We start from the raw sequence: 112,773 nt of genomic DNA, 5'->3' as shown, positions 1-112,773 counted from the left end.
CGGACCAGCGGCACACCCAGGCATGGCGGCGCGAGCCGCTGGGACGCGGCGTCGGTCACAGTGGGCGGCACAGTCGGGCAAGCCAGCGGTGTGGCCGGGGTAGGGCAGCGCGCGGCCAGGCGAGATGGCGCGAGTCACGTAGGGCGGTGTGGCCGGGCGAGGCACCGGTGCCACCAGGCGATACGGCGCGAGTCGGGCAGGGCGGTGTGGCTGGGGAGGTAGCGCGCGGCCAGGCCGGGCGGCGTCGTCCGTGCAATGAATGTGGCTTTCATTGCGTCCGTCCAGCGCCATGAGCGCGAACACTTGAGGGCGGGCACCTGAAGCGGTGCCCGCCCTCAAACGTGTTGGCGGAGGGACTCGATGGTCCCTGGCGGCCGTGGCGCCGGCGGATGTGGCGGGCGCGGGGGCCGCGGGGTGGTGCGAAGAGAAAAATCAGGCGTTGGTGCGCGTGCCGATGTGCGCACGGCGACGCTTGAGCGCGCGTCGCTCGTCCTCGCTCATCCCGCCCCACACGCCGGCGTCCTGCCCGCTGGCCAAAGCCCAGGCCAGGCAATCGGAAGCGACGGTGCAACGGTGGCACACGGCCTTCGCCGCGGCTACCTGGGAGATGGCAGGACCGCTGGTCCCCACGGGGAAGAACAGCTCGGGGTCCTCGTCTCGGCAGGCCGCGTCGTGGCGCCAGTCCATTTTACTGAGCTCCTTCATGATGGCGCGGCAGTCCGCGCCACAGTCGTCATGGCGGTCGTTTTTTGGGGTGCTTGTGAATGCTTTCACGAAGACCCGTTTTCGACAAGGGTTTTCTGCGGATCGGTGAGTCACCTCACCCGGCCGGGCGACTGGCCTGACCTGCGGTTTCAGTCCGAAACTGGCCGCTGGGCGGAAGGGGAGATGCGGTGAACGGAGGTTTCCGATCGATGAACGGCACCAACCACTTTGCCGCGCACGATCACCAGCTCCGTGACACCGGCCGCGGTGATCGTCACACCATCACCGTCAGCACGCCCGGCACGCTGAGAAACTCCACACTGCTTCGCTGACCCATCAGGTCACCGTCCACCTGGAAGTTTACCGGCTCGTCCGCGTCTATGCGCACTATCGCCAGGTCATCGTGACGAAGCAAACGCTTGCCCCGGTGCCTGCTGCGCGTGCGCAGCGCCTGTCGCGCCTGGTTGAGCACGGTCGGCACGGCCATGCTCCGCAGCGCGAACAATCCCAGCCCGCTGTCGAAGGAGCACTCGGTGTTCAGGTGCACCGGGCGGTTGCCGAGGTAGGTCCACGGGTCGGTGTTGGAGACGAAGGCCGTGCGCACCGCGGCCGGTTCCTCGCCGGGCACGCGCACGGTCAGCGGCGGGCGGCCGTTCGGCGGGCGGAAGTAGGAGGTGAGCGCCATTCGCGTGTAGAGGGCGGGGCTCGCGCGCTTGCCGCGGCGCTTTTCCACCCCGGCCACCACGTCGGCGTCCCAGCCGAGCCCGGCGTTGAAGGTGAACCAGCGGCCGTCGGCGAGACCGAGGCCGACTTCGCGGCTGCGACCGTGCTCGATGGCCTGCAGCAACTGGTAGGTCGCCTCGACCGGATCACGCGGCAGGCCGAGCGCGCGGGCGAACACGTTCGCCGAGCCGCCGGGCACCACGCCCAGCGACGGCACCCGGTGCGCCCCGCCGGGCACGCCGTGGTTGTCCGCCAGCAGGCCGTTGACGACCTCGTTGACCGTGCCGTCACCGCCGTGGGCGACCACCAGCTCGATGCCGTCACGCGCGGCCGAGCGCGCCACGGCCAGCGCGTGGCCGCGGTAGTCGGTCTCGACCACGTCGAGCTTCACCTCGCTGGCCAGCGCGTGCGCGAGCACGTCCCGGCCACCGGGCGAAGTCGCGGTGGCCTGCGGATTGACGATCAGCACTGCGCGCACTACCGCAGGGTAGGTCAGAAACGCACGCGTTCCGACCGTCAGCGTGAAGCTGCGAGCCTCGTCACTGTGCCGGCTGGCCTCCTCATCGCTCGGTGTGGACTGGCGACGCTCGTCGTGACAAGTGCACCCCGGGACCGCCCGGCTCATCAGACGACACCCGAATCTTGACCCGTGCGGCGCCCGGGCGAAAACGGCCGACCGGGTGGCATAACATCGAATGTGTTCACGCACGGTCACCCGTCTTCATTGGACACTGTTCGGCAGCGTCCGCACCGGCGCCGTGCCCCGCTCCGGCCGTACGGAAGGTGCAGTCCACGTGCCGTTCGCCGACAAGATCCAGCCGGCGCCGCGTGAGGTTCGCTTCGCCGGCGCGCTCACCGCGATCCCCGGGCTGGCTTCGGTGGTGATCGCGGTGGTCCTGCTGGTGACCGCCTTCGGCGCGGAGGGGGCGCGGGCGGGCAACATCTACGCCGAGGCCGGGTACTACGCCGTGCTCGGCGCCGGGACCATGGCCTGCGGCATCGGCCTGCTGCTGGGCCACACCTGGGCGCGTTCGCCGTCGGTGGTGGTGGCGCTGATGGTGGCCGGGATCGGCTGGTACAGCGCGGGCCCGTCGGGACGCCCCGGCTTCGGGGTGCCGCTGATCATCGGCGGCCTGGTCGTGGTGGTCCTGCTGTTCCGCCGCCCGTCGCGCGCGTGGGTGCTGGGCATGGCCGAAGGCGAGGACGAAGCCGAGGCGTCCGAGCGCGACGCGGAACGGCGCCGCCGCGGGGGCCGAGAGGCCTAGAGGGCCTAGAGGGTTTCGGCGAGCTTGCGCAGCGGCTCGTCGGCGAGCCGGTGCACGGTCCACTCGTCCATCGGCTCCGCGCCCAGCGCGCGGTAGAAGTCCACCGCCGGGTTCCAGTCGAGCACGGACCACTCCAGGCGCCCGTAACCGTTGCGCACGCACTCCTCGGCGAGCGTCGCGAGCAGCGCCTTGCCAAGGCCGGTGCCGCGGTGCTCCGGCCGCACGTAGAGGTCCTCCAGGTAGATGCCGTGCACCCCGCGCCAGGTGGAGAAGTTCAGGAACCACAGGGTGAAGCCGGCGATCTCACCGCCCGCGGCCTCGGCGACGTGCCCGAACACCGCGGGCCGCTCGCCGAACAGCGCCGTCTTCAGCTGGGCGGCGGTCAGGTGGCACTCCTCGGGTGCCTTCTCGAACTCGGCGAGGTCGTGGACCAGCCCGACCACAGCGTCCACATCGGACTCCTGAACGCGGCGGATGGTGAACTGCGGCAACGGTTTTCCTTTCGGGGACATCAACGGGGCGGGATGTTCAGGTGACGCAGCTGGGGCACGCCCCGCTCGTCACCGAGTTCGGTCAGCCCGGCGGGTTCGAGCGCGAACCGCACGCCGTCGGTGGCTTCGAGGTCGAGCCAGCGGGCCACCAGCACGCGGCTGAAGTGCCCGTGGCCCACCAGCACCACCGGGCGTTCGGCGAGCCGCTCGCGGACCCCGGCCAGCACGCGGTCGGCGCGGGCGGTGACCTGCTCGGCGGTTTCGCCGTTCGGCATCGGGTGCGACCAGACCGTCCAGCCGGGCACCGTCCGGCGGATCTCCTCGGTGGTGATGCCCTCGTAGTCGCCGTAGTCCCACTCGGCGAGGTCCTCGGTGACGTCGGACACGGTGAGCCCGGCGAGTTCGGCGGTCTTCAGCGCGCGCTGCCGGGGGCTGGACAGCACGTCGGCAGGCTCGTCCGGCAGCCGCTCTGCCAGCGTCCGGCCCGCGGATCTGGCCTGGTCGCGCCCGGTTTCGGTGAGCGGGAGATCGGACCGGCCGGTGTGCTTGCCCAGCGCCGACCACTCGGTCTGGCCGTGCCGGAGCAGGAAGAGGGGATGTGCCACGGCTTGGAATATAGCCGCCGGTGTGCTTCGCTACTGGTGAGTAACAACGGAGGTGAACCGATCGTGCGGACCTACCCGATGTGGCGGTCGCTGGCCGCGAGGCCGGGCGGGAAGCTGCTGTTCTCGGCCGCGATGTGCCTGCGTGTGCCGTACTTCCGCACGGTGCTCCCGCACATCCGCGACCTCCGCCCCGGCCGGTGCGAGGTGTCCGCGCCGAAGTGGTGGGGAGTCCACAATCACATCGGGACCTTTCACGCGATCGCGGCGTGCAACCTCGCCGAGATCGCGATGGGCATGCTGGCCGAGGCGACCGTGCCGCCGACGCACCGCTGGCTGCCCAAGGGCATGTCGGTGAACTACGTGGCGAAGGCGGAGACCGGGCTGACCGCGGTCGCCGAGCTCGAGGTGATCCCGGAGTTCGGCGACGACGGCACCGAGCTGGGCGTACCGGTGGTGATCCGCGACAAAGCGGGCAAACCGGTGGTCACCGGCACGATCACCATCTGGGTCACGAAGAAACCGGGTCAGCGGGAAGGAACGGCCCCGCGCAGTTCCTCGTAACGCGCCAGGCAGGCTTCGTAGGTCGGCAGCCTGCCCTCGGCGGCGAGCTGCGCCATCGTCGGCGCGTCACGGTCCTTTTCGGACAGAATGGGCTCGATGTCGGCCGGCCACGGCAGCCCGAGCGCCGGGTCCATCGGGTTCGCGCCGTGCTCGGCGGAGGGGTTGAAGCTGGTGGAGCACAGGTAGATCATCACGGTGTCGTCTTCGAGCGCGACGAAGCTGTGGCCGATGCCCTCGGGCAGGTAGACCGCGCGCACCGTCTCCGCGTCCAGGTGCACCGCGTCCCAGTGGCCGAAGGTCGGCGAGCCGACGCGGAGGTCGACCATCACGTCCAGCAGCGAGCCGCGCGGGCACCAGATGTACTTCGCCTGCCCCGGCGGCGTGTCGGCGAAGTGGATGCCGCGAATGGTGCCGCGCCGCGACTCGCTGTAGTTCGTCTGCGCGAGGCCGAGCGGGTGGCCGACCGTTTCCCGGAAGGGCTCTTCCTGGAACGGCGCGGCGAACGCACCGCGGTGATCGGGGAACTTCCGCGGGGTGAACTCGAAGCAATCCCGTACCGCCAACTCGCGCACCTGCATGCCCATGAGCTTAGGGCAGGGCTTCCCAATCCGGACGGACGTCTTGCTAAAACGGTCTCCGGCAAGGGAAAACCCCTGAATATGTGACATCAGCCGCACCAGGGGGCCACAACCGCCGACCGGCCTGCCACACTGTCCGGACCGCCGCGTCCGCGGTTCCCCCGCCGGGGAGCCGGACCAGATGCAGCCTCACCACGGGCATCGACGGACGCCTCGCCCGGTCGTAGGCGCTACCGCGCTGGACAGCCGCGCTCGAGGAGCCCACGCAACACAGGGACGGCGCCTGCCGTTTCCCTGTTCGAAGTCCCGGGAGAAAAGTCCAGTGACCTACGCACCAGTCGAAGGTTCGGTTTCCGAAGAAGACGGAACCATGACGGGAAAACCCATGAACGAAGACAGCACGCCGGTGACCGACGAGGAGATCTTCACCGGTCACGAGGGCGGGAAGCTCTCCGTCGCCGCCCAGCGGCCGATCTCGGTCGCGCGTGATCTGTCCATCGCCTACACGCCGGGGGTGGCCAAGGTGAGCCGCGCCATCGCCGAGGACGCCGCGCTCGCCAGGCAGTACACCTGGGCCGAGCGGCTGGTCGTGGTGGTCAGCGACGGCACCGCCGTGCTGGGCCTCGGCGACATCGGGCCGAGCGCCTCGCTGCCGGTGATGGAGGGCAAGTCGGTCCTGTTCAAGACCTTCGCCGACCTGGACTCGATCCCGCTGGTGCTCAACACCACCGACGTGGACGAGATCGTCGAGACGCTGGTCCGGCTGCGGCCGTCGTTCGGCGCGGTGAACCTGGAGGACATCGCGGCGCCGCGCTGCTTCGAGCTGGAGGACAAGCTCAAGGCCGCGCTGGACTGCCCGGTCATGCACGACGACCAGCACGGCACCGCGATCGTGGCGCTGGCCGCGCTGCGCGGGGCGAACCTGGTGCTCGACAAGAACCTGGCCGACCAGCGGGTGGTGATCTCCGGGGCCGGCGCGGCCGGCGTGGCCTGCGCGCGGATCCTGCAGGCCGCGGGCATCGGCGAGGTCACCGTGCTGGACTCGAAGGGCATCATCCACCAGGGCCGGGACGGGCTGAACCCGGTCAAGCAGGAGTTGGCCGCGTCGACGAACGCCAGCGGGCTCACCGGCGGGCTGCCGGAGGCGATCCGGGGTGCCGACGTGTTCCTCGGGCTGTCGGGCTCCACCATCGAGGAGGAGCTGCTGGCCACCATGGCCACCGGCTCGATCGTGTTCGCACTGTCCAATCCGGACCCGGAGATCCACCCGGACGTGGCGGCCAAGTACGCCTCGATCGTGGCCACCGGGCGCAGCGACTTCCCCAACCAGATCAACAACGTGCTGGCCTTCCCCGGCGTGTTCCGCGGTGCGCTGGACTCCGGCGCGCGGGCGATCACCGAGCGGATGAAGATCGCCGCCGCGGACGCCATCGTCGCGGTCGCCTCCGACGACCTCGGCCCGGACCGGATCGTGCCGAGCCCGCTGGACCCGCGGGTCGCGCTCGAAGTGGCCGCCGCCGTGGCGAAGGCCGCCGGCGAGGACGGCGTGAACTCCTAGGCCGCCTCTCTGGTTGGAGAACACGAATGTGGCTTTCGGGGCGGATTTCGCCCCGAAAGCCACATTCGTGTCCGGGGTCAGAGCGTGGGCAGCAGGGTTTCCAGGGTGTGCCGCGGCAGGTCGATCAGCCGGTACGGGTGCAGTGCCGGGTCCACGCCCGGCACGTTGGCCAGCCGGGCGTGTGCCCTGGTGAGCGGGACGGCGGGCGCCTCGACGAGGTCGGCGACCACCACGGCGTGCTTGTTGTCCGGCAGGCTCCGCAGCAGTTTCAGCTGGTACTTCCGGTCGAGCAGGGCGTGCAGCGCGGCCTGCGCCGAGGCACTGACCAGGTCCGGGTGCGAGTTCGGCACCAGCACGGCCACCCGTGACGCGTTCGTGGCGAGCAGCAGCCGCAGCAGCCACGGGCCGGGGTCGCCACTCAGGTCGAAGGCCAGCACCTCGCCGTTGATCGGCTTCGACCAGTCCGCGCGTGGTGTCTCGACCACCGGCCGGTCGGCGATCTCCCGCACGCGGTCCAGCAGCGCCGCCCCCGAGCCGGTGGCTTCGACCGACTGCGGGCCGTGCGTGTAGATGCCCTGCTTCGCCTTCTGCTTGCGGGCCCGTGCGGTCGGCTGGCAGACGTACAGGTCCGCGGCCGCGCCGATGGCCTGCGCGCCGTGGTACGAGTGGAAGTCCGGCAGGATCGCCTCGAAGGTCAGCCCCAGCCGCAGCAGCTCCTGCTGCACCTGCCCGCCGAGCGCCGGGTGCCGCGGGCTGTAGCCGTACGCCAGCAGCAGCCTGCCCAGCGGCGGGTCGGCCAGCGCTTCGATGCCGCGGGCGGCGAACAGGCCCATGCCCTCCGGGGTGTACGGCGGATCGCTGAACACCAGGTCGGCGCCGCCGAGCACGGCGTGCGGCAGGCCGACGCGCAGATCGGCGTGCAGCGTGCGGACCGCGCCATCGGAGTGCTCGTCCACATAGGCGAGTACCCGCTCGTCGAGGTCGACCACGGTCAGGTCGGCGTCCGGGCGCAACGTGTGCACGGCGAGCGAAGTGAGATCGTGGTCACCGAGGAACAACAGCCGCGCGCGACCGAGGTCGTACCGCGCGTCGAGCCATTCCGCGCGCCGCACCACGGTTTCCGCGGTGGCCTGGACGTGGTCGAGCGCGGGCAGTGGCGGCGGCACCGCCGAGATCAGCCGCGACATCTCCGCCAGCAGGCCGGGCGCGGACTTCTCCTCGCACACGCGGAATTCGGCGTACCGCTCGACGGCGTCCGGGCGCAACCGCACCGAATCCCCGTCCCGATCGAGGTCGGTGCCGAGCGCGGCCAGCAGTTCTTCCACGCTCCGTCGCGGGGCCGCGGCACGGCGGACCAGCTCGTCGAACCGGATCCAGCCGTCCCCCAGCAGGCCGATGGCGGTGCGCAGCGGGCGCTGGTGCACGCCGTGGGAGGCCAGTACCTCGTTCAGTGAACTCACGACGCACAACATATGGAATGCCGTGCCCCGCGCATTGATCTGGGCTAGGGTTTTCCGACCTGTGGTCGTCGATGGGAGTGCCACGTGGCAATCGAGTTCCAGGGCGTGACGAAGAAGTACCCGGACGGGACCGTCGCGGTCGACAACCTCAGTCTCACGGTGGAGGACGGCACCATCACCGTGTTCGTCGGGCCGTCGGGCTGCGGCAAGACCACCTCGCTGCGGATGATCAACCGCATGGTCGAGCCGACTTCGGGCACCGTGCTGCTGGACGGCAAGGATGTCTGCGACTCGCCGCCGGCGCAACTGCGGCGCGGCATCGGCTACGTCATCCAGCACGCCGGTCTCTTTCCACATAGGACAGTTCTGGACAACGTGGCCACCGTGCCGCTGCTGTCCGGCTGGGGCAAGGGAAAGGCGCGGGCCCGCGCCGCCGAGCTGCTGGAAACCGTGGGCCTGCCGGCGGAACTGGGCAAGCGGTACCCCGCGCAGCTCTCCGGCGGGCAGCAGCAGCGCGTCGGCGTGGCGCGCGCGCTCGCCGCCGACTCGCCGGTGCTGCTGATGGACGAGCCGTTCTCCGCGGTGGACCCGGTGGTCCGCGAGGGCCTGCAGGACGAGCTGCTCCGGCTGCAGCAGCAACTCGGCAAGACCATCGTTTTTGTCACGCACGACATCGACGAAGCCGTGCGCCTCGGCGACAAGGTCGCGGTGATGCGGGTCGGCGGCAAGCTGGCCCAGTACGGCACGCCGTCGGACGTGCTGCGCCACCCGGTCGACGACTTCGTCGCCTCCTTCGTCGGCAAGGACCGCGGTTACCGCGGCCTGTCCTTCCTGACCGCCGAGGACGTGCGGATCGATCCGATCGAGACGGTCGAGGTCGGCAGCGTGCCGGGCGACGGCGCGACCTGGCGCATCGCGGTGAACGGCGACGGCGAGCCGCGTGGCTGGCTGCCGCCGAATTCCACTGTGGACGGTGAGCTGGCGGAGACCGACCTGGTCGCGGGCGGTTCGCTGTACCAGAAGGGCACGCCGGTGCGCGGTGCGCTGGACGCGGCCTTGTCCTCACCGGCCAGCCTCGGCGTGGTGGTCGACGACAACGGCCGGGTGATCGGCGCGGTGACCGCCCGCCAGGTGCTGGACGTGATCGAGGCGCACCCGCAGGGAGCGGCGGGATAGGGGGCGGGCACATGGGCGAGTTCTTCGACGAGCTCGGACGATATCTGTCCAGCGCCAACAACCGCGCGCAACTGCTGCAGAACCTGGGCGAGCACGTGTACCTGGCCCTGCTGCCGCTGGTGTTCGGCGTGGTGCTGGCGGTGCTGGTCGGCTGGGCCGGCAAGCGCTGGCGGACCGCGCGCCGCGTGGCGATGGTGGTGTCGAACCTGCTCTACACGATCCCGTCACTGGCGTTGTTCGTGGTCATCCCCGGCCTGATCGGGACGAAGATCCTGGACAGCGTCAACGTGATCGTGGCGCTGACCATCTACACCACCGCGTTGCTGGTGCGCCCGGTGCTGGACGCGCTGGACTCGGTGTCGCCGCCGGTGATCGCGGCCGCCACCGCGATCGGCTACCAGCCGGTGCGCCGCTTCTTCACCGTCGAGCTGCCGCTGGCGGTGCCGGTGTTCGCCGCGGGCGTGCGCGTCGGCGCGGTGAGCAACATCAGCCTGGTCAGCGTCGGCGCGCTGATCGGCACCGGCGGGCTTGGCGTGTTGTTCACCGACGGCTTCCAGCGCGAGTACTTCTCGCCGATCGTGGTCGGCATCGTGCTGACGCTGTTGCTGGCGCTGCTGACCGATCTGCTGCTGGTGTGGCTGCTCCGGGTGAGCACGCCGTGGCAGCGGGCCACCGCCAAACCGGCCGCCGACGTGACCGCGGGGAGTGCGGGATGAACGAGATCTTCGGCTGGTTCGGTGATCCGGCCAACTGGCAGGGCGTGGACGGGGTGCCGAACCGGCTCGCCGAGCACGTCGGCTACGTGCTGCTGGCACTGGTGATCGCACTGGTCATCGCGGTGCCGGTGGGGCTCTTCGTCGGGCACACCGGACGCGGCGCGGTGCTGCTGGTGGCGGCGGGCAACTCGATCCGCGCGCTGCCCACGCTCGGCCTGGTCACCTTTCTCTTCCTGCTGTTCACCGTGGAGGGTCCGGCGACCACGATCGCGTTGGTGGTGCTGGCGATTCCGCCGATCCTCGCCGCGACCTACGCCGGGTTGCAGGCCACCGACCACGGGGTGGTCGACGCGGCGCAGGGCGTCGGCATGACCGGCTGGCAGCGGCTGTGGAAGGTCGAAGTGCCGATTTCGCTGCCGCTCGTGCTCGGCGGGGTGCGCAACGCGGTGCTGCAGCTGGTGGCGACCGCGGCGGTGGCGGCCTACGTCGGGCTCGGCGGGCTCGGCCGGTTCCTGCTCGACGGGCTGGCGGTGTTCGACTACGGCAAGGTGGTCGCGGGCGCGGTGCTGACCGCGTTGCTGGCCATCGTGCTGGACCTGATTTTCGCGGGCCTGCAACGGGCCGTGGTGCCGAAGGGCGTCCGGCTGGCCGCGCGGGCCGCCGGGAAGCAGGCCAAGGCGGCGGGAGGCGCTCAGTGAAGCGACGGCTGGGAATTCTGCTGGCGGTGGTCGCGCTGTTGACCTCGGCCTGCGGCAACCCGTTCGAAGGCGGCGCCGAGGGCGGGCCGACCGGCGAGATCATCATCGGCGCCTCGGACGTGGGTGAAAGCCTGCTGCTGGCGCAGATCTACGCGGGCGCGCTGCGCAACGCCGGGGCGGACAACGTCACCGTGCGGCCGCCGGTGGGCAGCCGGGAGGTGGTGGTCAAGGCGCTGCAGGACCGCTCGCTGTCGGTGGTGCCCGACTACTCCGGCAACTTGCTGCGGTACTTCGACAAGAACACCACGGCGACCACGTCGGAGGACGTCTACCGCGAGCTGGAGCAGAAGCTGCCCGCCGGGTTCGAGGTGCTCGACCAGGCGCCCGCGGAGGACAAGGACCTGCTGGTGGTGCGCAAGGAACTGGCCGACTCCGGGGTGCGGACCTTCTCCGACCTCGGGCCGCGCTGCGGTGAGCTGGTCTTCGGCGGTCCAGGGCAGTGGAGCGACCGCTGGAAGGACAAGATCAAGGCGCTCTACGGCTGCGAGTTCAAGGAGATCCGGACCACCGACACCGGCGGGCCGGTGACCGTGGCCGCGCTGCGCTCCGGTGAGATCCAGGTGGCGGACCTGTTCAGCACCTCGTCGACCATCGCCAGCAACGGCTTCGTGCCGCTGGAGGACGACAAGTCGATGTTCCCGGCGCAGAACATCGTGCCGCTGGTGGCCAAGGGCACGCTCAACGAACGGGAGACCAAGGCGCTCAACGACGTCTCCGCCGTGCTGACCACCGAGAAGCTGACCCGGTTGAACGTGGAGTTCAGCGAGGAGAAGCAGAACCCGCTCGACATCGCCGAGAAGTTCTTGCGTGACAACGGGTTGAGCAGCTAGATCCGGTCGAAGGCCGGCGCGTAGTGGAAGGCGCCGGTGAACTCCTCCGAATAGGCCGAAAGCGGGCGCACCTGGAAGTACGGCTCCCAGTCCGGAGTGGACGGTGTGATGCCGAGGCGGGCGGCGGGCACGAAGCCGAACCGGGCGTAGAAGCCGGGGGAGCCGAGCAGCACGACCACCGGTATTTCCAGGGCGTCCGCGGCGGCGAGCACCGCGTGCATCAACGCCGAGCCGACGCCCGCCGACTGGGTCTCCGGCAGCACGCCCAGCGGGCCGAGGCCGACCGGCCCCGGGCTGCTCTCGATGCGTGCGTGGCTGCAGCACACGTGCCCGGCGATCCGGCCGTCCAGTTCCGCGACCAGCGACAGCGCCGGGATCAGGTCACCGTCGGCACGCAGTTCGCCGACCAGCCTGGCCTCCACGGTTTCCGCACCCGGTGCATCCGGCTTGGCGAACGCGGCGTCGTGCACCACCCGGATGGCGGCAGCGTCGGACGCGGTTTCGCGGCGGATCAGCATGCGCCGAACTCAACCGCAGGCCGCTGAAGAGGGCAACCGCAGGGTAATCCCTACTTTCGTCGGCGGCCGTTCGAGTCGCGCCATACTCCCTGGAACAGCGGATTTCAAGGTCTACCTTCGGGGGAATCTCGGACTTACGCTCTCTTGCGTGCGACAGAGGGTGAAGTCCCTTTCACCCACCGCGCACGCTCCCGTTCCCCGGTAACCCCCGTTTCGGCTGCCCGTCGATCCCGTCGGCGGGCCGGCGAACCCTGCCATGGAGGACCCCAGATGAGCAAGCGCAGACCACTGGCCGCGCTCGGCCTGGCCACCGGCGCCGCCGTGCTGACCGTGCTGGGCGGCACCACCGCCGCCACCGCGGCGGAAGGCGCGATCGTCGACGCGAACAGCGCCGACGCCGTACCCGGCAGCTACATCGTGGTGCTCAAGGACGGTGTGTCGGCGCAGTCGGTGGCCGGTACCGCCCAGAACGTGCTCTCCCGGCACGGCGGCACACTGGACCGGCTGTTCGGCGCGACCGTGCGCGGTTACTCGGCGAACATGAGCGAGACGCAGGCGAAGCGGGCGGCCGCCGACCCGGCGGTGGCCTACGTGGAGCAGAACAAGGTGGTGCGGGCCAGCGCCGACCAGCTGAACCCGCCGTCCTGGGGGCTCGACCGGATCGACCAGCGCGACCTGCCGCTGAACCAGAAGTACAGCTACAGCACCGACGCGGCCAACGTCACCGCGTACATCATCGACACCGGCATCCTGACCACGCACAACGACTTCGGCGGCCGCGCCACGCACGGCTACGACTTCGTCGACAACGACAACAACGCCACCGACTGCCAGGGCCACGGCACGCACGTCGCGGGCACCGTCGGCGGCACCGCGCACGGTGTGGCCAAGGCCGCCAAGCTGGTCGGCGTCCGCGTGCTGAACTGCAGCGGCTCCGGCACCACCGCGGGCGTCATCGCCGGCGTGGACTGGGTGACCAGCAACGCGGTCAAGCCCGCGGTCGCCAACATGAGCCTCGGCGGCGGCGCGTCGACCACTTTGGACAACGCGGTGCGCAACTCGGTCGCCTCCGGCGTGACCTACGGCCTGGCCGCGGGCAACGACAGCGGCGCCAACGCCTGCAACACCTCGCCGGCGCGCACCAAGGAAGCCATCACCGTCGGCTCCACCACGAACACCGACGCGCGGTCGAGCTTCTCGAACATCGGTGACTGCCTGGACATCTTCGCGCCCGGCAGCGGCATCACCTCGGCGTGGATCGGCGGCAACACCGCCACCAACACGATCAGCGGCACCTCGATGGCCACCCCGCACGTGGTCGGCGCGGCCGCGCTGTACCTGGCGGCGAACCCGTCGGCCACCCCCGCGCAGGTGTCGGCCGCGCTGGTGAACAACGGCACCAAGGGCAAGGTGACCAGCCCGGGCACCGGCTCGCCGAACGTGCTGCTCTACACCGGGACCGGCACGCCGGACCCGGAGCCGACGCCGTGCGCCACCACCGCGAACGCCACCGACGTGGCCATTCCCGACGCCCCGGCCGGTGCGGTGACCAGCACGATCACCATCGCCGACTGCGCGCGCAACGCCAGCGCGACCACCAAGGTCGACGTGCAGATCAAGCACACCTACCGGGGTGACCTGGTGATCGACCTGGTCGCGCCGGACGGCACCGCGTACCGCCTGAAGAACTCGAACAGCGACTCGGGCAACGACCTGAACGCCAGCTACACCGTGAACGCCTCCTCGGAGGCCGCCAACGGTGCCTGGAAGCTGCGGGTGCAGGACGTGTACCGGGCGGACACCGGCTACCTCGACAGCTGGACCCTGACCGTCTGATCCTGGCCCCGATGTCACGAATGTGGCTTTCGAGACGTTCTGCGTCTCGAAAGCCACATTCGTGACACTAGCTCTACCGGGTCAGCTGAACGCCTTGGCGATGATCGCCTTCTGCTCCACCTCGTGCACCTTGGACGAACCGGCCGACGGCGCCGCCATCGGGCGCCGCGCCGCGACCTCCAGCCCGCCGAAGAACTCCGGGAACTTGCGCGGCAGGTTCAGCCCGAAGAACGGCCAGGCACCCTGGTTCTCCGGCTCCTCCTGGACCCACATGATCGACGAAGCCGCCGTGTACCGCTCCACCGCGGCCACCAGCTTCTTCTTCGGCAGCGGGTAGTACTGCTCGATGCGGACCAGCGCGACGTCGGTGATGCCCTGCTTCTCGCGCTCGGCGAGCAGCTCCCAGTACATCTTGCCCGAGGTCAGCAGCACCTTCCGGACCTTGGCCGGGTCGACGCCGCTGTCGTCGATCACCGACAGGAACTTCGACTGCTCGGTGAACTCCTCGATCGACGACTTCACCGCCTTGTCGCGCAGCAGGCGCTTCGGGGTGAAGACCACCAGCGGCCGGTTCACGCCGTCGAGCGCGTGGCGCCGCAGCAGGTGGAAGTAGTTCGCCGGGGTCGACGGCACCGAGACGGTCATCGAGCCTTCGGCGCACAGCTGCAGGAAGCGCTCGATGCGGCCGGAGGTGTGGTCCGGGCCCTGGCCCTCGTGGCCGTGCGGCAGCAGCAGCACCACGTCGGAGAGCTGGCCCCACTTGGCCTCACCGGAGGAGATGTACTCGTCGATCACGGTCTGCGCGCCGTTGACGAAGTCGCCGAACTGGGCTTCCCACATCACCAGCGCGTCGGAGTTGGCCACCGAGTAGCCGTACTCGAAGCCGACCGCCGCGTACTCGGACAGCGCCGAGTCGTAGATCATCACGCGGCCCTGGTTCTCGGCCAGGTGCTGCAGTGGCGAGTACTCCTCACCGGTCTTGCGGTCGATGTACACCGAGTGCCGCTGGGTGAAGGTGCCGCGGCGGGAGTCCTGGCCGGACAGCCGCACCAGCTTGCCCTCCAGCGCGAGCGAGCCGAAGGCGAGCAGCTCGCCGAAGGCCCAGTCGATGCCGCCTTCGCGCGACATCTTGTGCCGCCGCTCCATCACCGGCTTGACGCGCGGGTGCGGGGTGAAGCCCTCCGGCACGTTGATGAACGCGTCGCCGATCTGCTCGACGACCTCGCGGGAGATGGCTGTCGGCACCTTCGCGGGCACCTGCTGCTCCTCCTCGACCGAGGGGCTCGCCTTCACCGGGTGCTTCTCCAGCTCGCGGACCTCGTTGAAGACGTGCTCCAGCTGGCTGGAGAAGTCCCGCAGCGCCGCTTCGGCCTCTTCCACCGAGATGTCCCCGCGGCCGATCAGCGATTCGGTGTAGGTCTTCCGCACGCTGCGCTTGGTGTCGATGATGTCGTACATCGCCGGCTGCGTCATCGACGGGTCGTCGCCCTCGTTGTGCCCGCGGCGGCGGTAGCAGATGAGGTCGATCACCACGTCCTTGTTGAACGCCTGGCGGTAGTCCACGGCCAGCTTGGCCACCCAGTGCGCGGCCTCCGGGTCGTCGCCGTTGACGTGGAAGACCGGCGCGCCGATCATCTTCGCCACGTCGGTGGCGTACTGCGACGAACGCGAGTTCTCCGGCGCGGTGGTGAAGCCGACCTGGTTGTTGATGATCAGGTGCACGGTGCCGCCGGTGCGGTACCCGCGCAGCAGCGCCAGGTTCAGCGTCTCGGCGACCACGCCCTGCCCGGCGAAGGCGGCGTCGCCGTGCAGCAGCACCGGCAGCACGGTGAAGCCCTCGCCGCCCTTGTCGAGGATGTCCTGCTTGGCGCGGACGATGCCCTCGAGCACCGGGTCGACGGTCTCCAGGTGCGACGGGTTCGCGGTCAGCGACACCTTGGTCTCGCCGTCGCCGAACATGCGGAAGTACTTGCCCTCGGCGCCGAGGTGGTACTTCACGTCACCGGAGCCGTGTGCCTGGCCCGGGTCCAGATTGCCCTCGAACTCCTGGAAGATCTGCGAGATCGGCTTGCCGACGATGTTGGCCAGCACGTTCAGCCTGCCGCGGTGCGGCATGCCGATGACGACCTCGTCCAGCTCGTACTCGGCGGCCTTGTCCAGCACGGTGTCCAGCAGCGGGATCGCGGTCTCGCCGCCTTCGAGCGAGAACCGCTTCTGCCCGACGTACTTGGTCTGCAGGAAGGTCTCGAAGGCCTCGGCCGCGTTCAGCTTGGACAGCACGTACTTCTGCACCGCGGGGTCCGGCTTCTCGTGCGGGACCTCCACCCGGTCCTGGATCCACCGGCGCTCGTCGGGGTCGATGATGTGCGTGTACTCGATGCCGACCGTGCGGCAGTACGAGTTGCGCAGCACGCCGAGGATGTCGCGGAACTTCATCCGCTCCTGGCCGGCGAAGCCGCCGACCGGGAACTCGCGGTCCAGGTCCCACAGGGTGAGCCCGTGGGTGAGCACGTCGAGGTCCTCGTGGCGGCGCTGGCGGTAGTTCAGCGGGTCGGTGTCGGCCATCAGGTGGCCGCGCATCCGGTAGGCCTCGATCAGCTCGATCACCCTGGCGGTCTTGTCGACCGCGCCCTCGGGGATGTCGGCCACCCAGCGGATCGGCTCGTAGGGCAGGCGCAGGCTGGTGAAGACGTCGTCGTAGAAGCCGTCCGCGCCGAGCAGCAGCTCGTGGATGCGCTTGAGGAACTCGCCGGACTCGGCGCCCTGGATGATCCGGTGGTCGTAGGTCGAGGTCAGCGTCATGATCTTGCTGACCGCGAGGTCGACCAGGGTCTTCTCGCTGGTGCCCTCGAACGAGGCCGGGTACTGCATCGCGCCGACGCCGATGATGCAGCCCTGCCCGGCCTGCAGCCGCGGCACCGAGTGGTTGGTGCCGATGCCGCCCGGGTTGGTCAGCGAGATGGTGGTGCCGGCGAAGTCGTCCGCGGTGAGCTTGTTGTTGCGGGCCTTCTTGACGATCTCCTCGTAGGCCTGCCAGAACTGCAGGAAGGTCATGTTCTCGGTGGCCTTGATCGAGGCCACCACCAGCGTGCGGGCGCCTTCCTTGCCCTTCATGTCGATGGCCAGCCCGAAGTTCACGTGCTCCGGGGTCACCGCGAACGGCTTGCCGTCGATCAGCTGGTAGTGCCGGTTCATGTTCGGGAAGTCGCGCAGCGCGCGCACCATCGCGTAGCCGATGAGGTGGGTGAAGGAGATCTTCCCGCCCCTGGTCCGCTTCAGGTGGTTGTTGATCACGATGCGGTTGTCCGCCATCAGCTTGGCGGGCACCGCGCGCACGCTGGTCGCGGTCGGCACCGACAGCGAGGCGTCCATGTTCTTGGCGATCGCGGCGGCCGCGCCACGCAGCGGCTTGCTCTCGGCCTCGGTCTTGACCGGCTCCTTGGCGGCGGGGGCCTTCTCGGCGGGCTTGGCGGCCTTGGCCGGGGCCGCCTTCGCCGGGGCCGGCTGCTTGGCGGGCGCCTTCTCGGGCTCGCTCGCCTTCGCCGAGGACTGGCGCGCGGCCGAGTCGGCGTTCTGGCGCGACTTGGCCGACGGCTGGTTGCCCTGGCCGTTCGGGCTGGTCGCGGCCTCCGCCTTCGCGCTCGCACGGGCGCTGTCGGCCTTGGCCTGGGCGTCCTGAGTTGGCTTGAAGTCGGCGAAGAAGTCATGCCAAGCGGCATCTACCGATGAGGGGTCGGCCAGGAACTGGTCGTACATCTCTTCGACCAGCCACTCGTTGGGGCCGAACTGTGACGCAGGGCTGCTGCTGGACACGGCTTGGGCTCGCCTCTATCCATACTCGATCTTGGGTCCGGTTACGCGCCTACCAGGCTAACCCCCTCGCTCTGGTGCGTGTGACCGAAGTGGCCCTAGCAAGCCCGCCGGAGGTTGGCATTTGTCACTGAATCGATACGGGAGGGTGGTTGCGCCGGTGTCGCGGGCACACGCGGAATGATGGGTGGAACCGCGCGGCGGGCGCGCCCGTCTGTGCTCAGTAGTGACTAGGTGAGGGGTGTCCGGTGGCTGATCTGGCCGACGTCGAGCGCATGGTGAACGACTGGGAGCGCAACGCGGCGGAGACGTCGCAGAAGTACCAGGCGATGCAGGCGCAGGTGGAGCGCATCTCGATCACCGAGTCGGTGGCCTCGGGCGCGGTCAGCGTGACCGTCGGGCACAACGGGCTGCCCACCGACGTCAAGATGACGCAGGCCGTGCTGAAGATGAGCCCGGACGAGATCGCCGCCAACGTGCTGCGCGCGATGCAGAAGGCGCAGTCGAAGTACCCGGAGCGGTTGGCCGAGATCACCGCCGAGACGGTCGGTGACGACGCGACCACGCGGCACTTGGTGGCCACCGCGGTGGACAACTTCCCGGCGCCGCCCGAGGAGGACGAGCCGCCGGTCGCCGGGCAGCCGCAGCAGCGGCAGCTGTACGAGAGCGAGGAAGAGGAGCCGCCGGCCGCGAAGGCGCCTCCGGCCCCGCCCGCGCCGAAGCCGACGCCGCGCCGGAAGCCCGGCCCGGACGACGAAGACGGCGAGGACTTCAGCGACCAGTCTTTCCTGCGCCGCGACTAGGAGGGGTGAGCGATGCCACAGGGTTACGAGGTACTCAACGACGAACTGACCGTGCACGCCGGCAAGGTCGACGGCTTTTCCGAGCGGATGCAGACCGCGGTCGACGCGGCGAGCCAGGTGACCATGGACGACAGCGCGTACGGGGTGATCTGCCAGCCGTTCGCGATGTTGCTGCAGCCGTTCGAGGAGATGGGCGTCAACGCGCTGAAGACGGCGGTCGAGTCGCTGACCGAGACCGCCACGAAGGTCCGCGACTCGGCGGCCGCGTACACCGAGCGGGAAGGCGCGACCAGCAAGGCCCTGAAGAACGCCGAAGCGGGCTGAGCGGGATCCGCGGGACCTGCGGGATTGAGGACCTGGCCGCCTACCTCCTGGAGCGGGGGCTGGCCACCGAGGAGACCCTGGTGCCGTGCACCGAGGAAGAGGTGGCGAGGGTTCGCGGTGTCGGCTGGTTGCCGCAGCCGTACGAGGACTTCCTGCTGAGGATGGGCAGGCGCGCGGGGGATTTGCTGCGTGGCACGTCGGTGTTCTACCCGGGCATCGTCGAACTCGCCGACGAGATGCGGGATCTGGTGCGGGAGAACAAGGTCGAGCACCTGATCGCGCCCGGTTCGATCTTGCTCGGCATGCACCAGGGCTACCAGCTGTACTGGCTGGAGCCGGGTGGGCGGGTGCACCTGTACGAGGAGATGGAGACCGAGGTCCGGGAGAGCTGGCCCAGCCTGCTCGCCTTCCTCCGCGCGGAGGCGGAGCGGCACCTGGAGTTGAAGGCCCGGCACAACCTCTGACCGCGATCATTGCGGCCGTCGGCCCCGAGGCGGGAGTATGCGGGGCGGAGGTGGTTCGGCCGTGCGGCGCTCCCGGTTCGCGGAGGTGGTCCGGATCCGCCTCGCGCGCGATCGGGAACTGCTGGTAGCCGACGGCCGGCTGGTCGGCTGGCGGCTCGCCGACGTGGACGACCTGCGCCTGATCGAATACCTGCGGACCTTCGAGGACGGCCGTCTCGACGTGCTGCTGGCCGGTGGTCCTCGCGATCGCGAGGCATTGGCCGAATTGTGCGTGCGATTGGCGGAATGCCCGGCGGCCGGTTCGCCGATGGCGGTGCTGCTGATCGGGCACATCACCGAAATGCTGGCCGTTTTTGACCTCGAAGAGGACAAACAGCCCTAGGATGCGTGCGGTGGGCTGCGTTTTCGAAGTCGGCGGGGAAACGGTGTGGAGCCCCGCGTCGCGCGTGGGTGAGACGTACCTGGCGCTGGCGGAAGGCCTGGCCGGACTGGTCGGCGTGCCCACCGGTTTCACCGCGATGGCGGCGGATTTTCACGAGGTGGACATCGTTCGATTCCAGGCGTTCACCGAGCACGTTTTCCGGGAGTATTTCCGCTCCGGTCACGAACTGCGGCGGATGATGGTGGACGGCGTGCTGCGGCCGTCGGTGGTGATGCTGACGCGCGGCGGGGCCCGGATCGAACCGGAGACCGAGGAGCAGCGCGTCTACCTGGCGGAGGCGGAGAAGCTCTCCGGCAGGATGCCGGTGTAGGGCCGCTCGTCGGGCAGCAGCGCACGAGCCCGGTCGAGGTCGCCGGCGGCGACGAGCCCGCCGATTTCACGCATGGTCGCGGTGACGTCGGTGATCGCGGTGATCCACTCGTCGACGAACCGGCCGACGGCCTCCCCGCTAAGTCCGATTTGGATGGACCGGTGGGGCAGCGGCTGGTGGCGCAGTCCGCGTTCGGGGTCCCACTGGATGCGCACGGGGTGGGTTTTGACGCTCTTCGCCCAGGTTTCGCGGTCGGGGTGGAATTCGGGGTCGTAGTGGCTGAGGGCGGAATGCTCGAGCGCCCAGGCGAAGCCCTCCTGGGTGAGGTCGAGCGCGAGGACCCGCTCCTGGCCGGGTTTGCTCGCCCAGCCGCAGCGATACGCCATCCAGAGAAAGGACGGTTTGATCCAGGTCATGCGCTCACGCTTGAACGGCGGGACGAAGGTGCCAGCCGCCAGCGCCGGCTCCGCGATGGCGGGGGAGTAGGCCTGGTAGACGCGGATCGTGCGCCCGGTGTGCACGGCGCGGATCTGGCGGTACGGAATGTCTTGCATGCCCGACATGGTGACAGGGCAGTAGTGGCGGCGGCATGCCCTTTTCGTCAGGGGTCTTTGCTGGTGGGGGCGTTAGCCGCGCGACCGCTTGGCCGCGGTTGCGTGGGGCCCGGTTGCGTGGGGACGGCTGGCTTTGGCGGCGCAAGACTTGGCTGCGCGAGGACGGCTGAGCTGGCGGCTGCGCGACGGCACCTGCGAGGGGTGGCCGGGTCGACGGCTGTGCAACGGCGGCTGAGCTGGGGCGGTCCGGGTTGGAGGGCGGCGCTGGGCGGCGGCGTGAGGTGCAGCCCCATGCCGCGTGGGCGTGGTGGTGCGTAGGGGCCTAGCCACATTGGCGTGGAGCTTGGCTGCGCGAGGGCGCGGCTCGGTGGCGCGAGGAAGCTGCCGTGGGCTCCGTGCGCGGTGCGGTGTGGGGCTGGGTCTCGGCGGTGCGGGGATGCAACCGTGTGTGATCTGAGGCTGGAGTTTGGTGGCGCGGGGAGGGCCCCCGCAACTCGCGCAGAGTTGGGGCTCGGGGCGTGAAGGTGCGCTGCTGCCGCGCCGGGTGAGGCTGGGGTTTGGGGCTAGAGGAGGGGGCGGACCGCGCGAAGGGTGGACTCGGTGGCGTGAGGGGACGCGGGCATGCGGCGCGAGAACGTGCGGCCGTGTGTGGTGCGGCGCGGGCGTGTGGGGGGCGTGAGCGTGAGGGGAGGGGCGCTGGGTTGGGGCGTGCGGAGGAGTTGGGGCGTGTGTGGGGGCTGGGTTGGAGTGTGGAGGAGTTGGGCGTGGGGGTGTTGCGCCGCAGTGGGTGGAGATGGGCGTGGGGGTGTTGCGTCGCAGTGGGTGGAGGGCGTGGGGGTGTTGCGTCGCAGCGGGTGGGGGTGGGAGTGGGGGTGCTGCGCCGCAGTGGGTGGGGGTGCGAGAAAGGGGGGTGTCCCTATGTGGTTGTCAAGCCGCAGCCGGGGCAGGAGTGGTCTCGGGGTGCCGGTAGTAGGTCTTGTTGCGGAGCATGGCGAACAGGACGTCGCAGCGGCGCCGCGCCAGGCAGATCAGCGCGGCGTTGTGCTTCTTCCCTTCATCGCGTTTTCGCTGGTAATAGGCCCTGCTGGTGGGGTCGGACAAGGCTGCGAACGCGGCGAGGAAGAACGCCCGCTTGAGTTTGCGGTTGCCGGTGCGGGCCGGGTGCTCGCCCTTGATGGAGGAGCCCGAGCTGCGGGTGACCGGGGCGATGCCGGCGTAGGCGGCCAGGTGGCCGGAGGACTTGAACGCCGTGGCGTCGCCGATCTCCAGCAGGATGCGGGCTGCGGTCCTGACCCCGACGCCGGGCATGGAGGTCAGGACCCCGGCAAGAGGGTGCGCATCGAGTATCCCTTCGACCTCGGTGGCGACCTGTTTGCGTTGCTGGAGAACGGTTTTCAGGCTGTCGGCCAGACGGGGCAGGACGGTGTCGGCCGCCGTTGTGCCCGGGACGACGACGGTCTGCTCGTCCAGCGCGGCCAGGATCGCGGTGACGAGTTTGTCGCCCATGCGGGGCGCGTGCGCGGTGGCGATCGCGGTGAGCTTGCGGCGGCCGGCGGCGCGGATGCCGGTCGGGCCGCCGCAGCGGGACAGGATCTCCAGCACCGCCGGGTGACTGATCCTCGGGCCGATCGCGCGTTCCAGGGCGGGGTGGACGCCGGTGAGCAGGCCGCGGATGCGGTTGCCGATCCGGGTGGCCTCACCGGCCAGGTCGTCGTCGAACCCGACCAGCACGTCCAGCTCGGCCAGGGCGTCGTCGCCGACGTCGACCGGGCGCAGCGTGTGCGGCAGCGAGCGGGCGGCGTCGGCGATGACGAACGCGTCCCGGGCGTCGGTTTTCGCGCGGCCGGGGTAGAGGTCGGCGATGCGTCGCATGGCCAGGCCGGGCAGGTAGGCCACCCGGTGGCCGGCCGCGCGGGCCACCGCGACCGGCAGCGCGCCGATCGTCGCCGGTTGATCGACCACCACCAGCAACGGCCCGTGCGCGGCGAGCTTGTCGAACAGCGCCCGCAGCTTCGGTTCGCTGTTGGGCAGCGGCGCGTCGTGAAGCCGCTTGCCCGCCGGGTCCAGGCCGACGGCGTGGTGTTCGCCCTTGCCGACGTCCAGGCCGAGGAACACCTGGTAACCGCTGGTCATCCGTCCTGCCGTTCGTTCGTCGCGGGTGGTCGCCGGTCGGGCATCGACGGCCGGCACCCACGTTACGACGAGACCTGCCCGGCGGGCGGCCGTGTCCCTATCAGCGGTCCCTCGATGCCACCAGGTCCGGTGACACCACCCCCCGGATCATGCGCTCGACTGGGGGCGTCAGTCATGCCGGACCTGGCGACCACGACTCCTTGATCAGGAGCTACGAAAAAGGTAACGGGGCGGCGGGGTGGGTTAGGTGCTTAGGCGCCACAGGTGGGAGTAGGGGCCGGAGGTGGTGAGGAGTTGGGCATGCGGGCCTTCTTCGACGATGCGGCCGTGGTCCAGGACGGCGATGCGGTCGGCTCGGGCGGCGGTGGCGAGGCGGTGCGCGACGACGAAGGTGGTGCGTCGGCGGGTGATGTGGTCGGTGGCGGCCAGGACGGCGGCTTCGGTGGACGGGTCCAGCGCGGCCGTGGCCTCGTCCAGGAGGAGGATGTCCGGGTCCACGAGTTCCGCGCGCGCCAGTGCGACCAGTTGCCGCTGGCCCGCCGACAGTGAGCGGCCTCGTTCGCCGACCGGTTGCCGGAAGCCTTGCGGCAGGGCGGCGACGCCCTCCAGCGCGCCCACCGCGCGCACGGCGGCTTCCACTTCGGCATCCGTGGCCGACGGGCGGCCGTACCGCACGTTGTCCGCGACCGTGCCCGAGAACAGGTGCGCCTCCTGCGGCACTACGCCCATCCTCCCCCGCAGTGCGGTCAGGTCGTACTCCCGGACGTCCACGCCGTCGATGCGCACCACGCCGCCCGTCGCGTCGTAGAAGCGGGCGACCAGTTTCACCGCGGTCGACTTCCCGGCACCGGTGGCGCCGACCAGTGCGATGGTTTCGCCGGGGCGCACATCGAGCGACACCGCTGACAGCGCCTTCGAATCCGTTCCCGCGTAAGCGAAATCGACGGAGTCGAAGGTCACCTCGCCACGTAGCCGCTCGGGCACGGGACGCGGGTTTTCCGCCGCGGGCACCGAACTCGGCGTGCGCAGCAGGTCGCCGATGCGCTTGAGGCCCACCTTCGCCTGCTGGTAGCCGTCGAACACCGACGACAGCTGCTGGATCGGCGAGAAGAACTGCCCGAGGTAGAGCAGGAAGGCCAGCAGCACCCCGGCCGACAGCGTGCCCTCGGCCACGCGGTTCGCGCCGGCGACCAGCACCACCGCCTCCGCCACCCCGGAAAGCATGGTCACCAAAGGAAAGTACGTCGCGATGTAGCGCTGCGCGCGCAGCCGCGACCGGCGGTAGGCATCGCTCTTGGAGGCGAACGACTCCGCCGAGCGCTCCTCGCGTGTGTACGCCTGCGCGACCCGGACGCCGGACACGTTTTCCTGCATGTCCGCGTTGACCACGCTGACCCGTTCCCGCGCCTCGGTGTACGCCGCCGACGCCAGCCTGCGGAAGATCACCGTGGCCACCAGCAGCACCGGCAGCACGGCGAGCGCGTACAGCGCCAGCGAAACGTCGATCACCAGCAGCGCCACCGAAATGCCGACCAGGGTCAGCGCGCTGACCACCGCGGTGGCCAGGCCGGTCTGCAGGAACGTGGACAGCGCGTCCACGTCGGTGGTCATCCGGGTCATGATCTTCCCGGACAGTTCGCGCTCGTAGTAGTCGAGCCCGAGCCGTTGCAGGTGCGCGTAACTGCGCACCCGCAGCGCGTACAGCACGGTCTCGCCGCTGCGCGCGGTCAGCCGCGTCTGCGCCGCGATCACCAGCCAGTTCAACGCGATCACCAGTGCGCCGATCCCGGCGACCACCCAGATCGCGGTGACCGAACCGGCGACCACCCCGCGATCGACGCCCTGCTGGTACAGCGCGGGCAGGGCGATGCTCGCGCCCGCGTCCGCCGCCACCAGCGCGATCACCCCGGCCAGCAGCCAGCGCACCGGCCGCAGCATGCCGGACAGCCGGAACCGCGGATCTGGCGCGGTCACGTCCATGCCGTGCAGGGAAGGTTCGTCACGCACTGGCGGCAGCTTCCGCACGCCCTCGATCAGTTCCTCGGTGGGCGGCAGGTCGAGCGAGCCGCTGCCGCGCGGGCCGCTGAGCGCACGCGCGCTCGGCGTGGTGGTGCGTTGCTCGGCGGCGTCGGCCAAGCGCGCGACCTCGTCTTCGTCCTCGTCGTCAGGCCAGAGTTCCGGGGTGATGCCGTCTTCGTTGCGGCGCAGCGGCGAGCAGTGGTGCACCGCTTCGACGTTCTCATCGGGACCCGCGACCAGCTCGCGGAACAGCTGGCAGCGTTCCTCCAGTTCCTCGGCGGTGCCGACGTCGACCACGCGGCCCGCGTCCAGCACGGCGATCCGGTCGGCCAGCGCCAGCGTCGACCGGCGGTGCGCGACCAGCAGCGTGGTGCGCCCGGCGGTGACCGAGCGCAGGGTCTCGTGGATCGCCGCCTCGGTGACGGTGTCCACCGCGGAGGTGGCGTCGTCCAGCAGCAGCACGCGGGGATCGGTGATCAGCGCGCGGGCCAGGCCAAGGCGCTGCCGCTGCCCGCCGGACAGCGTCAGCCCGCGCTCGCCGACGAGCGTGTCGTAGCCGTCCGGCAGTTGCTGGATGAACTCGTGCGCCTCGGCCGCCTTCGCCGCCGCGACGACCTCCTCGTCACTCGCGTCCGGCTTGCCGTAGGCGATGTTGTCGCGCACCGACGAGGAGAACAGGAAGGCCTCCTCGAACACCACGCCGATGGCCTGCCGCAACTCGCTCAGCCGGAGGTCGCGGACGTCCTCCTGTCCGATGTGGACGGACCCGGCGTGCACGTCGTAGAACCGCGGCAGCAGCAGGGAGATGGTCGACTTGCCGGAACCGGCCGTGCCCACCAGCGCCAGCGTCTCGCCCGGTCTGGCGTGCAGGGACAGCCCGTCGAGCACCGGTTCGGCGCGGGTGTAGCCGAAGCTCACGTCGTCGAACCGGATGTCCAGCGGACCGGACGGCAGCGGCCGCGCGTCCGGCTTCTCGGTCACCTCGGGCTGCGCGTCGATCAGCTCGTACACGCGTTCCGCGCCGGCGCGGGTCAGCTGCGCCTGCACGATCAGGCTGGACAGCATTCGCGCGGGCCCGATCAGCGCCGAGACGTAGGTGGCGAAGGCGAGGAAGGTGCCCAGGCTGACCTCGCCGTTGAGCGCCAGCATGCCGCCGACGCCGAGTACCGCGACCTGCCCGGCGGCGGGCAGCGCGGCCGTGGTCGCGGCGGGGAAGGAGGACAGCCGGGCCGCGCGCAGCCGCTCGCCGAACAGCTTGCGGGCGGTGCGTTCGAGCCGGGCGACCTCGCGTGCCTCCTGGCCGAAGCCCTTCACCACGCGCACCCCGGTGACCGTCTCCTCGACGTGCTGCGCGAGGTCCGCCGCGCGCTGCTGCGCGGACCAGGTCGCCGGGAACAGCCGCCGCCTGCTCAGCGCCACCACGATCGCCACCGCGGGCGCGACCACCAGCGCGATCACCGTGAGCAGCGGCGACATCCACAGCATCGCGCCGAGCGCGAGCAGGGCGAAGATCACCGAGCCGGCGGACAGCGGGACCTGCATCAGGATGCTGACCACCAGCTGCAGGTCGGTGATCGCGCGCGAAGCGATCTGCCCGGTGCGCAGCGAGTCCTGCTTGCCGCCGTCCAGCCGGGACACCGCGCCGAACACCGCCTGGCGCAGGTCATGCTGGACGTCGAGGGCGAGCCGCCCGCCGACGTACCGGCGCAGGAAGGCGGTGCCGAAGCTGAGTGCTTGCAGGCCGATCAGCAGCGCGGCCAGCAGGCCGAGGCGGGCCGTCTGCCCGGCGACCGCGTCGTCCACCGCGGCGCGCACCACTAGCGGGCCGACCGCCTGCAGCCCGACGCCGAGCACGGCCGCGCACAACGAGAGCACAACCAGGGCGCGGTGGCGCCAGCAGGCCGCGGCGAGGCGCCGGATCCAGCCGGGCCGCGGCGGCTCGGGGAGTTCCGGGGGTGCCTCGGTGCGGGGCAGGGGTGGGGCGGTGGTCACGACGCCAGGCTAGGCGCGGGCACCGACAATCGCCGCTGGGTGGCTGGTGCCAGTGGACACGAATGTGGCTTTGGGGGCGCGGGAAGGGCTTCGAAAGCCACATTCGTGTTGTTGGGGGCGGGTTTGGTGTTGGGAAGGCCACATTCGAGATGCCGGGCTCGGCCGTCCCTGGGTTCCGGAGGGGCGCTCTGGGTGGGGCAGCGCTAAGAATGTGGCTTTCATAGCGTCTGGCGCAATGAAAGCCACATTCATAGCGTTCGGGCGCGGCGGCCCCGGGGGGGGGCGCGTGGGGGTGACCCGGCGGCGTGAAGAGGGTGGCCCGGGCGGCGTGGGCAGGGTGGCCCGGGTGGCCCGGCGGCGTGAGGGCGGGCCCTGGGCGTGGAGGCGGGCCTTGTGCGCGTGGAGGGGCGACGTGGAGGCGGGCCTTGTGCGCGTGGAGGGGCGACGTGGAGGCGGGCCCTGTGCGCGTGTGGAGGGCGGCGCCTGGGGATGTGGAGGGCGGCGCCTCGGGATGTGGAGGGCGGACCCTGGGGGCGTGGAGGCCCTTGGTGGGCGTGGGGGCGGCCGTCGCGGGAGCGGCCGCCCCCGACCGTCAGGTGATGTCGCGGCGGGCGTTGACCAGCCAGCCGCCGACGAAGAAGATGGCGGTCCAGCCGGTGAAGATCAGGGCTGAAGCCCACCACGAGAAGGCCCCGGGCGCACCCGCCGCGTACTGGAGCGCCCACTGGAGTTCGTCGTCGAGGCCGGGCAGGGTCACGCCGGCGGCGCCGAAGGCCTCCGCGCCGATGGCGCCGACGATGCCGTTGACCGTGCCGTTCGGCAGCACGCCGCCCAGCCAGGTCACGTCCAGCCAGCCGAAGGCCACGATGACCAGCAGGTTCTCCACGATCAGCAGATAGATGACCAGGGTGATGACGCTGCCCACCACGCTGTTCCACATCGCGCCCACACCAATGCCGAACAGCGTCGCCAGCACGGTCGCCAGGATGCCCGCGCCGAGCACGCCGAGGAACTGCGGCGCGCTCGGCATCAGCTGGCTGTCCACGGTCAGCACCGTGCCCAGCGAAGCCGCGCCGACCAGCACGACGCCGTACAGCACACCCCACGCCACGTAGGTGATCATCTTCGCGCTCAGCGCCAGCCCGCGGTTCGGCGCGGTCAGGAACGTCGTCGAGATCGTCTTCTTCGAGTACTCGCCCGCCAGTGCGAACACCCCGAAGATCACCGGGAACAGCGTGCCCACGTTGATGCCGTGCGCCATCGCCAGCAGGCCGACCGGCCACTCGCCGACGTTGATGCCGAGCATGCTGGTCAGCTCGCGGGTGTCGGAACTGCCGAGGAAGTCGGTGAAGTCGTTGGTGGTGAAACCCCAGCCCAGCGAGAAAACGAAGGCGAACAGCACCGCCGGGATCAGCAGGCCCCACCAGCTCTTCGTGGTCAGTGTCTTGCGGAACTCCGCCTTGATCAGCCTGCCCATCAGCGCTGCCCTCCCCAGTACTGCTGCTGCGGCTGGAGTTGCGGTTGCTGCTGCGGTGGCGGACCCCAGCCTGGTTGCTGCGCGGTGAACTGGCCCGCGGTCAGCTGGAAGAACAGCTTCTCCAGGTCCGCGGTCTCCTCGCGCAGCCCGTAGATCGCCACGCCCTGCGCCAGCGCCAGGTCACCGACCTGCCGCGCGGTCGCGCCCGCCACGGTCAGCCAGCCGTCCGGCATCGGCTGCACGTCGGCCACCCCCGCCTCCCGCAACGCCGTGCCCAGCTTGTTGCCGTCCGACGGCAGCACGACCACCCGTGACTGCTGCGAGCCACGCAACTGGTCCACCCGGCCGTGGTACATCGTCTGCCCGCGGCTGATGATGACCACCTGGTCGATGGTTTGCTCCACCTCGGCGAGCAGGTGGCTGGACACCAGCACCGTGCGCCCGCCCTTGGCGAAGGACCGCAGGAACGTGCGCAGCCAGGCGATGCCCTCGGGGTCCAGCCCGTTCGCCGGCTCGTCGAGCACCAGCACCTGCGGATCGCCGAGCAGCGCGGTGGCCAGCGCCAGCCGTTGCCGCATGCCGAGTGAGAAGTCGCCAGCCTTCCGGTGCGCCGCCGAGCCCAGCCCGACCAGGCCGAGCACCTCGTCCGCGCGCTGGTCCGGCACGCCGATCGCGGCGGCGTAGACCAGCAGGTGGTTGCGCGCGGTGCGCTTGGGGTGGAAACCCTCGTTCTCCAGCACCGAGCCGACCACCCTGGCCGGGTTGCCCAGCTGGTCGTGGGTGCGCCCGTTGATGGTCGCGCTGCCCTGCGTCGGCTTGACCAGCCCGAGCAGCATGCGCAGCGTGGTGGTCTTGCCCGCCCCGTTCGGGCCGAGGAAGCCGGTCACCGAACCGGGCTCCACGACGAAGCTCAGGTTCTGCACCGCGGTCACCGGTCCGAACTGCTTGGTGAGGTTCTGCACCACGATCCGGCCACTGCCGTCGTGCATATCGCCCCCGATCGTCGGCTTGCTGTGGGGGGCATCCTGCCGTACGGGCCCCGCCGCGGGGCGATCTCGGTCACGTTCGTCACCGTCGCACTGGACCGTCCGGAGTAGACGAGCCGGGGAAACCGCAGGTCGCGGCGGGGCAACTGGATCTTTCACCAGACCTCGGCGCTTCGGGTGGACAACTAATGAAGAACTCATGCGCACCCCGGGCGGCGAAGCGCGGCGAGAGTGCCTAGACTGTGCCTTGGCGGCCCGCTCCCAGTGACCCCCAGGCTGGTTGAGCGGGCCGCCGCTTCATGTCCGCACTTCGCTCCCCGTGAAACCCGTGGCTTTCGCGCGCCCGCCCTCGTACGCTGTAAGGGACTCGTACACCGTAAGGGGGATTCGGTCGTGACGCAGCCTTCTCCGCCCGGGCAGAGCACCTCGCACCCGCGCCGCTGGGTGATCCTCGCCGTGCTGTGCCTGGCCCTGCTGGTGGTGTTGCTGGACAACACCGTGCTCAACGTGGCCATCCCGGCCATCACCGACTCGCTCGGCGCCACCACCGCCGAGATCCAGTGGATGATCAACGCCTACTCGCTGGTGCTCGCCGGGCTGCTGCTGACCACCGGCTCGTTCGCCGACCGGTTCGGCCGCAAGCGCGCCCTGCTGATCGGGCTGACGTTGTTCACCGGCGGTTCGGCGATCGCGGCCGCCGCCGAGACCCCGCTGCAGCTGATCCTGGCACGCGGTGGCATGGGCATCGGGGCCGCGCTGCTGATGCCGAGCACGCTCGCCGTGCTGATGCAGATCTTCGACGAGCGCGAGCGGCCGAAGGCGATCGCCGCCTGGTCGGCGGTGGCCTCGCTGGGCTTCGCGCTCGGCCCGGTGATCGGCGGCACGCTGCTGACCCACTACTGGTGGGGCTCGGTTTTTGTGCTGAACCTGCCGGTCGGCGCGATCGCCATCGTCGCCATCGCGCTGCTGGTGCCGGAGTCGAAGACGCCGTCGAGCCGGCGCACCGACCTGCCTGGCGTGCTGCTGTCCGTGGTGATGAGCGTCGGCGTGGTCTACGGCATCATCTCGGTGCCCGAACACGGCTGGGGCTCGGCGCGCGTGCTGGTGCCGCTGGCCGTCGGGCTGGTCGCCGCCGCCGGGTTCGTCGCCTGGGAACGCCGCACCCCGGAACCGATGCTCGACCTCACGCTGTTCCGGAACCCGCGGTTCACCGGCGCGGTCGCCAGCAACGCGCTGGTCGCCTTCGCCATGGGCGGCTCGCTGTTCCTGTTCACCCAGTACCTGCAGTTCGTGCTGGGGTATTCGCCGCTGGAAGCCGGGTTCCGGGTGATGCCGCTGGCGCTGAGCGTGCTGCTGGTGACCCCGGCCAGCCCGAAGCTGGCCGCGTGGCTCGGCATTCCGGCGACCATCGCGGCCGGGCTGACCGTGCTCGGCGGCGGGCTGCTGGCGCTCAGCTTCGTCAGCACCGACAGCGGGTACGGGCCGACGCTGCTCGGCCTGGTGCTGGTCGGGGCCGGGGTCGGCATCGCCATGCCCACCTCGGCGAACGCGCTGATGGGCGCGATTCCCCGTGAGCGCGCCGGGATCGCGTCCGGGCTGACCTCGACGCTGCAGGAGTTCGGCACCTCGCTGGGCGTGGCGATCCTCGGCAGCCTGGTGGCCGCGCGGTTCGCCGCGGAGTTGCCGTCGTTCCTGCCGGACGGGGCGGAGCGGTCGGTCGGGCTCGCGCTGCAGGCGGCGGGCGGCTGCCCCGAAGTGGTGCACCACGTGCGGGACGCGTTTGTCGCGGGCATCTCGCTGAGCCTCGTCTGCGGGGCGGTGGCCGCGGTCGCCGCGGGGGCCGTCGCCTGGGCGCTGCTGCGCCGCGCGGATAGGGTGACCGCGTGACCGACGGCGGCCTCGACAGCATCTGGCTGAGCGAACGCCGGGCGGCGCCCGCCCGGCAGCCGGGGCTGACGCGTGCGCAGATCGTCGGCGAGGCGGTGGCGATGCTGGACGCGGAAGGCCTGCCCGCGCTGTCGATGCGCAAGCTGGCCGCCCGGCTCGACGTGGCGCCGATGTCGCTCTACTGGCACGTGCCGACCAAGGACGCGCTGCTGGAACTGGCCCTCGACGCGGTGTCCGGTGAGATCGAGCTGCCGCCGGAGGACGGCGACTGGGTGGACCGCCTGCGCCGGATCGCCCACGGCCTGCGGGACACCGTGCGTGCGCACCCGTGGATCGCGACCCTCTACGGGGTGATGCTGAACGCCGGGCCCGAAGCGATGCGTGTCTACGACGCCTTTGTCGGCGCGCTGGAGGATTCGCCGCTGCCGCGCGAGGAGATCGCGCCGATGGCGGGCGTGCTGAACAACTTCATCTACGGGTTCATCGTGAACGAGATGAAGTGGCGGCAGCGGGTCGCCGCGCACGGGGCGTCCATGGCGGAGTTCAACGCCGACGTGGCCGGGAAGTTCGCCGCGGCCTACGGCGACCGGTACCCGCGGATCAATCGGTACCTCGGGCTCGGCGACGCGGCCGACCCCGATGACCAGTTCGACTACGGCCTCGCCCGGATCCTCCGCGGAACAGCCGCGGAGGACCCGGACTAGGAGGCCGTCACACGACCTGTGACAGCGGGGTGTGGGTGAGCCCGTGCGCGACGGCGACCGGCTCGTTGGTGAGCTGACCGGCGTGCGTGTTCAGGCCCTTGGCGAGGCTGGCGTCGGCGGCGAGCGCGGCCTGCCAGCCGCGGTCGGCCAGCGCCACCGCGTACGGCAGGGTCACGTTGGTCAGCCCGTAGGTCGAGGTGCGCGGCACCGCGCCCGGCATGTTCGCCACGCAGTAGAACACCGAATCGTGCACCCGGTAGGTCGGCTCGTCGTGAGTGGTCGGGCGCGAGTCGGCGAAGCAGCCGCCCTGGTCGATCGCGATGTCGACGAGCACGCTGCCCGGCTTCATCCGCGCCACCAGCTCGTTGGAGACCAGCTTGGGCGCCTTCGCGCCCGGCACCAGCACCGCGCCGATCACCAGGTCGGCTTCGAGCACGGCCTGCTCCACGGAGAAGGCGTTCGAGGTGACGGTGCGGATGCGGCCGCCGAAGTCGTTGTCGATCTGGCGGAGGCGGTCGACGTTGGTGTCCAGGATCTCCACGTCCGAGCCGAGCCCGAGCGCGACCCGCGCGGCGTTGAGCCCGGCCACACCACCGCCGATGACCACCACGCGCGCCGGGTGCACGCCGGGAATGCCGCCGGGCAGCACACCGCGGCCACCGCTCGGCTTCATCATCGCGTAGGCACCGACCTGCGGGGCGAGGCGGCCGGCGACCTCCGACATCGGCGCCAGCAGCGGCAGCGCGCCGTTCGGGGTCTGCACGGTCTCGTAGGCCACGGCGGTGGTGCCCGCCTTCAGCAGCGCTTCGGTCAGCGGCTGGTCGGCGGCCAGGTGGAGGTAGGTGAACAGCACCTGGTCGGCGCGCAGGCGGGCGTACTCCTCGGCGATCGGCTCCTTCACCTTGAGCACGAGCTCGCCCTCGGCCCAGGTGTCGTCGGCGCTGGCGATGACCTTCGCGCCCGCCGACAGGTACTCCTCGTCGGTGATGGCCGAGCCGAGCCCGGCATCGGCCTCGACAAAAACGTCGTGGCCACGGCGGGTCAGCTCGTGCACCCCGGCCGGGGTGAGGGCGACCCGGTACTCGTGGGTCTTGATCTCACGGGGGACGGCGATCCGCACGGCTTGCCTCCTGGGTTCGAAAAGGTGCTCTGCTTCACGGTGAAGCACTCGGACGGCGGTGTCATCGTGCTGACGGGACAGGATTGACCCCGCTTCGTGGTTTTCGCGGCACAGCTCTTGACCTCCACCGAACTGGAGATCGCAGAGTGAGCGGCATGAGAGCCGTATGGATGCGGGAGTTCGGCGAGCCGGGGGTGCTCGTCGCGGGGGAGGCCCCGGAGCCGGTGCCCGGACCGGGAGAAGTGCTGATCGACGTGGCGTTCGCGAACATCACCTACGTCGAGACGCAGTTCCGGCGCACCGGCTTCGGGCCGTTCCGGGTGAAGCCGCCGGTGATCCCCGGCAACGGGGTCGGCGGGATGCTGGACGGCAAGCGCGTGGTGAGCAGCCTGCGGGGGTCCGGCGGGTACGCCGAGCGGGCGGTCGCGCCGGTGGGGAACGTGCTGGAGGTGCCGGACGGGCTGGGCCTCGACGAGGCGGTGGCGCTGCTCGCGGACGGGCGGACCGCGTTGATGCTCAGCCGCGCGGCGGAGCTGACCGGGGGTGAACGCGTGCTGGTCGAGGCGGCCGCCGGTGGGGTGGGCAGCCTCCTCGTCCAGCTCGCCAAGGCGGCCGGTGCCGAGGTGGTGGCGGCCGCCGGGGGACCGGAGAAACTGGCGCTGGCCAAGGAACTCGGCGCCGACGTGACGGTCGACTACCGCGAAGCGGGCTGGGCGCCGCCGGTGGACGTGGTGTTCGACGGCGTGGGCGGCGAGATCGGCCGCGCGGCCTTCGAGGCGCTGCGGCCGGGCGGGCGGATGTTCGCGTTCGGCCAGGCCAGCGGCCAGGCCGCCGAGTTCGACGACGCGGCGGAGCGGCGGGTGCGCGTGGAAAGCGGTCCGCTGGCGAAGCCGGAGGAAATGCCGGTGCTCGCGCACCGCGCGCTGGTCGAGGCCGCGGCCGGGCGGCTGCGGCCGGTGATCGGCCAGCGCTTCCCGCTCGACCGCGCCGCCGACGCGCACGCGGCCATCGAAAGCCGGGCCACGCTCGGCAAAACCCTGCTGGAGGTCCGGTGAAGCTCGGGGTCTACCTCGACGGGTCCACTGTGGACTCATTTGTCACGCACGCGCGGCTGGCCGAGGACGCCGGCCTCGAATCGGTCTGGGTCGGCGACCACCTGATCACCGCGTCACCGCGGATCGACAGCGTGGTCGCGCTGACCGCGGCGGCGGCCGCCACCACGCGGATCAAGGTCGGCTTCGGCGTGCTCGTGGTGGCGCTGCGGCCGGTGGCCTGGGTGGCGAAGCAGATCGCCACGCTCCAGGGGCTGTCCGGCAACCGCGTGCTGCTGGGCGTCGGCACCGGTGGTGACGCCCACGGCGATCTCGGCTGGCGGGCGGCGGGCGTGCCGTTCGCCGAGCGCGGCAAGCGGACCACGGCGGCGCTCAAGGTGCTGCCGGACCTGGTGACGGGCAAACCGGCCACTGTGGACGGTGTGGAGTTCGCGCTGGCGCCCGGTGCGGAGATGCCGCCGTTGATCGTCGCCGCCGGGCCGGGGCGGCTGCGCCGGGTGGCCCGCTTCGGCGACGAGTGGTTCCCGGCCTTCTCCGCCCCGTCGTGGCTGGCGGAACAGGGCAAGCGGCTGGCCGAGCTGGCGGCGGAACACGGGCGCCCGGCGCCGGGGATCACGGTCAACATCAGCCTCGCGGTGGGGTCGGTGCCGTCGCCGGTGCTCGACGCGCAGATCCGGTCGCTGACCGGCTACGGCCTGACCGAGGCGCAGGCGCGGGAAGCGGTGGTGACCGGCAACCCGGCGCAGGTGGCCGAACGGCTCGCCGCCTACGCCGACGCCGGGGTCGGCCGGATCGCCGCGATGCCGTTCACCGGCAACCGCGCGGAGCAGATCGAGCTGCTCGGGGAAGTCGCCGGCCTGCTGCGGTGAGCCCGTTCGACGTCGACGCCTTCCTGGCCCGGCCGCTGACCGCCAGGGTCGCCGCGGCCGGGCCGAGCGTGCGGCCCACCTGGTACCTCTGGGAGGACGGGGCCTTCTGGATCCTCACCGGGCCGTGGTCGCGGCTGCCGGAACTGGTCGCCGCGGATCCGGTGCTGGCGCTGGTGGTGGACGTCTGCGAGCTGGACACCGGGCTGGTGCGCCAGGTGGTCGCCCGCGGTGAGGCGGAGCTGCTGCCGTTCGACGTTGCACGGGGCAGGCGGAAGCTGCGCCGCTACCTCGGCGACGACGAAACCCGCTGGGACCAGCGGTTCCGCGCCTACCTGTACGAGGACGCGCGCTGCCGCTGGCTGCGGGTGCGGCCGTCGTCCCTGCGGGCGGTCGATCTCAGTTATCAGGCCCACCGCAGTGCGACCAGCTGAGTGAGCAGGGCCAGCCGCACGTCCGGGTCGTCGAGATCGATCGGCACCAGCTCGCCCAGTTTCCGCATGCGGTAGCGCAGGGTGTTCGGGTGGATCCGCAGGGCCCGCGCCGCCGCGCGCGGGTCGCCGGGGTTGCGCAGCCATTCGTAGAGGGTGTCGGTGTAGTCCGTGCGGTGGTCGTCGTCGTAGGCGCGGATCGCTTGCAGGGGACCGAGTTCGGTCACCTTCGCGGCGCCGGCGGCGGTGGCCGCGCGGTGCAGGGCGAGCGCGGTCCACGCCTCGTCGAAGGTGACCACGCGCCCCGGCACCAGTCCGGCACGCAGCAGGCCGAACGCCTCCTCGGCCTCCGTCCGCGACCGCGCCAGGTCGGCCACCTCACGCGCGCCGCCCGCGGCGACCCGTGGCGCGCCGCGCTTGGTTTTCGTCTGGGCGAGGACCTCCCGCAGCTCGGCCCAGGCGTCGCCGTCGGGGACCACGGCGTAGAGCAGTCCGGCCAGCTCGGTGGCCACCGGCCGCCACCCGATCCCGCTGGAGATCCGCTCCAGCAAGGCCAGCCTGCTGCCCTCGGCGTTGCGGGAGCCGTCCTCCGGCGTGTCGATCACCACCACCCGATGGGGGACCTCGGCCAGGTCGAGTTCGGCGACCGCCTTGCGCGGGCTGGCCTGGCCCTGCAGCACCGCGCGCAGCAGCTCGGCGCTGGCCCGGCGCTGCGCGTCGGCGTGCGCCCGCCGCCGGAGCAGGTGGAGCGCGACCACCGGCGCCGCGTCGGCGAAGGCCGCGGCCCGCTCGTCGGACACCGGCCCGCGCACCACCGCCCACATCGAGCCGAGCAGCTCACCGCCCATCCGGATTGGCACGATCAGCCGCGGCAGCGTGCCGTCGCGCTGCTCGGGCACGAAGATCGTCTGCCTGCCGCGGGACAGTTCGCGGAACACCCCGCGCGAGCGGAACCGCGCCAGCACGTCGTCCGGGATGCGGCGGCCCATGATGGTGGACACGCGCGCGGGGTCGGTGATGTCCTGGCGCGCCGAGTAGGCCAGCACCCGCGAGTTGGTGTCCTCGATGGTGACCGGCGCGTCGACCACCGCGGCCACCGCGTCGGCCAGGCGGAACAGGTCGCCGCCGCCCGGGTCGCCGCCGTTCTCCGGGGCCTCCGCCTCGTCGGTCAGCGCGTCGAGCACGGTCCGCAGCAGCCACACCAGCTGCGCCCACGAGGTGGCCGCGCTGACCTCGATCAACGCGATGTCCGCCGACTTCGCCGCCCGCTTGACCGAGGGCTTCGCCGCCAGCGGCGGCTTGAACAGCACGGCGGCCGCGCCCTTCTCCGCGCAGCAGCGGACCAGGGTCACCGCGTCCGCCGGATTGGTCACCGCCACCGCGAGCACCAGGTCACCGGCGGCGAGGTGCCCCGGCGTCCCCGGTTCGGCGATCACCACGTCGGCGACGGCGGGCGGTTCGTCGGGCAGCAGCAAGGCGTGCAGCAGCGTGGGCCCCACCCGGTCGACCACCGTGCGCACCGACGCCATGGGTGAACTGTATCGACTGGCGCGCCCGCGGCACGGCGAACGATACTGGGCCGATGTCAGTTCGCGGAGTCAGCAAGATCGTGGTCGGCGTGGACGACCAGCAGCGCGCGAAGCACTTCTGGACCGAGCTGCTCGGGTTTTCGGTGGCCATCGACGAGCCCTACGGGGATTCGGGTGAGCGGTGGCTCGAAGTGACCACTCCGGACGGTGAAACCACCCTGGTGCTCAGCCCGTCACCCGAGGACAAACGACGCTGGGAGGTCGGCGGCGAACGGCCCAACACCAATTTCTTCTTCTACGCCGACGACCTCGTCAGTACTTACGAAGAACTGTCGGCGAAGGGCGTCGAATTCCCGGCGAAACCGTCGCGGCAGCCGTGGGGCTGGTGGTCGATGTTCGCCGACCCCGACGGGAACCGGTTCCCGCTCGTCCAGCGCTGATCTTCCCGCCGGGCTTGAAGAACGACAGCAGCGTGGCGATCAGCAGCAGGGTCAGCCCGGCGCTCATCGCGGTCACCAGCATGACGTCGGTACCGCCGATGGATTCGCCGCGTGCGGCCAGATCGGCGGCGTCGGCGAACTTCGGCACCACCGCGAGATTGCCGCCGATGGTCAGCGCGAGCGTGATGGCGATTTTCACCACCACCCACCAATAACGCACCAGCCCCCATTTCGTGCCGAGGCTCAGCGCGATTCCGGAAACCAGCGTGAGCAGGCTGGCCGGGAGGTAGAAGATCTCGCCGAGCGTGCCCGCGCTGAGCTGGACCCCGCGCACCACCGCGGTGTCGTCGCTGAGCAGCCCGACCGCGCCGAGCACCATGATGGACAGTTCCACGCCGATCCAGCCGACGGAGGCCACGACGTGGGTGAACAGCAGCCACTTGCGGGTGTGGGGACGCAGCCTGGTCATGCGGTCCAGGATCGCCGCGTACCGGCGTCTCGTCGTCGTGTCCAGAGCGGCTTCGCGGCGTACGCCCGATGGGGTACCCGGCTCCCAGGTCGTGAGAGGCGGTTGGGCGAGGCGCGGGCGGTGGCTAGCTTCGGGGCAATTCCCCCAGAGCCCGCGAGGAGCCGAACGATGACCGACGGCTGGTCCTTCGAAACCAAGCAAATCCACGCCGGCGCCGTGCCGGACCCGGCCACCGGCGCGCGAGCCACACCGATCTACCAGACCACCTCCTACGTCTTCCGCGACAGCCAGCACGGCGCCGACCTGTTCAGCCTCGCCGAACCGGGCCACATCTACACCCGGATCAACAACCCCACGCAGGACGTGCTCGAGCAGCGCGTCGCCGCGCTCGAAGGCGGCGTGGCGGCGCTGGCCTTCGCGTCGGGCACCGCGGCCACCAACGCGGCGATCCTGAACCTGGCGAACTCGGGCGACCACTTCGTCTCCAGCCCGTCGCTCTACGGCGGCACCTACAACCTGTTCCACCACACGCTGCCCAAGCTCGGCATCGAGGTCAGCTTCGTCGACGACCAGGACGACATCGAGCAGTGGAAGGCCGCGGTCCGCCCGAACACCAAGCTGTTCTTCGCCGAGACGCTGGCGAACCCGGGCAGCAACGTGCTCGACATCCGGGCCGTCGCGGACGCCGCGCACGAAGCCGGGGTGCCGCTGGTGGTGGACAACACCATTCCCACGCCGTACCTGCTGCGCCCGATCGAGCACGGCGCCGACGTGGTGGTGCACTCGGCGACCAAGTACCTCGGCGGCCACGGCACCACGATCGCCGGGCTGCTGGTCGACGGCGGCACCTTCGACTTCGGCGCGGACCCGGTGAAGTTCCCGGGGTTCACCGAGCCGGACCCGAGCTACCACGGGCTCAGGTACTGGGAGGCGCTCGGCCCCGGCGCGTACGCCGCGAAGGCACGTGTGCAGTTGCTGCGCGACACCGGCGCCGCGATTTCGCCGCTGAACAGTTTCCTCATCCTGCAAGGGATCGAGACGTTGTCGCTGCGGGTCGAGCGGCACGTGTCGAACGCCAAGGCGCTCGCGGAGTGGCTGGAAGGGCGTGACGAGGTGGAGAAGGTCTACTACGCCAGCCTGCCGTCGTCGCCGCATTTCGCGGCGGCCCAGAAGTACCTGCCCGGTGGTGCGGGCGCGGTGCTGTCGTTCGACCTGCGTGGCGGGGTCGAGGCTGGCCGCAAGTTCGTCGACGGCACCGAGTTGCACAGCCAGCTGGTGAACATCGGCGACGTGCGCAGCCTGATCGTGCACCCGGCGAGCACCACGCACAGCCAGCTGTCGCCGGAGGAGCAGCTCGCGTCCGGTGTGACGCCCGGCCTGGTGCGCCTGGCCGTGGGCCTGGAGGGCATCGAGGACCTGAAGGCCGATCTGGAAGCCGGGTTCAGGGCGGCCAAGGCGGCTCTGTGACCGGTGCCTGGCGCGAGGGTGATCCACCGGGCCGTCGCCGGTGGGTCACCCATCCCGGTGCGTTCGGGCTGGAGGGCGGTGGGGTGCTGCCCGGTTTCTCGCTGGCGTACGAAACCTGGGGCACGCTGAACGGCGACCGGTCGAACGCGGTGCTGGTCGAGCACGCGCTGACCGGTGACAGCCACGTCGCCGGCCCGGCCGGTGACGGTCACCCGACCGCGGGCTGGTGGGACGCGCTGGTGGGGCCGGGGCGGCCGCTCGACACCGACGAGTTCTTCGTGGTGGCGCCGAACGTGCTGGGCGGCTGCCAGGGCTCGACCGGACCGTCCTCAGTGGACCCGGATGGCCGGGCCTTCGGCAGCCGGTTCCCGGCACTGACCATTCGCGACCAGGTCGCCGCGGAAACCGTGCTGGCCGACGAACTCGGCATCGCGCGGTGGGCGGCGGTGCTGGGTGGGTCGATGGGCGGGATGCGGGCGCTGGAATGGGCGGCCGGGTACCCGGAACGGGTGGCTTCGCTGCTGGTGCTCGCGGCGCCGGCGGCGACTTCGGCGGACCAGATCGCCTGGGCATCGCCGCAGCTGCACGCGATCACCGCGGATCCGCACTGGCACGGCGGTGACTACCACGGCACCGGCGAGAGTCCGGACCTCGGCCTCGGGGTGGCGCGGCGGATCGCGCACGTCACCTACCGCAGTGAAACGGAACTGGCCCAGCGCTTCGGGCGTACCCCGCAGGGTGACGGCCGGTTCGCCGTGGAGTCCTATTTGGACCACCACGCGGCGAAGCTGGCGGCGCGCTTCGACGCGGGGAGCTACGTGGTGCTGACCCGGTCGATGAATTCGCACGATGTGGGACGAAACCGGGGCGGCGTGGCGGCGGCGCTGTCCAGGGTCACCGCGCGGACGGTCGCCGCGGGCATCTCCAGCGACCGGCTCTACCCGCCGGCGCAACCGGCCGAGCTGGCGGCGGGCATCCGTGGCGCGGAGTCCGCCGTGATCGACTCGCCGTACGGCCACGACGCCTTCCTGATCGAAACCGCGCAGGTCGCCGCCCTGCTGAAGCCGCTACTGACGTAGGTCGGGCGCAGGGCCTAGTCGGCCAGTGCCTCGGAGATCCAGCTGGTGACCGGGAGGTCCCGCTCCAGGCATTCGGTGGAGAGCCGGATGGTCCACCGCAGTGCCTGCAGCACCAGGCTGTCGACCTCCTCCGGCGCCGCGCTCGACAGGGCGATTTCCAGCTGCTCCTGCGCGGCTTCGCTGTTGCCGTGCACCTCGGCCAGCAGCGTCCGCACCGCCGTCCGCACCGGCGGGTCGGCCTGGTCGATGGAGACCTCTTCGCCCGCTTCGTCGAACACCTGCACCTTGACCGGCGCGGTCCCGCCGTCGCCGAGCGTGGCCACCATCGCGCTGCACTCACCGAAGAGCAGCAGCATCAGCTCTCTGGTCTCGGGCAGGCCGACGCTGGCGGGCGCCAGCTGGTCGAGCGCGTCCGCGTCCTCGCCGAACCGCATCGCCACCAGCGCGCGCTGCGCCTTTTCCACGAGCCGCCGGTGCTCGTCCTCGCTCCTGTCGGGCTGCACGTGCCTATCAAACACCAGCACGGCCGCCTTTGGGACCACTCCCCGGTGAGTATCGGGAGCCGTCCGTCACCGTGCCGCGCGGAGTGCGCCGAGCGCCAGCCGTTCGAGCAGCTCGGCCAGTTCCTCGTCAGCCAGATAGCGGTTGTGCGGGGTCGAGTTGATCAGGCCGAACACGGCGTGTGCCGAGGACCGGGCGTGGGTTTCACCGACCTCGGGCACGGTCGCCCTGATCGCGTCCACCCACAACTCCACGTACTGGCGTTGGAGCGCGCGAACCTGCTTGCGGTCGGCGTCGGTGAGGTTGGCCAGGTTCCGCTCCTGCACGGTGATCAGCGCGGGCTGGCTGAGCGCGAAGTCCACGTGGAACTTCACCAGCGCGCCGAGCAGGTCGGTGCCGGTGCGGTGCTCGGCCAGCTCCTTGCCACCGTCGAGCAGGTAGCGGCTGATCGAGCCCAGCATCTCGCCGAGCATCGCGTCCTTGCTGCGGAAGTGCCGGTACAGCGCGGGACCGGAGATGCCGACGGCGGCGCCGATGTCGTCGATCCCCACGCCGTGGAACCCGTGCCTGGCGAACAGTTCGGCGGCCGCGGCCAGTATCTGCTCGCGTCTGCTGGCCTTCTCGCCGTGCACGAGCGGGGTCGGGTGCGCTGGCATCAGCCCATCGTAGAGCAGCAGGTTAGCGATCGCTAACAACGGGGCAAACCGGGCGCGCGACTTTTGGGCTAGGCCACTCGGGTTACGTCGCAAATGCGTGCTTCCTTCGTGCTTTTCCCACGTGGTACTTCTTCTTTCACGTTGGGGGCTCACTAAGGAGTGACGATGGTCTCGTCCGTCCGAAAATCGACCCTGCCCGTTTGGCGAGCACTGACCGTGGCCATCGTCGCCGGTCTCGCCCTGCTCGGCTTCACGATCCCCGCGTCGGCCGCGACGAACTACGTGGCGCTCGGCGACTCCTACTCCTCCGGGCTCGGCGCCGGCAGTTACGGCGACTCGGGCTCCTGCAAGCGCAGTGCCAACGCCTATCCCAAGCTGTGGGCCAGTGCCAACGGCGCTTCGCTGAACTTCCTCGCCTGCTCTGGGGCGCGCACCCCGGACGTGCTCAGCCAGCTGGACAAGGTCGCCGCGGGCACCAACGTCGTCACCGTCTCGGTCGGCGGCAACGACGCGGGCTTCGTCGACGTGATGACCGACTGCACCCTCGGCTCCGACCAGGCCTGCGTCGACCGGGTCGAGGAAGCCAAGGACTACGTGAACAGCACGCTGCCCGGCCTGCTGAACGGCGTCTACACCAAGATCAAGCAGAAGGCGCCGAACGCGAAGGTGTACGTGCTCGGTTACCCGCGCTTCTACAAGGTGCCGGGTTCGTGCAACGTCGGCCTGAGCGACGTCAAGCGCGCGGCGATCAACTCCGGCGCCGACGCGCTCGCTTCGGTCACCTCCGCCAGGGCGAGGAGCGCCGGGTTCACCTTCGTCGACGTGCGCGGCGTGTTCACCGGGCACGAGATCTGCGCGGCCGACCGCTGGCTGCACAGCCTGACCTGGCCGGTGGACGAGTCGTACCACCCGACCGCGAACGGCCAGAAGCTCGGTTACCTCGCCGCGTTGACCGCGGCCGCCGGCTGAGTTCGCCGGATCGCCGGAGGGGTCAGTCGCCTGCACGACTGACCCCTCCGGCTTTTTCATGCCCTGCTGTCGAAAATTTCGAGCGAACGACTTCTTGCTCCATCTGGGTTTGACTGGCTTGACCACGCAAGTTTCTGTGGTTAGCTGCCGAAAGCTTCAAGATTTGTACCGAAAATTTCGGAACCCTTGGAGGAAGTGATGTCCGAAACTGCTGTCATCGACGCCGGCAGGCGGCGCAGACGCGCGCGGTTCACGGCGGTGGCCGGGATGACCGGCCTGCTCGGCGCGCTGGCCGTGGTGCTGCCCGGCGTGGCGAGCGCCGGGACCACGCTGGGTGCTTCGGCCGCGGAAAGCGGCCGGTACTTCGGGGCCGCGGTCGCGGCCAACAAGCTCGGTGATTCCACCTACACGGGCATCCTCAACACCGAGTTCAACAGCGTCACCCCCGAAAACGAGATGAAGATCGACGCGACCGAGCCCAACCAGGGGCAGTTCTCCTACGGCGCGGCCGACCAGATCGTCAACCACGCACGCAGCCGCGGCATGCAGGTCCGGGGGCACACGCTGGCCTGGCACTCGCAGCAGCCGGGCTGGATGCAGGCGATGGAGGGCGCGCCGCTGCGGCAGGCGATGCTCAACCACGTCACGCAGGTGGCCACCCACTTCAAGGGCAAGGTGGTCGCCTGGGACGTGGTGAACGAGGCCTTCGAGGACGGCAGCAGCGGCGCCCGCCGCAATTCGAACCTCCAGCGCACCGGGAACGACTGGATCGAGGCCGCGTTCAAGGCGGCGCGCGCGGCCGATCCCGGCGCGAAGCTCTGCTACAACGACTACAACACCGACGACTGGACGCACGCCAAAACGCAGGCCGTGTACAGGATGGTCCAGGACTTCAAGAACCGCGGGGTGCCGATCGACTGCGTCGGCTTCCAGTCGCACCTGAACAGCGGCTCGCCGTACCCGTCGAACTACCGGACCACCCTGTCGAGCTTCGCCGCGCTGGGGGTCGACGTGCAGATCACCGAGCTGGACATCCAGGGCGCCTCGCCGACCACCTACGCCAACGTGGTGAAGGACTGCCTGGCGGTGCCGCGCTGCAACGGCATCACCGTGTGGGGCATTCGCGACACCGACTCGTGGCGCCCGAACGACACCCCGCTGCTGTTCAACGGCAACGGCACCAAGAAGCCCGCGTACGACGCGGTGCTCAGTGCGCTCAACGGCGGCGCGCCGGGCGGTTCGAGCTGCTCGGCCGGGTACGTCGGGCTCACCTTCGACGACGGGCCGATCAGCGGCACCACCACGCAGCTGGTCAACGCGCTGAAGTCGGCCGGGTTGCGCGCCACCTTCTTCAACGTCGGCAACAAGGTGCAGCAGAACCCCGCGCTGGCGAAGAGCCAGCGCGACGCCGGGATGTGGGTCGGCAACCACAGCTGGTCGCACCCGCACCTGACGCAGCTGTCGGCGCAGCAGATGACCTCGGAGCTGTCGCAGACCCAGCAGGTGCTGCAGCAGGCGACGGGCGAGACGCCGAAGCTGTTCCGCCCGCCGTACGGCGAAACGAACAGCACGCTCAAGTCGGTCGAGGCGCAGCTCGGGCTGACCGAGGTGCTCTGGACGGTCGATTCGCAGGACTGGAACGGCGCGAGCACCAGCCAGATCGTGCAGGCCGCGGCGCAGGTGCAGCCGGGTGGCGTGATCCTGATGCACGACGGCTACCAGTCGACGATCAACGCGATCCCGCAGATCGCCGCCGGGCTGGCCAGCCGGAACCTGTGCGCGGGCATGATCTCGACGGCCACCGGCCAGGCGGTCGCGCCGTCGGACGGCAACCCGGGCACCTCGTGCACCGCGACCTATCAGCGCACCCAGCAGTGGGGTGACCGGTTCAACGGCCAGGTGACCATCACCGCGGGCGCGTCGGCGATCAGCAGCTGGACGGCGACGGTCGCCGTGACCGCGCCGCAGAAGGTGTCGGCGACGTGGAACGGCACGCCGAGCTGGGACAGCAGCGGCAACGTGATGACCATGAAGCCGAACGGCAACGGCCAGCTGGCCGCGAACGCCAGCACCACCTTCGGCTTCACCGTGATGGCGAACGGCCAGTGGGCGGCACCGGCGGTCAGCTGCAGCACGCCCTGATCGGGTTGGCTTGGGCCCGGGTTGGGCCCCAACCCGGCGCCTGATTGTGACGACGGCGGAGGTTTGCTTGTCAAGGCGGGAAAGATGCCTTGACAAGCAAACCTCCGCCGTGTTTTTGGCTGGGGACCGGGATGGGGAAGGGGGAGTGTGGCTGGTGCCCGCCCGTTGTGCCCGGCTTCCTGTGTCGGACTGCCGTCGTCGCCGCGCGCGGGAGCGGGTTCTCCTGGAAGCTGGTGGACGGCGGCCGCGCGCTGGACAGTGAGGTTAGTGGTCGCTAACATCGAGCTTGGTGTTAACGACCGCTAACCCCTGTCGCGAGGAGCCATGGACACCCCGGTGCTGAGCAGTTCCGCCGATCCGCGGAGCGAGGACTACGCCCGATACGCCACCGGCCACGCCGAGCTGGCCGAGGACCTGCGCAAGCGGATCGGCCAGGCCCGGCTGGGCGGCCCGGAGAAGGCGCGCATCCGGCATGTGGAACGCGGCAAGCTGCTGCCACGCGATCGGGTGGACGCGCTGCTCGACCCCGGCTCGCCGTTCCTGGAGCTGTCCCCGCTGGCGGCCACCGGGCTCTACGACGACGAGGCACCGGCCGCCGGCATCATCACCGGCGTCGGCCGCGTGTCCGGCCGCGAGTGCGTGATCGTCGCCAACGACGCCACGGTCAAGGGCGGCACCTACTACCCGATGACGGTGAAGAAGCACCTGCGCGCGCAGGAAGTCGCGCTGCACAACAACCTGCCGTGCCTCTACCTGGTCGACTCCGGCGGCGCCTTCCTGCCGCGCCAGGACGAGGTCTTCCCGGACCGCGAGCACTTCGGCCGCATCTTCTACAACCAGGCGACCATGTCCGCCCGCGGCATCCCGCAGATCGCCGCCGTGCTCGGTTCGTGCACCGCGGGCGGCGCCTACGTGCCCGCGATGAGCGACGAAGCCGTGATCGTGCGGAACCAGGGCACCATCTTCCTCGGCGGCCCGCCGCTGGTGAAGGCGGCGACCGGCGAGGTGGTCACCGCCGAGGAACTGGGCGGCGGCGACGTGCACGCCCGCCAGTCCGGCGTCACCGATCACCTGGCCACCGACGACGCGCACGCGCTGCGCATCGTCCGCTCGATCGTGTCCACGCTCGGCCCGCGCAGCCCGCGCCCGTGGGAGGTGCGCCCGGTCGAGCCGCCCGCGGTCGACCCGGCGCAGCTCTACGGCGTGGTGCCGACCGATTCGCGCACCCCGTACGACGTGCGCGAGGTGATCGCCAGGATCGTCGACGGCAGCCGGTTCGCCGAGTTCAAGAAGGAGTACGGCAACACGCTGGTCACCGGGTTCGCGCACGTGCACGGTCACCCGGTCGGCATCATCGCGAACAACGGCGTGCTCTTCGCCGAGTCCGCGATGAAGGGCGCGCACTTCATCGAGCTGTGCGACAAGCGCTCGATCCCGCTGCTGTTCCTGCAGAACATCACCGGCTTCATGGTCGGCCGCGCCTACGAGGCCGGCGGCATCGCCAAGCACGGCGCGAAGATGGTCACCGCGGTGGCCTGCGCGCGGGTGCCGAAGCTGACGGTGATCATCGGCGGCTCGTTCGGCGCCGGCAACTACTCGATGTGCGGGCGCGCGTATTCACCGCGGTTCCTGTGGATGTGGCCGAACGCCCGGATTTCGGTGATGGGCGGTGAGCAGGCCGCGTCGGTGCTGTCCACGGTCCGGCGTGACGCGATCGAAGGCCGCGGCGGCGAGTGGTCCACAGAGGACGAAGAGGCGTTCAAGGACCCGATCCGCGAGCAGTACGAGGAGCAGGGCAGTCCCTACTACTCGACCGCGCGGCTCTGGGACGACGGCGTGATCGACCCGGCGGACACCCGCACGGTGGTCGGCCTCGCGCTCTCGGCGGCGGCCAACGCGCCGCTCGAAGATGTTTCCTACGGCGTTTTCCGGATGTGATCACCTTGTTCGACACGGTTCTGGTGGCCAACCGCGGGGAGATCGCCGTCCGGGTGATCGGCACGCTGCGGCGCATGGGCATTCGCTCGGTCGCGGTCTACAGCGACGCCGACGCCGACGCGCGGCACGTGCTGGAGGCCGACGTCGCGGTGCGGATCGGCCCGGCCGAAGCGACCCGCAGTTACCTGTCCATTCCCGCGATCATCGGCGCGGCAAGGGAAACCGGCGCGCAGGCGGTGCACCCCGGATACGGCTTCCTCGCCGAGAACGCCGCGTTCGCCACCGCGTGCGCCGAGGCCGGGCTGGTGTTCATCGGCCCGCCGGTCGGCGCGATCGAGGCGATGGGCGACAAGATCCAGGCGAAGCGCACGGTCTCGGCGGCCGGGGTGCCGGTGGTGCCCGGGGCGTCCGATTTGGACATCCCGGCTGGCGGTTTTGCCGCCGCTGCCGCGGAAGTCGGCTACCCGTTGCTGCTCAAGCCGTCCGCCGGTGGTGGTGGCAAGGGCATGCGCCTGGTCGAAGATCCGTCCGAACTGGACGGTGCGGTGGAGTCGGCGCGCCGGGAGGCCAAGGCCTCCTTCGGTGACGACACTCTGCTGCTGGAACGGTTCGTCACCACACCGCGGCACATCGAAATCCAGGTGCTCGCCGACGGTCACGGCAACGTGATCCATCTCGGCGAGCGTGAATGCAGCCTGCAGCGGCGGCACCAGAAGATCATCGAAGAGGCGCCTTCGGTGCTGTTGGACGAGGCGACCCGGGAGCGGATGGGCGCGTCGGCGGTCGAGGCCGCGCGTGCCGTTGGCTACTCCGGCGCGGGCACCGTCGAGTTCATCGTTTCGGCCAAGAACTCCAGCGAGTTCTTCTTCATGGAGATGAACACTCGCCTCCAGGTGGAGCACCCGGTCACCGAGCAGGTCACCGGGCTGGACCTGGTGGAGTGGCAGGTGCGGGTGGCCGCCGGTGAGCCGCTGGGCGTGACGCAGTCCGACGTCCGGCTGACCGGGCACGCGGTGGAGGCCAGGGTCTACGCCGAGGATCCCGCGCGCGGCTTCATTCCGACCGGCGGCACCGTGCTGCGCATGGTGGAACCGGCCGGTGAGGGCGTTCGCGTGGATTCGGGGGTGCGTGCGGGCACCGAGGTCGGCTCGAACTACGACCCGATGCTGGCGAAGGTGATCGCCTGGGGGCCGGATCGCGCGGCCGCGCTGCACCGGCTGGACCTGGCGCTGGCGAACACCGCGGTGCTCGGCGTCGGCACGAACGTGCGGTTCCTGCGCGCGTTGCTCGCCGACGAGGACGTGCGCGAAGGGCGGCTCGACACCGGGCTGGTCGAGCGGAATCTCGCCGACCTGACCTCGGGTGACGTGCCCGCCGAGTTCTTCGTCGCCGCCGCGATGGACCGCCTGCTCGCGCTCTGGCCCACGGGGTCCATTGTGGACCCGTGGGACGTGCCGACCGGCTGGCGCGTCGGCGGTGGCGGCGGGGTGACCTTCCGCCTGCGTTCCGGCGAGACCGAGGCGCTGGTGCGCGTCGAGGGTGAACCGGCGCGCGCGACGGTGAGCCTGGACGACGCCGAACCGGTCGCCGTGTCGGCGTCCCGCCGCGACGGGCGGCTCGAACTGCGGTACCGGGGCGAGCTGCACCGGTACGAAACGGCTTCGGTCGATGGCGGGCTGTGGCTGGCCAGGGACGGCCATTCGGTGCTGATCGGTGAACGCCCGATCATGCAGCTGGCGCACGGTGAGGCCGCCGAGGCCGGGCCGGTGGTCAGCCCGATGCCCGGGACCGTGCTGGTGGTGAAGGTCGCGCGCGGGGACGTGGTCACCGCGGGCACCCCGCTGCTGGTGGTCGAGGCGATGAAGATGGAACACACGATCACCGCGCCGATCGACGGCGTGGTCGAAGAACTGCGCGTCCAGGCAGGCCAACAGGTCGCACTGGACGAAGCGCTTGCCGTGGTGACCCCGCAGGAGGACGCACAATGATCGATTTCCGGCTGGACGAGGAGTACGAGGCGCTGCGCAAGACCGTCGAGGACTTCGCGCGCGGCGAGGTGGCCCCGGTCATCGGCGGGTACTACGAACGGGAGGAGTTCCCGTACGAGCTCGTCGCGCAGATGGGCCGGATGGGGCTGTTCGGGTTGCCGTTCGCCGAAGAGTTCGGCGGCATGGGAGGGGACTACTTCGCGCTGTGCCTGGCTTTGGAGGAACTGGCGCGGATCGACTCGTCGGTGGCGATTACCCTGGAGGCCGGGGTTTCGCTCGGCGCGATGCCGATCTACCGGTTCGGTACCCAGGCGCAGAAGGAGAAGTGGCTGCCCGCGTTGTGCGCGGGGGAGGCGCTGGGCGCGTTCGGCCTGACCGAGCCGGGCGGCGGCTCGGACGCCGGTGCCACCCGCACCACCGCGAAACTGGACGGTGGGGAGTGGGTGCTCAACGGCAGCAAGTCGTTCATCACCAACTCGGGCACCGACATCACGCGCGTGGTCACCGCGACGGCCGTGACCGGTGAGAAGGAGGGCGGCCGCAAGGAGATCTCGGCGATCCTGGTGCCGTCGGGCACGCCGGGCTTCACGGTGGCGCCGAAGTATTCGAAGGTCGGCTGGAACGCCTCGGACACCCACGAGCTGTCGTTCTCCGACTGCCGGGTGCCGGAGGAGAACCTGCTGGGCGAGCGGGGCCGCGGGTACGCGCAGTTCCTGTCCATTTTGGACGAGGGACGGGTGGCGATCGCGGCGCTGAGCGTCGGCCTGGCGCAGGGTTGCGTGGACGAATGCGTGCGGTACGTGGGCGAGCGCGAGGCGTTTGGGCACAAGATCGGGACGTACCAGGCAATCCAGTTCAAGATCGCGGACATGGAGACGCGGGCCCACACCGCGCGCCTGGCCTACTACGCGGCGGCTTCGAAGATGCTGCGCGGCGAGCCGTTCAAGAAGGAGGCCGCGATCGCGAAACTGGTCTCCTCGAACGCGGCGATGGACAACGCGCGGGAGGCCACCCAGATCTTCGGCGGTTACGGGTTCATGAACGAGTTCCCCGTCGGCCGCTTCTACCGCGACGCGAAGATCCTGGAGATCGGGGAGGGCACGAGCGAGGTGCAGCGCATGCTCATCGCCCGGGAACTCGGCCTGCGCTGACGGTGTGGACACTACGACTGAACGACGCGGCGGCGGCCACGCTGGGTGAGCCGCCGGCGCCGGGTGAGTTGGCACCAGGGCTGCGCGCGTACCTGGCGGAGGGCCTGGTTCACCGCGCAGAGCTACTTCCACCTGGACGACGTGGTGCCCGGCGACAAGAAGGTCGTTGATGGCGTTCCGGTGGTTTCCGAGGCACACCAGAAGCAGATGTTGCGGCAGGGACTGGCCTTCGCGTGGGAACTCACCCGGCTCGCCGTGTGCTGGATCCGCCGCAAAGTGATCGTCACCGAGTGTGGGCCACCTAAGCTCACTGCCTTGTGAGTGAACTGAAGTTCCGCCCTGGGGGCGAGCAAGACGCCGGGCACCTGCTCGACATGTTCGACGGGGCCGTGGCCTGGATGAACGCCCGCGGCAACACGCAGCAGTGGGGCACCGAACCGTGGTCGTCGGTGCCGAAGCGGGTCGAGCGCGTGCGGGGCATGGCGGCCGGCGGCAACCTGGTGATGGCCGAGATCGACGGCGTGCCCGCGGGCGCGATCATTCTCGACCCCGGTCCGCCCGAGCACGTGCCCGCGGTCGACGAGCCGGAGATCTACCTCGGCCTGCTGATCACCGCGCGTGCCTTCACCGGCCGCCGCGTCGGTGCCGAGTTGATCCGGTACGCGCTCGCCGAGGCGGCCGCGCGCGGGATCGGCCTGGTGCGCGTCGACTGCTACGCCGGTGGTGACGGCAGCCTGGTCCGCTACTACGAGCGGCAGGGCTTCCGCAAAACGGTCACCTTCGACTACCACGGCTGGCCGGGCCAGGTCTTCGAGCAACGAGTGGGGGATGGACGCGCGGCCTCGCCGGGGTGATGATTGGCAGAACGTCAACAACGCTCTCTCAACGGTGAAGGAGCAGGTGAAGATGGCCAGGCAAGCGCGTTCACTGCACGGCAAGGTCGTGGTGATCACCGGCGGTGCGCAGGGGATCGGCGCGAAGACCGCCGAGCTGCTCACCGGACTCGGCGCCACCGTCGCGATCGGTGACCTGGACCAGGTCCGGGCCGAGAAAACGGCCGGTGAGCTGGACGCGCTCGCCCTGCCGCTGGACGTCACCGACACCAAGGGCTTCAGCGAGTTCCTCGACGAGGTCGAACGGCGGCTCGGGCCGATCGACGTGCTGATCAACAACGCGGGCATCATGCCGCTCGCCCCGCTCGAAGACGAGGACGACAGCTCCACGCGGCGGCAGCTGGAGATCAACCTGCACGCGGTCATCCACGGCACCCGGGAGGCGGTCCGCCGGATGCGCCCGCGCGGCACCGGGCACATCGTGAACGTCGCGTCCATGGCGGGCAAGGCCGGTTTCCCCGGCGCGGCCACGTACTGCGCCACCAAGCACGGCGTGGTCGGGCTGTCCGAGGCCGTGCATCTCGAACTGCGGGACACCGGCGTCGACGTGTCGTGTGTGATGCCCGCCATCGTGCGCACCGAACTGGCCAGCGGCCTGCCGGAGGCACGCATGATCAAGTCGGTGTCGCCGGAGGAGGTCGCGGCGGCCATCGCCGAGGCGCTGCGGCGGCCGAAATTCGACGTGTACGTGCCGAGATCCCTCGACGTGGTCGGCCGGTTCACGCGCCTGCTGCCGCGGCGGGCCGGCGAGTGGATCTCGCGCTCGCTGGGCGCCGACAAGGTGCTGGCGACCGCGCACGCCGACGCCAGGGCCGAATACGAATCGAGGGCCGCGAGCAGCGCCCCATCGGTCGGTTCGGATGGTTAGATGAGGCTCAGGAAGTCCGTCTGAGCAGGGGAGTTCGTGTCATGGCAGCACCGACGGCCCGGCTGGCCGCCGCCACCGCCAACGTGCTGGGCAAGGTGCTGCACGGTGGCGTGGCCGACCTCCGTCCGGTGCCACGGGTGCTGATCGACCACGGCCCCAACCGCTCGGTGTACCGGCTGACCTCCGGTGACAAGGCGGCGCCCGACGGGCCGCCGGTGCTGCTGGTGCCGCCGCTGGCCGCGCCCGCGTTGTGCTTCGACCTGCGCCGCGGGTGCAGCCTGGCCGAGCACCTGGTCGACGCCGGGCGGCGCACCTACCTGGTCGACTACGGCACGGTCGCCTTCTCCGACCGGCGGCTCGGCATCGAGCACTGGATCGAGGAGGTGCTGCCGCGCGCGATCCGGCGGGTGAGCGAGGACGCCGGCGGGCAGGGCGTGCACCTGGTCGCCTGGTGCCTCGGCGGCATCTTCTCCCTGCTGACCACGGCCGACCAGCCGGAACTGCCGGTCGAGTCGGTGGTGACGGTGGCCTCGCCGTTCGACTTCACCGCGATCCCGCTGGTGGCGCCGTTCCGGCCGCTGGTGGACCTGACCGGCGGGCACCTGCTCACCCCGTTCTACCGCGTGCTCGGCGGCGCACCGTCCTATTTGGTCAGCCGGGTGTTCCGGGTGACCGGGCTGAACAAGGAGATCACCAAGCCGCTGGCGATCCTGAAGAACCTGGACGACCGTGACTACCTCGCGCAGATCGAGGCGGTCGACCACTTCATGGACAACATGGCGGCCTACCCCGGGCGCACGTTCGGGCAGCTCTACCACCGCTTCTTCCGCGCGAACGACCTGGCCGAGGGCAGCGTGGACCTGAACGGGCGGATCATCTCGCTGTCCGGGGTGAAGGTGCCGACGCTGATCGTGGCCGGGGAGAACGACACCATCGCCCCGCGCGCGGCGGTCGAGCGGCTGACCGGGCTGCTGGAGAACGCGCCGGAGGTCCGCTTCGAAACCGCGCCCGGCGGGCACCTCGGCGTGCTGACCGGCCGGAAGGCCCGCGGCACCACCTGGCGCTACATCGACGAGTTCCACGCGGAGCAGCTCTGAAGCCTTGCGGCAACACCTCGAAAAATGTACATTTTGTACATGTCCACCGAGATGAGCGTGACCGAGGCGCGGCCGGAGCTGCCCGAGTTGATCAACCGTGCCTGCTACGCCGGTGAGACCACCTACCTGACCAAGCACGGGCGCCGTACCGCGGCCGTGGTTTCGGCGGAGAAGGCGCAACTCCTCGAAGACCTCGAGGAACTCGTCGACAGCGAAGAGGTGCGCAAGGCGCTCGCGTCGCTCGCGGACGGTACCGAGACGCGCGTGCCGTTCCGGCGGCGCACCACCAGGAGCCGGAACGGCTGAGTGTCCTACGAGATCGAACTCACCAGCCGCGTCGAGAAGTTCCTGGACAAGCTGGGCCGGGGTCAGCCCGCGGACGTCGAGGCGCTGGAGAACGCCATCGAGGATCTCGCCGATGAGCCGAGGCCGTCCGGGTGCCGCAAGCTGAGCGGGCACAACGGGGTCATGCGGGTCCGCGTCGGCGGGTACCGGATCTGCTACACGATCGACGACGGCAAGCTGGTGGTGCTGGTCATCGTCATCAGCACTCGCGACAACGTGTACGAGGCGGTCAAGCGGCACCTCGGTGGCTGACTAGGGGAGCAGGCGCGAGGTGTAGCCCGCCGCCGCGAGGCGGTGGTAGGCGGCGGTGATCTCGCCGGGCACGTCCTGGTTGATGGTGTGGCCCAGTTCGGCGTACCGGGTCAGGCGCTGCGCCTCGCCGACGAGCATGTCGATCACCAGCGTCGCGTCGCCGATGCCCGCGGTGTAGGCGTGCAGCGGGCGCCGGTCGGCCGAGCAGCGGATCTCCACGCCGGGCCAGCGCTTCGCGGCCGTGGCGTAGGCGCGCCGCTGGTGGTACGGGCGGCAGGTGATCAGCACCGAGCCGACCTGCACGCCCTGGTCGCGCAGCAGGTCGCGGCTGAAGTCGATGTTGTCCGCGGTGTGCTTCGCGGCGGGCTCGACGAGGATCGCCTGCTCCGGCACGCCGTGCTCGACGGCGATCTCGCGGAAGTGCACGGCCTCACCACGCGGGAAGCGGCCGATCGTGGTGGGCGCGTTGGCGCCGGTGAACACGATCAGCGGGCACACCCCGCGCAGGAAGAGCTCGGCCGTGTAGACCGCCACGCCCGGGTCGTGGCAGCCGAGCCCGATCGCCACGTCCACCGGCTCGAGGTCGTCGTCGATCCGGAGGAACCGCCACAACGCCTCAACGTCGGCGCGAACGGCTTCAGGGATGGTGGCGGTGTCGACGGTCACACGACCAGGGTATCGGGTCAGCTGAAGACGACCGATCGCAGCAGGAGCCGCTCGGAGCCCTGGCCGCCGTGGGGGCGGAGCGAGAAGTAGGCCGCGCTCTCACAGTCGTTGTCCTTGAACACCACCGCGCGTGAGTCGGTGTGGTTGCGCGGGCGGAAGGCATCCGTGTCCCAGTCGGCGATCTCCGGGATCTCGATGCACTCACCGCTCGGCGGGTCGACCAGTGCGCCGGTCTGCACCTGGCCTTCCTCGTCGACGTAGCGGTAGGTGAACACGCCGTCGGCCGCGGAGGCCGTTCCGGTAGCCGTCAAGAGCAGGGCGAAAGCGCTGGTGAGCGCGAGAAGAGTGCGCATCGGGAAGCATCCTTTCGGCGAGTGGTCAGCGCTTCGACAGTGCGCGACCACGCCACCCCGATGGGCTGACACCACCCGGTTACGCGACAAACGCCATCAAACCGGGTGGCTCAGCTCAAGTCCGCTACTTCAGTTCCGCGCTGCTCTTGCCCAGCAGGCGACGCGCCACGATCAGCTGCTGGATCTGCTGCGTCCCCTCGAAGATGTCCAGGATTTTCGCGTCGCGGCTCCACTTTTCCAATAGGGACTCTTCGGTGTAGCCGAGCGCCCCCGCCAGTTCCACGCACCGCAGCGTGATGTCGACGACCGAGCGGCCCGCCTTCGCCTTGGCCATGGAGGCCTGCAGCGAGTTCGGCTTCCGGTTGTCCGCCATCCACGCCGACTCCAGCGTCAGCAGGTACGCCGACTCGTAGTCCGACTCCAGCTCCAGGTACGTCGCCGCGGCGGCGTGCTGGTGGTGCGCCGGCTTGTCGTAGTCGACCGTCACGCCCGCTTCGGCCAGGATGCGCGCCGTCTCCTCCAGCGCGGCCCGCGCGACACCGACCGCCATCGCGGCCACCAGGGGGCGGGTGTTGTCGAAGGTCTGCATGACCCCCGCGAACCCCTTCTTGGTGTCGATTTCCGGCGTGCCCAGCAGGTTTTCCTTCGGCACGCGGCAGTTGTCGAAGCGCAGCACCGCGGTGTCCGAAGCGCGGATGCCGAGCTTGTGCTCCAGCCGCACCACCTCGAACCCCGGCGTGCCCTTCTCCACCACGAACGACTTGATCGCCGCGCGCCCCTTCGACTTGTCCAAAGTGGCCCAGACGACCACGGCGTCGGCGCGCTCTCCCGAGGTCACGAAGATCTTCTCGCCGTTGAGCACGTACTCGTCGCCGTCCAGCCGCGCGGTGGTGTTGATCGCCGCCGAGTCCGAGCCGCAGTCCGGCTCGGTGATCGCCATCGCCGCCCAGATCTTGCCGAACCGCGCCAGCTGCTCCTCGTTCGCCACCGACGCGATCGCCGCGTTCCCCAGCCCCTGCCTCGGCATCGACAGCAGCAGCCCCACGTCACCCCAGCACATCTCGATCGTGCCGAGCGCGATGTTCAGGTTGGCACCGTTGCGGTTGCCGGACGCCTTCTGGTCCGCCTTCTCGTCACGCCGCACGCCCGCCGCGCCCGCGCCGCCCTCACCGGAGGAGTTCAGCCCGTCCAGCAACGCGGCGAACATGTCCAATTCGGACGGATAGGCGTGCTCGGCCCGGTCATACTTCCGTGAAATGGGCCGGAAAACCTCGGCCGCCGCCTGATAGGCCTGGTTGACCAGTGCCCGCGCCTTGGCCGGAACCTCGAGATTGATCATGATGGAAACCCTTCCGAACCAAGAATCAGAGCAGGACCGAGCCTTCGAGCACCCCGGCCGCGCGCAGGTCGCGGTACCAGCGCTCGACCGGGTGCTCCTTGACAAAACCGTGCCCGCCGAGCAGTTGCACGCCCGCGCTGCCGATCTTCATGCCCTTGTCGGCGGCCAGTTTCCTGGCCAGCGCGACCTCACGCGCGTACGGCTTGCCCTGCTCGGCACGCGCCGCCGCGCGCAGCGTGACCAGCCGCAGGCCCTCCAGCTCGATGCCGATGTCGGCGACCTGGAACGCCACGCCCTGCCGGTGGCTGACCGGCTCGCCGAACGCGTGCCGCTCGTTGACGTACGGGATCACGTAGTCCAGCACGGCCTTCGCCGTGCCCGCCGCGAGCGCGGCCCAGCCGAGGCGCGAAAGCCGGACCACTTCGGCGAAGACCTCCGGCTTGCCGCCGCCGAGCAGCGCCGACGCGGGCAGGGAAACCCCGTCGAGGTGCAGCTTCCCGGTGGCCGCGCCACGCAGGCCCATCGCGGGCTCGCCCTCGATGCTCACGCCCGCGTTCGACGACTCGACGATGAACAACGCGGGCCCACGCCCTTCGAGATCCGCCGAGATCACAAACAGTTCCGCCTGCGAAGCCCGCGGCACCAGCGACTTCACACCGTCCACTTTGTACCCGTTGGGAGTGCGGCGAGCCTTGGTGCCCGGCTTGAACGGGTCGAACAGCGGCGCGCGCTCCTGCAACGCCAAAGCGGCGGCGGGCACGTTCTCGCCGACGAACGCCGGGAGATAGGTGGCCTGCTGCTCGGCGTCGCCCCAGGACACCAGCGCCGTGCTCACCGCGGACGGGGCCAGTACGGCGACCGCCAGCCCGAGGTCGCCGTGCGCGAGTGCCTCGGCGACCAGCGCGCTGGTCACCACCGAGCGCTCGGTGCCGACCCCGCCCAGTTCCTCGGGAATGCCGACCAGCGTCACGCCCAGCTCGGCGGCACGCGTGAGCAGGCCGTCCGGCGTGGTCAGCTTCGCGTCGGCCTCCGCCGCGGCGGGCCGCAGTTGCTCGGCGGCGAACTCGCGGACGGTCTCCACGATCATCTGCTGCTCTTCGGACGGGGTGAGGTCGAACAGCCCGCTGTCCGGCGCGGTCGCCAGCCGCTCCGGTGCGTCACGCCGCTGGATCGCCTTGAACGAGCGCCCGGCGGCACCGGCGGCCTTGAACCCGCCGCGGGTGGCCGACGACACCAGCGACTCGATCGGCTTGCGCAGTCCGGCCCGGTCGATCGCCTTGACCCCCGCGAGCTTGGTCAGCGCGGCGAGGCCTAGGCCCATGGCGTCGCGCTTCTTCCCCGGCGTGCCCATGGCCGCCCTCCCGTCATCGCTTACCTACTCGTGAGTAGGTTAACCCGGAGTGGTGGCGAACGCCAGTAACGGGGGCGGAATTGGCATGCCGGAACGAGGTTCAGCCCAGGTCGAGCACCGAAATCATCATGCGGTGCAGTTCCGCGGGCAGCTGGGGGCGTGAGTTGACCCGGCGCGTGCGGGCGAGATCGTTCGCGATGGTCAGCGCGGCGTGCACGGTGATCTTCGCCTCACGCGCGTTCAGCGACGGGTGGACCGCCTGGAGCAGGTGCACCCACTGCGCCACGTAGTCGCGCTGGACCCGCAGCAGTTCGGCCTGGTCGCGCTCGGGCAGGTTCAGCGGATCACCGGAGAAGGCCACGGTCAGCTCCGCCGAACCGGTCAGCGTGTGCACATAGGACTCGGCGAGCCGCCGCAGCGCTTCGCGCTCGTCCGGCGGGGCGCTGCCGCGCAGGGCGTGCTCGGCGCCGAGCGCGAGCCGGTCGGCCGCACGCCGGCAGATGGCCACCACCAGCGCCGACTTGCTCGGGAAGTGCCGGTACACGCTGGGCCCGGTGATCCCGGCCGCGGCCCCGATCTCCTCCATGCTCACCGCGTGGAAACCGCGCTGGGAGAACAACTCCGTCGCCGCCGAGAGCAGTTGCTCACGACGTGAGGGCTGCCCGATTCCCGGCGGTGGCTCCGGCGCGGCCACGGTCTCGGCAGCGGGCGGCAGTTCGGTGTGCAGCACGCGTCGGGCCAGTTCGACCAGCAGCTGCGCGAACCGGCGCTTCGCCACACTCGTGTGGTGCACGGACACGCTGCCGAACACGCTGAGCCCTGCCCAGCACAGCAGTTCGGCGTCCTCCGGTGACAGCTCTGGGCGCACCAGCTGCAGTGATTTCGCCCACGAAGCGAGCACCTCACCGGAGCGTCGGCGGATTTCGCGCCGGTGCTCGCGGGGCAGGTGCCTGCCCTCCCAGCGCCACAGCGCGGCGATCTCCCGGCGTTCCACGGCCTGCCCGGCCAGGCAGGTGAGCAAGGCCTCGATCTGCGCCGGGCCGGGCACCGAACGGTCCGAGACCGCCTGCTCGGTGGCGGCTTCCATGTCGTCGATGCCGGAGAGCACCACGTGCGTGAGGATGGCCTGCTTGTCCGCGAAGTGCCGGTACAGCGCGGGCCCGGTGACCCCGGCCGCGGCGGCGATGTCGTTGATGCCCACGCCGTGGTAGCCCCGCGCGCGGAACAGCTCGGCGGCCACCCCGGCGAGCTGGTTCTTGCGATCGCGTGGCCGTTTGCCACGACCGGGCACAGGTTCCATAGGTGAACACACTCTAGCGGGTGTCTGTTGGCTCGCAACCCATTGACACCCTGGGGTTTGTCCGGGATAAGTTAGTCTGTATTAGCGTTACCGGCCAGTACTCGGAGGACACAGTTGTGAGCAACGAGGCGTACATCTACGAGGCGCTCCGCACGCCTCGCGGCAAGAACAAGGGCGGTGCGCTGCACGGCACCAAGCCGGTCGACCTGGTGGTCGGCCTGATCGACGAGCTGAAGGTGCGCCACCCGAACCTCGACCCCGCGGTGATCGACGACATCGTGCTCGGCGTGGTCTCGCCCGTCGGTGAGCAGGGCGGTGACATCGCCCGCACCGCGGCGCTGGTGGCCGGCCTGCCCGAGACGGTGGCGGGCGTGCAGCTGAACCGCTTCTGCGCCTCCGGCCTGGAGGCCACCAACATCGCCGCGCAGAAGGTGCGCTCCGGCTGGGACCGCCTGGTGATCGGCGGCGGCGTGGAGTCGATGTCGCGGGTACCGATGGGCTCGGACGGCGGTGCGCTGTTCATGGACCCGTCCACCGCGTACGACAACTACATCGTGCCGCAGGGCATCGGCGCCGACCTGATCGCCACCATGGAGGGCTTCTCGCGCGAGGACGTGGACGCGTTCGCCGTCCGCTCGCAGGAGAAGGCCGAGGCGGCCTGGTCCGGCGGCTACTTCGCGAAGTCCGTGGTGCCGGTCAAGGACATCAACGGCGTGACCATTCTCGACCACGACGAGCACCGCCGCCCCGGCACCTCGCTCGAGGGGCTGGCCAAGCTCAAGCCCGCCTTCACCACCATCGGTGACATGGGCGGCTTCGACGCGGTGGCGCTGCAGAAGTACCACTCGGTCGAGAAGATCGACCACGTGCACACCGGCGGCAACTCGTCGGGCATCGTCGACGGCGCGGCGATCGTGCTGGTCGGCGGTGAGGAGATCGGCAAGCAGTACGGGCTGACCCCGCGAGCGCGCATCGTGGCCACCGCTTCGATCGGCTCCGAGCCGACGATCATGCTGACCGGCCCCACCCCGGCCACCCGCAAGGTGCTCGACATCGCCGGGCTGACCGTCGACGACATCGACCTCTTCGAGCTGAACGAGGCCTTCGCCTCGGTGGTGCTGAAGTGGATGAAGGACCTGAACCTGCCCGAGGAGAAGGTCAACGTCAACGGCGGCGCCATCGCGATGGGCCACCCGCTGGGCGCCACCGGCGCGATGCTGGTGGGCACCGTGGTGGACGAGCTGGAACGCCGTCAGGCGCGCCGCGCGCTGGTCACGCTGTGCATCGGCGGCGGCATGGGTGTCGCGACCATCATCGAGCGGGTGTGAGGAAGAGATGACCGAAGCGAAGACCATCCGCTGGGAACAGGACGCCGACGGCATCGTCGTGCTCACCCTGGACGACCCGAAGCAGTCGGCCAACACGATGAACGCGGACTTCCGCGAGTCGCTCGGTGTTGTCGTCGACCGCCTCGAAGCGGAGAAGGACAACATCACCGGCGTGGTGCTCACCTCGGCGAAGAAGACCTTCTTCGCCGGTGGTGACCTCAACGACCTGATCCAGGCGAAGCCGGAGAACGCCGCCGAGATCACCGAGAGCAGCGGGCGGATGAAGGCCCAAATGCGGCGGCTCGAGCAACTCGGCCGCCCGGTGGTGGCGGCGATCAACGGCGCGGCCCTCGGCGGTGGCCTGGAGCTGGCGCTGGCCACCCACCACCGCATCGCGGCCGACGTCAAGGGCAGCCAGATCGGCCTGCCCGAGGTCACCCTCGGCCTGCTGCCCGGTGGCGGCGGCGTGGTGCGGACCGTGCGCCTGCTGGGCATCCAGAGCGCGCTGCTGAACGTGCTGTTGCAGGGGCAGCGGCACAAGCCGGCCAAGGCGCTGGAGCTGGGCCTGGTGCACGAGCTGGTCGGCAGCGTGGACGAGCTGCTGCCGAAGGCCAAGGAGTGGATCAAGGCGAACCCCGAGGCCGTGCAGCCGTGGGACGTCAAGGGCTACAAGATCCCCGGTGGCACGCCGTCGAACCCGAAGTTCGCGGCGAACCTGCCCGCGTTCCCGGCGAACCTGCGCAAGCAGATCAAGGGCGCGAACATGCCGGCGCCGCGGGCGATCCTGTCCGCCGCGATCGAGGGCTCGCAGGTCGACTTCGACACCGCGCAGCTGATCGAGACCCGGTACTTCGTGCACCTGGCCACCGGCCAGGTGGCGAAGAACATGACCAAGGCGTTCTTCTTCGACCTCCAGCACATCAACTCCGGCGGTTCGCGGCCGGACGGGTTCGAGAAGTACACCGCGAAGAAGGTCGGTGTGCTCGGCGCCGGGATGATGGGCGCGGCGATCGCCTACGTCTCGGCGAAGGCCGGGATCGACGTGGTGCTCAAGGACGTTTCGCAGGAAGCGGCCGAGAAGGGCAAGGGCTACGCGGTCAAGCTCGAGGAGAAGGCGCTCTCGCGGGGCAAGACCACGCAGGAGAAGTCGGACGCGCTGCTGGCGCGCATCAAGCCGACCGCGGACCCCGCCGACTTCGCCGGCGTCGACTTCGTGATCGAGGCCGTGTTCGAGAGCGTCGAGCTGAAGCACAAGGTGTTCGGCGAGATCGAGGGCATCGTCAACGCGGACGCGGTGCTGGGTTCGAACACCTCCACGCTGCCGATCACCTCGCTCGCCGAGGGCGTGCAGCGGCAGGAGGACTTCATCGGCATCCACTTCTTCTCGCCGGTGGACAAGATGCCGCTGGTCGAGATCATCTGCGGGGAGAAGACCTCGCCGGCCACGCTGGCCAAGGTCTTCGACTACACGCTGCAGATCCGCAAGACCCCGATCGTGGTGAACGACAGCCGCGGCTTCTTCACCAGCCGGGTGATCGGCACGTTCATCAACGAGGCCGTCGCCGCGCTGGGTGAGGGTGTCGAACCGGCGTCGATCGAGCAGGCGGGGGCGCAGGCCGGGTACCCGGCGCCGCCGCTGCAGCTGATGGACGAGCTGACGCTGACCCTGCCGCGCAAGATCCGGCTGGAGTCCAAGGCGGCCGTCGAGGCCGAGGGCGGCACCTGGAAGGGGCACGCCTCGGAGGCGGTCATCGACCGGATGGTCGAGGAGTTCGACCGCAAGGGCCGGTCGTCCGGTGCGGGCTTCTACGAGTACGACGACGAGGGCAAGCGGACCGGGCTGTGGCCGGGGCTGCGTGACGCCTTCAAGTCGGGCACGGCGGACGTCCCGTTCGAGGACCTCAAGGAGCGCATGCTCTTCGCCGAGGCGCTGGAGACGGTCAAGTGCTTCGACGAGGGCGTGCTGCGGTCGGTGCAGGACGCGAACATCGGGTCGATCTTCGGCATCGGCTTCCCGGCGTGGACCGGCGGTGTCATCCAGTACATCAACCAGTACGAGGGTGGCCTGGCCGGGTTCGTGGCGCGGTCGCGTGAGCTGGCCGAGCGCTACGGCGACCACTTCCTGCCGCCGGAGTCGCTGGTGGCGAAGGCCGAAAAGGGCGAGATCTTCGAGTGAGTTCGCTGTCCGCCGGGTCGGCTGCCGTTGCGCGGTCGGCCCGGCGGGCATCTTTTGCTGATCAGAAGCGGTGCGCTCAGCGCAAGCTCTCGGATGTTCACGCCGTCGGCGAGCCTCACCGAGACGTAGTGATGGCGGAGCTGGGTGAGCCACCTCCCGGCGCGTCGTCTCCTAGCGGAGCTGCCCGAACTTGTCCCGCCCGGTCGGCGTCGGGATCGTCGGCTCTATGTGCAGGCGATACACCGATTTGTACGGGATCTTCGTCGCGGGGCCGGCCTTAGAGCCCTGAACCAGTCGCGGCCTCAAGCAGCTCTCCCGCGAATTCGACGTGGCCGTCGTCTTCCCATACCAGCTCAATCGCCAAGCCGTGGCGCGGCAAGAAGGCATCACCGATCACGCCACATACAGCGAAATCGGTGTCTACCGCGGCGAACTGTTACGACTGCTGGAGCGATGAGCGTTGGGCTCGCCGCCGCCGTTCCTGCTCGTACACCCGGTGTGCGTCTCGGCATACCGGGCAACGACAGGCGTGCTTCGCGTATCTCGAGTTGGTGCCGTGCTCCGGCAGCGCCGATGGAACCGGATAGCCAAACTCCAGGGCCACAGCCTTGCGATCGTGGCGATCGAGGCCTCCCCAGATCCCGTTCGGTTCGCCCCGCTCTAGAGCGGAGACGGCGCACGGGAACCGGACCGGGCAAACCGCGCAGATGGCCCGGGCGGCGTACTGCTCCACGCTGCCGGGCTTGGCATCGAGCCACGCGTCTCTCAGCTCTGGGAACTTGAGGCAAGATCCGCGCGAATGCCAATCCGGGACTCGGCGTTGTCGGTGATTCCTCGGGAATTGAGTTGCCATACGAGGAGTTACGGGAAGGATCCATCATGGATGCCATCACGGTCGTGATTCCCACGATCGAAGTACGGCGACACCTGCTGGCCTGCGCTGTCCGTTCCGTACGGGAGCAGACGCTGAGGCCGCATGAGGGCATCGTTACCGCGGACACCGACCGCCGGGCGCGTCGGCCACCAGCGACCGGCCGATATGGCGGGTCACCATCGACTGGGGTGCGCTCCTCGACGACGGCGACCAGATGCGGCCCGAGGTTAAGGCGGCCGTAAGTCCGCTCCCTCCCCACAGGGAGGGTGAGCCCTCGGTCCAGGCCCGCGGCGGGCAAGGACGCGGAGGGTGTCCGCGCACGCCGTCTGAGTTGAGCTAGTCGAGTTTGGCTGAGCGCCAGCTACCCGAAGAGTAGGCAGCGAGCAGTCGCACCACGCCCTGGTCGTCTTCTGGCCCGTAGAGGTACAGGTGGCCGGAAGCCTGGTGGATGTCGAATGATTGCGCGTTGCTGTGTAGCTCACGGCTGTTGGCGTGGGTGTGTACCTCGACGGCCATTTCGGTTGCCCTTTCCGTTGTGGGTAAGGAGAGATCGTCGCCGTCGATCGAGGCGTTACGGACGGTGAGGGATGTTCGATCTTGTCGCCTACGTCGCGAAGTCCTACCCGCGGATGCCGACCGTGCCGGAAGGCCGCCGGATCCTGACCGGCTCGATCCGCTGCTGGCCGCGCTGACCTAACTGCCCCACCACCTGCGCGGCCCGGAGACCGCCGACGAGATCGGTTTCAGCGAGGCGCACATCGACTGGTGCGGGCTGGCGAAGCGGTACGTGCGGCCGATCAGCGTCGGCGAGCCGGGCTCGGTCCGAGACGCGATCATCGCTCCGCGGGGCTCTGCAAGTCCATCTGATGGTTCACGATCACCCCGCTGTGGCCGGCCGCGCACGGCCCACCGACAGTCTTTTGCGCGCGCGGGGTCGTCTATGGCTATAGTGCTAGGTAGCTAGATAAATAGAGTTAGGGGACCTCGTGATGAGACGTGTGCGACAGGGCGTGGTGGTGCTGATCGGGGTGCTCGCGCTCGCCGCGGGTGCGGTGCCCGCTTCGGCTTCGCCGGATTTCACGCCGCGGCTGCCCAAGACGACCGGGGCGTTGCCGGTGGGCAAGACCGTGATGCACTTGGTGGATTGGTCGCGCCCGGACACCTGGGTGCCGTCGGCCGGGTCGCGTGAGCTGATGGTTTCGGTCTTCCACCCGACCTTCGTGCCGCACGGGCGGCGGGCGCAGTACATGACACCGCTGGAGTCGGAGCTGTTGTTGAAGGATGGGGAGATCACTTCGCTGCCGTACGACTTGTTCAGTCGTACCAAGATGAATTCGGTGGCCGACGCATCGCCGATGGGCCGGTGGCCGCTGGTGGTGCTTTCGCCGGGGTTCACGAAACCGCGGGCCACGCTTTCGGGGTTGGCGGAGGACCTGGCGAGTCACGGGTTTGTGGTGGCCGTGGTCGACCACACCTACGAGAATGTGGCCACGACCTTCCCGGACGGGCGGGTGACGGAGTGCGTGGCCTGTGAAATCACGCGAACGCCGGAAACCGCGGACGCGTTCTGGAAGAAGCTGGCCGATGGGCGAGCGGCCGATGTTTCGTTTGTCATCGATTCACTGCTGGCCGACTGGGGTCGCTTCGTGGACGGTTCGCGGATCGCGATGGCGGGGCATTCGGTGGGCGGCGCGAGCAGTGTGCATGCGATGATGGCCGATTCGCGGATCAAGGCGGGAATCAACATCGATGGCATGAACAGCACGCCGTTGACTGGTGAGCTTACGCGGCCGTTTTTGTTCTTGGGCAGGGAAAGCCAGTACGCGCCGGGAACCGGTGAACAGTCGGGGACGTGGGAGCGCGACTGGGCGTCGATGACCGGGTGGAAGCGGTGGCTGGTGGTGCGGGGGCCGGAGCATGCTTCGTTCACTGATGTCGGTTTGCTGGCGGAACAGGCTGGTTTGGATGTCGGGGCGGAGCTTTCCGCTGAACGGACTTCGGTGATCACGCGGCGGTATGTACGGGCTTTCTTTGATGAGCATTTGCGTGGCATTCCGCAGGGTCTTTTGGCGGCGCCTTCGTCGCGGTATCCGGAGGTCCGCTTTTGCACGCCGGACGGCGGTTGCGCGTAGCTGCAACGATCGAGTGAACCGGGCGGCGGATTTCCCGTTCCGCGGTGGGGCTCTGGTAGCAAGGAAGGCATCGCGACGGGAGGGGCGATGCCGGACAACGGTTTCACCGTGGTGCTCCGGAAACTGCTGGACGGGCGAGTCCTGGCCGTGGCCGCGTTGCTGCTGCTGGCCGCCTGCGCGCCGCCGGACGAGGCGCCGCCCGGCGGGCCGCCGGCGATCCCGCGTCCCGTCGATGTCGGTGCGCTGGCCAGGACGCCGTGCCTGTCGGTGCCCGGCGAACCGGGCTTCGTGTCCCGGCGGGAGCTGCCGGACGACCGGATGTTCACCGAGGACGGCCCGCAGCCGGTTTGTGAGCTGACCGGGACGGGAGCGCATCCGGTGCTCAAGGTCCGGTGGTTCCCGCAGGTCCGGCCGGTGCCTTTGTGGCGGGGGCGGGTGCGGGCCGCGGAAGAGCTTTCGGTGGCGGGTTACCCCGCACTCCTGGACAACGTGGAGACCGACGGACGTGCCGACGCGCTGAAGATCTGCGCCGTCTACGTGGACCTGGCCGATTCGCAGGGGGCCGCGGTCAGCTTCACCACGCTCCAAAGCGACCCGGTGGACGCTTGCGCCGAGTCCCGCCGTTTCGCTGAACGGGTGGTGAGTGGACTGCCTTGATAGGGGGAGGCCACCCCGATTGCTCATTGTGACGACGGTGGCGGCTTGGGATCGGGGATGGGGAGGGCTGGGTGGGCGCGGTGGTTCGGTGACGCGCCCGGCCGCCGGTTTGCAGGGTTGGTGTAGTGCGCCCGGGTTTGTCGGGCGTGGGGCTTGGACACGAATGTGGCTTTCGGGGCGAAATATGCCCCGAAAGCCACATTCGTGTTCTGATTGGCGTGGTTACGGCAGGGGTTGGAGGTCGACGACCACGGCGGTGGCGTTGTCGCCGCTGCCCAGGGTGTGGGCGGTGGTCACCAGCTGGTCGGCGGCCGAGTGCGGGTCTTCGGCGCCGGACAGGAGTTCCTTGACCGCCACCATGTTCAAGGTCTTGTGCACCCCGTCGGTGCACAGCAGCAACCGGCCACCGCGGACCGGGGTGAAGGCGCGGCCGATGTCCGACTCCCGTGCGGTGCGGACCGAGTCGGTCACCACGTGCTCCATGCGCGCCGACGGCACCATGTCCTGCGAGCGCCAGAACTCCGCCAGCGTGTGGTCCACGGTCAGCTGCGACAGCACCCGCCCGTTCCACCGGTACAACCGGCAGTCACCCACCCACGCGATGTCCGCCTGCGCTTCGGCCGGTGAGTCCAGCGGCGGCAGCACGGCCACGATCAGCACGCAGTCCGCCTGCTGCTGGTCGAACTGCGACCGCAGTTCCCGTTGCGCCGCCAGCAAACCCGCGTGCGCCCCGGAATGGGACGCGGTTTCCGCGGCGACCCGCGCCGACAGGCGCGCCGCGCGGGCGGCGAGCAGGTGGTCGCCGACGCCGTCCGCGACCACGAAGGCCGTGCGTCCCGAGACCGCGTCGGTGTGGGTGGCGACCGCGTCGGCGTTGATGGAGCGCGGCCCGCGCTTGCTGACCGAATCCGACATCGGGCGCTGTCCGACGGTCAGCTGGAGCGTGGTCATCATGGCCGGCCTCCTCACGGTACGACCGGGTTCCGCCCGGTACACCTCCAGTGAACCGGGCGAAACCGTCAGTTACCGAAGATCTTTCTGAGAAGACCCTGTGAAAATCAGACGAGCGGCGGCACGATCGTGTCGATCAGGTGCGGGCCCGGCTCGGCCAGCGCCCACGAGAACGCGTCCGCCAGCTCCTCGGTGGTCGTCGCCCGGCGGGCGGGCACGCCCATGCCCTCGGCGATCTTCACGAAGTCCATGTCCGGCCCCGAAAGGTCCAGCAGCTCCGCCGCCTTCGGGCCGGAACCGTCGGCACCCACGCGCTGCAGCTCCATCCGCAGGATCGCGTACGCCCGGTTGTTCAGCAGCACCGTGGTGACGTTCGACTTCTCCCGCGCCTGCGTCCACAGCGCCGAAATCGTGTACAGCGCGCTGCCGTCGGACTGCAGGTTGATCACCGGCCGGTCCGGCGCCGCGATCGCCGCGCCGGTGGCCACCGGGATGCCCTGGCCGATCGCGCCACCGGTCAGCGTGAGCACGTCGTGCCGCGGCGCGCCGGCGGTGGCCGCGGGCAGCAGCACACCGGAGGTGTTCGCCTCGTCGGAGATGATCGCGTTGTCCGGCAGCAGCGCCCCGATCACCTCGACCCAGTTCTGCGGGGTCAGCGGACCGCTCGGCAGCGCGGGCCGCTTTTCCTCCTGCAGCACGGGTTCGGTGTCCGCGGCGACCACGTCGGCCAGGTCCTGCAGCGCGCCGACCACGTCCGCTTCGAGCCCGGCCAGCGTGTGCACGTGCGCGCCTTCGGGCACCAGGTCGCTGGGCTTGCCCGGGTAGGCGAAGAACGACACCGGCGCCTTCGCGCCGGCCACGATCAGGTGCTTGACGCCCTGCAGTTGGTACTCGACGTGCTCGGCCAGGTACCCGAGCCGCTCGATGTTGGGCAGCCCGGCACCTCGTTCGAGGCGCGCGGGGAAAACCTCGATGAACGGCTTGGCACCGGTCGCCGCGGCGATCCGGCTCGCCGCCCGCAGCCCGGTCTCCCGGCAGGCCGCACCGCCGATCAGCAGCGCCGCCGACTCCCCGGTGCGCAGCACTTCGGCGATCTGCTTGATGGTGGTCTCGTCCACTTCCTTCGGCACGCGCGCGGGCACCGGCGGGCAGGTCTTCCCGCCCTCGCCCCAGGAAACGTCCGCGGGCAGGATCAGGTTGGCCACCCGGCCCGGCGCGTCCTGCGCGGCGGCGACCGCGGCCGCCGCGTCCGCGCCGACGTCGGCGGTGTGCGCGGAGCGGCGCGTCCAGCCGTTCAGCGTGCCGGTGAGCGCCTCGATGTCGGATTCCAGTGGCGCGTCGTACTTCTTGTGGCCGATCGCGTGGTCGCCGATGACGTTGACCACCGGCGTGTGCGCGCGCCGCGCGTTGTGCAGGTTCGCCATGCCGTTGGCCAGGCCGGGGCCGAGGTGCAGCAGGGTCGCCGCCGGCCGTCCGGCGATGCGGGCGTACCCGTCCGCCGCCCCGGTCACCGCGCCTTCGAACAACGCGAGGACCCCGCGCATCTCCGGCACGGCGTCCAGCGCCGCCACGAAGTGCATTTCGGAGGTGCCCGGGTTGGCGAAGCACACGTCCACCCCCGCCTCGACGAGGGTGCGGATGAGGGACTGCGCGCCGTTCATGCTCACTGTGACTCCTGGTCGAAGAGAACGCCCGGGTTGAGGATGCCGAGCGGGTCGAAGGACTGCTTGATCCGGCGCATCAGCTCGATCTTCGCCGGGTCCTCCAGTTCGAGGAAGTGCTCCTTCTTGGCGTGGCCGATGCCGTGCTCACCGGAGATCGAACCACCGGCGGCCATGCCCGCCGCGAAGATCTCGTGCAGCAGCGCGCGCCGCTTGGCCGGGTCCTTCTGGAAGATTCCCAAGTGGACATTGCCGTCCCCGGCGTGCCCGCAGCCGACCGCGCCCGACTCGCTGGCGGTGGCCAGCTCCCGCACCTTGGCCAGGAAGGCGGGCATCTCCGCGCGCGGGATGACCACGTCGATCACGTCGTCCGCGCCGACCGACTTCGCCGTCCAGAACGCCTTCTCCCGCGCCTCGATCAGCTTGCGGGCGGCCGGTCCTTCCAGCACGTACACGTCGGCGGCGCCCAGCGCGCCGAGCAGTTCGCCGAGGATCTCCACGTCGGCGTGCAGCCGGTCGTTGTCGCGGTTTTCCAGCGACACCACCAGATAGGCCTGCGACGCGTCCCTGACCTCGTCCGGCACGCCGAGCGACAACTGTTCCTTGTAGACGATCGCGGCCATGGTCAGGTTGTCGATGTACTCCAGGATGTGCGGGTCCAGCCCGCTGGCGATGATCTTCGGCACCGCGCGCACCACCTGGTCGAGATCACCGAACGGGGCGAGCACGGTGGCGCCGTGCGGCAGGCGCGGGTGCAGCCGCACGATCACCTCGGTGGCCAGCGCGAGCGTGCCCTCGGAGCCGATGATCAGCTGGGTGAGGTCGTACCCGGTGGAGGTCTTGGTGGTCTTGCCGCCGGTGCGGATCAGCTCACCGCTGGGCAGCGCGGCCTGGAGGCCGAGCACGTTGTGCCGGGTGACGCCGTACTTCACCGCGCGCATGCCGCCCGCGTTGGTGCCGACGTTGCCGCCGACGCTCGCGCTCAGCTCACCGGGGTAGACGGTGTAGGACAACCCGGCCGCGGCGGTCTTCTCGTCCAGTTCGGCCAGGGTGACGCCGGGCTGCACCACGGCGACGTGGTTGTCGGCGTCGACTTCGAGCACCTGGTTCATCCGCTCGAAGGAGATGAGCAGGCCGTCGGGCCGCGGCCTGGCCGCGCCGGACAGGCCGCTGCCCGAGCCGCGGGCGGTCACCGGAACCCGGTGCTCGCCCGCGGCCTTGAGCAGTTCCGCGGTTTCTTCGGCGGTCGCCGGTTTGGCCACGTAGCGGGGTTTCGCCGGCTCCACGGTGAGGCATTCGTCGTGGGCGTAGTCCTCGCCCACGGCCTCGCCGGTGAGCAGGTTGGCCTGGCCGACGATGTCGGCGAGGCGTTGTTCGAAACCCCCGGAACCGCTGTCGTTCATGGCGGTGTCGACCGTCCTCTCACCTCTGCGCCGAGACCTGGTTACCGCAGGGTAGTACGGGCCGGACGAATCCCGCTATGAAGACCTTTCATGTTCTGCCGGAGCGACTCAGACGAGCCAGCCCACGAGGTGTGCCAGGCACGCCAGCGCGCTGGTGATGATGTCGTCGGCGTGGTGGGCGTGGGCGGCGAAAATCTGCATGGGTGGGAACTCCTCGGAAAAGGTTGATTTCGAACGTGAATTGCTTTCGAAAGCGATTCCGAGATTCGCAGCCGGATTGGCGTGCTGTCAAAAAGCCGCCCGGGTGCCGGGGTGGTTGCTTCGGCTCTGCAAGCAACCCCTCAGGCTAAACACGTAAGTCCTTCGGGTTTGACGGCGGGGTCCCTCGACGGGCGCGTGTTACCCGGGGTAGTTGTGCTCACTGTGCGTGATGGCCACCTGAATGCGGCATTGGTGGAGTGAGCCTGCCCGGACGGGTGATCGAATTCTTGCGCAAAGTAAATGCCGGGAGATCACCTGATCGGGTGGGCGCGGACCCGGCCGCGCCCACCCGCCGGGCTCAGTTTTCGGCGCGGGCGAAGGAAAGCGTCTCGCCCTCGACGCCGCGGAGCCACAGATCCTGCGCCGCCGCGGCGATCTCGGACAGGCCCTCCTCGATCGTGGCGAACACGTTGCCGGGCACCCAGCCCGCGTCCCCGTTGATCAGCAGGTTGTTGCGGCCGTAGAAGAGCGCGAGATCGGTCGCGCCCTGGTCGCTGTGGGCTTCGCTGCCCTCGTCGTAGCCGTACGCGGGATTGCCGATCTCCCACGCCTCGAAGCCGAAGTAGACGACGTCACCGGGGATCGGCGTGACGGTCGGGTTCTCCCGCCCCGGCTTGGGCTGGGCGAACGGCGGCACGAGCGTGTAGATCTCGTTGCGCGCGTACTTCGCGTGGTAGGCCGAGCCGCTCTGCGGCAGCGCGTTCCACACCGCCTCGCAGGTGCGCGGGGCTTCGGCGTCGAGCAGCCGCGCGCGGCAGGAAACGCCGCGCTTGTCGAGCGTGATGGTGATGTAGCGGGCCAACCCAGTGCTCCTTCTAGCTCTTGGTGACGGTGTCGACGACCTCGGCCCAGATGCCCAGCGCCTCGTCGACCTGCTCGGCGGTGACCACCAGCGGCGGGATCATCCGGACCACGTTCATCCAGGCACCGCAGGTGAGCAGCAGCAGCCCGCGCTCGGCGGCGGCCTTCTGCGCGGCCTGCGCGGTGACCGTGTCCGGTTCGCCGTCGGCGGTGGTGAACTCCGAGCCGACCAGCAGCCCGAGCCCGCGCACGTCACCGATGGCGGCGTTCTTGTCGCCGATCAGGCGGGCACCGTCGAGCAGCTGCGTGCCGCGCTCGGCGGCGTTGGCGACCAGGCCCTCTTCGGCGATCACGTCGAGCGTGGCGCAGGCGGCGGCGCACGAAACCGCGTTGCCGCCGTAGGTGCCGCCCTGCGAACCCGGCCACGCCTTCGACATCAGCTCCTGCGACGCGGCGATGCCGGACAGCGGGAAGCCGCTGGCCAGGCCCTTCGCGATGAGCACGATGTCCGGCCGCACGTCGAAGTGGTCGTGGCCCCAGAACTTGCCGGTGCGGCCGAAGCCGGTCTGCACCTCGTCGAGCACCAGCAGGATGCCGTGTTTGTCGGCGCGCTCGCGCAGCCCGGCCATGAACTCGGTGTTGGCCGGCACGTAACCGCCCTCCCCGAGCACCGGCTCGACGAAGAACGCGGCCACCTCGTTCGGCGCGGTGAGCGTGGCGAACAGGTAGTCCAGCTCGCGCAGCGCGAACTTCGTCGCGGTCTTCTCGTCCCAGCCGTAGTGGTAGGCGTAGGGGAACGGCGCCACGTGCACGCCCGACATCAGCGGCGAGAAGCCGGCGCTGAACCGGGTGCCCGAGGTGGTCATCGACGCGGCGGCGACGGTCCGGCCGTGGAACCCGCCTTGGAACACGATCACGTTCGGCCTGCCGGTCGCCTGGCGCGACAGCCGCAGGGCCGCCTCCACCGCCTCGCTGCCGGAGTTGGAGAAGAACAGCGAGTCCAGCCCGGGCGGCAGCACGCCGCCGAGGCGCTCGGTCAGTTCGAGCAGCGGCTTGTGCATCACGGTGGTGTACTGCCCGTGGATCAGCTTGCCGATCTGCTCCTGGGCGGCGGCGACCACCTTCGGGTGGCAGTGCCCGGTGCTGGTGACGCCGATGCCGGCGGTGAAGTCGAGGTGCCGCCTGCCTTCGCTGTCGAACAGATAGGTGCCCTCGCCGTGGTCCACGACGACCGGGGTGGCCTGCTTGAGCAGGGGGGAGAGCTGGGCCATGGCAGCGGTGCTCCTTCGGACGGGGTCTCTTGTCGATTGTTGACAATATGCATAGCATGGCCATCGGACCGGGCGCAATGAATGCGGACAGGAGCGGTAGTGATGGGCGAGATCAGCGAGGCCGGGGTCGTCGACACGGTCGCGAAGGAACTTTTCATCGGCGGGAAGTGGACCGCCGCGGAAGGTGGCCGGACCTTCCCGGTGCTCGACCCGTCCACCGGTGAAGCGCTGTGCCAGGTGGCCGACGCGTCCCCGGCGGACGGCATGGCGGCGCTCGACGCGGCGGTGGCGGCGCAGGCGGACTGGGCGCGGACGGCGCCGCGTGAGCGCGGCGAGATCCTGCGGCGCGCCTACCAGTCCTTGGTGGACCGCACCGAGGAACTCGCGCTGCTGATGACGCTGGAGATGGGCAAGCCGCTGGCCGAGTCGCGTGGCGAGATCGCCTACGCGGCGGAGTTCTTCCGGTGGTTCGCCGAGGAGGCGGTGCGCATCGGCGGTGACTACTCGGTGGCGCCGAACGGGTCCGGCCGGTTCCTGGTGGCCAAGCAGCCGGTCGGGGTGTCGCTGCTGATCACCCCGTGGAACTTCCCGATGGCGATGGGCACCCGCAAGATCGGCCCGGCGGTGGCGGCGGGTTGCACGATGATCATCAAGCCGGCCGCGCAGACCCCGCTGTCGATGCTGGCGCTGGCCGAGATCCTGGCCGAGGCCGGGTTGCCGGAAGGCGTGCTCAACGTGCTGACCACCAGCGACTCCGGTGGGGTGATGGAGCCGCTGATCCGCGACGGCCGCGCGCGCAAGCTGTCCTTCACCGGCTCGACCGCGGTCGGCCGGAAGTTGCTGGAGCAGTGCGCCGACAAGGTGCTGCGGACCTCGATGGAACTGGGCGGCAACGCGCCGTTCATCGTGTTCGACGACGCCGACCTGGACGCCGCGCTCGAGGGCGCGATGCTGGCGAAGATGCGCAACATCGGCGAGGCGTGCACCGCGGCCAACCGGATCTACGTGCAGAAGGGCGTGGCCGCCGAGTTCGGCCGCAGGCTCACCGAGAAGATGGCCGCGCTGCCGATGGGCCGCGGCACCGAGGACGGCGTGGTGGTCGGCCCGCTGATCGACCAGGCCGCGGTGGACAAGGTCAGCGGCCTGGTGCGCGACGCGGTGGAGCGCGGCGCCAAGGTGCTCACCGGTGGGGCCACTGTGGACGGTCCGGGCAACTTCTACCAGGCCACCGTGCTGACCGAGGTCCCGCTCGACGCCGACATGGCCACCGAGGAGATCTTTGGCCCGGTGGCGCCGATCTATATCTTCGACACCGAGGAGGAGGTGCTCGCTGCGGCCAACGACACCGAATACGGCCTGGTCAGCTACCTCTACACCAGCGACATCAAGCGCGCGCTGAGGGTTTCCGAGCGGCTGGAGTCCGGCATGGTCGGGCTGAACCAGGGCCTGGTGTCCAATCCGGCGGCGCCGTTCGGCGGCATCAAGGCCTCCGGGCTGGGCCGCGAAGGCGGCAAGTTCGGCATCGACGAGTTCCTCGAGACCAAGTACATCGCGGTGAACCTGTGACCGAGTACCAGATCGCGAGCATTCCCGGCGACGGCATCGGCGTCGACGTCACCATCGAGGCCCGCAAGGTGCTCGACCGCGCGGCCGGGCTGCACGGGTTTTCGTTGCGGTGGACCGAGTTCGACTGGAGCTGCGAGCGGTACACCGAAACCGGGCGGATGATGCCGGAGGACGGGGTCGCGCAGCTGGCCGCGTTCGACGGCATCTTCCTCGGCGCGGTCGGCTTTCCCGGCGTGCCGGACCACGTTTCGCTGTGGGGCCTGCTGATCCCGCTGCGGCGCGCGTTCGCGCAGTACGTGAACCTGCGGCCGGTGCGGTTGCTGCCCGGCACCACTTCGGTGCTGGCCGGGCGGTCGGCCGAGGAGCTGGAGATGGTGATCGTCCGTGAGAACTCCGAGGGCGAGTACTCCCAGCTCGGCGGGCGGCACAACACCGGGCAGCCCGGTGAGTTCGTGCTGCAGGAGTCGGTGTTCACCAGGGTCGGCGTGGAGCGGATCATCCGGTACGCCTTCGAGCTGGCGAAGACGCGGACCGGCCGGGTGTGCTCGGCGACCAAGTCGAACGGGCTGATCCACTCGATGCCGTACTGGGACGAGATCTTCGCCGAGATCGCCGCCGAATACCCGGATGTCCACAGTGAACAGTGCCATGTGGACGCCTTGGCGGCGCGCATGGTGCAGCACCCGGAGCGGCTGGACGTGGTGGTGGCGTCGAACCTGTTCGGGGACATCCTGAGCGACCTGGCGGCGGCGGTGACCGGCGGGCTCGGCATGGCGCCGTCGGGCAACATCAATCCGCCGGGGGAGCACCCGTCGATGTTCGAAGCGGTGCACGGCAGCGCGCCGGACATCGCCGGGCAGGGCATCGCGAACCCGGTGGCCCAGGTGCTCGCGGGCGCGATGATGCTCGACCACCTCGGCGAGGCGGCGGCCGCCCGCGCGATCAACTCGGCGGTGGAAAAGGTGCTGGCCGACGGCTCGGTGGCGACGCCGGACCTGGGCGGCAGCGCCACCACCACCGACCTGGGCAGCGCGATCGCGGACGCCCTCACCTGAGCCCGTGCAATGAATGTGGCTTTCATTGCGCCTGACGCTATGAAAGCCACATTCATTGCGTTCACAGCCCCGGACGGCGGCGTAGGGCGGCGAGGGTGAGGGCACCGGCGCCCGCCAGGCAGAGCCACGCGAAGGCGTCCCCGACGGTGCTGTAGACGGTGGCGGTACGAGCCTGCACCGACAGGTTGGCGACCAGGGTCTGCTGGTCCGTCCGGAACCAGTCCGTGCTGGCGAGCACCCGGCCCTGCGCGTCCACAGCTGTGGACAACCCGTGTGCGGAGTCGCGCAGCATCGAATAGCCGTATTCGACGTTGCGGAAGACCGCCTTTTCCGCGTGCAGCTCGGAGAACTCGGCCCAGTCGTTGGCGGGCACCAGCAGCAGGTCCGCGCCCTTGTCGGCGGCCTGGCGCATGAGGTGCGGGAAGTCGGCGTCGTAGCAGATGACCCCGGCGATCCGGCCGTACGGAGTGTCCACAGTGGGCACCACACCCGGCCCGGGTGTCATCGGCTCCATGGGCGTCGGCTGGCTCTTGTCGTAGGTCCAGGCGATCTCACCGGACGGCGTGATCATGGTGCTGAGGTTGCGGATGTTCGGCGCTTCGGCCGTGTACATCGCGTACGCCAGGTTGACGTAGGCGCCGGTTTCCCGCGCGATCACGGTCGCGCGGTCGAGCAGTTCACGCTGGTCCCCCTCCAGGACGCGGGCGTGGGTTTCCGGCCAGAGCACGATCTTCGCGCCCGCCACGGCCTGGCGGCGGGTCTGCTCGAGCAGGTCGTCGGTGACCGGCGCGAAGGCCGCGCGGACGCCACCGGGATCCGCGGCCACCACCGCGCCCGCCCGCCAGTATTCAACCTCCATTGTGGACAGTGCGCTCGCGGTGCGCTCGTCGGCCGCGCGGGTCGGGCTCACCGCGGCGACGCGCACCGAAGTGTCCGCGGGCGCGAAGAAGGCGAGCCGGGCGGCGCCCCCGGCGAACACCGCGGCCAGCACCAAGCCGTAGACCACGAACCGGCGCGCGTTGCGGGTTTCCCAGGCCCAGACCGCGGTCGAGGCAAACCAGCCCATCAGGAACGTGATGCCGTACACGCCGGTGACCGAGGCCAGCTGCAGCAGCGGCAGGTTGGCGTGCTGAGTGGACCCGAGCGCACCGTAGTCACCGAACCGGACCACCAGCGGGAACAGGTACTCGGCACCGGCGAGCGTGACCGGGAAGACCAGCGTGCCCAGGAAACCGGGCAGGCGCGGCGTGAGCAGCCGGTGCGCGACGAAGGCCAGCCACTGCAGCAACGTGAGCACGGCGAAGGCGAGCAGCGCGGCGGGCACGAACAACAACGTGGTCGCCGCCAGCCAGACGAGCGTGCCGATGGCGAGCGCGCCGAGCACCTTGAGCAGCCCGCGGCGCGCGGCGAAGGTGAACAGGAGCAGTGGGATGGCGAACAGCCAGGCCGCGAGCGGACTGGCCCAGTTGGTGTGCACGGTCAGCGCGAGCAGGGCGACGCCGGACCACCAGAGCAGCTTCGTTTTGGTCACCGGGTGACGCTACGAACCGGGACGGGGGCGGCACAGCGGCCGACCGTCGCCGCCCGGCCCTGACTTTCGTCAGGGATTTCAGTGCAGCGTGGTGCCCGGCAGCAGCCGCTGCACGGCGTCCTCCATGTGGGCTTCCAGCAGCTTCAGCACGGTTTCCTCGTCACCGGCGCGGATGGCGTCGATCAGCTGGTTGTGCTCGTCCACGCGTTCCTCGACCCGCTGGTAGGTCTGCTGCAGCATCGAAAGGCACATGCGGGTCTCGATCAGCAGCGTCTGCGTCATCCGCATCAGCCGGCGGCTGCCGGATTCGGCGACCAGCACCTCGTGGAAGCGCAGATCGGCGTCGGACAGCGCGGTCGGGTCGTCCTCGTCGGCGGCCGCGGCCATTTCACGCACGATCTCGTCGAGCGCGGCGGCGGCCTTTTCCCGGTCACCGCGCATGATCCGCAGCGCCGCCGCCCGCTCGATCGCCGCCCGCGCGACGTAGATGTCGTACACGTCGTCCGGCTCGAGATCGATCACGAACAGCCCGCGGTGCCGTTCGCTGCGCAGCAGCCCCTCGGAGACCAGCCGCTGCATCGCCTCGCGCAGCGGGCCACGCGAAACCTGGAACCGCGAGGCCAGCTCCGTCTCGCCCAGCTGCGTGCCGGGCGGCAGCGCGCCGTTCATGATCGCGTCGCGGAGCTGCCGCGCGATGATGCCCGCGGTGGACTCCCGGTTCACCGGTTCGATGTCGGCCAGCGGCATGTCAGTTTCCCTTGTCCCGGAACAGAGCTCCCAGCTCGGCGGACGCCACCGGGGCGCCGGCCTGGCGAAGACCTTCCCAGATGGTCACCTGGTTCGCGGTGAGAACCGGCTTTCCGAGCCGGTCCTCGATGGCGCCGAGCACGCCGAGCGTGCGCATCGCGGTGTCCGGCACGAGCACGGCGTCGGCCTCCGGGTGGTCGTGCGCGACCGCCAGCTCGACCACCGCCTCCGGGCTCAGCTCGCCGACCTCGGCCGCGGTGTCGATGCCCGCGCTGGACATGCTGAGCACCTCGACCCCGCCCGCGCCGAGGAACTCGACGAACAGCCGCGCGACGTCGTCGGGATAGCTGGCGGCGACGGCCACCTTCCGCACCCCGAGCGCCTTGGCCGCTTCGACGAACGCGAAGGAAGTGCTGGTGGACGGCACCCCGGCGACCTCGGCGAGCTGGTCGGCCTGCTTGCGCGCGCCCTCCCAGCCGTAGACGAAGCTGCCGCTCGTGCACGCCCACACCACGGCGTCCGGCTCGTGCTTGGCCAGCAGTCCGGCGCCTTCCTTCAGGCGCTCCGGGCTGCCGAGATCGAGCAGCTCCGGCACGGCGTGGAGGTCCGTGCCGTAGATGTGCTCGACCGGGAACCGCTGTCCGAGAAGGCGCTCGGCCAGCGGGTAGTCGTCCTCGGCCGCGTGGTCCGGGTAGATGAAGCCGATCGTGGTCAAGCTCGAGCACCTCCTGCAGATTGTCGACAATCCTAACGAACCACGCTACGAAACGTCACGCAACCACTTCCCGGGGCCGACGATCGGCAGGCCCATCCGCATCAGGCAGGCCCACATGGTGAGCTGGTTCGCGGTCAGCACCGGTTTGCCGAGCGCCGCCTCCAGCGGCTCGATCAGGTCGAAGGTGGGCAGGTTCGTGCAGCTGACGAACACCGCTTCGGCCTCGGAGTGGTCGGCGGCGAGGATGCGCTCGGCGATGGTCCGGTAGCTCACCTTCCAAATGCCGCCGCCGAGGCCGAGGTGGTCACTGGACACCGTTTTCACGTCCAGTTCGGCCAGGAAGTCGTGCAGCTTGCCGGTCAGGTCCTCGTCGTACGGCGTCAGCACGGAGACTTTGTGCAGGTCCAGGCGGTGCAGCACCTCGGCGAGCGCGCCGGAGGTGGTGACCGCGTCCGGCGCCCCGGCGTCGCAGATCGCCTTGCACAGCGAGCGCTCGTAGTCGATGCCGTTGACGAAGCTGCCGGACGTGCAGAGGTAGGCGACCACCTCTGGTTCCACGTGAAGCACGTCACGCGTGGCGGCCGCGAGGTGCTTGCTGTCGCTGACTAGTTGCGCCATCTCCATGCTCACCGGCACGGGTTCGTACGGCGTGCGGGCCAGGTGGAGGGAGACCTCCATCGGCACCCAGCGCCAGAGCTCGCGCTCCAGCGCGAGGTCGAACGGGGCGATCACCCCGATGCCCCGCTGCGCGAGCGGGCCGTCGAACACGGGCATTTCGAAATCCAAGGCCAAGCCTCCGCGGTGACGTCTTCAGGAATGCAGAGAGCCTCCGGGGTGGCTCCTCGGATTGTTGACAATCATACGACCGGCTCATACCGTGTCAACGGTGATCGGCACCCAATCCCCGGTGTTGGCGGTGCTGTGCGGCGACCAGCACCCCCCGGACATGGACAGCATCGAGCACGCGGCCGCGGTGCGTTACACCGACGAGGCGGGTTTAAAGAAGGCGTTACACGGCGCTGACATCCTCTTCGTCTACGACTTCCTGTCCACCGCCGTGCCCGGCGCGTGGGAGGCCGCGGACAAGCTGCGCTGGCTGCACATCGCGAGCGCCGGCGTGGATCCCGTGCTGTTCCCCGGCCTGCGCGAGAGCGACGTGGTGCTGACGAACTCGCGAGGCGTGTTCGACGACGCCATCGCCGAGTACGTGCTGGGTGTGGTGCTCGCCTTCGCCAAGGACTTCGCGCGGTCGCGGCAGCTCCAGCAGGAGCGGACCTGGCTGCACCGCGAGACCGAGCGGATCTCCGGCAGGCGCGCGCTGGTGGTCGGCACCGGGCCGATCGGCCGGTCGATCGCCCGCCTGCTGCGTGCCGCCGGGCTGTCCGTGGCCGGTGCCGGGCGCACGGCCCGCGAGTCCGATCCGGACTTCGGCGTGGTGCACGCGTCCGCGGAACTGACCACGCACCTCGGCGACTACGACTACGTGATCGCGGTGGCGCCGCTGACCGAGCAGACCAAGGGCATGTTCGACGCGCGGGCCTTCGCCGCGATGAAGCCCGGCGCGCGGTTCGTCAACGTGGGGCGGGGCGAGCTGGTGGTCACCGAGGACCTGATCGGCGCGCTGCGCGACGGCCGTCCGGCCGGGGCCGCGCTGGACGTGTTCGACACCGAGCCGCTGCCCTCGGACAGTCCACTGTGGACCATGGAGAACGTGTTGATCTCCCCGCACATGTCCGGGGACTTCATCGGCTGGCGCAACACGCTGGTCGAGGTGTTCGCCGCCAACTTCGAGCGGTGGCGCACCGGGCAGCCGCTTCGTAATGTCGTGGACAAGCGTTTGGGCTACGTGCCGTCAGGCAGCAACTGAGGAGGACCATGAACGAGTCGGGGACCCTGCTGACGGCCAGTGAGCTCGTCGCGGCCTACGGGTCCGGGGAGCTGTCGCCGGTGGAGGCGACCCAGGCCTCCCTCGATGCGATCGCCGAGCGGGACGGTGAGCTCAACGCGTACTGCCTTGTCGACGCCGATTCCGCGCTGGAACAGGCAAAACTGGCCGAGCAGCGGTGGCGCGAGGGCAATCCGATCGGCTGGCTGGACGGGGTGCCGACCTCGATCAAGGACATGTTCCTCACCCAGGGCTGGCCGACGCAGCGCGGTTCGCGGTGCATCGACCCGGCCGGCCCGTGGGAGGTCGACAGCCCGGTCACCGCGCGGCTGCGCGAGCACGGGCTGGTCCTGCTCGGCAAGACGACCACGCCCGAACTGGGCTGGAAGGCCGTCACCGACAACACGTTGAACGGCATCACCCGCAACCCGTGGGATCCGGCGCTCACCGCGGGCGGTTCGAGCGGCGGCAGCGCGGCGGCGGTCGCGGCGGGCATGGGTGAGCTGTCGGTGGGCACCGACGGCGGTGGCTCGGTGCGGATTCCGGCGTCGTTCTGCGGCATCGTCGGCTTCAAGCCGACGCACGGGCGGATTCCCCTGTATCCGGCGAGCCCGTTCGGGCCGCTGGGGCACGCCGGTCCGATGGCGCGCTCGGTCGATGACGTGGCGTTGCTGCTCGATGTGCTGGCGTTGCCGGATCACCGCGATCCGTCGGCGCTGGCGCCGCCGGTGAGTTCGTACCGCGAGGCGGTGCGGCGGGATGTGCGCGGGGTGAACGCGGCGTACTCGGCGAACCTCGGGTATGTGGACGTGGACCCGGAGATCGCGCGGATCACCCTGGCGGCGGTGGCCGCGGTGAACGAGGCGGGGTTGCGGATCGAGGAGACGGACCCGGGGTTCGCGGACCCGCTGGACGCGTTCGACGTGCTGTGGTCGACGGGGGCGGCGAAGTGGCTGGACACGTTCCCCGAGGGGTCGGCGGAGCTGATCGACCAGGGGCTGCGGCGGGTCTGGGAGCACGGGCACACGTTCTCCGCGGGCGACTACCTGGAGGCGAGCGCGGTGCGGGCCGCGCTGGGCATTCACATGGGCGAGTTCCACCTGCGGCACGATGTGCTGATCACGCCGATGATGCCGATCTCGCCGTTCGAGGCGGGGCACGATGTGCCGCCGGGGAGTTCGTACCAGACCTGGCCGGAGTGGACGCGGTTCACGTACCCGTTCAACCTGACGCAGCAGCCGGCGATCAGCGTGCCGATCGGGTTTACGGCGGCGGGTTTGCCGGTGGGGTTGCAGATCGTCGGGCCGCGGCATTCGGACGATTTGGTACTGGCGGTCGCGAAGCTGGTGGAAGAGGTCATTCCGCGGACTACGGATCGGCCAGCGGCGCCGCGCCGGTGACGTTTCCGCTGTAGGGCTCGGCGGGTGCCCCTTTGGTGGCTGACCTTCGGGCCTTTTCGCGGCGAGCCTCCCGCGGTGCCCCTCCCGCGGCGGACCTTCCACGGCGCCCCTTTCGCGGCGAGTCTTTCGCGCTGAGTCTTTTGCGGCGCCCTTTCGCAGCGGGCCTTCCGCGGGGACCTTCTGCGGCGCCCCTCCCGCGGCGGGCCTTCTGTGGCGACCCTTTTCGCGGCGGGCCTCTGCGGCGGCCTTCGCGGCAGGCCTTCTACAGCGGGCCTTGCACGGCGGCCTTCTGCCGTCCCTTCCGCGGCAAGTCTTTCGCGGTGAGTCTTTGTGGCGGCCCATTGGCGGCGAGGCTTTCGCGGAGGCTCTGGCGGAGTGGGCGCTTGGCGGCTTCGAGAGCGGTGCTCACTTCGGTGAGCATCGCTCTCTTTTCGGATCACGCGTCAGATACGAGATCGGGCTTCGCGAAAGTCTCCGCCGACGAGCGCGAGCCAGCAGCGCCAGGGCGGCGCCAGTGTCACGAATGTGGCTTTCGGGACGCCAAACGTCTCGAAAGCCACATTCGTGACACCGCCTAGTCCGCCCCCGGGATGAGCGGAGAGTGGCTACGGGGTCGGGGTGTGGTCGGTCGAAGGGATCGGGCCGGTGACGGAGGCGGGTTGCGCGGCCTTTCTCGTCAGCGATCGGATCTGCGCACTGCACAAAGCGAGAGCGGTGCTCACCAACACGAGCAGTGCTCCGGCCAGCAAAGTCACGTCCGCGCCGAAGCGCGCGGCCAGCGGCCCCGCGGCGATTTCGCCGACCGGCATGGCGATGAACGAGCCCAGCATGTCGTACGAGTAGACCCGCGCCAGTTTGTCCTCCGGAATGTTCTCCTGCAGGGAAACATCCCAAGCCACCACGAACTGCTCGATCGCGATCCCCGCCAGGAACATCGCCGCCAGCAAGGGCACCAGCGACGGCAGCTCCGCCAGCACCACCAGCGGCACCGCCTCGACGCTGATCACCGCCACCCCGATCAGCAGCGCCCGCCGCGGTTGCCACCTCGCGGCCAGCACCCCGCCGACGAACGCCCCCAGTGTTTCCGCCGCCAGCACAAAACCCCATCCCGCGCGCCCCACCGTGTCGTCGGCGACCTTCGGGCCGAGCACCGCGTGGCTCCCCATGATCACCGCGTTGACCACGGTGAACTGCGCCACCACCACCCACACCCACGACCGCGCGGTGAACTCCCGCCAGCCTTCGGCCAGGTCCTTCAGCGGGTTCGACCGCTCCTCGCGCACCCGCCGCACGATCCGGACCCCGCGATAACCCGCCGCCGACAACAGGAACACCACCGCGTTCACCGCGATGGCCCACCCCGCACCGACCCCGGCCGCCAGCACCCCGCCCAGTGCGGCGCCGATGATGCGCCCGGTGTTCGCGCCCATGCGCGCCAGCGCGTTCGCCGGCGTGAGCAGCGTCGCGGGCACGGTCTGCGGGGTCAGTGAAGCCGCGGCCGGCAGTGACATCGCGCTCACCGCGCCGTTGAGCGCGCTCAGCCCCAGCAACAGCGGGATCGACGCGAAACCGCCGAGCACGCTCGCCGCGATCAGGCCCTGGGTGAGCGCGGCGGCCACCCCGGTGCCCTGCAGGATCACCGCCCGCGGCAGCCGGTCGGCCAGCACCCCGCCGAACAGCAGCAGGATCACGTTCGCCAGCGACCGCACGCCGACCACCAGGCCGAGGTCGACCACCGAGCCGGTCAGGTCCAGCACCGCGAACGCCAGCGCCACCGGTGCGATCGCGTTGGCCAGTTCGGCGCCGGTCCGCCCGGCCAGCAGCCAGCGGAAACTGCGGTGCCGCAACGGTTCGCGCAGGCTCATGACGCGGTCATCTCGAACAGGGCGATGGTGGCGCTGACCCGTTGGGTTTCCGGCGTGCGTGGTGGGCGGGCGGCGTCGTGCAGCAGTTCGCCGAGTTCGTGCGCCAATCGCACGGCGCGTGCCCAGTCGTCGGGGCTCAGCCAGACTTCGGCGTCCGTGATGGCGGATCGGCCGGACGGCAAGCGGTGCTCGGTGCGCCGCCGCAACTCGCCGGCCAGCGCCTCGGCGAACAGCTGCTCGCCCTCGCGATCACCGTGGTCCCAGGCGGGTCCGCGGCCGGGGACGTGCCGGTAGCGCTTCGCCAGCCCGCCGTGGATGCGGACCTCCTCGGCGACTTCGAGCAGCCCCGCCTCGTGCAGCCGCCGCAGGTGGTAGCTCACGTTGGCCTGCGTCTCGTTCAGTTCACGAGCGGCTTCGGCGGCGCTCATCGCGGTCCCGGTGAGCAGCGACAGGATGCGCAGGCGCAGCGGGTGGGCGAGCACGCGCAGCTCCAGCAGCGGGGCCTTCTCCGGCATGCGACCGAGTGTCGGGCGGCGACCGCCAGCTGTCAAACACTTCTTTGGGGGTTGCGGCATGCGGGTGCGCCCCGCCTGTGTTTCGCTGGGCGCATGCGTACGACGACTTTGGGCAGGAGCGGGCTGGAGGTTTCCCGGATCGCGTTCGGGACCTGGCAGCTCGGTGGGGACTGGGGCGCGTTCGACGAGGACACCGCGATCGAGGCCATCCGGCACGCGCGCGAACTCGGCGTCAACTTCTTCGACACCGCACAGGGTTACGGCTTCGGCAAGTCGGAAGCCTTGCTGGGCAAGGCGTTGCGCGAGGAGCTGACCCGTGACCGCGACAGTCTGGTGATCGCCACCAAGGGCGGGATCTACCCGGGCGAGCAGCGCTCGCGTGACGCCGGACGGAAGTCGCTGCGCAGCGGCGTTGAGGAAAGCCTGCGACACCTCGGGCTGGACCACATCGACCTGTACCAGGTGCACTGGCCCGATGCCGACACCCCCGCGGAGGAAACCGCGTCGGCGCTCCAGGAACTGGTGGACGAGGGCAAGATCCGGCACGCCGGAGTGTCCAATTACGACACTCGGCAGCTGGCCGCCTTCGACGCGACGCGGCCGGTCGAGACGCTCCAGCCGCCGTACCACCTGTTCCGCCGCGCGATCGAGCAGGATCCGATGCCGTACGCGCGCGAGCACAACATCGGCGTGCTCGCCTACAGCGCGCTCGGCAGCGGCCTGCTCACCGGTGCGCTCACGCCGGACAGCACCTTCGACAGCGACGACTGGCGTTCCAAGTCGTCCGCGTTCCAGGGCGAGAACCTGCGGCGCAACCTGGAAGTGGTGGACCGGCTCAAGGAGTTCGCGGCCACCAAGAACATCACGGTCAGCCAGCTGGCGATCGCCTGGGTGCTCGCGCAACCCGGTGTGCACGTGGCGATCGTCGGTGCCCGCAAGCCGAAGAACATCTCCGAGAGCCTGGCCGCCGCGGACGTCGACCTGAGCGCCGCGGACCTGGCCGAGATCGAGCGCCTCACCGCCGGCGCCGTGCAGGTCGAAGGCGCCAATCCGGAGGGCGTCGCCTAGAGGTCCAGCAGTGTGCCGTCGAGCGGCAGTTCGGCGCCGGCGGCCAGGATTTCCTTGTGTTCCGGGGAATCCGGGGCGAGCGCGGGATTCGTGTTGTTGAGGTGCGTGTAGGCCCAGCGTGGTCCCGGGCGGTCGCGGATGCGGGCGAGGCTGCCGTCCGCGCCGGAGATCGGTACGTGCCCCATGGCGCGCTGCGCCTGGGTGCCGACTCCGGCGCGGGTCGCCCCGGACATCTCGTCGGCGCCGTAGAAGGTGCCGTCGAGCAGCACGTAGTCGGCACCGTCGGTGAACTCGTCGAAGCCGGGCGGCCAGGCCGCCAGGCAGGGCGCGTAGACGAACACACCACCGGTGGCCGGGTCCTCGATCCGGTAGGCGACCACCCAAGGGCCGTCCATAGTGGAATCACGCGCGTACTTCGGCTTCTTGTCGCTGACCGGCAGCGCCGACACCCGCAGGCCGCCGATTTCCGGTGCCACCGGGGAAAACCGCCAATCCCCGTAGCGGCCAACGGGTAACGCGCCGCGCATCGCGTGCAGCGCGGCGTCCGGTCCCCAGACGCCGAACGACGGCGCTTCGCGCAGCATGACCAGCCCGAGCGTGTGGTCCAGCTCGGCGTCGGTGATCAGCGCACCACGCAACGGTGTCTCGCGTGGCCCTGGCCCGGCTCGCAACACGGGCGAGCCGAGGATTTGCGCGCGGATGTCCGGCGACGCGTTGAGCAGGTACCAGCCGCGCCCGTCCGCGCTGATCGCCACGCAGTCCTGCGTCCGATGTGGAGCGTCCGAAGTGCACAACGAGCATGCGCAGTTCCATTGCGGGAAACCGCCTCCGGCGGCGGTGCCGAGCAGCAGGACCTTCATCGTGCCACCCGCCGCATGACCAGCTCCGGCTCGACCGCCGGTGGTGGCGCGGCCAGGATGAGGTCGACCAGCTCGCGGTCCGGCGAGCGCGAGCAGACCGGATCGGTGGCCGCCGCGTCCCCGGTCAGCAGGAAGGCCTGGCAGCGGCAGCCGCCGTGGTCGGCGCCGCGCCGGTCGCACGAGCGGCAGGTCTCGCTCATCCAGTCCTCACCGCGGTAGGCGTTGAACGAACTCGAGCGGTACCAGATGTCGTGCAACGGTTTCCGGGTGACGTTGTCCAGTTCGAGCGTGGTGATCGCGGTCGCCGCCGGGCACGGCAGCACGTCACCGTCGGGCGCCACGGTCAGCTGCCGCGCGCCCCAGCCGTACATGCACGGTTTCGGGTACGGCTCGTAGTAGTCCGCGACCACGTAGATGACCTCCATCGCGCCACGCAGGCGCTCGGTGGCGGCGCGCACGACCGGTTCGGCGGCCGCGAGTTGCTCACGCGTCGGCATCAAGGCGGTCCGGTTCTTCAGCGCCCAGCCGTAGTACTGCGTGTTCGCCAGTTCGAGCCGGTCGGCGCCCATGCGTTCGGCGAGTGCGATGATCCCGGCGAGCTGGTCGTGGTTTTGCTTGTGCAGCACCACGTTCACGCTCAGCGGCAGCCCGGCGCGCTTGATCAGCGCGGCGGCGGTGAGCTTGTGCTCGTGTGCCCTGGTGCCCGCGAGCCGGTCCGCGCGCTCGGCGTCCGCGCCCTGCACGGACAGCTGGATGTGGGCCAGGCCGCGGTCGGCGAGGTCGTCGAGCCGCTTTTCGGTCAGCCCGAGACCGCTGGTCACCAGGTTGACGTAGCAGCCGAGTTCGCTGGCGTGCGAGACGAGTTCCGGCAGGTCGGGCCGCGCCAGCGGCTCACCGCCGGACAGGTGCACCTGCAGCACGCCCAGCTCGCGTGCCTGTGACAGCACGGAAAGCCACTGGCCGGTGTCGAGTTCGCGCTCCCTGGTGACCAGCTCGATCGGGTTGGAGCAGTACGAGCAGTGCAGCGGGCAGCGGTGGGTCAGCTCGGCCAGCATGCCCAGTGGTGGCTCCGCGGGCTTCACAGCCATTCGACCACCCGCCGTTCCACCAGGCGTGACAGCACACCGTTCACGTCCGCCTCCTGCACCCCGCGGTAGTGCTTGCCGAGCGCCGCGGTGATGTCGGCGACCGTGCTTTCGCCGTCGCACAGCTCGAGCACGGCGGCGGCGGTTTTGTTCGGCACCAGCACACCTTCCGGGTAGAGCAGCACGTGCGTCTCGCGAACCTTGTCGTAGGTGAGCCGGACACCGCGGCGCAGACGGGGTTTCACGCTCACTCCTTGGCCGCGGCGCGTTCGATGGCGTCCAAGATGGACCACAGCACGTCGCACTTGAAGGAGAGCGCGGCGATCGCGGCCTCCTGCTGGGCGCGGGTCTCGCAGTGGCGCAGCACCAGGTCCACAGTGGCCTGTCCCTCGCCGGAGACGGCGTCGATGCGGTTGGTGAAGTAGGCCAGGTCGGTGCGGTTGATCCAGGCGTAGTTCGCCAGCATGTCGGCCACGCGGCGTTTCATCAGATGACCGGAGAACATCTCGGTCAGGCCGGAGGCCACCGCTTCCACCCACGGTTTTGTCCTGGCGAAAGTGACATAGGCGTCCACGGCGAATCGCACACCGGGCGCGACGTGCCGCTCGTCCAGCACTTCCTCGCGGCTGAGACCGACCGCCTCGCACAACCGCAGCCAGCGCTCGATACCGCCCTCACCCGCGGTGGCGCCGTCGTGGTAGACCAGCCGGGGGAGCCACTGCCTGCGTACCTCGGGCAGCGGGCAGTTGCTGATGATCGCCGCGTCCTTCTGCGGGATCATGCGCTGGTAGTACCAGCGGTTCGCGGCCCAGATCCGCAGTTCGCGCTCGGACAGCTCACCGGCGTGCATCCGGTGGTGGAACGGGTGGGTGCCCCAGTACCGGTGGGACAGTCCACGCAGGGCGGCGGCGAACTCTTCGTGGCTGAGCGGCGCGCTCATGGCGGACCTCCTGGTCGTCGAGGCGCTGGCGAACCGGACGGGGGCCGCGCGGGCCCCCGCCCGCCCGTGCTTATTCCATCCGGGCCGCGTAGGCCGTGACTTCCATCGGGGTCTCGTACTCCACGAAGTCCGGAGTGGTCCAGACCTCGGTAGCGGTTTCGATCATGCTGACTCCTCGGATCACTGACGACCGGGCAAGACGACCCTAGAAGCGCCGCCCGACGGAAATCTAGGGAAGTCGGCTAATTTCTGACTTGCCCCAAGCCATCGTCCCGCTGATGGAGTAGTAAAGCCGCGCTGTCCTCACCCAGGGTGAGAAGAAATGATCCGACGACTCAGGCGACCGCGCTCTCCAGTTCGGCCAGCGCGGTGTCCAGGTGGGTGAGGATGCGCTGCAGGTGCGGCACGCTGCGGCGGCAGCCGGTGATGCCGAAGTCGAGGTTGTCGCCGTTGCTGGTCAGCGTGATGTTCAGGGCCTGCCCGTCGAGCAGTACCGAGGCCGGGTAGACCCCGTCGAGCTGCGCGCCGTTCCAGTACATGGTCTTGCGCGGGCCGGGCACGTTCGAGATCACCAGGTTGAACGGCGGGCGCGTGTTGTTGACGAAGCCGGGGATGGTGGACGCGCCCAGCGGGGCCACGTTGATGCCGGACAGGATGAGCGCCTGCACCGGGGTGAGGTCTTTGAAGATCCGCTTGGCGTTCCGCATGGACTGGTGGATCAGCTTGAGCCGCTCGGCCGGATCGCTGCGGTCGGTGGCCAGGTTGCACAGCAGCGCGCCGACCGCGTTGCCCGAGCTGGCGCCGGTTTCGACCGGTTTGCGCATGGACACCGGCACCATCGCGACCATCGCGGTGTCCGGCAGCGCCCGCTGCTCGATGAGGTAGTCACGCAGGGCGCCGGAGCACATCGCCAGCACCACGTCGTTGCGGGAGACACCGGCCGCGGTGGCCACCTGGCGCACGCGGTCGAGCGACCACGACTGCGCGGCGAACCGCCGCGCACCACCGATCGGCACGTTGAGCATGGTCTTCGGGGCCTGCGTCGGCAGGGTCAGGCTGTGCTCGCGGAAGGCTTCGGTGGCCACCTTCACCGCGGCCCCCGGCAGCTTCGCCAGCTGGCTGAGCGACTGGCGCGCGCCGGTGAGCAGCGAGACCGGGTCGCGGCGGCTGCGTCGCACGCCCTTTGTCGCTGCCGGCCCGCCCCACGGCGGCGGAGAGTCACGCTCGTCCGGGCTCTCGCTGAGCGTCGCCTGCATCTGGCGGAGCGCGGAAACCCCGTCCATCAACGCGTGGTGCACCTTGCTGTACATCGCGAACCGGTCGTCCCGCAAGCCCTCCACCAGGTGGACTTCCCACAGTGGACGGTGCCGGTCGAGCAGCGTGCTGTGCCAGCGGCCGGTCAGTTCGAGCAGCTCGCGGATGCGGCCCGGCTGCGGCAGCGCGGAATGCCGGAAGTGGTAGTCGAGTTCGAGTTCGACGTCCTCGGCCCAGGCGGCGTAACCCATGGTGTTCACCGGGCGGGCGGGACGGCGGCGGAAGGCGCGGCGGACCTCGGAGCGGTCGAGCAGCCTGCGCCGGATTTCGCTGAGGTAGTCCGGCCCGGCGTCTTCGGGTTTGCGGAACAGCTGGAGGCCGCCGACGTGCATCGGGTGCTCGCGGGATTCCACCATCAGGAACATCGAGTCGGTGATGGGCATCAGCGGCATTTCCGGCCCCCTTTCGTCGAGCACCCACGGGGTGGGTTCCACCGGAGGGCCGAGTCTACGCACGGTTCGCCGTGAGGAAAGCCCTCAACGAAGGGATCTACCCTGCGTACATGGCGAAGCTGCCCGAAGAGGCCGGCGTGGTGGTCGTCGGCGGCGGGGTGATCGGGACGAGCTGCGCGTTCCACCTGGCCGAGGCCGGGGTGGACGTGCTGCTGCTGGAACGCGGCGCGCTGGGCGCCGGCTCGACGGCGAAGGCGGCGGGCGGGGTGCGGTCCTCGTTCACCAGCCGGGTCAACATCGAGCTGGGCCTGCGCGGGCTGGCCGAATTCGAGCGGTTCCCCGCGCGGTTCGGCCAGGAGATCGACTTCCGGCGCGACGGTTACCTCTACCTGATCACCGACCCGGCCGACCTGCCGCGGTTCGAAGCGGGCGTGGCGTTGCAGAACTCGTTCGGCGTGGCGAGCCGCGTGGTCGAACCGGCGGAGGCGAAGCAGCACAACCCGCTGATCTCGGTCGACGGTGTGCACGCGGCGGTGTGGTCGCCGGGTGACGGGCGCGCGACGCCGGACGCGGTGGTGCAGGGGTACGCGCGGGCGGCGCGTGCGCTCGGCGCGACGTTGTGCACCGGCGTGGAGGTGGACGGGATCGAGCGCGACGGCGACCGGATCCGCGCGGTCCGGACCACCGCGGGAGTGGTCCGGACCGGGGTGGTGCTGTGTGCGGCCGGGGCCTGGTCGGCGCGCATCGGTGCGCTGGCGGGCTGCCCGCTGCCGGTCCGGCCGGAACGACGGCAGGTGGTGTTCACCGGTCCCGTGCCGGGGCGGCCGGATTCGGTGCCGCTGACGGTGGAAATGCCCTCGGCGTTCTACCTCCACCCCGAGGGCGACGGGCTGGCCTTGTCGTTCCCCGGCACGCCGGAGGCGGACTTCGACACGCGGTACGAGCCGGGGGAGTGGCTGCCGGCGCTGGCCGAACTGGTCGAGCGGCGGGCGCCGTCGGTGCTGGACGCGGGCATCCGCGCGGCCTGGGCGGGGTTGTACGAGATGACGCCGGACCGGAACCAGGTGGTCGGCGAGGCGGCCGGGGTGTCGCGATTCCTGTACGCCACCGGGTTTTCCGGCCACGGGTTCCAGATGGGCCCGGCGGTGGGCGAGGTGATGCGGGACCTCTACCTGGGACGGGCGCCGTCGATCGACGTCTCCACGCTGGACGTGCGCCGCTTCGACGGCGGCGGAACCGGCGGCGGGGAGCACAACATCGTCTAGCTGGGGTGTTCAATCGTTGAACGATCTCGTAGGCTGTGCCGGTGCCGGTAGTCAGCCATGCCAAGCCGAAGTCCGGGGCCGACCGGCTCGCCGACGCACTGGGGGAACTGGGCGTTCAGGTCGCCTTCGGCCTGCCGGGGGTGCACAACCTGCCGATCTGGGAAGCACTGGCGGACACCGGGATCCAGCTGATCGGCGTCCGCCACGAGCAGACCGCCGCGTACGCCGCCGACGGGTACGCCCGCGCCACCGGCAAGCTCGGCGTGGCGATCGTGACCACCGGGCCCGGCGCGGCGAACACGCTGGCCGCGGTCGGCGAGGCGCAGGCCTCCGGCTCGCCGGTGCTGGTCGTCGCCACCGACATCCCGTCCACGCTGCGCCGTCCCGGCATGGTGCGCGGGGTGCTGCACGAGACCAGTGACCAGGCCGCGTTGTTCGCGCCGCTGACCAAGGCGCAGTACACCGCCGGCGGCACGGGGGAGATCGCCGGCACCGCGCTCACCGCGGCCCGGCTGGCGCTGCGGCCGCAGAGCGGCCCGGTCTACCTGGGCATTCCGACCGACTTCCTGTCCGCCACCGCCCAGCGCGTTCCCGATACGCCGGACCGCACGCCCGTCGCCGAGCCGCTCGACCTGGGGCGCGCGCGGGAGTTGTTCGAGCGCGCCGAGCGGCCGCTGATCTGGGCCGGTGGTGGCGCGTTGCGCGCGGGTGCCGGGGCGGTCATCGGTGAGCTGGCGGAGAAACTCGCCGCGCCGGTGCTCACCACCTTCGCCGCGCGTGGCCTGCTCCCGCCCGAACATCCTTGCCTGGCCCCGAATTCGGTGCACGCCCCGGAGGTCGGCGCGCTCTGGGACGAGGCCGACCTGGTGCTCGGCGTCGGCACCGACTTCGACGGGCTGATGACGCAGAACTGGCTGATGCCGCAACCGCCGACGCTGGTCACGGTCAACGTCGACGCGGCGGACGCGGCGAAGAACTACCAGCCGGACCTGAACCTGGTCGGGGACGCCCGCACGGTGGTCACCGCGCTGCTCGGCGAGCTGCCGCCCAAGGAAGGCCTGGACAAGCTCACCGCGCGCCTGCGGCGGATGAGCGCGGCCGTGCGCCGCCGCATCCGCGAGGACGAGCCGCAGGCCGCCGACTTCCTCGGCACACTGGAGGAAGTGCTGCCGGAGGACACGATCCTGGTCTCGGACATGTGCATCGCGGGGTACTGGATCGGCGGTTTCCACCGCATTCCGGCGCCACGCAAGCTGGCCTACCCGATGGGCTGGGGCACGCTCGGCTTCGGCTTCCCGGCCGCGATCGGCAGTGCGGCGGCGGGCGCGGGCCGCGCGGTGTGCATCACCGGCGACGGCGGTTTCCTTTACGGCTGCGGTGATCTGGCCACCGCCGCGCAGGAGAACCTGCCGGTCACCGTGGTCGTGGTGGAGGACGGCGGGTACGGCATGCTGCGGTACGACCAGACGCACAGCGGCCTGCCGCACCGCGGGGTGGACCTGGTCGGTCCCGACTTCGTCGCGCTGGGCAAGTCGTTCGGGATCCGCGCCGAGCGGGTCAAGGGCTTCGGCCGCGCCTTCCGGCGGAAGCTGGGCGCGTTCATCCAGGCCGACGAACCGAACCTAATGGTGGTCGAGGCGGCCATGCGACCCCCGCTGAACACCTCACCACGCTGGTACCGGAAGGAGCGGTGATGGCACTGCGGGTTGGCGTGGACATCGGTGGCACGTTCACCGATCTGTGCGTGCTGGACGACTCCGGGGTGGTGGCCATCGGCAAAACGCTGACCACCCACGACGAACCCGCCCGCGCGGTCGGTGAGCTGCTGACCGCGACGCTGACCCAGCCGTCCCAAGTGGACAAACTGGTGCACGGCACCACGCTGGTCACCAACGCGCTGATCGAGCGCAAGGGCGCGAAGCTGGCGCTGCTGGCCACCGAGGGGTTCCGCGACGTGCTGGAGATGCGCCGCGAACACCGCTACGAGCTGTACGACCTGGAAATCGAACTGCCCGAGCCGCTGGTGCCGCGGCACCTCCGGTTCGACGTGCCGGAACGGATCCTGGCCGACGGCAGCGTGCGCACCCCGCTCGACGAGGACCACGTCGCGCGGCTCGGCACCGAGCTGGCCGAGCGCGGTATCGAAGCGGTGGCCATCTGCTTCCTGCACTCCTTCACCAATCCCGAGCACGAACGCCGCGCGCGGGACGTGCTGGCCGAGGTGGCGCCGGGGCTGCGAGTCGCGCTGTCGTCGGAGGTGGTGCCCGAGATCCGCGAGTTCGAGCGCGCCTCGACCACCGCCGCGAACGTGTACGTGCAGGACCTGACCGAGCGCTACCTGCGTGACCTGGAGCAGCGGGTGCACCGCGCCGGCATCGGCCCGGCACCGCACATCATGCTGTCCAACGGCGGAATAGCCACAGTGGACACGGCCGCGCGGTACCCCATCCGCATCCTCGAATCCGGCCCGGCCGGCGGGGCGCTGGCGGCCTCGGCGTTCGGGGCCGCCGCCGGTGAGGCGGACCTGCTCGCCTTCGACATGGGCGGCACCACGGCGAAGCTGTGCATGATCTCCGGTGGCGCGCCGCTGGTCACGCACGAGTTCGAAGTGGACAGGGTGTACCGGCTGCTGCCGGGCTCCGGGCTGCCGGTGAAGGTGCCGGTGACCGACATGATCGAGATCGGCGTCGGCGGCGGCTCGATCGCCCGCATCAACGCGCTCGGTCTGCTCACCGTCGGCCCCGATTCGGCGGGTTCCGAGCCGGGACCGGTCTGTTACGGCCGTGGTGGCACCGAGCCCACGGTCACCGACGCCGACCTGGTCCTCGGTTACCTGGACCCGGGTTACTTCCTCGGCGGGGAGATGGCGCTCGACCTGGAGGCGGCTCGCGCGGTCATCCGCGAGAAGATCGCCGGACCGCTGGGCGTCGGCCTGGCCGAGGCGGCCTACGGCATTCACGCGCACGTCAACGAGGACATGGCCAACGCCGCGCGGGCGCACGCGGTGGAACGCGGCAAGGACCCGGCGCGGCTGCCGATGTTCACCTTCGGCGGTGCCGGGCCGGTGCACGGCGTGGGTGTCGCGCGGGCGCTGGGCGCGCGCCAGGTGGTGGCCCCACCGGCCGCGGGCGTGATGAGCGCGGTCGGTTTCCTCACCGCGCCACTGGCCTTCGACTTCGTGCGGACCTCGCGCGCCGGGGTGGACGAGCTGAGCTGGTCCGAAGTGGACGCCCTGTTCGCCGAAATGGAGCGCGAGGGCGAGGAACTGCTGAAAGCGTCCGGAGTGGACATAGTGACGCACAGCCGGATCGCCGAGATGCGGTACCAGGGCCAGGGGTACGAGATCCGGGTGCCGGTGCGCCGGGGGGAGTGGCCCGCCTCGCTGGTGAACGACTTCACCGAGACCTACCGCGAGCTGTACCGGCGCACCGGGCCGGACGTCGGCGTCGAGGTGCTCAACTGGCGGGTGGTCTCGTCGGGGCCGGTGCCGCGGGTGAACCTCCGGCTGAACGTCGAACCGGGCGAGGGCGAAGCCCGCAAGGGCAGCAGGCAGGCGTACTTCCCGGGTGGATTTGTCGACACCGCCGTGTACGACCGCTACCTGCTGAAGTCCGGCGACCGGATCGACGGCCCGGCGATCATCGAGGAACGCGAGTCCACTTTGGTCATACCGCCAGGCGCGAGCTGTACCGTGCGCGCCGACGCGAGCCTGGTGGTGACCCCGTGAGCGTGGACCCGATCCTCGTCGGCGTGATCGGCAACCGGCTGCACTCGATCCTCGCCGAGCAGCAGAACGCACTGGTCAACACGGCCTTTTCGGCGGTGGTCCGTGAATCGCTCGACCTGGCGTGCGCGGTGTTCGACTCCCGCGGCGAGATGATCGGGCAGTCGGTCGGCGGCACGCCCGGTCACATCAACGCGATGGCCACCGGGATGCACCACTTCGTCGCCGCCTTCCCGCCGGAGCGGCTCGAACCGGGCGACGTGCTGCTCACCAACGACCCGTGGCAGACGGCGGGCCAGATCAACGACATCACCGTGGCCACCCCGGTGTTCCACCGCGGCCGGGTGATCGCCTGGTTTGCTTCGTGCTGCCACGCGCCGGACATCGGCGGTCGGCTGGTTTCGGCCGAGGCGAACGAGGTGTTCGAAGAGGGCCTCCGGCTGCCGATCATGAAGTTCCTCCGCGCCGGCGAGGTGAACGCCGAGCTGGAGGCGATCATCCGCGCCAACGTGCGCACGCCGGAGGAAACCATCGGCGACCTGTACGCGCAGGTCGCGGGCAACGAGGTCGGGGCGGCGAGCCTGGTGCGCCTGGCGGAGGAGTACGGCCTGGACTCGATCGACGAGATCGCCGCGGAGATCATGAACCGGTCCGAACGGGCGCTGCGCGACGCCATCGCCGCGCTGCCGGACGGCACCTTCCGCAGTGAGCTGCGCACCGACGGCTTCGGTGACGAGGAGGTACGGCTCAAGGTCGCGCTGACCGTGCGCGGTGAGGACATCGACATCGACTTCGCCGGTTCGTCGCCGCAGAGCAGGCACGGCATCAACGTGGTGCTCAACTACACCAGGGCGTACGCCTCCTTCGCGGTGAAGGCGGCGATCGCGCCGGAGGTGCCGCACAACGCGGGCTCGTTCCGGCCGGTGCACGTGACCGCGCCCGCCGGTTCGGTGCTGAACTGCCTGCCGCCCGCGCCGGTCGCCTCGCGGCACCTGATCGGCCACTTCCTGCCGTCGCTGCTGATCGGCGCGCTGGACGGGCGGATGGCGCACAGCGCGGACGCGCTGTGGATGACCATCTGGCGTGGACGGTCCGAACCGGACGGTCGCGAGTTCATGCTGAACGTCTTCCAGACCGGCGGCATCGGGGCCAGGACCACCAAGGACGGGCTGAACACCACGGGCTTCCCCAGCGGCCTGCGCGCCACGCCGACCGAGGTGATCGAGACCATGGCGCCACTGGTCCAGACCCGCCGGGTGCTGCGCACCGACTCCGGTGGCGCGGGCACCTACCGCGGTGGTCTCGGCCAGTCCACCACGGTGGTGGCCCGCGGGAACATTTCCTGGAGCGTCAACGGAAACGTGGACCGGACCACCGCACCGGCGACGGGTGTCCACTGTGGACACGACGGAGCGCCCGGCCGGTTCGGTCTCGCCGACGGCACGGCCCTGCCCGGCAAGCGCCGCGTGCAGCTGGCGCCCGAAGCGGAGGTGGACGTGGTGCTGCCGGGCGCCGGTGGTTACGGCGACCCACGCGAACGCGACCCGGAACGCGTGCTGGCGGACGTGGTCGACGGGTACGTGTCGATCGAAGCAGCCCGCGAGGTCTACGGGGTGGAAATCCGTTACACCGGCAGGCCGGACGCGCTGGTCCGGCTGCCCGCCGACTACCAGATCGTGGAAAGGGACTGACATGGGGCGCATGGACAACAAGGTCGTGGTGGTCTTCGGCGGGGCACGCGGGATCGGCCTGGCCACGGTGAAGGAGTTCCTCGCCGAGGGCGCGGTCGTGCGGTCGAGCGACATCCGCGAACCGGCCGAAGACCTCGGGCACGAGAACTTCACGCACACCGAAGTCGACGCCACCGACGAGAGCGCCGTGCAGTCCTTTGTGGAGCAGGTGCTCGGCGAGCACGGCCGGATCGACGTGTTGTTCAGCAACGTCGGCATCCACCTCGGCAAGCCGCTGCCGGAAACCACGCTCGCCGAGTTCGACCACATCTTCGCGGTCAACGTGCGCACCGCCTTCCTGGCCGCCCGCGCGGTGCTGCCGCACATGATCGCCGCCAAGGCGGGCAGCATCGTGCTCACCTCGTCGAACGGCGGCATGATGGGCCGCCCGGCGGATCCGGTCTACAACGCCACCAAGCACGCGCTGGTCGGGCTGGCGAAGTCGCTCGCGGTGGCACACGCGCACCTCGGCATCCGGGTCAACACCGTCAATCCCGGCGCGATCGACACCGACATGCTGCGCAGCACGCTGGCGTCGCCCGACGAGTTCGAGGCCAAGCAGCACGCGCTGACCGCGAGCACGCCGGCCGCGCGGGTCGGGGAGGCGTGGGAGGTGGCGAAGGCGGTGCTGTTCCTGGCCAGCGACGAATCGCGGTTCGTCAACGGTGCCGTGCTCCCGGTGGACGGCGCGAAGGCGGCCGGGGCCATGCCCGGCAACCGGTACTCGCTCGATTTCGAGCTGGGCGTCCGATGACCAGCGGTGATCCGTCGGCGGTGCTCGCGGGCGACCGCGGCACGCTCGCCAGGGCGGGCACCGCCGAACGGGTGGCCCAGATCCTGCGTCAGCGCATCACCGAGGGCGTTTTCCTGCCGGGGACACGGCTTTCCGAGCCCGCGATCAGCGGCGCGCTCGGTGTTTCGCGGAACACGCTGCGCGAGGCGTTCCAGTTGCTGGCGCACGAGCGGCTGGCCGTGCGGGAGCTGAATCGCGGCGTGTTCGTCAGCGTGCTGACCGCGCCGGACATCGAGGACCTGTACCGGATCCGGCGCATGGTCGAGTGCGCGGCCGTGCGTGAGGCAGCCGATCGCGAGGACCTGGTGCTCACCGGGCTGGAGGCCGCGCTCGCCGAAGGCAAGCAGGCCGCGCTCGACGAGGACTGGCGGGCCGTCGGCACCGCGAGCATCCGCTGGCACCAGGCGCTCTGCGAGCTGTCCGGCAGCGACCGCGTCGCGGGCACCATGCGGCAGGTGCTGGCCGAAACGCGTTTGTTCTTCGTGCTGACCGAAAGCACACAGGCGTTCTTCGAGCCGTACCTGGCGCGGCACGAGAAGATCATCGGCCACCTCCGGCGACGCCGGTTCGACCTGGCCGAGCAGGCACTGGAACGCTACCTCCGCGACGCCGAGCGCCAGCTGCTCGCCGCGTACCACCGAAGGGAGACCCGATGACCGCACCTCGGTTCTTCGACGCCGCCGAGATCGGCGCGCTGCTCGGGATCGACGCGGCGATCGAGTCGCAGCGGCGCGCCTTCCGCGCGCTGGGCGAGAAAACCGCCGTGCTGCCGCCGAAAACCCATGTGCCCGGGCCCGGTGGCGCGCTGGCGCTGGCCTATCCGTGCCGGTTGTCGCCGGACACCGGCCCGGTGTGCAAGTTCCTCAGCTTCAACCCCGGCAACGCCGAACACGGGCTGCCCAGCATCCACGGCGTGATCACCGTGCTGGACCCGGAAACCGGGGTGCCGGTGGCGGTGCTGGACGGTGCGGCGGTGACCACCATCCGCACCTCGGCGGCCAGCGCGGTCGCGGCCGACCTGCTGGCGAACCCGGATGTCACCGAGCTGGCCGTGCTGGGCACCGGGGTGCAGGGCGTGGCGCACGTCCGCGCGATCGCCGCTGTGCGTCCACTGAGGACAGTGCGGATGTACAGCCCGGGCGAGGAACACCGGACGAGGGCGGCGCGTGAGCTGTCCGCGGAACTCGGCCTGCCGGTGGTCGCGGCGGAGGACGCGGAGAGCGCGGTGCGCGGGGCCGGGATCGTGGCGTTGTGCACGGTCAGCACCGAACCGGTGATCCGGCGGGAGTGGCTGGCCGAGGGCTGCACGGTGCTCAGCATCGGGTCCTTCGAACCGCACCGGCGGGAGGTCGGCCGGGACGTGGTGGAGGCGGCCGCGGCCGTGGTGGTCGACCACCGCGAGACCGCGCGGTCGCACGCCGGGCCGATCGTGGACGCGCCACTGGCCGAGCCGGAACTGCAGGAACTCGGCGAGGTACTGGTCGGCACCGCACCGGGACGGCGGAGCCCGGCGGACCTGGTCTATTACAACAGCACCGGGGTCGGTGTCCAGGACGCCGCAGCCGCGTGGGCCGTCCTCGATCGCGACCGGGGTTAGCGGATGTCACGAATGTGGCTTTCGAGACCTCTCGCGTCTCGAAAGCCACATTCGTGACATGGGCAGGTATCCCGCCGAGAACCTGCGGCGGCGCGAGCCGGCGGGGTTAGGGTGCGAAGCGCAGGCACCGGACAGACAAGGGAGTTCGCTCGATGCGTGACGTGATCTATGTCGACGGCAAGTGGGTTGCTTCGGCCGGTTCGGCGACCATCGACGTGGTCAACCCGGCGACCGAAGAGGTCATCGACCGGGTGCCCGAGGGGACCGCGGCCGACGTGGACGCCGCCGTCGCGGCCGCGCGCCGGGCGTTCGAGAGCTGGGCCGCCACCCCCGCTGAGCAGCGGTGCGGGTACCTCGGCCGGCTCGCGGCCAAGCTGAAGGAACGCAACCAGGTGATCGCCGAGACGATCACCGCGGACATGGGCGCGCCGGTCAAGATCGCGCAGAAGGTGCAGGCCGGGCTGCCCGCGGTGGTGGCGGGCAGCTACGCCGACCCGGCGATCGTGCCGGAGCGCGGTGAGGAGGTCGGCAACTCCCTGATCGTGCGTGAGCCGATCGGCGTGGTCGGTGCGATCACGCCGTGGAACTACCCGCTGCACCAGATTGTGGCGAAGGTCGCACCCGCGCTCGCGGCCGGTTGCACGGTGGTGCTGAAGCCGAGCGAGGTGGCGCCGCTCGCGGCCTACCTGCTCACCGAGATCTTCGACGAGATCGGCCTGCCGCCCGGGGTGTTCAACCTGGTCAGCGGCACCGGGCCGGTGGTCGGCGAGGCCATCGCGGCACACCCGGACATCGACATGGTCACCTTCACCGGGTCCACCCGGGCCGGCTCGCGGGTCTCCGAGGTCGCCGCGCAGACGGTCAAGCGGGTCGCGCTGGAACTGGGCGGCAAGTCGCCGAACGTGATCCTGCCCGACGCCGACCTGCCCACCGCGGTCAAGGCCGGGCTGAGCAACGTCTACCTCAACAGCGGGCAGACCTGCACCGCGCTGACCAGGATGATCGTGCACCGCGACCAGCGTGACGAGGTGGTCGGCCTGCTCGCGGACGGGGTGGCGAAGTTCTCCGTCGGCGACCCGTCCGACGCGGCCACCAAGCTCGGGCCGCTGGTCTCCGCCGCCCAGCGCGACCGCGTGCGCGGTTACATCCGGCAGGGCATCGAGGAGGGCGCGACGCTGGTCGCCGGTGGCCCGGACGCGCCGGAGGGCCTGGACAAGGGCTACTATGTGCGGCCGACCGTGTTCGCCGACGTCACCCCGGAGATGACCATCGCGCAGGAGGAGATCTTCGGGCCGGTGCTCTCGGTGCTGACCTACGAGACCGAGGACGAGGCGGTGGCCATCGCGAACAACACCCAGTACGGCCTGGCCGCCGCGGTCTGGGCCGGGGACGCCGAGCACGCCACCGCGGTCGCCAGGCGCATCCGCGCCGGGCAGGTCGAGGTGAACGGCGGCGCGTTCAACCCGATGGCGCCCTTCGGCGGGTACAAGCAGTCCGGCAACGGACGCGAGCTGGGCCGGTTCGGGCTGGAGGAGTTCCTCGAGACCAAGGCGATCCAGCGCTGATGCGGCCGCTGGACGGCCTCCGCGTGGTCGATCTGTCCCGCATTCTCGCCGGGCCGTACTGCACGCAGTACCTCGGCGAGATGGGGGCCGAGGTGATCAAGGTCGAACCACCGGGACACGGGGACGACACCCGGAACTGGGGTCCGCCCTTTGTCGGCGCCAGTGACGAGGCGGTCTACTTCCTCGCGGCGAACCGGAACAAGCGCGGCATCGTGCTCGACCTCAAGAGCGAGCGCGGCCAGGAGGCCGTCCGGCGGCTGGTGGCGCGGGCGGACGTGCTGGTGGAGAACTTCCGCCCCGGCACGCTGGAGCGCTGGGGGCTCGGCTACGACACCCTGTCCGAGCTGAACCCCCGGTTGATCCACGTGTCCATCACCGGTTTCGGCCAGACCGGCCCCTACCGGGACCGGCCCGGTTACGACCTGATCGCGCAGGGCATGGGCGGCGTGATGGGGCTGACCGGCGAGCCCGACGGCCCGCCGGCGAAGGTCGGCCTGCCGGTGGCCGACCTGAACGCGGGCACCTGGGCAATCATCGGCGTGCTGATGGCCTTGCAGGCCAGGCATTCCACCGGCCGCGGGCAGTACCTCGACGTGTCCCTGATGGACGCTCAGCTCGCCTGGCACATCTACGCGGCGGGCGCGTATTTCTACGACAAGAAGCGGCCGGAGCGGATGGGCTCGGCGCATCCGAGCATCGTGCCGTACCAGGCATACCCGACCGCCGACGGCTGGCTGAACGTCGCCGTGGGCAGTGAAAAGCTGTGGCGTGCCTTCCGCGAACTGCTCGGCCTCGCCGACGATCCGCGCTTCGCCACGAACGCGCTGCGGGCCGAGCACCGGGACGAGCTGAACGAGCGGATCACCGCGGTGATGCGCACGCGCCCGAGCGCGGAATGGCTGAAGAAGTTCGACGAGACCTCCATTCCGGCCGGTCCGATCAACACCATCGACGAGGTGTACGAGGACCCGTGGGCGGAGGAACGCGAGCAGATCGTCCGGCTGCCGCACCCGAGCGTGGGCACCTACTACGGCACGGGATTCCCGGTGAAGGCCTCGGAAACCCCGGCGGCGCCCAGTTCCGCGCCACCGCTTCTGGGCCAGCACACCGCCGAGGTGCTGGCCGAACTCGGGTACAGCGAAGCGGAAATCGCCGACTTCACCGGATGAGACCGTCCAATTCGGACGTAAGGGCGTCGATGGAGACCAGGTGTTCCTCGGCCGTGCGCACGATCGCGGCGCAGGCCTCGTGCACCACCTCGGCCGGTTCCGGGGTGAGGTCGCCGTCGAGCACCAGCACGCACGCGGGATCGGCCTGGACGGCGACCTCCACCGCGTACCGGGCCGCCGCGCGGGCGAGCAGGTCGAGCTGGTCGGCGACCCGCAGCCCGGCCAGCACGGTCCGCTCGATCGCCTCCCGTTCGTCCCGGTAGGCGCCGGCGAGCGTGCCGCGCTCGCCGAACCCGGCGCGGATGCGTGCCTCGCCGTAGTCGGCGTTGGCCTCCGCCAGCGGTTTCTGCGCGATGCGGGCCCGCTCGACCATGCCACGCAAGGCGGCGGGTGCGCAGTCGGTGTACCGCAGCGCGTCCAGCGGATCGGGCGCGTGCAGCACCTCCGCCGCGGCCCGCAGCCGGACCAGGTGCCCGGCCGCGGCCCGCAACTCGGGGTGCATGAAAACCATCGGGGCTCGCTCAGGCGTAACGCAGCACGCGGCCGTCGGCGGCGTCGCGCACTTCGTCCGCCTCCCGCTCGGTGAGCTCGGCCAGCGCGCGCATTTCGGCGGCACGGGTGCGCAGCGCGGCGTTCCACGTCTCCGCGAGCCGCCGCGCCTGCGCGGAGATGCCGAAGGGCGGTCCGCCGGTCAGCGGATCCGGTTCCTCGCGGCCCAGCTCGATCACGCCCGCGGCGAACCGGCCCGTTTCCGCGGCGTCCTCCATCATCGCGGCGGCCTGCCCCAGCCTGTTTGCGCTCATCGGCACTCCTCGCTCCCGGATACTGGATACGACGTGCGACCGCCCCGCCGGTTCCGTCGGCCCGACCATGACAAGAGCCACGGAACCCGGTGCGGGGCAAGAACGTTGACCACTGGTTACAGCGTGAACTGGGTGTAGGCGTCCTGGATGCGCTGCGCGTGCGACTGGAGCACGGTGATCGCGGTGCGCTTGGCTTCGTCGCCGATGCGAGCGGCCGGGCCAGCCACGGTCAGTACCGTGGCGCGCTGACCCGGCACCCGCACCGGCACGGAGCACGACCAAACGCCCTCGTCGACCTCGCCCCAGCTGACCGCGTACCGGTTCTGCTCGGCGCGCTTCAGCTCCTCGCGCAGGCTGCTGCCACGACGGGCGACCACCTCGGCGAGCCGCCGGCTGCGCTCCGGCTCCGGCAGGCTGGCCAGCAGCATCTTGCCCGAGGAACTGACCCCCAGCGGGACCGAATGGCCCGGCTGGAAGGTGAACCGCATGGCCTGGTCGCATTCGACGCGTTCCGCGCAGACCGCCGCGTCCCCGAAGTGCTGGAACAGCAGCACGGTCTCCCGCAGTTCGCGGGCCGCCTCCTCCATCACCGGCCGGGCCAGCCTGGCCAGGTCGTTCGCCACCTGCGCGGCCCGCGCCAGCGGCATCACCTGCGAGGTGACGTGGTAGCGGCCAGCCCGGCCCTCCTCGAGCAGCTGGAGTTCCTTGAGCAGGGCCACGTACCGGTAGGTGGTCGCGATCGGGGTGCCCGCCAGCGCGGCCAGTTCGGCCACGGTGGCCTCCGGCCGTCGCTCGGAGAACGCCAGCAGCAACTGCAGCACCTTGCGGGAACTGCTCGCCCCCGGTGTCCGCTTGGCGGTCATCGCCCCATAGTTGATCAACTTCCGGACGGCCGCAACCGGCTGATCGTCGCTAGTCGCAGATGACGTCGTCGACGAGGTCCTTGGCGACCTGGTTGCCCGGGCCGCCGAAGTCCTGGGTGGACATCGACACCACAACCCCGCGGCGGCCGTCACCGCTGTAGCCGTTGCGCGTGGCGAAACCGTGGATGTCACCACCGTGCGACCACGACAGCTCCCCGCAGCTCAGCGGCGTGCTGCTGATCCCGAGGCCGTACGCGCTGCCCGGATCGGTCTCCTGCCAGGTCTTGGCGGGCACGGTCCTGCGCATTTCGGCGAATTCGGCCGGCCGCAGCAGCTTGCCGCCGAGCAGGGCCCGCCAGAACCGGCTGAGGTCGTCGGTGGTGGTGATCATGTCGCCCGCCGCGCCCGCCCAGGTCGGGCTCAGCTCCGTGGTGTCGACCACCTTCGTGGTGCCCGGCCAGACGGTGTAACCGTGGGCATGCGGGTGCGCCAGCCCGGTCCGGGCGCCGGGGGAGTAGGTGTCGCGCAGGCCCAGCGGGACCAGGATGCGCGAGCGGACCTCTGCCGCCCACGGATTGCCGGTCAGCTTCTCGATCACCATCCCGGCCAGCAGGTAGTTGGTGTTCGAGTAGTTCCAGCTGGTGCCGGGCGCGAACTCCGGCGGCTTCGCCATGGCGTCCTTCACCAGCTGCGCTGGGTCCGCTTCTTCGAACCGGTGCTCGAGGAAGTCCTGCTCGGTGGCCACCGGCAGGTCGGCGGTGTAGTTGTGCAGGCCGCTGGTGTGCTGGAGCAGCTGGCGCACGGTGATCTGGTCACCGCCGGGGCTGGTCACCACGCCGGGCAGCAGGTCGGCGACCTTGTCCTCCAGCGAGAGCCTGCCCTCGCCGACCAGCTGGAGCACCACCACCGCGACGAAGGTCTTGGTGTTGCTGCCCATCCGGAACCGGCCGTCGCGCGGGACCGGTTTCGAGGTGCCCACCTCGGCCACCCCGGAGCGCGCGGTCAGCCTCCGGTGACCGGTGTCGGCCTGTGCCTGCACGCCGACGACCCCGGCGTCGCGGATGGCGTCGAGGCTCTTCTGCAGCTCGGCCCGGTGGTAGCCGGGCGTGGCCGCCAGTGCCGGTGCGGCGGCGGTGACGGTGAGCGCGGTGATGACGGCTGCTGTGCTGATTCGTGTTCCTCGCATGAGGAAAAAGTTATTGCCGGCGCGCGCCCGGACACAGGGAGTTGCTACCCGGATCCGTGGTGGTGCTGGCCCTACCTACCGGCGGAACGCGCGCTCGAAGCGGAGCTGGCGCGTGGACACCGGGCTCAGCGCGTCACCGTCGGCAAACCAGTCGGCCAGCGCGGCCCAGGTTTCGGCGAGCTGCTGGAACTCCTTGCGGCCGCGGGGCGCGGTGCCGCGATCGCCGGGGGCACGCAGCAGGTGTGACAGCGTCACCAGCCGTTCCGCGCAGCGGCCGAGGTAGAGCTCGGTTTCCTTGTTGATGGTTTCCTCACCCTGCGGCAGCTGCCACTCCGTGCGCAGGTCCGGATCGTCGGTGAGCGCGGCGGCCCTGGTGAACAGCTCGTGCTCCGAGTAGGCCGGGAAGCGGAGGTCGTCGCAGGCGTACCCGGAGGCATGCGACCAGCGCTGCAGCGCCTTGATCGCCTGGTACCGCGTCTGCCACTCCTGGTTTCCCGACGCCAGCTGGGAAATCGTCTCCCAGGCATCCTTTTCCGCGCGGTGCCAGGTTTCCGCGGCGGCCTCGTCGACGAAGGCACGGGGTGGCGGGCTGTGCCGCCGCCAGGCGTGCGCCAGGCACGACGCGATGTGGTGGACCAGCGTCGAGGTGTAGGTGGCCAGTTCCCAGGCGTGCACGCGGCGCGGGCGCAGCGGGGTCGGGCGGTCGGGGGAGTAGGTGATCATCTCGAAGGCGCGGAACTCCGGCTGGCCACGCAGGGTCGACAGGTCCGGGTCCTCCGACATCACCCACGGCCGCCGCTGCGCGAGGTAGCCGGAATGCCGGGAGGCGGCCGCGTTGTCCAGCTGCGCGATCGCCTTGGTGATCAGGGTTTTTTTCTCGGCCGCGTCGAGCACGCGCACGGTTTCCTTGGTGGCGCTGGGTTCTCCGCGCATGCCTGAGGGCAGCAGCGCGACGGCGTACACGCAGGCGGCGTTGTAGTGCTCGTGCCAGATCGACGACGGGCCGCGCGGGGCGAGCTGCTCGGTGACGGTGTCGGTCAGCGCGTCGGCCGACGGCGGCCACGACCGGTCTTCCGCCAGCTTTTCGAACCCGCTCACCGGTGTGCCCTTGACCGCCGCGTACCCCCGCAACGGCTTGCCCATTTCGGCGTTGGCCATCGAGCGGCGCAGGTACACCGCGAGCAGGCCGAGCCGGAGGCAGTTGTCGGAGAGCAGTTCGCGCAGGCGCCTCGGCCGCGGCTCGGCGATCAGCCGTTCCAGTTCGTACTGGGCGACTTCGCAAAAGTACGCGCGCAGCCGCGCGGCCTTCTCCTCGTTGGCGGAACCGTTGGGCTCGTCGAGCAGACCGGACGGCACGGGCACGGTGTCGCGGTAGCGGTCGAACCGCAGGCGAATCGACTCCCGCATCCTGGTCTGGCGGATCCGCGTTTTGCCGTCGGAAAGCCACCAGTCGTAGGCGAGCCAGTCACCGCGGCCGAGCACCAGCGCGCGGCGGTAGCGGGCGAGCAGCAACGCGGCGGCCTCCGGCGTGGCGGGGCCGTAGTTCCGGTTTTCGCACAGGGTCACCACGTCGTCGTAGGTGACCAGGGCGGCGAGGTGCAGGTCGAGGCGCTCCTGGAGGTTGCCGATTTCCACGCGGATGTGCACGTTGGCCGGGTCCAGCTCGATCGCGCGGTGGTACTCGGCGAGCGCTTCGTCGTAGCGGCGCTCGGCCTTGTACTGGTTGGCGCGCTCGTAGGCGTCGAACAGCGCGCCGGGGATCTTCGCGCCACGCCAGCGGGCCCACTGCTGGTTGCGGCAGTACTTGCTGCGCGGGATGACCAGCGCGGCGACCGCGTTCGCGGCGCGGCCGAGCAGGCGCTGCTCGTCGTCGTCGGCGAGCAGCAGCGGGCTGGCCGCGAAACCGGGCTGGCGCACCACGTCGAGCACCAGCTGGTGCTGCCCGGAGGGCTCGGCGCGCAGGCGGCCGCTGATCCGGATCGCGTGGGGCGGGCGGGCGAGCTTGATCAGCCGGGACGCCACGCGCCACCAGCCCGTCGCCGCCTCGCCCGCGGTTTCGACGATCTGGATGAAGTCGTAGGACCGCGAAACCCCGGGGACCACGGCCGGGGTGTACATGCGTGATTCGTTGAGCTTGTTCTTGAACAGGGCGGTGACCTCGGCGGGCGAGGAGTCGCCGTCGACCTCGAACAGCTCGATGTCGACCTCGTTGGCGTTGTAGGCCGCGATTTCCAGGCGGGCGCGGCCGATGCCGTACAGGGTGAACAGGAGCGAGACCACCAGTCCGGTGAACAACGCCACGGTCATCGTGACGGAGGCGCCCACGGGTGCCTCGGCCGGAATGGTGATCCAGTAGGGGAGCAGGAGGAAGGCGACCGCCAGCAGCGCGGCCACCCCGCTGAAGACCCACCAGCGGATCATCCGCGCCTTCGGCAGCTCGGCCGGCTCGAACTCCGGCCGGCGACGAACCGGCATCACTGTTCGCGGAACCCCCTCACCCGGAAATCCTGCCAGAGGCGGGTTACGCGTGTACAGCCCGTGACGCCGGTCCTGCCACCGAGCCGAAGCCCGATCCGCGCACTACGCCAGCGCGGCTCGCAGGGTGGCCGCGGCCTGCGCGATGGCGGCGCCCGCCGCCGGGGTTTCCCGCAGCGCGTTCAGCATGACGAAGTCGTGGATCACGCCCTGGTACCGCACCGCGGTCACCGGGACGCCGGCCTGCCGCAGCTTGTTCGCGTAGGCCTCACCCTCGTCTCGCAGGACGTCCGCCTCGGCGGTGATCACCAGCGCGGGCGGCAGCCCGGCCAGTTCCGCAAGCTCCGCCCGCAACGGCGAAGCCGTGCTTTCCGCGCGCTGCGCCGGATCCGTCGTGTACTGGTCCCAGAACCACTGCATGCCGTCACGCCGCAGGAAGTAGCCCTCGGCGAACAACCGGTACGACTCGGTGTCGAAGTTCGCGTCGGTCACCGGGTAGAACAGCACCTGCTGCCGGAACGAAACCCCGCCACGCCGCTTCGCGAGCAGCGTCACCGCGGCGGTCATGTTGCCGCCGACCGAATCCCCGGCGATGGCGATCCGCGCGGGGTCCAGGCCGTGCTCGCCGCCGTGCTCGGCAACCCACTTCGCGGCCGTGTAGTTCTGCTCGATCGCGACCGGGTATCTCGCTTCCGGCGAAAGGCTGTACTCCGGGAAAACCACGGCCGCTCCGGCACCGGTGGCCAGTTCGCGGACGAGCCGGTCGTGCGTGTGCGCGTTGCCGAAAACCCAGCCGGCGCCGTGGATGTACACGATCACCGGCAGCGGGCCGGTGAGCCCGGCCGGGCGGATGATCCGGATCCGGACGTCACCGGGAATGGTCAGGTCCTCGATCTCCGCGTCCGGCTTCTCGATCTCCCCGGACTGCACCTCGTCCACCGCCTTGCGGCCCTCGGCGGGCGGCAGGTCGAACAGGAACGGCGGCTGCGAGGTGGCTTCGGCGAAGGCCTGTGCGGCCGGTTCGAGCGGCAGGTCGTGCGGGTTGGTGGTCATGGTTCTTCCTCTCCTTTTCGGAAAATCTCAAGCGGTCTGGCGAACGGCCCAGTCGAGGACGTGGTCGGCGACCTCTTCCCAGCCGGGCTCTCCGGCGATGAAGTGGCTGCGCCCGGCGAACTCCACGTACTCGGTGACGGCCGGGGACCGGCGGTAGCGGTGGTGTGCCTCCCGCACCAGCGAAGGCGGCACGATGCGGTCCGAACCACCGGCGACCAGCAGCAGCGGCGCGCGGTCCGGCTTGCGCAGGTCGACCTTCGTGGCGGCGTTCGGGTTGAAGTTGGCGAAGGCGGCCTGGAACAGCGGACGCCCCGGCGCCGGGATGTGGAACCTTTCCCATGCCTGACGTGAATCCGCGGCGTTCAGCGTGTTCGCGAAGCCGTAGTGGAACTGCTCCGGCGTCAGGCCGACCGTGCGCCCGCGGTTCGCCGGGTTCTTCAGCACCGGCAGGCTGCTCCGGATCGAGGAGACCGGCAGCCGCAGCACGCCCTTGATCGGCGCCGGGTCGAGCGCCACCCCGGCGGCGCCGAGGCCGCGGCTGAGCAGGACCTGCACGATCGTGCCGCCGAACGAATGCCCGACCAGGATCGGCGGCCGGTCCAGCTGCCGGATGAGTCTCTCGTAGTGGTCGGCGACTTCGGTGACCCCGAGCCCGTTCAGCTTCGACGGGTCGCGGCGCACGTCCTCGATGTCGCCCTCGGCACCCGGCCACGCCGGCGCGAGCACGGTGTAACCCGCCTTCTCGTAGCGCTCCAACCAGTTTTGCCAGCTCAGCGGGGTCATCCACAGGCCGTGGATCAGGACGATGGTGTCGGGGCGGTTCATCACTGCTCCTAAATGAGGGAGAACGTTCTGTCTCGTTCTGGTGAGACCGAAGTTAGCCCGCCGAGCAGGCGTCGTCAAGCAAAATGAGACAGAACGTTCTGTTACAGTCGTCTCATGGAGAAGTCACCAGCCCGCCGTTCGGCGGCCAGGACCCGGCTGCTGGAGGCGGCCGCACGCATCTTCTACGCCGAGGGCATCCACGCGATCGGCGTGGACCGCGTGATCGAGGAGGCCGACGTCAGCCGGGCCACCTTCTACCGGCACTTCCCGTCGAAGGACGAACTCGTCCGCGCCTATCTGGAAGCCGAGGACCACGCGATCCGCGCGAACGTCGCGGCCGCCGCCGAACGCTTCGACAATCCTCGTGAGGTGCTGGAAGGCCTGGTCAGCGGACTGGGCGACCAGATCTGCGGGGCCGGGTTCCGCGGCTGCCCGTTCATCAACGCCGCCGTCGAGTACCCCGATCCGGCGCATCCCGTCCGCCAGGCCGTGCGCGCGCACCGCGACTGGTTCGCCGGGGCGCTTTCCGAACTGGCCGTCGCGTCCGGCATTCCGGCCGAGCTGTCCGGGACGCTGGTGTTCCTGCGTGACGGCGCGATGGTCGGCGGTTACCTGGAGGAGCCGGAGGCCGTCCGCGCGCAGCTGCTGCTTTCGGTCAGGGCGTTGGTGCGCTAGCCGGGCACGGCTCGTAGACGAACCGCGGGTCCGCGTCCAGCGCGGCGATCAGCGTCGCGGCCTGGTCCTTGCGCGGGAACACCACGGCGTAGAGCTGCGTGCCCTCGCGCCGGAAGTTCGCCACCTGGTAGCTGCCGCGGTAGATCGCGTCGTCCGTGCACTGTGGACGGACGGCGAACCCGTTGCCGGTGACGATGCCCAGCGCGGGCCGGCGCACGTTGACCACGTAGTCGTAGTCGTGCGCGATGTGCCCGATCGGACCGCTTTCCTCGGTGCGCAGGCCGTTGCGCGCGATGTGCTCGTCGGTCAGCCCGAGCACGTCGACCACCGGCACCCGCGGCCCCGCGCGGTAGGACAGCGCGCCGTTGGCGTAGGTGCTGATCAGCGTGCCCGGCGGCAGGTTCTGCCCGAGCAGCGAGCCGAACTCCTCCATCTCGGCGATCTTCGCGCGCCACTGGTGCATCAGGTCGAGCATCTTCGGATCGGTGATCGACACCAGCAGCGACAGCCCGCAGATCGCGGCGGCGGCCAGCGGCATCAGGCGCAGTCCGGCCACGCGCGTCCGCAGGCGCTCGGTGTCCAGCAGGCCGTACGCGGCGACCGAGGCGACGCCGAGCAGCGGCGGCACCGGCGCGAGCAGCCGGTACGCGGGCATCCAGTCACCGCCGGCGTAGGTGATGAACGCGAGGTAGGCGAACGCCGTGCCGAAGATCAGCCAGACCAGCGATCGCTGCTCGGCCCCGCCGTCGGCCTTGAACCACACCAGCCCGGCCATCGCCAGCACCGCGAGCACCAGGAAGCCCAGTGACGCCAAGGCAAAGCCGCCGAGGTACTCGCCGCCCTGCGCGAGCTGCCAGCCGAACGAGCCACCCGACTTCGCCGCGACCGCGTTGGGCAGCAGGTGCCCGTAGTAGACGACCCGCCAGATGGTCCACGGCAGCGCCAGCACCAGCAGCCCGGCGGCGTATTCCAGCACCGGCCGCCAGTTCGTCCGCTTCCGGATCGCGCGCACCAGCAGGTAGAGCCCGGCCAGCACGGCGATCAGCAGCCCGTCCGGCCGGGTCATCCCGGCCAGCGCGACCAGCAGCCCAGCGATCAGCGGCCGCTTCGCCGCCAGCGCGTACAAGACACCGAGCACGAGCAGCAGGAACAGCGGCGTTTCCAGGCCGGACGGCCCGTAGGCGGCCAGCCCGCTGGCCCCGGCGGTGAGCACCGCGGCGAGCACGCCGAGCGCCTTGTCGGCGTCCTTGCTCACCAGCCGGTTGACCAGGAAGTACGAAAGCACCACGCACGCGACGGTGCAGACCACCCCGAGCACCGCCGCGCCGACCACGATGCCCTTGCCGAACAACGCCTTCGGCACGGCGATCAGGACCATCCACAGGAAGTTCGAGTAGCCCTCGACCCGCTCGCCCATGTTGAACACCGGGCCGTTGCCGTCGGCGAGGTTCTCCGAGTAGCGGAAGGTGATGAACGCGTCCTCGGCGACGGTGGAGAACAGCGCCTGGTGGCCGAGCGAGTAGGCGACCGCGAGCGTCAGTGCGGCGACGCGCCATGCCCGGCTGGTGGAGATGCGGGTCCATCCGCCGAGAACGAAAACGGCCAGCAGCAGCCAGCCGCAGATGAGCGCAACCACACCAGGTCCTCACGCAACGGGGTCGGGGTCGCCGGTCAATCTACCGGGGCGCCTGCCTGGGACTTTGCCCCGCCTGGACTGTCGGTGGTCCGTGCGAGGATCGGCTCATGGAACCTGCCGACACCCCCGAGGTCGCCGAGCCGCTGGCCGGCCGCGAGCCGCTGCAGGCCTTCCTCCGCCGTCAACCGCACCACCGGATCCCGTTGCCGCCCGCGCTCGACGGAGCCCGCGGGCGGACGCCGTCGGGCACCGTGCACCTGGTCAACGACGCCTGGCTGCCGGTGTGCGGTGCCGGGCTGAACACCTGGGACCCGTTGCGCGGCCTGGCGCCGACCGAGGAGCCGGTGAGCTGCCGCCGGTGCGCCGACGTGCACCTGAAGGAGGTGCACACGGGTCAGCTCAAGTTGTTCTGAGCCGCGCGCTGACGCGTTCGTGGAAGGGGCGTGCCTCCAGCGCGCGGGTGGCGGCCGCGACCAGCTCGGACAGCGACCCGGGCAACTCGGCTTCGAACTCGGCCAGCGCCGCCTCGGTTGCCGTCCATTCGGCGTCGAGCACGGGCAGCAGCTCGCGGGTTTTCGCGGTCAGGTGCACGATGCGCTCGCGGGCGTCGGTGCCGGGGTGCAGCTCGGCGAAGTCGAGCTTGCGCATCTGCGTGACGGTCTGGCTGGCGGCGGAATGCGTCACGCCCAGCGCCTCGGCCAACGCCCGGATCGGCAGCGGCCCGCGCTCGGCCAGCGTGCGCACCACCGGGGTGAAGCGCGGCCGGAACCCGGGCAGACCCAGATCGGCGTAGACGCGGGCGACGTCGCCGTCGAGCAGTTCGAGCAGGTGTCGGAGGCGGGTACCGAGCTGCGCGGAGGTCACGGGCGCAGTGTAACAGTGCTAATATAACAGCGCTGATACATCTGGAGGGCCATGTACACGCACACCGATCCCCACGACCAAGGCCTGCTCGACGTCGGCGACGGCAACCACGTCTACTGGGACGTCTCCGGGAATCCGGCTGGCAAGCCCGCCGTGCTGCTGCACGGCGGTCCGGGGGTCGTCTCGCCCGGCGGGCGCCGCTACTTCGATCCGGACGCCTACCGCGTGGTGCAGTTCCACCAGCGCGGCGTCGGGCTGAGCACGCCGTCGATCGCCGAGTACGAGACCGATCTCAGCGTCAACACCACCCATCACCTGCTGTCCGACATGGAGCGGTTGCGCGAGCACCTCGGCATCGAGCGCTGGCTGGTGTTCGGCGGTTCGTGGGGCGCGACGCTGGCCTTCGCCTACGCGGAACGGTTCCCCGAGCGCGTCACCGAACTGGTGCTGGTGGCGATCACGAACACCCGCCCGTCGGAGACCGACTGGCTCTACCGCGGGCTCGGCGCGTTGTTCCCCGAGGCGTGGGACCGGTTCCACGAGGGAGCCGGGCGAGAAGACGACGTGGTCGGTGGCTACCACCGGCTGCTCAACGACCCCGATCCGGCGGTCCGCGAGAAGGCCGCGCGCGACTGGTGTGCCTGGGAAGCGGCGGCGGTGGACGAGGACCCCGCGGACCCGGATCCACGCTGGGCGGACCCGGAGTTCCGCATGGTCTTCGCCCGGACCGCCGCGCACTACTTCCACCACCACGCCTGGCTGGAGGACGGCGTGCTGCTGCGCGAGGCGGGCAAGCTGGCCGGAATCCCGGGCGTGATGGTGCACGGCAGGCTCGACCTGAGCGCACCGCTGGTCACCGCGTGGGAGATGGCGAAGGCCTGGCCGGACGCCGAGCTCAAGGTGATCCGCGACGCCGGCCACTTCGCCGAGGGCGCGATGGGCGAGGCCCTGCTCGAAGCCGTCGACCGGTTCCGCTGAGCAGCGGAAGATCAGCGGAAGTCGTCGGCGTGGTCGGCGGCCCAGGTGGCGAAGGTCCGCGCCGGTTCGCCGATGTGGTCTTCCAGCGTCGGGCCGACCGGCTGCGGGGTGGTGCCCGCCGCCTCCATCGCGTCGAGCGCCGCGTCGGGCAGGTGGGTGGCTTGCTCGCGCGGCAATTTCTCCACCTTGAGGGAACGGCCGATCGCCGCGCCGATGAGGTCCACGTGCTGCCGCACCGAAAGCGACTCCGGCCCGGTCAGCGAGTAGGCCTTGCCCGCGTGCCCCGGCCGGGTCAGCGCGTGGCGGGCGAGCTGCGCGATGTCCTGCTCGTGCACCGAGTTCATGTGCATTTCGGGGAACGCCTCCCTGGCGACACCGTGTTCGCGGATGCCGGGTGCCCAGGCGAGCGTGTTCGTGGCGAAGGCACCGGGCCGGAGGAAGGTCCACGGAATGCCGGACGCCTCGATCGGCCGTTCCGCCGCCAGGTGCCATTCGGCGATCCCGGGCGCCATCTCCGGCTCGGCCGAGGCCAGCGAGGACAGCAGCACGATGTGCTCGACGCCGCTCGCCGCCGCCAGGAACTCCGGGATCACCTCGGGCTTGGCGTAGAGGAACACCTTCGTGACGCCGGTGAGGTCGAAGCCCGGCACGAGTTCCACGCCGTCGGGCACCACGGCATCGGGTGAACTGCTCGACGCCCGCACCTTCTCCCCTTCGGCGAGCAACTGGTCGATGAGCGCGCGGGCGACGGAACCCCGTGCCCCGGTGACAAGAATGGTCATGGACCGATGGTCTGCGCGGACAACATGAGCGATCCAGTGAACGCGTGACTGTCGGCGGGATCCTCCGCGACCTAGCCTCAGATGGTGACTTCGCACGCGTTCGACGCTCTCGATCGCCGTTTGCTCCACGCCCTCCAGCTCGACGGCCGGGCCTCGTTCAGCCGGATCGGCGAGGTGCTCGGGGTGTCCGGGCAGACCGTCGCCCGGCACTACACCGCGCTGCGGTCGCACGGCATGATCAAGGTGATCGGGCTGAGCGATCCGGACCTGCTCGGCGAAGTGCTGTGGCTGACCAGGGTGCGCTGCACGCCGGACGCGGCCGGTGCGGTGGCGGGCGCGATCGCCCGCCGCGACGACACCGCCTGGGTGCACCTGACCTCGGGCGGGACC

At 70.3% G+C, this 112,773-nt stretch carries 106 protein-coding genes and 1 pseudogene (1 of these 107 cut by a window edge); 55 read left to right on the top strand and 52 right to left on the bottom strand.

Features of this window, described 5'->3' with window-relative positions:
- Positions 1-432: 432 nt before the first annotated feature.
- From A4R43_RS23360 to A4R43_RS23355, 3 genes are all read right to left on the bottom strand, one after another.
- Positions 433-687 carry a WhiB family transcriptional regulator gene (locus tag A4R43_RS23360; RefSeq protein ID WP_113694291.1) on the bottom strand — a complete coding sequence of 85 codons (255 nt, stop codon included), beginning with the start codon at positions 685-687 and terminating at the stop codon, positions 433-435.
- Between the two features lie 167 nt (positions 688-854).
- Positions 855-983 (bottom strand): hypothetical protein, encoded by a 129-nt coding sequence (locus A4R43_RS44460; protein ID WP_257791777.1) that lies wholly within the window; start codon positions 981-983, stop codon positions 855-857.
- Complete coding sequence (locus A4R43_RS23355; protein ID WP_113694290.1) at positions 980-1,906, bottom strand: diacylglycerol/lipid kinase family protein; 927 nt, start codon at positions 1,904-1,906, stop codon at positions 980-982. The genes A4R43_RS44460 and A4R43_RS23355 overlap by 4 nt, the downstream gene beginning before the upstream one ends.
- A gap of 316 nt (positions 1,907-2,222) precedes the next feature.
- On the opposite strand from A4R43_RS23355, the gene A4R43_RS23350 reads away from it, so the two are divergent.
- Positions 2,223-2,693 carry a hypothetical protein gene (locus A4R43_RS23350; protein WP_113694289.1) on the top strand — a complete coding sequence of 157 codons (471 nt, stop codon included), beginning with the start codon at positions 2,223-2,225 and terminating at the stop codon, positions 2,691-2,693.
- A gap of 5 nt (positions 2,694-2,698) precedes the next feature.
- Here A4R43_RS23350 and A4R43_RS23345 read toward each other — a convergent pair whose 3' ends face one another.
- Both A4R43_RS23345 and A4R43_RS23340 read right to left on the bottom strand, forming a co-directional pair.
- Entirely contained in the window at positions 2,699-3,184 is a 486-nt protein-coding gene (locus A4R43_RS23345) for a GNAT family N-acetyltransferase (RefSeq protein ID WP_113694288.1), read from the bottom strand.
- 20 nt (positions 3,185-3,204) lie between these two features.
- Positions 3,205-3,789, bottom strand: a complete 585-nt coding sequence (locus A4R43_RS23340) for an acid phosphatase (RefSeq protein ID WP_113694287.1) — start codon at positions 3,787-3,789, stop codon at positions 3,205-3,207.
- Positions 3,790-3,867: 78 nt separating this feature from the next.
- On the opposite strand from A4R43_RS23340, the gene A4R43_RS23335 reads away from it, so the two are divergent.
- Positions 3,868-4,350: a hotdog fold domain-containing protein gene (locus tag A4R43_RS23335; RefSeq protein ID WP_236809260.1), complete on the top strand. Its 483-nt coding sequence runs from the start codon at positions 3,868-3,870 to the stop codon at positions 4,348-4,350.
- Here A4R43_RS23335 and A4R43_RS23330 read toward each other — a convergent pair.
- On the bottom strand, positions 4,314-4,928 hold the full coding sequence (locus tag A4R43_RS23330; protein ID WP_113697823.1) for a dTDP-4-dehydrorhamnose 3,5-epimerase family protein: 615 nt from the start codon (positions 4,926-4,928) through the stop codon (positions 4,314-4,316). The two genes, A4R43_RS23335 and A4R43_RS23330, sit on opposite strands and share 37 nt — an antisense overlap.
- Positions 4,929-5,298: 370 nt before the next feature.
- Here A4R43_RS23330 and A4R43_RS23325 point away from each other — a divergent pair, with 370 nt between their 5' ends.
- Positions 5,299-6,486, top strand: a complete 1,188-nt coding sequence (locus tag A4R43_RS23325) for an NAD(P)-dependent malic enzyme (RefSeq protein WP_162788566.1) — start codon at positions 5,299-5,301, stop codon at positions 6,484-6,486.
- A 77-nt stretch (positions 6,487-6,563) separates the two neighbouring features.
- On the opposite strand, the gene A4R43_RS23320 is transcribed toward A4R43_RS23325, so the two are convergent.
- Entirely contained in the window at positions 6,564-7,946 is a 1,383-nt protein-coding gene (locus A4R43_RS23320) for a bis-aminopropyl spermidine synthase family protein (protein ID WP_113694285.1), read from the bottom strand.
- Between the two features lie 84 nt (positions 7,947-8,030).
- Here A4R43_RS23320 and A4R43_RS23315 point away from each other — a divergent pair, with 84 nt between their 5' ends.
- From A4R43_RS23315 to A4R43_RS23300, 4 genes are read left to right on the top strand one after another with little or no spacing between them, the layout of a single operon-like run.
- Positions 8,031-9,122, top strand: a complete 1,092-nt coding sequence (locus tag A4R43_RS23315; RefSeq protein WP_113694284.1) for an ABC transporter ATP-binding protein — start codon at positions 8,031-8,033, stop codon at positions 9,120-9,122.
- An 11-nt stretch (positions 9,123-9,133) separates the two neighbouring features.
- Positions 9,134-9,838 (top strand): ABC transporter permease, encoded by a 705-nt coding sequence (locus A4R43_RS23310; protein ID WP_113694283.1) that lies wholly within the window; start codon positions 9,134-9,136, stop codon positions 9,836-9,838.
- Positions 9,835-10,536 carry an ABC transporter permease gene (locus tag A4R43_RS23305; protein WP_113694282.1) on the top strand — a complete coding sequence of 234 codons (702 nt, stop codon included), beginning with the start codon at positions 9,835-9,837 and terminating at the stop codon, positions 10,534-10,536. The genes A4R43_RS23310 and A4R43_RS23305 overlap by 4 nt, the downstream gene beginning before the upstream one ends.
- Positions 10,533-11,426: an ABC transporter substrate-binding protein gene (locus A4R43_RS23300; RefSeq protein WP_113694281.1), complete on the top strand. Its 894-nt coding sequence runs from the start codon at positions 10,533-10,535 to the stop codon at positions 11,424-11,426. Before A4R43_RS23305 ends, A4R43_RS23300 begins: the two co-directional genes overlap by 4 nt.
- On the opposite strand, the gene A4R43_RS23295 is transcribed toward A4R43_RS23300, so the two are convergent.
- Positions 11,423-11,944 (bottom strand): GNAT family N-acetyltransferase, encoded by a 522-nt coding sequence (locus A4R43_RS23295; protein WP_113694280.1) that lies wholly within the window; start codon positions 11,942-11,944, stop codon positions 11,423-11,425. The two genes, A4R43_RS23300 and A4R43_RS23295, sit on opposite strands and share 4 nt — an antisense overlap.
- A gap of 270 nt (positions 11,945-12,214) precedes the next feature.
- On the opposite strand from A4R43_RS23295, the gene A4R43_RS23290 reads away from it, so the two are divergent.
- Positions 12,215-13,780, top strand: coding sequence for a S8 family peptidase (locus A4R43_RS23290; protein ID WP_113694279.1), 1,566 nt, complete (start codon positions 12,215-12,217; stop codon positions 13,778-13,780).
- An 81-nt stretch (positions 13,781-13,861) separates the two neighbouring features.
- On the opposite strand, the gene A4R43_RS23285 is transcribed toward A4R43_RS23290, so the two are convergent.
- A complete protein-coding gene (locus tag A4R43_RS23285; RefSeq protein WP_113694278.1) occupies positions 13,862-17,593 on the bottom strand; it encodes a multifunctional oxoglutarate decarboxylase/oxoglutarate dehydrogenase thiamine pyrophosphate-binding subunit/dihydrolipoyllysine-residue succinyltransferase subunit in 3,732 nt (1,243 codons plus the stop codon).
- A gap of 245 nt (positions 17,594-17,838) precedes the next feature.
- Between A4R43_RS23285 and A4R43_RS23280 the strand changes: the two genes are divergently transcribed.
- The 5 genes from A4R43_RS23280 to A4R43_RS23260 all read left to right on the top strand — a co-directional run bounded on the left by A4R43_RS23280 (position 17,839) and on the right by A4R43_RS23260 (position 19,933).
- Positions 17,839-18,393, top strand: a complete 555-nt coding sequence (locus A4R43_RS23280) for a YbaB/EbfC family nucleoid-associated protein (protein WP_113694277.1) — start codon at positions 17,839-17,841, stop codon at positions 18,391-18,393.
- 12 nt (positions 18,394-18,405) lie between these two features.
- Complete coding sequence (locus A4R43_RS23275) at positions 18,406-18,717, top strand: type VII secretion target (RefSeq protein ID WP_113694276.1); 312 nt, start codon at positions 18,406-18,408, stop codon at positions 18,715-18,717.
- 80 nt (positions 18,718-18,797) lie between these two features.
- Positions 18,798-19,181, top strand: a complete 384-nt coding sequence (locus A4R43_RS23270; protein WP_113694275.1) for an SMI1/KNR4 family protein — start codon at positions 18,798-18,800, stop codon at positions 19,179-19,181.
- A gap of 61 nt (positions 19,182-19,242) precedes the next feature.
- Positions 19,243-19,563 carry a hypothetical protein gene (locus tag A4R43_RS23265; RefSeq protein ID WP_113694274.1) on the top strand — a complete coding sequence of 107 codons (321 nt, stop codon included), beginning with the start codon at positions 19,243-19,245 and terminating at the stop codon, positions 19,561-19,563.
- A gap of 10 nt (positions 19,564-19,573) precedes the next feature.
- A complete protein-coding gene (locus A4R43_RS23260; protein ID WP_162788565.1) occupies positions 19,574-19,933 on the top strand; it encodes a DUF6086 family protein in 360 nt (119 codons plus the stop codon).
- Here the strand turns inward: A4R43_RS23260 and A4R43_RS23255 are convergent.
- The 5 genes from A4R43_RS23255 to A4R43_RS23235 form a co-directional block, all read right to left on the bottom strand.
- Positions 19,888-20,487, bottom strand: coding sequence for a DUF4291 domain-containing protein (locus A4R43_RS23255; protein WP_113697822.1), 600 nt, complete (start codon positions 20,485-20,487; stop codon positions 19,888-19,890). The genes A4R43_RS23260 and A4R43_RS23255 overlap by 46 nt on opposite strands.
- 927 nt (positions 20,488-21,414) lie before the next feature.
- Positions 21,415-22,620: an IS110 family RNA-guided transposase gene (locus A4R43_RS23250; RefSeq protein WP_091679428.1), complete on the bottom strand. Its 1,206-nt coding sequence runs from the start codon at positions 22,618-22,620 to the stop codon at positions 21,415-21,417.
- A 243-nt stretch (positions 22,621-22,863) separates the two neighbouring features.
- Positions 22,864-26,631 carry an ABC transporter ATP-binding protein gene (locus A4R43_RS23245; protein ID WP_113694272.1) on the bottom strand — a complete coding sequence of 1,256 codons (3,768 nt, stop codon included), beginning with the start codon at positions 26,629-26,631 and terminating at the stop codon, positions 22,864-22,866.
- 592 nt (positions 26,632-27,223) lie between these two features.
- Positions 27,224-28,108 carry an ABC transporter permease gene (locus A4R43_RS23240; protein WP_113694271.1) on the bottom strand — a complete coding sequence of 295 codons (885 nt, stop codon included), beginning with the start codon at positions 28,106-28,108 and terminating at the stop codon, positions 27,224-27,226.
- Positions 28,108-29,097 (bottom strand): ABC transporter ATP-binding protein, encoded by a 990-nt coding sequence (locus tag A4R43_RS23235; protein WP_113694270.1) that lies wholly within the window; start codon positions 29,095-29,097, stop codon positions 28,108-28,110. Before A4R43_RS23235 ends, A4R43_RS23240 begins: the two co-directional genes overlap by 1 nt.
- Before the next feature lie 390 nt (positions 29,098-29,487).
- Between A4R43_RS23235 and A4R43_RS23230 the strand changes: the two genes are divergently transcribed.
- The gene (locus tag A4R43_RS23230; RefSeq protein WP_113694269.1) at positions 29,488-30,981 is read left to right on the top strand and encodes an MFS transporter; all 1,494 of its coding nucleotides are present in this window, start codon (positions 29,488-29,490) and stop codon (positions 30,979-30,981) included.
- Complete coding sequence (locus A4R43_RS23225; RefSeq protein WP_113694268.1) at positions 30,978-31,685, top strand: TetR/AcrR family transcriptional regulator; 708 nt, start codon at positions 30,978-30,980, stop codon at positions 31,683-31,685. The genes A4R43_RS23230 and A4R43_RS23225 overlap by 4 nt, the downstream gene beginning before the upstream one ends.
- A gap of 7 nt (positions 31,686-31,692) precedes the next feature.
- Here the strand turns inward: A4R43_RS23225 and ald are convergent, their stop codons facing one another.
- Entirely contained in the window at positions 31,693-32,805 is a 1,113-nt protein-coding gene (ald, locus tag A4R43_RS23220) for an alanine dehydrogenase (protein WP_113694267.1), read from the bottom strand.
- Positions 32,806-32,960: 155 nt separating this feature from the next.
- Here ald and A4R43_RS23215 point away from each other — a divergent pair, with 155 nt between their 5' ends.
- Genes A4R43_RS23215 through A4R43_RS23205 form a run of 3 tightly spaced genes read left to right on the top strand, consistent with a single transcriptional unit; the run spans position 32,961 to position 35,157 of the window.
- A complete protein-coding gene (locus A4R43_RS23215) occupies positions 32,961-33,860 on the top strand; it encodes a zinc-binding dehydrogenase (RefSeq protein WP_113694266.1) in 900 nt (299 codons plus the stop codon).
- Complete coding sequence (locus A4R43_RS23210) at positions 33,857-34,726, top strand: LLM class flavin-dependent oxidoreductase (protein ID WP_113694265.1); 870 nt, start codon at positions 33,857-33,859, stop codon at positions 34,724-34,726. Before A4R43_RS23215 ends, A4R43_RS23210 begins: the two co-directional genes overlap by 4 nt.
- The gene (locus tag A4R43_RS23205) at positions 34,723-35,157 is read left to right on the top strand and encodes a pyridoxamine 5'-phosphate oxidase family protein (protein WP_113694264.1); all 435 of its coding nucleotides are present in this window, start codon (positions 34,723-34,725) and stop codon (positions 35,155-35,157) included. Before A4R43_RS23210 ends, A4R43_RS23205 begins: the two co-directional genes overlap by 4 nt.
- Here the strand turns inward: A4R43_RS23205 and A4R43_RS23200 are convergent.
- The gene (locus A4R43_RS23200; protein WP_113694263.1) at positions 35,130-36,683 is read right to left on the bottom strand and encodes a helix-turn-helix domain-containing protein; all 1,554 of its coding nucleotides are present in this window, start codon (positions 36,681-36,683) and stop codon (positions 35,130-35,132) included. The two genes, A4R43_RS23205 and A4R43_RS23200, sit on opposite strands and share 28 nt — an antisense overlap.
- Positions 36,684-36,736: 53 nt before the next feature.
- Here A4R43_RS23200 and A4R43_RS23195 point away from each other — a divergent pair, with 53 nt between their 5' ends.
- From A4R43_RS23195 to metX, 3 genes are all read left to right on the top strand, one after another.
- A complete protein-coding gene (locus A4R43_RS23195; protein ID WP_113694262.1) occupies positions 36,737-37,123 on the top strand; it encodes a VOC family protein in 387 nt (128 codons plus the stop codon).
- Positions 37,124-37,760: 637 nt separating this feature from the next.
- Complete coding sequence (locus tag A4R43_RS23185) at positions 37,761-39,059, top strand: bifunctional o-acetylhomoserine/o-acetylserine sulfhydrylase (RefSeq protein ID WP_113694261.1); 1,299 nt, start codon at positions 37,761-37,763, stop codon at positions 39,057-39,059.
- Complete coding sequence (metX, locus tag A4R43_RS23180) at positions 39,056-40,138, top strand: homoserine O-acetyltransferase MetX (protein ID WP_113694260.1); 1,083 nt, start codon at positions 39,056-39,058, stop codon at positions 40,136-40,138. Before A4R43_RS23185 ends, metX begins: the two co-directional genes overlap by 4 nt.
- 14 nt (positions 40,139-40,152) lie before the next feature.
- Here metX and A4R43_RS23175 read toward each other — a convergent pair whose 3' ends face one another.
- Positions 40,153-40,641, bottom strand: a complete 489-nt coding sequence (locus tag A4R43_RS23175; protein ID WP_113694259.1) for a hypothetical protein — start codon at positions 40,639-40,641, stop codon at positions 40,153-40,155.
- A 66-nt stretch (positions 40,642-40,707) separates the two neighbouring features.
- The gene (locus A4R43_RS23170) at positions 40,708-41,295 is read right to left on the bottom strand and encodes an SACE_7040 family transcriptional regulator (protein WP_162788564.1); all 588 of its coding nucleotides are present in this window, start codon (positions 41,293-41,295) and stop codon (positions 40,708-40,710) included.
- Between the two features lie 165 nt (positions 41,296-41,460).
- On the opposite strand from A4R43_RS23170, the gene A4R43_RS23165 reads away from it, so the two are divergent.
- The 12 genes and pseudogenes from A4R43_RS23165 (at position 41,461) to A4R43_RS23105 (ending at position 52,938) form a co-directional block, all read left to right on the top strand.
- Positions 41,461-42,264 (top strand): SGNH/GDSL hydrolase family protein, encoded by an 804-nt coding sequence (locus tag A4R43_RS23165; protein ID WP_113694258.1) that lies wholly within the window; start codon positions 41,461-41,463, stop codon positions 42,262-42,264.
- A 267-nt stretch (positions 42,265-42,531) separates the two neighbouring features.
- Positions 42,532-43,500 (top strand): annotated as a pseudogene (locus A4R43_RS43410) (glycoside hydrolase family 10 protein); the annotation flags it as partial.
- A 51-nt stretch (positions 43,501-43,551) separates the two neighbouring features.
- Positions 43,552-44,406: a polysaccharide deacetylase family protein gene (locus tag A4R43_RS44915; RefSeq protein WP_472240953.1), complete on the top strand. Its 855-nt coding sequence runs from the start codon at positions 43,552-43,554 to the stop codon at positions 44,404-44,406.
- Positions 44,407-44,730: 324 nt separating this feature from the next.
- Positions 44,731-46,344, top strand: a complete 1,614-nt coding sequence (locus A4R43_RS23145) for a carboxyl transferase domain-containing protein (RefSeq protein WP_113694257.1) — start codon at positions 44,731-44,733, stop codon at positions 46,342-46,344.
- A 5-nt stretch (positions 46,345-46,349) separates the two neighbouring features.
- Complete coding sequence (locus A4R43_RS23140) at positions 46,350-48,332, top strand: acetyl/propionyl/methylcrotonyl-CoA carboxylase subunit alpha (protein WP_113697819.1); 1,983 nt, start codon at positions 46,350-46,352, stop codon at positions 48,330-48,332.
- Positions 48,329-49,483, top strand: coding sequence for an acyl-CoA dehydrogenase family protein (locus A4R43_RS23135; protein WP_113694256.1), 1,155 nt, complete (start codon positions 48,329-48,331; stop codon positions 49,481-49,483). The genes A4R43_RS23140 and A4R43_RS23135 overlap by 4 nt, the downstream gene beginning before the upstream one ends.
- A 45-nt stretch (positions 49,484-49,528) precedes the next feature.
- Positions 49,529-49,804, top strand: a complete 276-nt coding sequence (locus A4R43_RS23130) for a hypothetical protein (RefSeq protein WP_113694255.1) — start codon at positions 49,529-49,531, stop codon at positions 49,802-49,804.
- Entirely contained in the window at positions 49,801-50,337 is a 537-nt protein-coding gene (locus A4R43_RS23125; protein WP_418190745.1) for a GNAT family N-acetyltransferase, read from the top strand. The genes A4R43_RS23130 and A4R43_RS23125 overlap by 4 nt, the downstream gene beginning before the upstream one ends.
- Positions 50,338-50,389: 52 nt before the next feature.
- Positions 50,390-51,244, top strand: a complete 855-nt coding sequence (locus A4R43_RS23120; protein ID WP_113697817.1) for an SDR family oxidoreductase — start codon at positions 50,390-50,392, stop codon at positions 51,242-51,244.
- Between the two features lie 41 nt (positions 51,245-51,285).
- On the top strand, positions 51,286-52,341 hold the full coding sequence (locus A4R43_RS23115; protein ID WP_113694254.1) for an alpha/beta fold hydrolase: 1,056 nt from the start codon (positions 51,286-51,288) through the stop codon (positions 52,339-52,341).
- A 39-nt stretch (positions 52,342-52,380) separates the two neighbouring features.
- Positions 52,381-52,647: a type II toxin-antitoxin system Phd/YefM family antitoxin gene (locus A4R43_RS23110; RefSeq protein WP_162788562.1), complete on the top strand. Its 267-nt coding sequence runs from the start codon at positions 52,381-52,383 to the stop codon at positions 52,645-52,647.
- The gene (locus tag A4R43_RS23105) at positions 52,648-52,938 is read left to right on the top strand and encodes a type II toxin-antitoxin system RelE family toxin (protein ID WP_113694252.1); all 291 of its coding nucleotides are present in this window, start codon (positions 52,648-52,650) and stop codon (positions 52,936-52,938) included.
- Here A4R43_RS23105 and A4R43_RS23100 read toward each other — a convergent pair whose 3' ends face one another.
- The 5 genes from A4R43_RS23100 to A4R43_RS23080 form a co-directional block, all read right to left on the bottom strand.
- Positions 52,939-53,604 (bottom strand): YdcF family protein, encoded by a 666-nt coding sequence (locus tag A4R43_RS23100; protein WP_236808203.1) that lies wholly within the window; start codon positions 53,602-53,604, stop codon positions 52,939-52,941.
- Between the two features lie 17 nt (positions 53,605-53,621).
- Entirely contained in the window at positions 53,622-53,957 is a 336-nt protein-coding gene (locus A4R43_RS23095; RefSeq protein WP_113694251.1) for a hypothetical protein, read from the bottom strand.
- Between the two features lie 124 nt (positions 53,958-54,081).
- On the bottom strand, positions 54,082-55,296 hold the full coding sequence (locus tag A4R43_RS23090; RefSeq protein WP_113694250.1) for an acyl-CoA dehydrogenase family protein: 1,215 nt from the start codon (positions 55,294-55,296) through the stop codon (positions 54,082-54,084).
- A gap of 25 nt (positions 55,297-55,321) precedes the next feature.
- Positions 55,322-56,617: an acyl-CoA dehydrogenase family protein gene (locus A4R43_RS23085; protein ID WP_113697815.1), complete on the bottom strand. Its 1,296-nt coding sequence runs from the start codon at positions 56,615-56,617 to the stop codon at positions 55,322-55,324.
- Positions 56,618-56,747: 130 nt separating this feature from the next.
- Positions 56,748-57,947 (bottom strand): TetR/AcrR family transcriptional regulator, encoded by a 1,200-nt coding sequence (locus A4R43_RS23080; RefSeq protein ID WP_113694249.1) that lies wholly within the window; start codon positions 57,945-57,947, stop codon positions 56,748-56,750.
- 116 nt (positions 57,948-58,063) lie between these two features.
- Here A4R43_RS23080 and A4R43_RS23075 point away from each other — a divergent pair, with 116 nt between their 5' ends.
- Positions 58,064-59,275 carry an acetyl-CoA C-acetyltransferase gene (locus A4R43_RS23075; RefSeq protein WP_113694248.1) on the top strand — a complete coding sequence of 404 codons (1,212 nt, stop codon included), beginning with the start codon at positions 58,064-58,066 and terminating at the stop codon, positions 59,273-59,275.
- 7 nt (positions 59,276-59,282) lie between these two features.
- Positions 59,283-61,451 (top strand): 3-hydroxyacyl-CoA dehydrogenase NAD-binding domain-containing protein, encoded by a 2,169-nt coding sequence (locus A4R43_RS23070; RefSeq protein WP_113694247.1) that lies wholly within the window; start codon positions 59,283-59,285, stop codon positions 61,449-61,451.
- A gap of 436 nt (positions 61,452-61,887) precedes the next feature.
- Here the strand turns inward: A4R43_RS23070 and A4R43_RS44790 are convergent, their stop codons facing one another.
- Positions 61,888-62,304 (bottom strand): WhiB family transcriptional regulator, encoded by a 417-nt coding sequence (locus A4R43_RS44790; RefSeq protein WP_113694246.1) that lies wholly within the window; start codon positions 62,302-62,304, stop codon positions 61,888-61,890.
- A 714-nt stretch (positions 62,305-63,018) separates the two neighbouring features.
- Positions 63,019-63,162 carry a hypothetical protein gene (locus A4R43_RS42850; protein ID WP_162788561.1) on the bottom strand — a complete coding sequence of 48 codons (144 nt, stop codon included), beginning with the start codon at positions 63,160-63,162 and terminating at the stop codon, positions 63,019-63,021.
- Positions 63,163-63,335: 173 nt separating this feature from the next.
- On the opposite strand from A4R43_RS42850, the gene A4R43_RS23055 reads away from it, so the two are divergent.
- Complete coding sequence (locus A4R43_RS23055) at positions 63,336-64,457, top strand: alpha/beta hydrolase family protein (RefSeq protein ID WP_236808202.1); 1,122 nt, start codon at positions 63,336-63,338, stop codon at positions 64,455-64,457.
- Positions 64,458-64,544: 87 nt separating this feature from the next.
- Positions 64,545-65,114, top strand: coding sequence for a hypothetical protein (locus A4R43_RS23050; RefSeq protein WP_113694243.1), 570 nt, complete (start codon positions 64,545-64,547; stop codon positions 65,112-65,114).
- Between the two features lie 222 nt (positions 65,115-65,336).
- On the opposite strand, the gene A4R43_RS23045 is transcribed toward A4R43_RS23050, so the two are convergent.
- From A4R43_RS23045 to A4R43_RS23025, 5 genes are all read right to left on the bottom strand, one after another.
- Entirely contained in the window at positions 65,337-66,068 is a 732-nt protein-coding gene (locus tag A4R43_RS23045; protein ID WP_236808201.1) for a PP2C family protein-serine/threonine phosphatase, read from the bottom strand.
- Positions 66,069-66,172: 104 nt separating this feature from the next.
- Complete coding sequence (locus A4R43_RS23040; RefSeq protein ID WP_113694242.1) at positions 66,173-67,726, bottom strand: acetolactate synthase large subunit; 1,554 nt, start codon at positions 67,724-67,726, stop codon at positions 66,173-66,175.
- A gap of 2 nt (positions 67,727-67,728) precedes the next feature.
- Positions 67,729-69,129, bottom strand: a complete 1,401-nt coding sequence (locus A4R43_RS23035) for an FAD-binding oxidoreductase (RefSeq protein ID WP_113694241.1) — start codon at positions 69,127-69,129, stop codon at positions 67,729-67,731.
- Between the two features lie 559 nt (positions 69,130-69,688).
- Positions 69,689-70,192 (bottom strand): DUF3830 family protein, encoded by a 504-nt coding sequence (locus A4R43_RS23030; protein WP_113694240.1) that lies wholly within the window; start codon positions 70,190-70,192, stop codon positions 69,689-69,691.
- 13 nt (positions 70,193-70,205) lie between these two features.
- Positions 70,206-71,462: an aspartate aminotransferase family protein gene (locus A4R43_RS23025; protein WP_113694239.1), complete on the bottom strand. Its 1,257-nt coding sequence runs from the start codon at positions 71,460-71,462 to the stop codon at positions 70,206-70,208.
- 102 nt (positions 71,463-71,564) lie between these two features.
- Between A4R43_RS23025 and A4R43_RS23020 the strand changes: the two genes are divergently transcribed.
- Together A4R43_RS23020 and A4R43_RS23015 are read left to right on the top strand one after the other, a co-directional pair.
- Complete coding sequence (locus A4R43_RS23020) at positions 71,565-73,028, top strand: NAD-dependent succinate-semialdehyde dehydrogenase (protein WP_113694238.1); 1,464 nt, start codon at positions 71,565-71,567, stop codon at positions 73,026-73,028.
- Positions 73,025-74,083, top strand: a complete 1,059-nt coding sequence (locus tag A4R43_RS23015; RefSeq protein ID WP_113694237.1) for a tartrate dehydrogenase — start codon at positions 73,025-73,027, stop codon at positions 74,081-74,083. Before A4R43_RS23020 ends, A4R43_RS23015 begins: the two co-directional genes overlap by 4 nt.
- Positions 74,084-74,144: 61 nt before the next feature.
- Here the strand turns inward: A4R43_RS23015 and A4R43_RS23010 are convergent, their stop codons facing one another.
- The 4 genes from A4R43_RS23010 to A4R43_RS22995 form a co-directional block, all read right to left on the bottom strand.
- A complete protein-coding gene (locus tag A4R43_RS23010; RefSeq protein WP_113694236.1) occupies positions 74,145-75,614 on the bottom strand; it encodes an apolipoprotein N-acyltransferase in 1,470 nt (489 codons plus the stop codon).
- Between the two features lie 78 nt (positions 75,615-75,692).
- The gene (locus tag A4R43_RS23005) at positions 75,693-76,361 is read right to left on the bottom strand and encodes a GntR family transcriptional regulator (protein ID WP_113694235.1); all 669 of its coding nucleotides are present in this window, start codon (positions 76,359-76,361) and stop codon (positions 75,693-75,695) included.
- A 1-nt stretch (position 76,362) separates the two neighbouring features.
- A complete protein-coding gene (locus A4R43_RS23000) occupies positions 76,363-77,076 on the bottom strand; it encodes a maleate cis-trans isomerase family protein (protein WP_113694234.1) in 714 nt (237 codons plus the stop codon).
- A gap of 45 nt (positions 77,077-77,121) precedes the next feature.
- The gene (locus tag A4R43_RS22995) at positions 77,122-77,850 is read right to left on the bottom strand and encodes a maleate cis-trans isomerase family protein (RefSeq protein ID WP_418190744.1); all 729 of its coding nucleotides are present in this window, start codon (positions 77,848-77,850) and stop codon (positions 77,122-77,124) included.
- Positions 77,851-78,022: 172 nt separating this feature from the next.
- On the opposite strand from A4R43_RS22995, the gene A4R43_RS22990 reads away from it, so the two are divergent.
- Together A4R43_RS22990 and A4R43_RS22985 are read left to right on the top strand one after the other, a co-directional pair.
- On the top strand, positions 78,023-78,943 hold the full coding sequence (locus A4R43_RS22990; RefSeq protein WP_113697813.1) for a D-2-hydroxyacid dehydrogenase: 921 nt from the start codon (positions 78,023-78,025) through the stop codon (positions 78,941-78,943).
- Positions 78,944-78,951: 8 nt separating this feature from the next.
- Positions 78,952-80,361 carry an amidase gene (locus tag A4R43_RS22985; protein ID WP_113694232.1) on the top strand — a complete coding sequence of 470 codons (1,410 nt, stop codon included), beginning with the start codon at positions 78,952-78,954 and terminating at the stop codon, positions 80,359-80,361.
- Between the two features lie 605 nt (positions 80,362-80,966).
- Here the strand turns inward: A4R43_RS22985 and A4R43_RS22980 are convergent.
- Both A4R43_RS22980 and A4R43_RS22975 read right to left on the bottom strand, forming a co-directional pair.
- Positions 80,967-82,226 (bottom strand): MFS transporter, encoded by a 1,260-nt coding sequence (locus tag A4R43_RS22980; protein ID WP_113694231.1) that lies wholly within the window; start codon positions 82,224-82,226, stop codon positions 80,967-80,969.
- Positions 82,223-82,741 (bottom strand): ArsR/SmtB family transcription factor, encoded by a 519-nt coding sequence (locus tag A4R43_RS22975; RefSeq protein ID WP_113694230.1) that lies wholly within the window; start codon positions 82,739-82,741, stop codon positions 82,223-82,225. The genes A4R43_RS22980 and A4R43_RS22975 overlap by 4 nt, the downstream gene beginning before the upstream one ends.
- A 93-nt stretch (positions 82,742-82,834) precedes the next feature.
- Here A4R43_RS22975 and A4R43_RS22970 point away from each other — a divergent pair, with 93 nt between their 5' ends.
- On the top strand, positions 82,835-83,809 hold the full coding sequence (locus A4R43_RS22970; RefSeq protein WP_113694229.1) for an aldo/keto reductase: 975 nt from the start codon (positions 82,835-82,837) through the stop codon (positions 83,807-83,809).
- Here the strand turns inward: A4R43_RS22970 and pqqB are convergent.
- The 6 genes from pqqB to A4R43_RS22940 form a co-directional block, all read right to left on the bottom strand.
- Positions 83,806-84,669 carry a pyrroloquinoline quinone biosynthesis protein PqqB gene (gene pqqB / locus A4R43_RS22965; protein WP_113694228.1) on the bottom strand — a complete coding sequence of 288 codons (864 nt, stop codon included), beginning with the start codon at positions 84,667-84,669 and terminating at the stop codon, positions 83,806-83,808. The genes A4R43_RS22970 and pqqB overlap by 4 nt on opposite strands.
- Complete coding sequence (gene pqqE / locus A4R43_RS22960) at positions 84,666-85,757, bottom strand: pyrroloquinoline quinone biosynthesis protein PqqE (protein ID WP_113694227.1); 1,092 nt, start codon at positions 85,755-85,757, stop codon at positions 84,666-84,668. Before pqqE ends, pqqB begins: the two co-directional genes overlap by 4 nt.
- Positions 85,748-85,999 (bottom strand): pyrroloquinoline quinone biosynthesis peptide chaperone PqqD, encoded by a 252-nt coding sequence (gene pqqD / locus A4R43_RS22955; RefSeq protein WP_418190743.1) that lies wholly within the window; start codon positions 85,997-85,999, stop codon positions 85,748-85,750. The genes pqqE and pqqD overlap by 10 nt, the downstream gene beginning before the upstream one ends.
- A 2-nt stretch (positions 86,000-86,001) precedes the next feature.
- Positions 86,002-86,694, bottom strand: coding sequence for a pyrroloquinoline-quinone synthase PqqC (pqqC, locus tag A4R43_RS22950; RefSeq protein ID WP_113694225.1), 693 nt, complete (start codon positions 86,692-86,694; stop codon positions 86,002-86,004).
- Positions 86,695-86,764: 70 nt separating this feature from the next.
- A complete protein-coding gene (gene pqqA, locus A4R43_RS22945; protein ID WP_113694224.1) occupies positions 86,765-86,860 on the bottom strand; it encodes a pyrroloquinoline quinone precursor peptide PqqA in 96 nt (31 codons plus the stop codon).
- Between the two features lie 169 nt (positions 86,861-87,029).
- Positions 87,030-88,400 (bottom strand): WS/DGAT/MGAT family O-acyltransferase, encoded by a 1,371-nt coding sequence (locus A4R43_RS22940; protein WP_113694223.1) that lies wholly within the window; start codon positions 88,398-88,400, stop codon positions 87,030-87,032.
- A 110-nt stretch (positions 88,401-88,510) separates the two neighbouring features.
- Here A4R43_RS22940 and A4R43_RS22935 point away from each other — a divergent pair, with 110 nt between their 5' ends.
- The 9 genes from A4R43_RS22935 to A4R43_RS22895 all read left to right on the top strand — a co-directional run bounded on the left by A4R43_RS22935 (position 88,511) and on the right by A4R43_RS22895 (position 100,243).
- On the top strand, positions 88,511-89,665 hold the full coding sequence (locus A4R43_RS22935; RefSeq protein ID WP_113694222.1) for an NAD(P)/FAD-dependent oxidoreductase: 1,155 nt from the start codon (positions 88,511-88,513) through the stop codon (positions 89,663-89,665).
- A 41-nt stretch (positions 89,666-89,706) separates the two neighbouring features.
- Positions 89,707-91,359 (top strand): thiamine pyrophosphate-binding protein, encoded by a 1,653-nt coding sequence (locus A4R43_RS22930; RefSeq protein ID WP_113697812.1) that lies wholly within the window; start codon positions 89,707-89,709, stop codon positions 91,357-91,359.
- Complete coding sequence (locus A4R43_RS22925; RefSeq protein ID WP_162788559.1) at positions 91,356-93,392, top strand: hydantoinase/oxoprolinase family protein; 2,037 nt, start codon at positions 91,356-91,358, stop codon at positions 93,390-93,392. Before A4R43_RS22930 ends, A4R43_RS22925 begins: the two co-directional genes overlap by 4 nt.
- Positions 93,389-95,080, top strand: coding sequence for a hydantoinase B/oxoprolinase family protein (locus A4R43_RS22920; protein WP_113694221.1), 1,692 nt, complete (start codon positions 93,389-93,391; stop codon positions 95,078-95,080). The genes A4R43_RS22925 and A4R43_RS22920 overlap by 4 nt, the downstream gene beginning before the upstream one ends.
- A gap of 1 nt (position 95,081) precedes the next feature.
- Positions 95,082-95,873 carry an SDR family NAD(P)-dependent oxidoreductase gene (locus tag A4R43_RS22915; protein WP_113694220.1) on the top strand — a complete coding sequence of 264 codons (792 nt, stop codon included), beginning with the start codon at positions 95,082-95,084 and terminating at the stop codon, positions 95,871-95,873.
- Entirely contained in the window at positions 95,870-96,568 is a 699-nt protein-coding gene (locus tag A4R43_RS22910) for a GntR family transcriptional regulator (RefSeq protein WP_113694219.1), read from the top strand. Before A4R43_RS22915 ends, A4R43_RS22910 begins: the two co-directional genes overlap by 4 nt.
- On the top strand, positions 96,565-97,509 hold the full coding sequence (locus A4R43_RS22905; protein ID WP_113694218.1) for an ornithine cyclodeaminase family protein: 945 nt from the start codon (positions 96,565-96,567) through the stop codon (positions 97,507-97,509). The genes A4R43_RS22910 and A4R43_RS22905 overlap by 4 nt, the downstream gene beginning before the upstream one ends.
- A 152-nt stretch (positions 97,510-97,661) precedes the next feature.
- A complete protein-coding gene (locus tag A4R43_RS22900; protein ID WP_113694217.1) occupies positions 97,662-99,074 on the top strand; it encodes an aldehyde dehydrogenase family protein in 1,413 nt (470 codons plus the stop codon).
- Entirely contained in the window at positions 99,074-100,243 is a 1,170-nt protein-coding gene (locus A4R43_RS22895; protein ID WP_113694216.1) for a CaiB/BaiF CoA transferase family protein, read from the top strand. Before A4R43_RS22900 ends, A4R43_RS22895 begins: the two co-directional genes overlap by 1 nt.
- Here the strand turns inward: A4R43_RS22895 and A4R43_RS22890 are convergent.
- The 7 genes from A4R43_RS22890 to A4R43_RS22860 all read right to left on the bottom strand — a co-directional run bounded on the left by A4R43_RS22890 (position 100,233) and on the right by A4R43_RS22860 (position 107,448).
- Entirely contained in the window at positions 100,233-100,754 is a 522-nt protein-coding gene (locus A4R43_RS22890) for a hypothetical protein (RefSeq protein WP_113694215.1), read from the bottom strand. The two genes, A4R43_RS22895 and A4R43_RS22890, sit on opposite strands and share 11 nt — an antisense overlap.
- A gap of 10 nt (positions 100,755-100,764) precedes the next feature.
- Positions 100,765-101,046 carry a hypothetical protein gene (locus A4R43_RS22885; protein WP_113694214.1) on the bottom strand — a complete coding sequence of 94 codons (282 nt, stop codon included), beginning with the start codon at positions 101,044-101,046 and terminating at the stop codon, positions 100,765-100,767.
- 116 nt (positions 101,047-101,162) lie between these two features.
- A complete protein-coding gene (locus A4R43_RS22880) occupies positions 101,163-101,909 on the bottom strand; it encodes an IclR family transcriptional regulator (protein WP_113694213.1) in 747 nt (248 codons plus the stop codon).
- Positions 101,910-101,958: 49 nt separating this feature from the next.
- The gene (locus A4R43_RS22875; protein ID WP_113694212.1) at positions 101,959-103,095 is read right to left on the bottom strand and encodes a serine hydrolase domain-containing protein; all 1,137 of its coding nucleotides are present in this window, start codon (positions 103,093-103,095) and stop codon (positions 101,959-101,961) included.
- Between the two features lie 75 nt (positions 103,096-103,170).
- A complete protein-coding gene (locus A4R43_RS22870; protein WP_113694211.1) occupies positions 103,171-105,570 on the bottom strand; it encodes a tetratricopeptide repeat protein in 2,400 nt (799 codons plus the stop codon).
- 105 nt (positions 105,571-105,675) lie between these two features.
- Positions 105,676-106,623, bottom strand: a complete 948-nt coding sequence (locus A4R43_RS22865; RefSeq protein ID WP_113694210.1) for an alpha/beta hydrolase — start codon at positions 106,621-106,623, stop codon at positions 105,676-105,678.
- Positions 106,624-106,650: 27 nt separating this feature from the next.
- Positions 106,651-107,448 (bottom strand): alpha/beta hydrolase, encoded by a 798-nt coding sequence (locus A4R43_RS22860; RefSeq protein WP_113694209.1) that lies wholly within the window; start codon positions 107,446-107,448, stop codon positions 106,651-106,653.
- Positions 107,449-107,562: 114 nt separating this feature from the next.
- On the opposite strand from A4R43_RS22860, the gene A4R43_RS22855 reads away from it, so the two are divergent.
- Entirely contained in the window at positions 107,563-108,123 is a 561-nt protein-coding gene (locus tag A4R43_RS22855) for a TetR/AcrR family transcriptional regulator (RefSeq protein WP_113694208.1), read from the top strand.
- Here A4R43_RS22855 and A4R43_RS22850 read toward each other — a convergent pair.
- Positions 108,104-109,759 (bottom strand): glycosyltransferase family 39 protein, encoded by a 1,656-nt coding sequence (locus A4R43_RS22850; RefSeq protein WP_113694207.1) that lies wholly within the window; start codon positions 109,757-109,759, stop codon positions 108,104-108,106. The genes A4R43_RS22855 and A4R43_RS22850 overlap by 20 nt on opposite strands.
- Before the next feature lie 107 nt (positions 109,760-109,866).
- Here A4R43_RS22850 and A4R43_RS22845 point away from each other — a divergent pair, with 107 nt between their 5' ends.
- Positions 109,867-110,172 carry a hypothetical protein gene (locus A4R43_RS22845; RefSeq protein ID WP_113694206.1) on the top strand — a complete coding sequence of 102 codons (306 nt, stop codon included), beginning with the start codon at positions 109,867-109,869 and terminating at the stop codon, positions 110,170-110,172.
- On the opposite strand, the gene A4R43_RS22840 is transcribed toward A4R43_RS22845, so the two are convergent.
- The gene (locus tag A4R43_RS22840) at positions 110,159-110,623 is read right to left on the bottom strand and encodes a MarR family winged helix-turn-helix transcriptional regulator (protein ID WP_113694205.1); all 465 of its coding nucleotides are present in this window, start codon (positions 110,621-110,623) and stop codon (positions 110,159-110,161) included. The genes A4R43_RS22845 and A4R43_RS22840 overlap by 14 nt on opposite strands.
- Before the next feature lie 51 nt (positions 110,624-110,674).
- Between A4R43_RS22840 and pip the strand changes: the two genes are divergently transcribed.
- Positions 110,675-111,601, top strand: coding sequence for a prolyl aminopeptidase (pip, locus tag A4R43_RS22835; RefSeq protein ID WP_113694204.1), 927 nt, complete (start codon positions 110,675-110,677; stop codon positions 111,599-111,601).
- Positions 111,602-111,612: 11 nt separating this feature from the next.
- Here the strand turns inward: pip and A4R43_RS22830 are convergent, their stop codons facing one another.
- The gene (locus A4R43_RS22830) at positions 111,613-112,383 is read right to left on the bottom strand and encodes an SDR family oxidoreductase (RefSeq protein WP_113694203.1); all 771 of its coding nucleotides are present in this window, start codon (positions 112,381-112,383) and stop codon (positions 111,613-111,615) included.
- Between the two features lie 81 nt (positions 112,384-112,464).
- Between A4R43_RS22830 and A4R43_RS22825 the strand changes: the two genes are divergently transcribed.
- Positions 112,465-112,773: the 5' end (the start) of an Lrp/AsnC family transcriptional regulator gene (locus A4R43_RS22825; protein WP_205215068.1), read on the top strand. Its footprint extends 690 nt past the window's final position; the window shows 309 of its 999 coding nt (coding positions 1-309); its start codon is at positions 112,465-112,467; its stop codon lies off the right edge, out of view.

Source organism: Amycolatopsis albispora (assembly GCF_003312875.1).
In the GTDB taxonomy this organism is placed as follows: Bacteria; Actinomycetota; Actinomycetes; order Mycobacteriales; family Pseudonocardiaceae; genus Amycolatopsis; species Amycolatopsis albispora.
Note: the sequence above shows the minus strand (reverse complement) of the source record. Positions and strands in the feature narration are given on the sequence as shown.

What these genes read in the sequence shown, in the direction of transcription:
- A4R43_RS23070 (WP_113694247.1), top strand. Translation starts at nt 59,283, where the DNA reads ATGACCGAAGCGAAGACCATCCGCTGGGAACAGGACGCCGACGGCATC.
- A4R43_RS23255 (WP_113697822.1), bottom strand. Translation starts at nt 20,487, where the DNA reads ATGCAAGACATTCCGTACCGCCAGATCCGCGCCGTGCACACCGGGCGC.
- A4R43_RS23275 (WP_113694276.1), top strand. Translation starts at nt 18,406, where the DNA reads ATGCCACAGGGTTACGAGGTACTCAACGACGAACTGACCGTGCACGCC.
- pqqE (WP_113694227.1), bottom strand. Translation starts at nt 85,757, where the DNA reads ATGGCTGTGAAGCCCGCGGAGCCACCACTGGGCATGCTGGCCGAGCTG.
- A4R43_RS23215 (WP_113694266.1), top strand. Translation starts at nt 32,961, where the DNA reads ATGAGAGCCGTATGGATGCGGGAGTTCGGCGAGCCGGGGGTGCTCGTC.
- A4R43_RS23090 (WP_113694250.1), bottom strand. Translation starts at nt 55,296, where the DNA reads ATGATCAATCTCGAGGTTCCGGCCAAGGCGCGGGCACTGGTCAACCAG.
- A4R43_RS22900 (WP_113694217.1), top strand. Translation starts at nt 97,662, where the DNA reads ATGCGTGACGTGATCTATGTCGACGGCAAGTGGGTTGCTTCGGCCGGT.
- A4R43_RS23120 (WP_113697817.1), top strand. Translation starts at nt 50,390, where the DNA reads ATGGCCAGGCAAGCGCGTTCACTGCACGGCAAGGTCGTGGTGATCACC.
- A4R43_RS22915 (WP_113694220.1), top strand. Translation starts at nt 95,082, where the DNA reads ATGGGGCGCATGGACAACAAGGTCGTGGTGGTCTTCGGCGGGGCACGC.
- A4R43_RS23005 (WP_113694235.1), bottom strand. Translation starts at nt 76,361, where the DNA reads ATGCCGCTGGCCGACATCGAACCGGTGAACCGGGAGTCCACCGCGGGC.
- A4R43_RS23110 (WP_162788562.1), top strand. Translation starts at nt 52,381, where the DNA reads ATGTCCACCGAGATGAGCGTGACCGAGGCGCGGCCGGAGCTGCCCGAG.
- A4R43_RS23020 (WP_113694238.1), top strand. Translation starts at nt 71,565, where the DNA reads ATGGGCGAGATCAGCGAGGCCGGGGTCGTCGACACGGTCGCGAAGGAA.
- A4R43_RS22880 (WP_113694213.1), bottom strand. Translation starts at nt 101,909, where the DNA reads ATGACCGCCAAGCGGACACCGGGGGCGAGCAGTTCCCGCAAGGTGCTG.
- A4R43_RS23335 (WP_236809260.1), top strand. Translation starts at nt 3,868, where the DNA reads ATGTGGCGGTCGCTGGCCGCGAGGCCGGGCGGGAAGCTGCTGTTCTCG.
- A4R43_RS22875 (WP_113694212.1), bottom strand. Translation starts at nt 103,095, where the DNA reads ATGCGAGGAACACGAATCAGCACAGCAGCCGTCATCACCGCGCTCACC.
- A4R43_RS23200 (WP_113694263.1), bottom strand. Translation starts at nt 36,683, where the DNA reads ATGGCGTCGGTGCGCACGGTGGTCGACCGGGTGGGGCCCACGCTGCTG.
- A4R43_RS22890 (WP_113694215.1), bottom strand. Translation starts at nt 100,754, where the DNA reads ATGGTTTTCATGCACCCCGAGTTGCGGGCCGCGGCCGGGCACCTGGTC.
- A4R43_RS23080 (WP_113694249.1), bottom strand. Translation starts at nt 57,947, where the DNA reads ATGGAACCTGTGCCCGGTCGTGGCAAACGGCCACGCGATCGCAAGAAC.
- A4R43_RS23035 (WP_113694241.1), bottom strand. Translation starts at nt 69,129, where the DNA reads ATGAACGACAGCGGTTCCGGGGGTTTCGAACAACGCCTCGCCGACATC.
- A4R43_RS22935 (WP_113694222.1), top strand. Translation starts at nt 88,511, where the DNA reads ATGGCGAAGCTGCCCGAAGAGGCCGGCGTGGTGGTCGTCGGCGGCGGG.
- A4R43_RS23025 (WP_113694239.1), bottom strand. Translation starts at nt 71,462, where the DNA reads ATGGCCCAGCTCTCCCCCCTGCTCAAGCAGGCCACCCCGGTCGTCGTG.
- A4R43_RS23235 (WP_113694270.1), bottom strand. Translation starts at nt 29,097, where the DNA reads ATGCACGACGGCAGTGGCCGGATCGTGGTGCAGAACCTCACCAAGCAG.
- pqqA (WP_113694224.1), bottom strand. Translation starts at nt 86,860, where the DNA reads ATGATCGAAACCGCTACCGAGGTCTGGACCACTCCGGACTTCGTGGAG.
- A4R43_RS23115 (WP_113694254.1), top strand. Translation starts at nt 51,286, where the DNA reads ATGGCAGCACCGACGGCCCGGCTGGCCGCCGCCACCGCCAACGTGCTG.
- A4R43_RS22860 (WP_113694209.1), bottom strand. Translation starts at nt 107,448, where the DNA reads ATGAACCGCCCCGACACCATCGTCCTGATCCACGGCCTGTGGATGACC.
- A4R43_RS23290 (WP_113694279.1), top strand. Translation starts at nt 12,215, where the DNA reads ATGAGCAAGCGCAGACCACTGGCCGCGCTCGGCCTGGCCACCGGCGCC.
- A4R43_RS23045 (WP_236808201.1), bottom strand. Translation starts at nt 66,068, where the DNA reads ATGATGACCACGCTCCAGCTGACCGTCGGACAGCGCCCGATGTCGGAT.
- A4R43_RS22870 (WP_113694211.1), bottom strand. Translation starts at nt 105,570, where the DNA reads ATGCCGGTTCGTCGCCGGCCGGAGTTCGAGCCGGCCGAGCTGCCGAAG.
- A4R43_RS23135 (WP_113694256.1), top strand. Translation starts at nt 48,329, where the DNA reads ATGATCGATTTCCGGCTGGACGAGGAGTACGAGGCGCTGCGCAAGACC.
- A4R43_RS22895 (WP_113694216.1), top strand. Translation starts at nt 99,074, where the DNA reads ATGCGGCCGCTGGACGGCCTCCGCGTGGTCGATCTGTCCCGCATTCTC.
- A4R43_RS23360 (WP_113694291.1), bottom strand. Translation starts at nt 687, where the DNA reads ATGGACTGGCGCCACGACGCGGCCTGCCGAGACGAGGACCCCGAGCTG.
- A4R43_RS23305 (WP_113694282.1), top strand. Translation starts at nt 9,835, where the DNA reads ATGAACGAGATCTTCGGCTGGTTCGGTGATCCGGCCAACTGGCAGGGC.
- A4R43_RS23195 (WP_113694262.1), top strand. Translation starts at nt 36,737, where the DNA reads ATGTCAGTTCGCGGAGTCAGCAAGATCGTGGTCGGCGTGGACGACCAG.
- A4R43_RS44790 (WP_113694246.1), bottom strand. Translation starts at nt 62,304, where the DNA reads ATGGCAACTCAATTCCCGAGGAATCACCGACAACGCCGAGTCCCGGAT.
- A4R43_RS23295 (WP_113694280.1), bottom strand. Translation starts at nt 11,944, where the DNA reads ATGCTGATCCGCCGCGAAACCGCGTCCGACGCTGCCGCCATCCGGGTG.
- A4R43_RS23040 (WP_113694242.1), bottom strand. Translation starts at nt 67,726, where the DNA reads ATGAACGGCGCGCAGTCCCTCATCCGCACCCTCGTCGAGGCGGGGGTG.
- A4R43_RS23165 (WP_113694258.1), top strand. Translation starts at nt 41,461, where the DNA reads ATGGTCTCGTCCGTCCGAAAATCGACCCTGCCCGTTTGGCGAGCACTG.
- A4R43_RS22990 (WP_113697813.1), top strand. Translation starts at nt 78,023, where the DNA reads ATGGACAGCATCGAGCACGCGGCCGCGGTGCGTTACACCGACGAGGCG.
- pqqB (WP_113694228.1), bottom strand. Translation starts at nt 84,669, where the DNA reads ATGAAGGTCCTGCTGCTCGGCACCGCCGCCGGAGGCGGTTTCCCGCAA.
- A4R43_RS22975 (WP_113694230.1), bottom strand. Translation starts at nt 82,741, where the DNA reads ATGCCGGAGAAGGCCCCGCTGCTGGAGCTGCGCGTGCTCGCCCACCCG.
- A4R43_RS22905 (WP_113694218.1), top strand. Translation starts at nt 96,565, where the DNA reads ATGACCGCACCTCGGTTCTTCGACGCCGCCGAGATCGGCGCGCTGCTC.
- pip (WP_113694204.1), top strand. Translation starts at nt 110,675, where the DNA reads ATGTACACGCACACCGATCCCCACGACCAAGGCCTGCTCGACGTCGGC.
- pqqC (WP_113694225.1), bottom strand. Translation starts at nt 86,694, where the DNA reads ATGAGCGCGCCGCTCAGCCACGAAGAGTTCGCCGCCGCCCTGCGTGGA.
- A4R43_RS23170 (WP_162788564.1), bottom strand. Translation starts at nt 41,295, where the DNA reads ATGCCAGCGCACCCGACCCCGCTCGTGCACGGCGAGAAGGCCAGCAGA.
- A4R43_RS22855 (WP_113694208.1), top strand. Translation starts at nt 107,563, where the DNA reads ATGGAGAAGTCACCAGCCCGCCGTTCGGCGGCCAGGACCCGGCTGCTG.
- A4R43_RS23095 (WP_113694251.1), bottom strand. Translation starts at nt 53,957, where the DNA reads ATGCGCACTCTTCTCGCGCTCACCAGCGCTTTCGCCCTGCTCTTGACG.
- A4R43_RS22970 (WP_113694229.1), top strand. Translation starts at nt 82,835, where the DNA reads ATGCGTACGACGACTTTGGGCAGGAGCGGGCTGGAGGTTTCCCGGATC.
- A4R43_RS23085 (WP_113697815.1), bottom strand. Translation starts at nt 56,617, where the DNA reads ATGGGCCTAGGCCTCGCCGCGCTGACCAAGCTCGCGGGGGTCAAGGCG.
- A4R43_RS23240 (WP_113694271.1), bottom strand. Translation starts at nt 28,108, where the DNA reads ATGGGCAGGCTGATCAAGGCGGAGTTCCGCAAGACACTGACCACGAAG.
- A4R43_RS23330 (WP_113697823.1), bottom strand. Translation starts at nt 4,928, where the DNA reads ATGCAGGTGCGCGAGTTGGCGGTACGGGATTGCTTCGAGTTCACCCCG.
- A4R43_RS23145 (WP_113694257.1), top strand. Translation starts at nt 44,731, where the DNA reads ATGGACACCCCGGTGCTGAGCAGTTCCGCCGATCCGCGGAGCGAGGAC.
- A4R43_RS42850 (WP_162788561.1), bottom strand. Translation starts at nt 63,162, where the DNA reads ATGATCGCGTCTCGGACCGAGCCCGGCTCGCCGACGCTGATCGGCCGC.
- A4R43_RS23310 (WP_113694283.1), top strand. Translation starts at nt 9,134, where the DNA reads ATGGGCGAGTTCTTCGACGAGCTCGGACGATATCTGTCCAGCGCCAAC.
- A4R43_RS22845 (WP_113694206.1), top strand. Translation starts at nt 109,867, where the DNA reads ATGGAACCTGCCGACACCCCCGAGGTCGCCGAGCCGCTGGCCGGCCGC.
- A4R43_RS22865 (WP_113694210.1), bottom strand. Translation starts at nt 106,623, where the DNA reads ATGACCACCAACCCGCACGACCTGCCGCTCGAACCGGCCGCACAGGCC.
- A4R43_RS22980 (WP_113694231.1), bottom strand. Translation starts at nt 82,226, where the DNA reads ATGAGCCTGCGCGAACCGTTGCGGCACCGCAGTTTCCGCTGGCTGCTG.
- A4R43_RS22885 (WP_113694214.1), bottom strand. Translation starts at nt 101,046, where the DNA reads ATGAGCGCAAACAGGCTGGGGCAGGCCGCCGCGATGATGGAGGACGCC.
- A4R43_RS22940 (WP_113694223.1), bottom strand. Translation starts at nt 88,400, where the DNA reads ATGCCGCTGATGCCCATCACCGACTCGATGTTCCTGATGGTGGAATCC.
- A4R43_RS23250 (WP_091679428.1), bottom strand. Translation starts at nt 22,620, where the DNA reads ATGACCAGCGGTTACCAGGTGTTCCTCGGCCTGGACGTCGGCAAGGGC.
- A4R43_RS22910 (WP_113694219.1), top strand. Translation starts at nt 95,870, where the DNA reads ATGACCAGCGGTGATCCGTCGGCGGTGCTCGCGGGCGACCGCGGCACG.
- A4R43_RS22985 (WP_113694232.1), top strand. Translation starts at nt 78,952, where the DNA reads ATGAACGAGTCGGGGACCCTGCTGACGGCCAGTGAGCTCGTCGCGGCC.
- A4R43_RS23325 (WP_162788566.1), top strand. Translation starts at nt 5,299, where the DNA reads ATGACGGGAAAACCCATGAACGAAGACAGCACGCCGGTGACCGACGAG.
- A4R43_RS23050 (WP_113694243.1), top strand. Translation starts at nt 64,545, where the DNA reads ATGCCGGACAACGGTTTCACCGTGGTGCTCCGGAAACTGCTGGACGGG.
- A4R43_RS22830 (WP_113694203.1), bottom strand. Translation starts at nt 112,383, where the DNA reads ATGACCATTCTTGTCACCGGGGCACGGGGTTCCGTCGCCCGCGCGCTC.
- A4R43_RS23185 (WP_113694261.1), top strand. Translation starts at nt 37,761, where the DNA reads ATGACCGACGGCTGGTCCTTCGAAACCAAGCAAATCCACGCCGGCGCC.
- A4R43_RS22995 (WP_418190744.1), bottom strand. Translation starts at nt 77,850, where the DNA reads ATGCCCGTGTTCGACGGCCCGCTCGCGCAGCGGGGCATCGGGGTGATC.